Source organism: Streptomyces sp. CoH27 (assembly GCF_020181035.1).
Lineage (GTDB): Bacteria > Actinomycetota > Actinomycetes > Streptomycetales > Streptomycetaceae > Streptomyces > Streptomyces camelliae.
The window spans coordinates 1-113,736 of the sequence record NZ_JAIQYY010000018.1 but is presented as its reverse complement, the minus strand read 5'-3'; the positions used below and the strand labels follow the sequence as shown (position 1 = coordinate 113,736).

Below are 113,736 nucleotides of genomic sequence, written 5' to 3'. Positions count from 1 at the left end.
CGCCGACGCCGACCGCACCGCCGAGGGAGCGGAAGAAGCTCACCACGGAGGAGGCGGCGCCCAGGTCCTGCGGGGCGACCTGGTTCTGCGTGGACAGCACCAGGTTCTGCATCATCGTGCCGACGCCGATGCCGAGCAGGGCCATGTAGATCGACAGCTCCCAGTACGGGGTGTCGTAGCGCATCAGGCCGAGCAGGGCGAGGCCCGCCGTGAGGGAGACACCGCCGCCGACCAGCCAGCCCTTCCAGCGGCCGGTGCTGGTGATGAAGCGGCCGGAGACCATGGACGCGACGAACAGGCCGCCGATCATCGGGATGGTCATGACGCCGGACATCGTCGGCGACTTGTCGCGGGCCAGCTGGAAGTACTGCGAGAAGAACACGGTGCCCGAGTACATGCCGACACCGACGAACAGCGAGGCCAGCGAGGCCAGCGTGATGGTGCGGTTGCGGAACAGGCGCAGCGGGATGATCGGCTCGGCGGCCCTGGTCTCGGTGAACACGAACAGCAGCGCGAGCACGATCGTGCCGCCCACCATCGTGTACGTCTGCCAGGACAGCCAGTCGTACTTGTCGTTGGCGAAGGTGACCCAGATCAGCAGCAGCGAGGCGGCGGCGGTGATGAAGAAGGCGCCGGTCCAGTCGACCTTGACCTTCCGCTTGGCGACCGGCAGGTGCAGCGTCTTCTGGAGCACGAGCAGCGCGATCAGCGCGAAGGGGATACCGACGAAGAGGCAGTAGCGCCAGCCGAGCCAGGAGGTGTCGGTGATGACACCGCCGAGCAGCGGGCCGCCGACGGTGGCGACGGCGAAGGTGGCGCCGGTGTAGCCGGAGTACCGGCCGCGCTCGCGCGGGGAGATCATCGCGGCCATGATGACCTGCACCAGGGCGGACAGACCGCCGGCGCCGAGGCCCTGGATGACACGCGCGCTGATCAGCATCGCCGGGTTCTGCGCGAGACCGGCGACGACCGAGCCGATGACGTAGATGACCAGGGATATCTGGACGAGGGCCTTCTTGCTGACCAGGTCGGCGAGCTTGCCCCACAGCGGCACGGAGGCGGTCATGGAGAGCAGTGCCGCCGTGACGACCCAGGTGTACGCGGACTGGCCGCCGCCGAGGTCCTTGATGATCGTCGGCAGTGCGTTGGTGACGATCGTCGAGGAGAGGATGGCGGCGAACAGGCCCAGGAGCAGGCCGGACAGCGCCTCCATGATCTGCCGGTGTGTCATGGGGGCGTGCTCCGCGGCGGAGCCTCCCCCGTGCTTGGCGTGAGCCCGCACACCGGCTGGTGTGGTGGTTGCCATGGGCTTCCTTCTCTTACGTGCTTGCGGGTGTACGGGTGGTCTCTTCGAATGCGGGCGTGGTCTCCGCGGCCACGGGGGCGGGAAGCCGGACCGGGGCGGACCGGCAGTCGCCGAACGAGTCGCGCAGGCGGGTCATCAGCCGGATGAGCTGGCCGACCTCGTCGTCGGTCCAGTCGGCGAGCCGCTCGGCGAACAGATGCGTGATCCGCAGGGACAGCTCGTCGAGCTGCGCGAGCCCCGGCGGTGTCAGCCGCAGGATCCGCGAGCGCTTGTCCGCCGGGTCCGGCAGCCGCTCGATCCAGCCGCGCGCGGCGACGTGCGCGACATGCCGGCTGGTGACCGACATGTCCACGGCGAGCAGCTCCGCGAGCTTGCTCATGCGCATGTCGCCGTGGCGCCCCAGCAGGGTCAGCACGGCGGCCGAGCCGGCCGGGCAGTCGGGCGGCAGGATCCGCCCCATGTCCCGTTTCACGGCTCCGACGGCACTGAGCTGACGCGCCAGCTCTTCGAACTGCGTCCGCTCGGCCATCACACCTCCCGTATTCGTTGCTTGGGGCAACCATAGCGATGATTGGTTGCTGAAGGCAAATAGATCAGGGGGGTCTGTGGTGCAAAAACTTGGCAAAGGCAAGTGTTGCGACTGTAAATACGCAGGTGGCTGCGGGTGAGGTGCCCCTGTCTGTCCTGGTGGCCCCGCACTTGGGTCGGTCACCTGGATTCGCTAGTGTCTCGGGCCATGGCTAACACCCAGGGCCCCCAGGGCAACTACGACCCCGCCGGCAGCACCCAGATGTTCCGCGCGTTCGTCGACGAGGCCCCCCAGGGGCGCCAGGCGCAGGCGGCGGCCGCCTCTTCCTCCGGTCCCCGCATCGGCCTGATCATCGGCGTCATCGTGGCGATCGCCGTGGTGGCGGGCGTGGCCTGGCTGGCGCTGAAGTAGGACCTGCTTCCGGGACCTGCTTCCGGGACCTGTTTCGGGATCACTTCCACCGGACGGACACGTCCCGCGTCTCGATGTGCATGCCGAGCGGCACACGCCAGGCGTCGACGCACACCGTCCAGGTGGGTTTCACCTGCGCGCCCGGCCCGATCGGCACCGGCAGGTCCACGGTCGAGTCGACCGTGCCCCAGTCGATGCCGAGCAGGCCGATGACGTGCGTCCCGAACGTCACCGACCCCGAACGCACCTCCGTACCGCCCGAGTTGTGGAAGCCGACGGTGGCCTTCTGACACCAGCGCTGGTCCGCGGCGGCCGTCTCCGGCTTGCCCCAGGTGAGGTCGGCGGGCCCGACGGGTGTGCCGCTGCCGGAAGTCGGGGTCGACGTGCTGCTGCCGGGAGCCGGGGCGGGCGAACCGGGTCCGGATGGCGCGGGTGTCGCACGACCGTCCGCGCTGCCGGAGGGGCTGGGTGTGCCCGGGGGCGGTGGGGTCTGCTCCGGGCTGCCCGGCAGGGGTGAGCCGCTGTTGCCCGGCCGGGCCGAACTGGGCGCGGGCGCCGGGGAGTTGCCGCCCTTCGCGCCGTCGAGCGGTACGAAGGACACCGAGCCGGTCGGGCCGGCCGTGGCCGCACCGCTGCTCTGCGGACCGCCCGCCGCGCCGACCGCGACGTAACCGCCGCCCGGGCCGTGGTCCCCGCATGCGGCCACCACCCCGCCCAGGACGACGACGACCGCCGACGCTGCCGTAACGGCGCCTCGGCGGCCACGTGTCCATGTCGTCGTACGAAGCATCCGGTCATGGTGACTGACGCTTCGTCAGATAGTAACCCTCCGGCTGTCGTTCGTCACTCAGTCCGAGATCAGGCCTTCCCGCAACTGCGCCAGCGTCCGGGTCAGCAGCCGGGAGACGTGCATCTGGGAGATGCCGACCTCCTCGCCGATCTGGGACTGGGTCATGTTGGCGAAGAAGCGGAGCATGATGATCCGGCGTTCGCGGGGCGGGAGTTTGGCCAGGAGGGGCTTGAGGGACTCGCGGTACTCCACGCCCTCCAGGGCCGTGTCCTCGTAGCCGAGGCGGTCGGCCAGGGAGCCCTCGCCGCCGTCGTCCTCGGGGGCCGGGGAGTCGAGGGAGGAGGCGGTGTAGGCGTTGCCGACCGCGAGGCCGTCGACCACGTCCTCCTCGGAGACGCCGAGCACGGCGGCCAGCTCCGTCACCGTCGGGGAGCGGTCCAGCTTCTGGGAGAGCTCGTCGCTGGCCTTGGTGAGGGCCAGGCGCAGCTCCTGGAGGCGGCGCGGCACGCGGACCGACCACGAGGTGTCCCGGAAGAAGCGCTTGATCTCCCCGACCACCGTCGGCATCGCGAACGTCGGGAACTCCACGCCCCGTTCGCAGTCGAAGCGGTCGATCGCCTTGATCAGGCCGATGGTGCCGACCTGGACGATGTCCTCCATCGGCTCGTTGCGCGAGCGGAAGCGCGCGGCCGCGTAGCGGACCAGCGGCAGGTTCAGCTCGATCAGGGTGTCCCGGACGTAGGCCCGCTCGGGGCTGTCCTCGCCGAGGGCGGCGAGACGCAGGAACAGTGAGCGGGACAGAGTGCGGGTGTCGATGTCCCCCGAGGCCGGCAGGGCCGGCGCCTGGGCGGACGGGGACGGCACGGCGTCGAGGGCCGTGACGGCCTCGATTCCGTCGAGGACGTCGAGAGCGTCGAGCTCCTTGGGCGCTGCCGCGCTCGGCGCGGGCGTCAGCACCTTCGAGCTGCCCTGGTCTGCGGACATGCCACCCCCTTTGGGTCGCGGGACGGTCGCGGCGGCGCCGACGTGTCGTGCGACGCAGCCTTCACCTGAATACCGGAGCCGGAGGCCCGGCAAACGCGTCTCCCGCAGAATGTCACATGTCGGCAACACGCTGTAGTGACATGTCGACATGAAAGATCCGAATCGGCCCTGGAGGGAGGGGGTCTGACGCTGTGTCGGGGCCCAACTGTCGGCATCCGTGCAGGTGAGGGATTCGCTCGGGACGGTTACCGCTCGCTCGGGTATGCGATGCAGAACCGCTTGAGGCGTGCTTCCGTGCGCCCGCCGTGCTCCATGAGGGGGGTGACCGTGCTTCCCCGAAGGCGGGCTTATGCGTCGCTTCCCGAAGGGGGGCCTATGCGCCGCTTCCCGAAAGGGGGCCTATGCGTCGATGCGGTTCGCGGAGCGCAGCCGCTGGAAGCTGCGGGCGAGGAGGCGCGAGACGTGCATCTGCGAGACGCCGAGTTCCGCGCTGATCTGTGACTGGGTGAGATTGCTGTAGTAGCGCAGGAGGAGGATGCGCTGTTCGCGCTCGGGGAGTTGGACGAGCAGATGCCGGACCAGGTCGCGGTGTTCCACGCCGTCGAGGGCCGGATCCTCGTAGCCGATGCGGTCCAGCAGGCCGGGCAGTCCGTCGCCCTCCTGCGCGGCCTCCAGGGAGGTGGCGTGGTACGACCGTCCCGCCTCGATGCAGCTCAGCACCTCGTCCTCGCTGATCCGCAGCCGCTCGGCGATCTCGGCGGTGGACGGCTGGCGCCCGAAGGTCGTGGTCAGGTCCTCGGTCGCGCTGTTGACCTGCACCCACAGCTCGTGCAGCCGGCGAGGTACGTGGACCGTGCGGACGTTGTCCCGGAAGTAGCGCTTGATCTCGCCGACGACGGTCGGCATCGCGAAGGTCGGGAACTGCACGCCCCGGTCGGGGTCGAACCGGTCGATGGCGTTGATCAGGCCGATGGTGCCGACCTGGACGACGTCCTCCATCGGCTCGTTGCGGGAGCGGAACCGGGCGGCCGCGTAGCGCACGAGCGGGAGGTTCGCCTCGATCAGCGCCCCGCGCACCCGGTTGTGCTCCGGGGTGCCCGGGGTGAGCTCCTTCAGCTCGGCGAAGAGCACCTGGGTGAGGGCTCGGGTGTCGGCGCTGCGCCGCTTCTCGGGGGCCACGGGTGCGGGGTCGGCGGGTGCGGGGTCGGCGGGAGCGGGGGTGGCGGGAGCGGGGTCGGCGGGAGCGGGGGTGGCGGCCACCTCCTCCTGAGGCAGCTCCTGGGGCAGCGCGGTACTGGCCGACACGGTCAACGCCACCTCTTCGTCGCTCAATCATCCGCGGTCAGTCATCCGTCAAAAGCGGTCATAGCATCACAAGACATGTGCACTGTGTGCAAGCACCGCATAACGCCGTGTTGTGTTCAAACTTCCACAAGTTGGGGGCATGACGGCCGGGCAACGCACGAAAGCCCTCCGCCGTTTTGGCGGAGGGCTCGGACGAAGAGGGGCTCAGAACTCGTAGTCGGCGATCACCCACGTGGCGAACTCGCGCCACAGGGCGACGCCCGCCTGGTGCGCCGGGTGCTCCAGGTAGCGCTTGAGGGCGTCGGGGTCCTCGACCGCCGAGTTGATCGCGAAGTCGTAGGCGATCGGCCGGTCGCTGAGGTTCCAGCCGCACTCCCAGAAGCGCAGCTCCTCGATCTGCCCCCCGAGCGCCTCGAAGGCCGCCACGCCGGCCACGACGCGCGGATCCTCCCGCTCGACGCCCTCGTTGAGCTTGAAGAGGACCAGATGGCGGATCATGGGGCTTACCTCAGTTCTTTCCTCCGTTGGCGACCCAGGTCATGAAGTCGCCTATGGCCTTCGCGGCGCTCGATATGCCTTCGAAGCCTATCTGGACGTAGCTGGCCGCCTTGGCCGGGTCCGTGATGATCACGTAGAGCACGAAGACCACGAGCGCGTACACAGCGATCTTCTTGGCGTTCACCGCCACCGAATCCTCCCCTGTGCTGTGTGCCCAGTGGGCCCCTGCTGACGGCCGCGAGTGTAACCTTCACGCCTCTTCCAGGGACCAACGGCCCGCCTCCCGAGGCCCTTTGCCCGTACGACGAGAAGGGCCCCGTCGTGCGACGGGGCCCTTCTTCGAGCGGTAGCGGAGGGATTTGAACCCTCGGTGACTTGCGCCACACTCGCTTTCGAGGCGAGCTCCTTCGGCCGCTCGGACACGCTACCGAGGGAGACCTTACAGCACAGTGGGGCATGGTCTGAAATCGGATTCGGCAGCTCTGCGAGCGGCCCCGTCGGCGGTCGGTCAGCGGTCACGTCAGCGGTCGGTCAGCGGTCACGTCAGCGGTCGGTCAGCGGTCACGTCAGCGGTCGGTCAGCGGTCACGTCGGCGGTCGGTCAGCGGTCACGTCAGCGGTCGGTCAGCGGTCGCGGAAGAACTCCGTGAGGAGCAGGGCGCACTCCGCCGCCAGGACGCCCTCGACGACCTCGGGCCGGTGGTTGAGCCGGCGGTCGCGGATCACGTCCCACAGGGAGCCCGCCGCGCCCGCCTTGTCGTCCCGGGCGCCGTAGACGACCCGGTCGACGCGGGACTGGACGAGGGCGCCCGCGCACATCGTGCACGGCTCCAGGGTGACGACGAGCGTGCAGCCGGTCAGCCGCCACTTCCCGAGCCGTGCCGCGGCCCGCCGGATCGCGAGCACCTCGGCGTGGGCCGTGGGATCGCCGGTGGCCTCGCGCTCGTTGTGCCCGGCGCCGAGCACCGTCGTACCGTCCGGGGACAGCACGACGGCGCCGACGGGGACGTCCCCGCCCCGGACGGCCTGCTCGGCCTCGTCCAGGGCGAGCCGCATCGCGGCCCGCCAGCGGTCGCGTACCGGATCTGCCGGGTGCACGGTGGCCCGCATGTCCCGCGAGGCGGTCAGCGGACGCCCTCCAGGACGTCCGTACAGCCCAGGACGTCGGCGATCTCGCTCAGCGCGTCCCCGTCCAGGGCGCGCAGCTCCTTGCCGCTGATGCCCAGGTCGGCGAGGAGTTCGCTGTCGCCCACGGGGCCGTGCGAGACCGCGTCGTCGGCGGCGCCGCCGTCCTCCTCGTCGTCGGACTCGCCGTCCTCCGTGCCGTCGAGGTCCAGGGCGTCCAGGTCGGGGCCGTCGTCCGAGCCTGGCTCCCGGCCGAGCAGCTCGTCGGTCAGCAGCAGCTCGCCGTACGCGCTGCGCTGGGCCGCGGCCGCGTCCGAGACGTAGATGCGCGGGTCGTCCTCACCGTCGATACGGACGATGCCGAACCACGCTTCCTCCTGCTCGATGAGAACGAGCACCGTGTCATCGTCGACAGCGTTCTCCCGGGCCAGGTCGGCCAGATCCGACAGGCTCTCCACATTGTCGAGCTCTGTGTCGCTCGCTTCCCACCCGTCTTCGGTGCGCGCGAGCAGTGCGGCGAAGTACACCGTGACTCTCCCACTGGTCATAGGTGTGCCGGTTGGGGGTCCCCCCGGCGGAGGTATGTGGGCGGGAAGAACCTGGGCTCCGAGCCCCGCCCACTCGGAATCGTGGCAGAAACAAGGCGTTCAGGGGACGTCTTCGGCTCCCTGTGTCTTGCAGCCGCCCTGCGGATCGTACGCGGCTTTTCCAAGCTCGCACGCACTCCCACCGCGCAAACACCGCCGCGGACATGGATCTTCCGCACCGAGAATTTTCTTACCGTGCCTGGCTCCAGGGGGCTTCCTTCCCACAGGCCGGACCACCAGCGGAGTACTGGTGGACTACCAGCGGAGTACTGGCGGACCACGGACGGCCTACCAGCGGAACGTCCGCATACGCATCGCATGGCGCAGTCGCGCCGCCTTGGCGCGCCGCGGCTGGACCCGGGCGCGCAGCTCGCGCGCCTCCGCGAGATCACGCAGGAACTGGGCGCGCCGCCGCCGGCGCTCGGCGTCCGTCTCGGGCGCACGGGAGTCGCGGGACGCTGCCATGCCGGTGCCGGTGCCGGTGCCGCGTGTCGCTGCTGTGCCGGTTGCGCCGGATGCCGCTGTGTCGGTGCCGCGTGTCGCCGCTGTGCCGGTTGCGCGGGACGCCGCCGTGCCGGAACCGCGAGACGCCGCCCTGCCGGTGCCGCGTATCGCGGGCTCGTCCGGGTCCGCGGTGCCGGCGGGCGCGTCTTCGGGATGTTCAGGAAGGTCAGGCACGTCTCACCACCCCAGTTCCGTCCCTCCCGCTTTCCCCCGGACGGGCGGTTTGACGCCAGCACCGGGGGGTGCGGGGCGCAGGTACCGTTATGGGCATGCGTCTCCACGTCGTCGACCACCCCCTGGTCGCCCACAAGCTCACCACGCTGCGCGACCAGCGCACCGACTCCGCGACCTTCCGCCGCCTCGCCGACGAGCTGGTCACCCTGCTCGCCTACGAGGCCACGCGGGACGTGCGCACCGAGGCAGTCGACATCCGGACGCCGGTCGCGCAGACCACCGGCGTCAAGCTGGCCCGCCCGCGCCCGCTGGTCGTGCCGATCCTGCGCGCCGGTCTCGGCATGCTGGACGGCATGGTCCGGCTGCTGCCGACCGCCGAGGTGGGCTTCCTGGGCATGATCCGCAACGAGGAGACCCTCCAGGCCTCCACGTACGCCTCGCGCATGCCGGAGGACCTCTCGGGCCGCCAGGTGTACGTCCTGGACCCGATGCTGGCCACGGGCGGCACGCTGGTCGCGGCGATCCAGGAGCTGATCAAGCGCGGTGCGGACGATGTGACGGCCGTGGTCCTGCTGGCCGCGCCGGAGGGCGTCGAGGTCATGGAGCGTGAGCTCGCGGGTACGCCGGTGACGGTCGTCACGGCGGCCGTCGACGACCACCTCAACGAGCACGGGTACATCGTGCCGGGGCTGGGAGACGCCGGGGACCGGCTGTACGGGGCCGCTGAGTAGCCCTTGGGGGCGCCTGTCAGCATCCCCGGACCGGGCTGTACGGGGGCCGCTGGTCAGCCCTTACGAGGCGCCTGTCAGCACCCCTTCTTCGGAGAAGCCGTCGGCTGTGGGTCCGTCAGGGCCGTGAGTGCGTGCTGGGCGTCCGCCGGCTTCGTCAGGCCCTTGAAGGCGTCGCCCAGGATGAGGTCGAGGTCGGCGCCCTTGCGGCCCGGGTCGGTGCGGTGTTCGGCGTCCGCCAGCTGGGTGCCGAGCACCGCCACCGAGGTGTTCTGGGCGTCGGCGGGGCCGAGCAGTATCCCGGTCCCCTTGACCTTCTTGTCGAACTCCCCGGGCGCGTTGCCCACGTCGCCGATCCGGAAGCCGCGCTTCTTCAGTTCATCGGCGGTGGCCTTGGCGAGGCCGGTGCGCGCGGTGGCGTTGTAGACGTTCACCGTGATCTGGTCCGGCTTGGGCAGGGCCTTCACCTGGGCGGTCGTGGTCGCCGTGGCCGCAGTGCCCGCCTTGGCACGGCAGTCGGTCTTCGAACCGGCCGCCGAGGTCTTCTTGCCGCCGCCGGTGAAGACGTCGATGAGCTGCAGCGTCCCCCAGCCGATCAGGCCGAGCGCGCAGACGGACGCCACCACGGCGGCGACGAGCCTGCCACGGCGGCGCGGCGGGCGCATCCGAGGGTATTTGTCCCCCGTGATCCGGTACTGGCCGCCCATGCCCCGGGGTGTCAGCATGCTCATGGGCGCAGCGTAGTGCGCCTGAGCGGCGATGCCTATTAGATGATCAGTCGATGCCGCTCAGCGGAACCCGAAAGGGTCAACGGCCGTGCCGTGCCGGGTCAGTCGAGTTCGAGCACGCGCGCGTGCAGCACCTGGCGTTGCTGGAGGGCGGCGCGGACCGCGCGGTGCAGGCCGTCCTCCAGGTAGAGATCGCCCTGCCACTTCACGACGTGCGCGAAGAGGTCGCCGTAGAACGTCGAGTCCTCCGCCAGCAGGGTCTCCAGATCGAGCTGCTGCTTGGTGGTCACGAGCTGATCGAGGCGGACCGGGCGCGGCGCGACGTCCGCCCACTGCCGGGTGCTTTCCCGGCCGTGGTCGGGGTACGGCCGGCCGTTTCCGATGCGCTTGAAGATCACACGGAAAGCCTACCGGTCAAGACCTTCCGGGCGCAGCCATGGCGGCGTAGTGCGCGGCCGGAAAAGATCTCGCAAACCACGCAAATGGGGTAGTACGGGGCGTGCCGCATCACCCATTCCCTGTTCGGCGCGGCCCGGCGGAGGCGGCGGGCCCGGCGGCAGGCCTGGCGAGCGGTGGTCCGGGCTGACTGGTGGGTTCGCCTCCGCCGGGGGCGTTCAGCGGTCCTGTTCGTCGGGCCGCCGCTGCGGTTCCGGGTGGCGCTCGTCCGGCTTGGGGGCCGTGGCGCGCCTGGCCTCCGCGCGCAGCAGGGCGCGCAGGACGGCGTACGGATCCTGGGGCATGACGGTGCTCCTTGCGTCGAGCCGGCTGACCTTGCGTGGGGACGCGGGTCCGTCAGCAGCGCAGGACCACCGTGCGGAGCAGGGGAGCGGCGTACGGCGCCGCTGGGCACGCGCGGACGCCGGGCAGGGCGGGTGCCGGGCCGGGGAGGGGCGCGGGGCGCTCGGGTACGTCGGCCTCGTGGACCGCGCGGGCGGGGGGCCGTACGAGCGCGTCGGGGACGTCGGCGCCATCGGTGCCGTCGTGTTCGAAGGTCCCGGCCGCCACGCCGGACGCGGGGGCCGCCAGGGCCTGCGCCTGGGCGGCCGGCACCCACAGGGCGAGGAGCAGGACGAGCACCCGCAGCCAGGCGCGGCTCCGAAGCCAGGCGCGGCTCCGAGGCCGGTCATGGCTGCGGGGGCGGCGCGGGGTCCTGCTCATGACGGGTGTCTCCCCGGGGCGGACGGCAGGTGCAGCACAGGGGGCCGGAGTTCCGCCCGCTCGGCGTAGGTGGCGTGCATGGTGTTGACGCAGGCGGCGGTCGGGGTGGCGGACCCGGGTGGGGACGGCGGTTGGGGTGGCGGTCCAGGGCCGGGACCGGTCGGGGTGGCGGTCCAGGGCCGGGATGGCGGCCAAGGGTGGGGACGGCGGTCGGCGTGGGTCAGACGGTCTTCGGGATCTGCTTGGCCCGGCCGCGGATGCTGAATGCGGTGACGATCTCCACGATGCCCACCACGAGCAGCCAGATGCCGCCGACGAGGGTCAGCACGGCGACCGACTTGAACGGCGAGTCGATCAGCACGATGCCGGCGATGAAGGTGAGGATCCCGAGGCAGATATGCCAGCCGCGGGCGGGCATCCGGGGGTCGGAGGCGGCGGCCAGGGTCTGGGTGATGCCGCGGATCAGCCAGCCGATGCCGATCCACAGGGCGAGCAGCAGGATCGACTGGAAGGGCCCGCGGAAGCAGAACAGGCCCAGCAGGATCGACAGGGCGCCGCTGATGAAGGCCAGCACGCGCAGCGAGGTCGTCATGTGCGTGCCGAAGGCGGAGGCCAGCTGGAAGATGCCGCTGATGAGGAGGTAGAGGCCGAAGAGGACGCCCGCCGCGAGCAGGGAGGCGCCCGGCCAGACCAGGACCAGGATCCCCAGGATCAGCGAGGCGATCCCGGTGCCCAGGACCGTCTGCCAGGCGGCCCGGGACAGGGCGTGCAGGGGCCCCTCGAACGGCGGCTCTGGCTCGTGCTCGCGCCGGCCGCCCCGGGCCTGGGCCGCGTGGACGCTCCGGTCATCGTATTGAGGGCCCTGGTTGGGGCCGCTGCTCGGTACCTCGGTCATGCTTCATGCTGTGAGCGGGCGGCCGGGTCCTGCCATCGGGGGAGGGCCGGTCGGGTGACGGCACCCCGCACCCGGGTCCGAGGCGTTCCGCGTGCCCTGTTTCCCGAAGGTCTTCATTTCCTGGAGATCTTGGCCGACTTGGCCGCGGCCTTCATCTCCTGCTTGTGCGCCCGCACCTTGCCCAGCGACTCGGGCCCGGTGATGTCGGCGACCGAGCGGAAGGACCGCGCCTCGCCGTACGCGCCCGCCGCCTCCCGCCAGCCCTGGGGCGTGACGCCGAGCTGCTTGCCGAGCAGCGCGAGGAAGATCTGGGCCTTCTGCTTGCCGAACCCGGGCAGGTCCTCCAGCCGTTTCAGCAGCTCGGCACCGGTCGGGATGCCCCGCCAGACCGCCTCGGCGTCCCCGTCGTGGTGCTCGACGAGGTACTGGCACAGCTGCTGGATCCGCTTGGCCATCGAGCCCGGGTAGCGGTGTACGGCCGGCTTCTCGGCGAGCAGCGCGGCGAAGGCCTCCGGGTCCATCGCCGCGATCTCGTGCGGGTCGAGGTCTCCGCCGGCCCCGGCGCCGAGCCGGTCGGCGATGGTGCGGGGGCCCTTGAAGGCCCACTCCATCGGCACCTGCTGGTCGAGCAGCATGCCCACCAGCGCGGCGAGCGGGGAGCGCCCGAGCAGCGCGTCGGCCTCCGGGTCCTGGGCGAGATGCAGGGTGACGTCCATGCGTCGATGATCGCCCGCCCGCGCGCGTGACGCAGCCGGGGTGCGCATCGGGGCACCGTGTCGCGAGGTCTCCTCCACCTCTCGCGTACGATCCCTCCACAGAGCTGGAACTTAGGCAAGGCTAACCTAAAGTGAAGGGGATTCCGGGTGACCACCGAGACCTACCGTGACGCCTGGGGCATCCCCCACCTGCGCGCCTCCAGCGCCGCTGAACTCGCGTACGCCCAGGGCCGGGTGACCGCGTTGGACCGCGCCTGGCAACTGGAGGTGGAACGCCACCGGGCCCAGGGCAACTCGGCGTCCTTCCTCGGTGCCGCTGCCGTGTCCTGGGACGTCCTGGTCCGCCGGGCCCGCCTGGACGACACGGCCCGCCGCTGCTTCGCCGCGCTGGACCGCCGGGACCCCGAGACGGCCGACTGGGTCCGCCGTTACGTCGACGGCGTCAACGCGGGCCTGCCGGAGGGCGCCCGCCGCACCCCCGAGTTCGCCCGCGCCGGCCTCACCCCCGGCCGCTGGGAGCCCTGGACCCCGCTGGGCGTCTGGCTCGCGGCACACCTCCTCTTCGCCGGTTTCCCCGCCAAACTCTGGCGCGAGCAGGCGATACGGCACCTCGGGCCCGACGCGGTCGGCCTGTTCGCCACCGACGGGCCCGGCACGGCCGGCAGCAACGGCTGGCTGCTCTCCGGCGCCCGTACGGCGACCGGTCACGCCCTGATCGCGGGCGACCCGCACCGCTTCATCGAGGACCCCGGCGTCTACCAGCAGGTCCGCCTCTCCTGCCCCGAGTTCGACGTCATCGGCCTGGCCGTCCCCGGCGTCCCCGGCATCGCCCACTTCGGCCACACGGGCTCCGTCGCCTGGGCCATCACCAACGCCATGGCCGACTACCAGGACCTCTACCGAGAACGCCTGCGCCGCACCGGCGCCGGCATCGAGGCGCTGGGCCCGGACGGCCACTGGCACCGTGCCACCCGCCACACGGAGACCGTGCACATCGCGGGCGAACCCTCCCTGGAGATCGAGGTGATCGAAACGGCCCGGGGCCCCGTGATAGCCGGCGGCCCGGAGGGCCTGGAGGCGGGGCTCACCCCGGAAGGGCCGTACGGGGCGCAGGCCCCGGAATCGCCGTACGACGCGGAAAGCACCGAGCCGCTGGGCGGAGGGGAGACGGCCGAGCCGCTGGGCGGAGGCAAGACCGACGAGCCACTGCATGAGGCGGAGGTCGCTGAGCTGCTCTACGTCTCACAGGCCGCCGAGCCGCCGTACGCCCCGAAGTCCGCCGTATCGCCGCACGGTCCGCAAGCCGCCGGGCCGCTCTACGACACGAACTCCGCTGCGCCGCCGTACGCCCCGCAAGCCGCCGACGGCGAAGGCGCCCGACCGGGGCCGCCGCCCGCACCCGACGGCGAAACCGTCACCGGTGGTGCGGGTGGGAACGGAATCCTCGCCGAAGGCGGAGCCGAAGCGCTGGCCCTGCGCTATCCACCCAGGGTCACCGCGGACCTCGGCTTCAGTGCCCTCCTCCCCCTCCTCAGGGCCCGCACGGTCCAGGACATCGACCGCGCCCTGGACAACTGGGCCGAACCCGTCAACGTGGTCCAAGCGGCCGACACCGCCGGAGGCACCCTGCACCGCACAGCCGGCCGCGTCCCGCTGCGCGCCGAGGCCAACCTCCGCCACCCGGTCCCCGCCTGGGAACCCGGCCACGAGTGGCACGGCACGCACTGGACGCTGTACGCCGAACCCGAACCGTCCGACGGCATCGCGGTCATGGCCAACCAGCGCACCCTCGCCGCCCCCCTCGGCATCGAGTTCGCCCCACCCCACCGCGCCGACCGCATCCGCGCCCTCCTCCACACCCGCCGCACCTGGACCGCCGACGCCCTGACCGCGATCCACACCGACACCCACCTCGGCTCCGCCGGCCCCCTGCTGGACCACCTCGCCGCCCTCGACAACCTCACCCCCGAGGCCGCCCGCCTGCGCGACCGCCTCCTCGCCTGGGACCGCCGTATGGACGCCGGCAGCACCGACGCGGCGGCCTACTCCGCGGTGCGCGGCGCGGTCGTACGCCACCTCGCGGCGCACCCGGTGTTCGCCCCGCTCGCCGAGCCCCCCGCTTATCCGGAGGTGCTGCTCCCCTGGCTGGCCCTCGTCCCGCGCATCGGCTACGCCCTGGAACACCTGCTGCGGGCCGAGAAGTTGTACGGCATCGACCGCCCCGCCGCCGTCCGCGAGGCCCTGGAGGAGGTGGCCTCCGCGCCCCCGTCCGGCACCTGGTCCGACACCCACCGCCTGGCCCCCTGGCGCGCGCTGCCGGGAGAGCCGTACGACGAACCCGGCCTCGCCGGCGACCACGACTGCGTGCTGTGCACTTCCGCCGTCCCCGGCCTGACCGACCGCGCGGCCCGCGGCCCCGCCGCCCGCTACGTCTGGGACCTGGCCGACCGGGAGAACAGCCGCTGGGTGGTCCCCTTCGGCGCGGACGGCGCCCCCGGCTCACCCCACCACCGCGACCAACTCCCCTTGTGGCTCAAGGGAGATCTGGCCCCGGTCGTCACCGACTGGACCCTGCTGACCCCGCTGGAACGTACCGAGGAAACCCCATGACCGACCTCTTCGAACAGCACACCGACCCCTTCGGCACCGTCCGCATCCGCCCCCTCGACCCGGCGTCCGACGCGGACGTGATCCACACCTGGGTCAGCGAGGAACGCGCCGCCTTCTGGGGCATGACCGGCCTCACCCGGGACCAGGTCGCCGAGATCTACGCCCACATGGCCGGCCTCGACACCCACCACGCCCACCTCGTCACCCTGGACGGCACCCCGGCCGCCCTGTTCCAGACGTACGAGCCGGCCGCCGACCGGGTCGGCGAGTGCTACGACGTGCTCCCGGGCGACCTCGGCGTCCACGTCCTGCTCGCCCCCGCCGGCCCGGCCGGCCCGCGCCCCGGCTGGTCCTCGGCGCTGCTGACAGCGATGGCGACGTACGCGCTGCGCATCCTCGACCGGCGCCGGCTCGTGGTCGACCCGGACGTCCGCAACACCAGGGCGATCGCCCGCTTCGAGCGCGAGGGCTTCGTCCGCGGCCCGGAGGTCGTCCTGCCCGAGGTGGACCTCCCCGACGTGTACCTGCCGGAGAAGCACGCCCAACTCGTCTTCCTGGACCGGTCCGTGGCCTTCCCCGGCGACTAGCCTTCTCTCCGTGCCGCCGACACCGGAAGACCCGACACCGGAAGACCCGACACCGGAAGATCCGACACCGGAGGAGCTGATCGCCCACTACGCCCTCGTACCCATCCCCCGCGAAGGCGGCCTGTACCGGCGCACCTGGACGGGGCCCGCGCGCCCGGACGGACGTCCCGCGGGCACCGCCATCGTCGCCCTGCTCACCGCCGACGACTACTGCGCCCTGCACCGCCTGCCCACCGACGAGATCTGGCACTTCTACCTCGGAGACCCGCTCCACCTGCTGCTCCTCGCCCCCGACGGCACCACCCGCACCGCCGTCCTCGGCCCCGCACCGCTGTCCGGCCAGCACGTCCAGCTGACCGTGCCCGCCCGCACCTGGATGGGCGCGCGGGTCGCCCCGGGCGGCGCGTGGACGCTCTTCGGCACCACGATGGCCCCCGGATTCACCGAAGCGGACTACGAACACGGCGACCCGGCCACCCTGACGGCGCGTTACCCGGCCGAAGCCGTCCGCATCACGGAACTGTCCCGCCCATGAACGCGAACCTTCTCGACGGACAGACCGCCCTGGTGACCGGCGCGGGCGGCGGCATCGGCCGCGCCATCGCCCTGCGCTTCGCCGAGCAGGGTGCGGCGGTGGCCCTGCACTGCCGTACGGCGGTGGACGCGGCCGGTGAAGTGGCGGCCCGGATCCGGGAGTCGGGCGGCGCGGCCGTCGTCCTGCGGGCGGACCTGACGGACGAGGACGCCTGTCACCGCCTGGTCCACGAGACGGCCGACTGGTCCGGCGGCCGCCTCACCGCCCTCGTCAACAACGCGGCCGTACAGCCGGTCCAGCCCCTGCCCGGGATGACGGCGGCCGAGTGGCGCGAGGTCGTCGACACCGACCTCACCAGCGTCTTCGCCTGCACCCAGGCCGCGGCGGACCACATGCGGGCACACGGCGGCGGCACGATCACCCACATCGCCTCCATCGAGGCCGCCCGGCCGGCTCCCGGCCACGCCCACTACAGCGCGGCCAAGGCGGCGGTGGTGATGCACGCGCGCGCGGCGGCTCTGGAGTACGGCCCCGACGGCATCCGCGTCAACACGGTCTCGCCCGGTCTCATCGCCCGCGAGGGGCTGGCGGAGGCCTGGCCGGACGGCGTACGCCGCTGGCTCGCCGCCGCCCCCACCGGCCGCCTGGGCCGCCCCGAGGACGTGGCCGACGCCTGCGTGTTCCTGGCCTCGCCGCTCGCGAGCTGGATCACCGGGCACGACCTGGTCGTGGACGGCGGCATCTCGGCCCGCCCGACGTGGTGAGCAAGCCGGCGGATCTCTGCGTACCTGTACAGAGGCCTGACGAAGGAACAGGGAGGGGACGGGGTGCTGCCGTACGACCACCACCGATGGGCACGACGCCTGACCCTGCTCTGCGCGGGCCTCTTCCTTCTCCTGCTCGGCACCGCCTCCCCGGCGTCGGCCCACGCGGCCCTGCGCACGACCGACCCCACCGACGGAACCGTCCTGCGCACGGCCCCCCGGCAGGTCACCCTCACCTTCACCGAGTCGGTCAGCCTGCTCACCGACTCCTTCCGCGTCTACGACCCCACCAACCACCTCGTGCACACGGGCGCGGCCGGCCACGCCCCCGGCCGCTCGGACACCGCCCGCGTCTCCCTGCCCGCCCGGCTCGCCACGGGCACCTACACGGTCGCCTGGCGGGTGGTGTCGGCGGACAGCCACCCGGTGTCCGGCGCGCTGACGTTCTCCGTCGGTGAACGGACGGCGACCACGGCGACCGGCGTCGTCGGCGACACGGAGAACCCGGCGACGGCGGCCCTGTACAACATCGCGCGCTACCTCGCCTACCTCTCCCTGGCCCTGCTGCTGGGCACGGCCGCGTTCGTCGCGTACTGCCGCCCGCCGAAGGCGGCCCCCCTGCGCACCCCGGCCCTGACGGCGGCCTGGACCCTGATCGCCTCGACACTGGCCCTGTTCGCCCTGCGCGCCCCGTACGAGGAGGGCACGGCACCGGCCCGCGCCTTCTCCCTGACCTCCCTCACCCGTACGGCGACGACCCGCCCCGGCGAACTCCTGCTGGCCCGGCTGGCGTTGCTGCTGCTGGCCGCGGCCACGGTCGCCCTCCTGCGGGCCCGCCGCAGAAGACTCCCGCGCCGCGCGACGCTCGCCGTGGCCGCGACGGTGTCCGTCCCCCTCTCCCTGACCTGGTCGGCGGCCGAACACGCCTCGGCGGGCAGCCAGGTCCCGCTGGCGATCACCTCCGCCACCCTCCATCTGCTCGCCATGGGCGCCTGGCTGGGCGGGCTGGCCGCGCTCCTGCGGACCCTGTCCCGCACCCCGTCCCTGCCCCTGTCGGTCCCGGCCCGTTTCTCCCGCCTGGCCCTCACCTCGGTGACGGTGCTGGCGGTGACCGGCGTCTACCAGTCCTGGCGGGGCCTGGGCTCCTGGCAGGCCCTGACGGACACGACGTACGGCCGTACCCTGCTGGTCAAACTGGCCACGGTGGCCGTACTCCTGCTGGCGGCGGCCTGCTCCCGCAGCTGGATCGCCCGCGCGACCCGGTCCCGGGCACAGACGCACACGACGACCCCGGCCCCGGCCCGCATCCCGGAACCGGTGACGGGCCCCCCGCTCCCGGAGGAACCCCCGAAGCCGCCCGCACCCGCGCCGCTCCCCCTTCCCCTCCTGCGCCGCTCGGTGCTGGCGGAGGCGGCCGTGGCGATGGTGGTCCTGGCCGTGACGACGCTCCTGACGAGCACGGTGCCCGGCCGCACGGCCACCGAGGCGGCGGAACCGGGCGGACCGGTGGCCGGCATTCCGACGGCGTCGGTGACGACGATCCCCTTCGACACCGGCACCCCGGGCGGCCACGGCAGGCTCCAGGTCACCCTGGACCCGGGCCGGGTGGGCCGGTCCTCCGTCCAGGCCGTGGTCTACGGCCCCGACGGCGGCCTGTCCACGGTCCCCGAACTCCGCATCACCCTCACCCTCGCCGCTCAGCGCGTAGGCCCCCTGGACACCAGGGTCACCGACCGGGGCGGCTACTGGGCCACCGACTCCTTCACCCTCCCGATCCCGGGGACCTGGACGATGAAGGCGACGGTACGGATCTCGGACGTGGACCAGGTGACGGTGTCGGCGCCGGTGCGGGTGGCGCGGTAGGTCACGGGCCGGAACATGCCGGAACATGCCGGAACATGCCGGAACATGCCGGAACATGCCGTCGATCTCCTCGGCGCAGATCACGCCCCGCTCGCTCCATACGGCGAGGACGGGACGGCCGGTGCCCGACCCGCGTCCCAGGAGGAGCGGCGGGACTGGCCGGCCAGGACCGGCCGGTGCAGGCCGAGTTGTGCGGCCTCGGCCACGGCCGCGACATCGGCGACCGGCGCTGTGCGAACGGGCCCGCGTACGCCCTGGTCAGGACGCACGCGGGCCCGTTGTCCGGGAGGGGGGATCGGTCTCCCGCCGGAGTACCGGTCAGCTCAGCCGGTAGCCGTTGTAGCCGTATCCGATCTTGACGCGGGAGGCCAGCGGGTGGGAGACGTCGCCCGTGCCCCGGTACAGCCACAGGTTGCCGCTGCTGTCGCGGGCGATCAGGTCGGAGTGACCGTCGCCGGTCATGTCCCCGTTCATCACGTACGCGGTGTAGTGGAAGCCCCAGCCGATCTTCACGCGGGACGCCAGCGGGTGCGACGGGGCGCCGGTGCCCTTGTACAGCCACAGGTTCCCGGAGGAGTCCTGGGCGAGCAGGTCGAGCTTGCCGTCGCCGGTGAAGTCGCCCTTGCCGAAGATGTCGGCGCCGTACGTGTTCCAGCCGTAGCCGAGCTTGGCGCGCGAGCCGAAGGTGCCGTGGCCGGTGCCCGGGTAGAGCCAGAAGTTGCCGCTGGAGTCGACGGTCAGCAGGTCCTGGTGGCCGTCACCGGTGACGTCGCCGGGCGCGAGCATGACCTTCATGGCGTTCCAGCCGGAGCCGATCCTGGTGACGTCGGCATTGCCGGTGGACAGGTTGAGGTGCTGCCAGTACAGGGTGCCGTCGGTGGTGCGCACCAGCAGGTCGGCGTAGCCGTCGCGGTCGAGGTCGGCCTGGCGCACCAGGTTGACCCCGCTCCAGTCGCCGAGCGGGATCCGGGTCCCGAAGGAGGTGCCGCGCGAGTCGTACTCGTAGCCCTGGCCGTTGGAGGCGATCGCGAACATGTCCGCGCGGCCGTCACCGCTCAAGTCGGTGTCGTCGATGCGCGGTTCGGTCGCCCCGACGTACCTGCTCAGCTTCGTGAAGACGCTGTACGAGCCCTGGGCCACACAGTCCTGCACGCCCCACGACACGACACCGACGACACGTCCGCCCACGACCAGCGGGCCGCCGGAGTCGCCGTTGCAGCTGGCGACGGTTCCGCTGTCGGAGCCGCTGGCCGGCGCACCGACGCAGGTCATGGCGCCCGCGACGAAGTCGCTGCCGTAGTAGGCCGAGCAGGTCGAGTCGGCGTTCACCGGCACGGTGGCCTTCTGCAGGGTCTGCGAGATGTCCTGGTTGGTGGAGCTGGTGCGCCCCCAGCCGTAGATCTGCGCCTGGGTGCCCGCCTTGTACGACGTGGTGTCGTCGGAGGTGGTGATGGGCAAGGGCTTGGCGCTGATCGGGTTGGGCAGGGTCAGCACGGCGACGTCGTTGACGGCGGTTCCGGTCGAGGTGATCTTGAACGAAGAATCGTTCCACTGACGCCAGACGCCCGTCACCGTGCCGCCGTGGAAGTCGGTGGTGTTGGTCGACGGGTCGGTGGTCGGCAACTGGCTGGTGCCGTAGATGATCGCGCCGTTGTTGTGCCAGTCGTAGCCCGAGACGCAGTGTGCGGCGGTGAGGATCTTCGTGGGCGACACGACGGTGCCGCCGCAGAAGAAGCCGACATCGTCACTGGTGTCGGAGGTGCCCTTGTCGTCGTAGTACCACAGCTGCACCATCCACGGGGCCGTGGAGATGCTGGTGGTCGTACCGCCGATGACGTGCGGGGCGACGGTGCCGGAAGCCGACGGCTGCGGATCCTGACCGGTGGCGGTGGCGGTGGCGGTGGCGGTGGCGGTGGCGGTGGCGGACGGTGCGCCCGTGCGCGCGGCGGGCCGCAGGCTTGCAGGGGTGTTGGCGGCCGGCGCGGTGAGCGCGCCGTGCACGCGGGCGGTGAGCTGCGACGCGCTGATGCCGCCGTGGCCCTGGACGCCGATGCCTGTCGGCAGCGGCGTCGCTTGGGCGGGCGCCATGACCAACGCGCCGGCACCGCCGAGGAACAGCGTGGCGGCGGAGCGTACGGCTATCCGGCCCCGGCGACTGTGCTTCTTGCCTCTGTGGGCAGGGGACACTCAAGTCTCCTGTGATGAAGATGCTGGAGGGGGGGTGGCATCGAACAGAGGCGGCCGATGCTACTTCCGTCTCACTGATTTTCACCAGACTCATACGCAACAGAAACTTGACGTCTCCGCCGCCGCCGGATCGCGAACGGGCCTGAGATGAAGAACAGTTGCTGTGGGAGAGGGGGAGCCGGCGTACGTGTGACCGTGCGGCTTGGCGTCAGCGACGGTCCGTGGCGCGGATGGGGACGCTGTCGCTGACGGGTTCGCCGGAGTGTGTGCACAGGCTGTGGATCGTGCAACGCACACAACCCCGCCCGGCGTCTGCTGCGGTGGAGCGGGTGATGGCGGAGGTTTCGGACGACGCTGGACGGGGGTGAATGTCACCAGAACCGAGACCGGCGCGGGTCGGGTCAGACCTTCCTGACGACGATCGAGTTCGGGACCAGCTTCTCCAGGTCGTCCACGCCCGAGGTGAAGACGGTGACCTGCCCTTTCTGCTGTCGGGCGATGGCGGCGAGCACCGCGTCGATCGCGTACTCGTGGCCGTGGAGCTTGGCGGCGGACAGGAGCCGACGGGCCTGGCGGGCCTCGTCCTTCCCGATGTCGGCGACTTTGAGTCGCGAGAGCACCCAGTCCCAGCGCTGCTCGGTGGTTCTGCCGTCGTACGCCTCGACCAGCGTCATGGGGGACGTGACTACCTCGGCTTCGCCCCGGGCCGCGAGGTCGAGCCAGGCGATCATCTTCCGGTCGCCGCGCACAGCGAGAGACAGAGCCTCACAGTCGAGTACGAAGACGCGCAGTGGTCGCTGCCCGTAATCACCGGCCCGCTTCTTCAGGCGGCCTCTATCGACTTGCCCGCCCCGAAGTGGACGGCGACGAGGCCGCCGTGGACCTCGCCGAGATGGTCCTGCGCATGCTGGGACTGTCGGCGCAGGACGCCCACGAGGTCGCCCGGCGCCCCTCCCCGACCTCGACTGATCCCGGTCATCCCCGGCGCGACCCCGACGAGCACGTTGCCTTCGCCCTGGAGAAATGGCGCTGTGGTGACCGTGCTGCTGGTGGGCCCCACCGAGTCACCGATCAGGGAACTGCAACCAAAACTGCAACCACACACGTCGAAGGGCCCCACCGTGAACGGTGGGGCCCTTCGACAACGTGCCCGGTGAGGCACTGGCGGAGGATACGAGATTCGAACTCGTGAGGGGTTGCCCCCAACACGCTTTCCAAGCGTGCGCCCTAGGCCTCTAGGCGAATCCTCCGCCGGAAACATTACATGACCGAGGGGAGTGCTCGCGAACCCGTTCCCGCAGGCCCGGATCGGGAGGGGGCGTGGTGCGTGATCGGGTACTGGGCGGGGGCCGGGATCGGGTACTGTGGGCGCAGCCCCTCACGCGGCGCTATCTGACTGAACTCCCCCAGGGCCGGAAGGCAGCAAGGGTAGGTCGGCTCTGGCGGGTGCGTGGGGGGCCCTTCTTTTTCCCGGGTTGTCAGTGGGCGCCTATAACCTCGTATGCGTGTCGTCTCTCGCGCTGTACCGCCGCTATCGCCCGGAGACCTTTGCCGAGGTCATCGGGCAGGAGCATGTCACCGACCCGCTGCAGCAGGCGCTGCGGAACAACCGGGTCAATCACGCGTACCTGTTCAGCGGTCCGCGCGGCTGCGGCAAGACGACCAGCGCGCGCATCCTCGCCCGCTGCCTGAACTGTGAGCAAGGTCCCACGCCGACCCCCTGCGGCGAGTGCCAGTCCTGCCGGGACCTCGCCCGCAACGGTCCGGGATCCATCGACGTCATCGAGATCGACGCCGCTTCCCACGGTGGTGTGGACGACGCTCGTGAGCTGCGGGAGAAGGCCTTCTTCGGCCCCGCGAGCAGCCGCTACAAGATCTACATCATCGACGAGGCCCACATGGTCACGTCGGCCGGCTTCAACGCGCTGCTGAAGGTCGTCGAGGAGCCGCCGGAGCACCTCAAGTTCATCTTCGCCACCACCGAGCCCGAGAAGGTCATCGGGACGATCCGGTCGCGGACTCACCACTACCCCTTCCGGCTCGTCCCGCCGGGGACCCTGCGGGAGTACCTCGCCGAGGTGTGCGGGCGGGAGGACATCCCCGTCGAGGAGGGTGTGCTGCCGCTCGTCGTGCGAGCCGGTGCCGGTTCCGTGCGTGACTCCATGTCCGTCATGGACCAGCTCCTCGCCGGTGCGGGTGCGGACGGTGTGACGTATGCCATGGCCACCTCCCTCCTCGGGTACACCGACGGCTCGCTCCTCGACTCCGTCGTCGAGGCCTTCGCCACCGGTGACGGCGCCGCCGCCTTCGAGGTGGTGGACCGCGTCATCGAGGGCGGCAACGACCCGCGCCGCTTCGTCGCCGATCTGCTGGAGCGGTTGCGGGATCTCGTGATCCTCGCCGCTGTCCCCGACGCGGTGGACAAGGGGCTCTTCGACGCTCCCGCCGACGTCCTGGAGCGCATGCAGGCCCAGGCGTCCACGTTCGGCGCCGCCGAGCTGAGCCGTGCCGCCGACCTGGTCAACGAGGGCCTGACGGAGATGCGCGGCGCCACCTCGCCCCGCCTCCAGCTGGAACTCATCTGCGCGCGCGTGCTGCTCCCCGCCGCCTACGGCGACGAGCGCTCCGTGATGGCCCGCCTCGACCGCCTGGAGCGTGGCGTCAACTTCTCCGGCGGCGGTGGCGCGCCCGCCATGGGGTACGTCCCCGGGCCCGAGGCCCATGGCCAGGGCGGCGGTGCGCCGGTTCCGCCCGGTGGCGGTCCCGCCGCGGCTCGGGCTGCCGTCCGCGCGACGGGCGCTCCGGCCGGCGCCCCCGCTCCGGTCGCCGCCCCCGATCCGGCCGCCTCCGGTGCGTCGTACGGCGCTGCCCCGGTCGCGCCCGTCCACGGTGGCGCTGCCGCTCCGGCCGCCCCGCAGCCCGCCCCGGCTCCCGAGCCCGCTCCCGCGGCCACCCCCGCCCCTGCCCCCGTCCCGCAGCCCGCCGCCGCCCAGGCCCAGCCCCCTGCCGCCCCCGGCGCCTGGCCCATGGCCGCTCCGGCCGGCAGCGGCCGGCGCCCCGCCGGGGCATGGCCCACGGCCGCGCAGGCGGGCGGACAGCAGGGCCAGGCCCCGGGCCGCGGCCCCGCTCAGCCACAGCACCAGCCGGGCCGGGCCCCCACGGCCCCCGCATCCGCCCCCGCATCCGCCTCCGCCTCTGCCCCGACGGCCCCAGCCGCCCCCGCTCCGGTCGCCACCGCGCCCACCGCCCCGGCCGGCGGCCTCGACCCCCGCGCGCTCTGGCCGAACATCCTGGAGGCGGTCAAGAACCGCCGCCGCTTCACCTGGATCCTGCTCAGCCAGAACGCCCAGGTGACCGGCTTCGACGGCACGACGCTCCAGCTCGGCTTCGTCAACGCCGGCGCCCGTGACAACTTCGCGGGCAGCGGCAGCGAGGACGTGCTGCGGGCGGCGCTGGCCGAGCAGTTCAACGTGCAGTGGAAGATCGAGGCGGTCATCGATCCGTCCGGCGGCTCCGCGCCCCCGGCGACGGGCGGCGCCCAGGGCTACGGCGGTGGCTACGGCGGCGCTCCCGCCGCAGGCGCGGGCGGTGGCTACGGCGCCCCGGCCGCACCCCGTCCCGCGGCTCCCCAGGCGGCCCCGCAGGCACCGGTGTCCGCGCAGCCCGGCCCCGCGTCCGCCACGGCGGCACCCGCCCCGGCCCCCCGGCCCGTCTCCGCCCCCGAGCCGCCGCCCGTCGCCCCCGAGGACGACATCCCCGAGGACGACGACCCCGACCTGGACGAGTCGGCCCTCTCCGGGCACGAACTGATCGTGCGGGAGCTGGGCGCGACGGTGGTGGAGGAGTTCTCGAACGAGTGACGAGGGCCTCATCGGCCTCGGCCCCATCGGCCCCGGTCGGCGGCAAGCGCCCTCCTCTCCGGAGGAAGGCCTTCGGAGCAAGGCCTTCGGAACAAGGCGGAGCAAGGCCTTCGGAGGAAGGCCTTTGGAGGAAAGCCCAACAAACCCGGCCCCCGACCTTCGGCAACCTTGCCATTAGGCTGACCCCGTGAAGGTCCTCGTCATCGGCAGCGGCGCCCGCGAACATGCCCTGTGCCGCTCCCTGTCCCTCGACCCCGCCGTCACGGCGCTCCACTGCGCCCCCGGCAACGCCGGCATCGCCGAGGTCGCCGAGCTGCACCCGGTCGACGCGCTCGACGGCAAGGCGGTGGCCGAGCTGGCCACGGGCCTCGGCGCCGAGCTGGTCGTCGTCGGCCCGGAGGCCCCGCTGGTCGCCGGGGTCGCCGACGCCGTCCGCGAGGCGGGCATCCCCGTCTTCGGCCCGTCCAAGGAGGCCGCGCAGCTGGAGGGGTCCAAGGCCTTCGCCAAGGACGTCATGGCGGCGGCCGGGGTACCGACCGCCCGCTCCTACGTCTGCACGACCGCCGAGGAGATCGCCGAGGCCCTCGACGCCTTCGGCGCGCCCTACGTCGTCAAGGACGACGGCCTCGCCGCCGGCAAGGGCGTCGTCGTCACCGAGGACCTCGACACGGCCACGGCGCACGCCGCCGGCTGCGAGCGGGTGGTCATCGAGGAGTTCCTCGACGGCCCCGAGGTGTCCCTTTTCGCCATCACCGACGGCGAGACGGTCCTGCCGCTCCAGCCCGCTCAGGACTTCAAGCGCGCCCTGGACGGCGACGAGGGTCCGAACACCGGAGGCATGGGCGCGTACTCGCCGCTGCCGTGGGCCGACCCGAAGCTGGTCGACGAGGTGCTGGAGACGGTGCTGCAGCCGACCGTGGACGAGCTGCGCCGCCGTGGCACGCCCTTCTCCGGTCTGCTCTACGCCGGTCTGGCGATCACCGGCCGCGGGGTCCGGGTCATCGAGTTCAACGCCCGTTTCGGCGACCCCGAGACCCAGGTCGTGCTGGCCCGTCTGCGGACTCCGCTGGCCGGGATCCTGCACGCCGCCGCCACCGGCACCCTCGCCGATCTGGCGCCTCTGCGCTGGAGCGAGGACGCGGCCGTGACCGTCGTCGTCGCCTCGCACAACTACCCCGGCACCCCCCGCACCGGCGACCCGGTCACCGGTCTGGACGAGGTGGCCGCCGAGGACGCCCCGCACGCGTACGTGCTGCACGCCGGGACCAGGCAGGACGGCGACACCGTCGTCAGCGCGGGCGGGCGTGTGCTGTCCGTCACGGCCACCGGCACGGACCTGACCGAGGCGCGCGAGCGGGCGTACCGGGCGGTGGGCCGGATCCGGCTGGACGGCTCCCAGCACCGCACCGACATCGCCGCGAAGGCGGCGCGGGACGCGCAGGCGACCGCCTGACCTGCCCGCACCTGATGCAGGCCCCGGATCCACGATCCGGGGCCTGATCCTTGCTGTCTGTCACCCACCTCTGACCAAAGCCATTCCATCGAGTGAGCAATCGCCCATATGGATGACGCGGACCGGGGCCCCAACTAGGGTGCCGCGCAAGCCTTCCGGACGTTCCGGCACTTGGCCCACCGGCATTGCGATGTCAGTGGCGGGTGCCACAGTGGGGGAGTGAGCACCACCAGGCAAGCACGGCAACGGCAGCGAGGGGGTGAGGTCGGCACGTGAGCGGAATCGGTGTGGAGGCGGGCGCGCAGGCCGCGCGCTCCCGGGCGCTGGCCGTCCTGCGGGTCCGGGGCCGGGCGCTGGCCGCGGCCCTGCTGCCCGCGGGCGTCGCGGTGATCCTGCTGGTCGGCGGCTCCACGGGTCATCTGGTCGGCCCCGGCTGGGACGCCGCCCGGATCGCGGTGAGTGCGCTCGCCCTGCTGGTGCTGCCGGCCGCCGCCGCCGTCGCCCTGGTCGTGGCCCGCGCCCGTCCCGCCACGACGCCCACGGTGCCGGTCCCGGAGGAGTCCGCCCCGGACCTGTACCGGATGGTGCGCGACCTCGCCGACCGGCTGGACGTCCCGGCCCCCTCGGCCGTGGCGCTCACCCCGGACTGCGACAGCTGGCTGGAGGACCGTACGCACGCGGCCCACGGCCCGCCGGCCCGCTCGGCGCCCGACGAGATAGCGGGACCCCACGGCTCCCCGGCCCACCGCCGTACGCCGGTCGCGCCGGTCCTCGTGATCGGCTCCCCGTTCCTGTGGTGGATGCGCGTCGGCGAACTGCGCGCCGTCCTCGCCCCGGTCGTCGCCGGTACGGGACCTTCGGCGCACCCCGACATAGCGGCCGCGCGGCGATTCGTGCGCGGGCTGGACGCGGCGCTCGCGGTCGCCTCGGCGCCCGGCCGCGGCCCGCTGGCCCGGGTGGCGTGTGCGGCGCTCGGCTGGGTGGCCGGGCTTCTGCTGCGCGGCTGCCGGGAGCACGCGACGCAGATGGAGCGCGGGGTCGCGGCGGCCGCGGCCGAGCGGGCCCAGGCGGTGGACTACGGCCTGAGGATCGTCGCCCAGGAGCAGGTCGGCCTCGCCTACGCCGGCTGGGACCGGCTGCTGACCCGGGTCGCGCTGCCGGCCTGGCGCATGGGCCGCTGGCCGTCCCGGCTGGACGCGGGCGTGGTCGCGGCGCTCACCGAGCTGTCCCGGCGCGACCGGCTGGCCGAGGGCTTCGCCTCCCGGCTCGGCGAGCGTCCGGCCTGCGATCTGCTGGAGGAGCCCGGCGTGGTGGACGAGGCCACCTCGCTGCTCGCCGCCCGTCTCTTCCACGGCGGCCCCGCCGAGCCCGGCCCCGACTGGGCGCCGGTGGACTGGCAGGCGTATCCGGAAGAGGTCGTGGACCGCACCTGGCGCGCCGAGGCGGCCCGGCTGCACCGCGTCCTGGACTCCCTGGGCGTGCGCCCCGCCGTCGACCCCATGGCCCCCGACCCCGGCGGCCCCACCCTGGCCCGCGTCCTGGACCACCTCGCCGAGCCGTCCGCCGTCATGCCGCACCAGTCCCCCAGCGCGGCCGAGGAGGCGCCCCTTGAGGGCATGTACGAGGACGACGAGGACACGGACCCCGGCACCGAGCGCAGCGCCGCCCTCGCCGCCGGCCTGAGTGCCGAACTGGCCCGCGAGGAGGCCGGCGCCCCGAGAGGCGCGACCAGCGCGGGCCGGGGCCCCGAGAGCGCCCTGTGGGACGACGACTGTCTGCCCCTCTTCCCGCTGCAGCCCCCGCGCACCGGCCGCGATCTGCTCGCCGACCACGTCACGGCGATGGTGTGCTGTGCCGCCGTCGACACCGCCGGCGCGGTCCCCGCCCTGGACTGGCTGGACGGCCCCTCCCTGCTGCTGGACGGCGAGCGGGCCTGCGACCTGGCGCCCAGAGTGCTCAGCCTGATCGAGGAGGGGGACCCGGGCCCGCTGCGCGACTGGCTGGCCACCACCGGGATACGCCCCGAGAAGCCCGTACGACTCGTCTGACGAATGTCATATGAACGGAAGCCCTGACTTCCACTTCAGGTCAATTCGCAACGACTAGTGACCGAGCGCGTGCGTTATGTGATGTGCTGGGTGCGACCACGCATCTGGCAAAGGCGTGCGACATACGACAGCACGGCCGAGCACGGTGAGCACAGCAGATACCACCGAGCACAGCAGACGTCACCGAGCACAGCGAGTACCAAGCAAACACCACGAGTACAGCGAGTACCACCGAGTACAGCGAGTACCACCGAGCACAGCGAGTACCACCGAGCACAGCGAGCACCACCGAGACAGGGACGACACGGGGGACCTGAGGGAGGGGAGCGATCATGGCCTCGGAGCACATCCGCCGCTGGGAATCCGGAGCACTCGCGCACGCCGTCACGGACCCCTTCGGCCAGGGCCCGGTGCCCTGGCTGCGCGGCAGTGAGACCTACTTCGACGACACCGGTCACGTCGTGCCCTGGTACGTCGACCCGAGCCCGCAGCAGCCCACCGGCGTGCGCCCCGCCCCAGGCTCCGCTCCCGGCCCCGCCCCCCGGGTGCCCGGCCCCCGCTCGGCCGACGACGTGCACCGCCAGATCAAGGGCTTCACCTCCACCGGCGCGGTCGCCCCCGGCGAAGCGATCGACTTCCGCGTCACGGTCGACCCGCCGCAGGAGTTCAGCGTCGACATCTACCGGATCGGCCACTACGGCGGCGACGGCGCGAAGAAGATCACCACCAGCCCCCGGCTGTCCGGCATCGTCCAGCCCGCGCCGCTGACCGCCGACCGCACGGTCTCCTGCCACCACTGGTGGCTCTCCTGGCGGCTGCAGGTGCCCGCCCACTGGCACATCGGCGCCTACGTGGCCGTCCTCACCACTGTCGACGGCTATCGCTCCCACGTGCCGTTCACGGTCCGCGACGACCACCCCGCCGACCTGCTCCTGCTGCTGCCGGACATCACCTGGCAGGCGTACAACCTCTACCCGGAGGACGGCCGCACCGGCGCCAGTCTCTACCACGCCTGGGACGAGCGGGGCCGACTGCTCGGCGAGGCCGACGCGGCGACCACGGTGTCCTTCGACCGGCCGTACGCGGGCGCGGGCCTCCCGCTCCACGTCGGCCACGCCTACGACTTCATCCGCTGGGCCGAGCGCTACGGCTACGACCTCGCCTACGCCGACGCCCGCGATCTGCACGCGGGCCGCGTCGACCCCACCCGCTACCGGGGCCTGGTCTTCCCCGGCCACGACGAGTACTGGTCGGTGCCGATGCGCCGGGCCGTCGAGGACGCCCGCGACCGGGGCACCTCACTGGTCTTCCTGTCCGCCAACACCATGTACTGGCAGGTCGAGTTGGGCCCGTCCCCGGCCGGCGACCCGGACCGGCTGCTGACCTGCCGCAAGCGCAAGGGCCCCGGAAGGCCGGTGCTGTGGCGGGAGGTCGACCGGCCCGAGCAGCAGCTCGTCGGCATCCAGTACGCGGGCCGGGTGCCCGAGCCCGCCCCGCTGATCGTCCGCAACGCCGGCCACTGGCTGTGGGAGGCGACGGGCGCGCACGAGGGCGACGCGATCGACGGCCTGGTCGCCGGCGAGGCCGACCGCTACTTCCCGCGCACCCCGCTGCCCGAGCACGACGAGCGCATCCTGCTCGCCCACTCCCCCTACACCGACACCGCCGGTGCCCTGCGCCACCAGGAGACCTCCCTGTACCGCGCCCCGTCCGGCGCCTGGGTCTTCGCCTCCGGCACCTTCGCCTGGTCCCCGGCCCTGGACCGCCCCGAGCATGTGGACCCCCGCATCCAGCGCGCCACGGCGAATCTCCTGGACCGCATCTGCAAACGCGACTGACCCCCGGCGATCCACCCACCCGACACCCGCCACGACCCCCTGGCCGAAACCGATCGCCCCCATAAGGGAGAATCGAGGCACTTGGACAGAACCACGGGGAGGAACCGTGTCCGGATTCGTAGAAAAGCCCGAGCCGATTCAGGTTCCGGGCCTGGTGCACCTGCACACCGGAAAGGTGCGCGAGCTGTACCAGAACGAGGCGGGCGACCTCGTGATGGTCGCCAGCGACCGCATGTCCGCCTACGACTGGGTGCTGCCCACGGAGATCCCCGACAAGGGCCGCGTCCTCACCCAGCTCTCCCTGTGGTGGTTCGACCAGCTCCGTGATCTCGCCCCGAACCACGTCATCAGCACCGACGTGCCCGAGGGCGCCCCGGCCGACTGGCAGGGCCGCACCCTGATCTGCAAGTCCCTGCGGATGATCCCGGTCGAGTGCGTGGCCCGCGGCTACCTCACCGGCTCGGGCCTGCTGGAGTACAACGAGTCCCGTACGGTCTGCGGCCTCGCCCTTCCCGAGGGGCTCGTCGACGGCTCGGAGCTGCCCGCCCCGATCTTCACCCCGGCCACCAAGGCCGAGGTCGGCGAGCACGACGAGAACGTCTCCTACGAGGAGGTCGCCCGCCAGGTCGGCGCCGACACCGCAGCCCAGCTGCGCCAGGCCACCCTCGCGGTGTACTCCCGCGCCCGGGACATCGCCCGCGACCGGGGCATCATCCTGGCCGACACCAAGTTCGAGTTCGGTTTCGACGGCGACACCCTCGTCCTCGCCGACGAGGTCCTCACCCCGGACTCCTCCCGCTTCTGGCCGGCCGACCAGTGGGAGCCGGGCCGTGCGCAGCCGTCGTACGACAAGCAGTTCGTGCGGGACTGGCTGACCTCGGCGGCCTCCGGCTGGGACCGGAAGAGTGAGCAGCCCCCGCCGCCGCTGCAGGAGGAGGTCGTCCAGCAGACCCGGCAGAAGTACGTGGAGGCGTACGAGCGCCTGACCGGCCTGAGCTGGGCGTAACGCAAAAGGCCCCCGGGGAACCGGGGGCCTTGCTGGAGCGGACGACGAGGCTCGAACTCGCGACCTCAACCTTGGCAAGGTTGCGCTCTACCAACTGAGCTACGTCCGCACTGCGCCGTGGCGCGAGAGCAACTATACCCAACCTCGCTCGCGTGCGAGACGCACCGCCGCATGACGGTTCTCGGCGCCGAGCTTCGTGACGGCCGAGGAGAGGTAGTTCCGCACGGTCCCCGGCGACAGCGCGGCCCGCTCGGCGATCTCCGCGACCGGCGCTCCGTCGGCGGCCAGCTCCAGCACCTCGGCCTCCCGCGCGGTCAGCGGCGAGTCCCCGGCGGAGATCGCGTCGGCCGCCAACTCCGGGTCCACATAGCGGCTTCCGGCGTGCACGGTACGGATGATCTCGGCGAGCCGCTGGGCGCTGACGGTCTTCGGGACGAACCCGCGCACACCGGCCGCGAGCGCCCGTTTCAGGTGGCCGGGCCGCCCGTGCCCGGTGACGATCAGCACCTGGCAGCCGGGCAGCTCGGCGCGCAGGGATGTGGCGACCTTCACACCGTCGGCGCCCGGCATCTGAAGATCGAGCACGGCCACGTCGGGCGCGTGGGCCCGCGCCATCGCCAGCGCCTCGGGCCCGTCGGCCGCCTCCGCGACGACGAGGAGATCGTCCTCCAGTGACAGCAGCGCGGCCAGGGCGCCCCGGATCAGATGCTCGTCGTCGGCGAGCAACAGCCGTACCGGCGCGCTCATGATGTGACTCCTCTCACAGTTTCCAGGGGTACATCGGCCACCACCCGGAACCGGTCCCGGTCGCCGACGAGCCCCGCCTGAAGCGTCCCGCCCACGGCGGCGAGCCGTTCCTTCAGACCCGCGAGCCCCGAGCCGCCGCTGTCGCGCGGGCCGGCCGCACCGTCGTTCTCCACCGTCAGTACTACCCGCCCCTCCAGCACCCGCAGCCCCACCTCACACCGTCCGGCGTCACCGTGCCGCAGCACGTTGGTGGTCGCCTCACGCACCACCCAGCCGAGCGCGGACTGCACCTCGGTGGGCAGCCCGGCCGTCTCCGCACGGACCTCACAGTCGATCCCGGCGGCCGCCAACACGCCCTGCGCGCCCGCGAGTTCGACCCCGAGGTCGGCCTCCCGGTAGCCGCGTACGACGGCCCGCACCTCGCGCTGGGACTCCTGCGCGATGCGCTGCACCTCGATCATCTGCTCCACCGCCTCCGGCCGTCCGCGCCGGGCCAGTTGGACGGCCAGCTCGCTCTTCAGCGAGATCACGGACAGGTTCCGCCCCAGCACGTCGTGCAGATCCCGGCCGAACCGCAGCCGCTCCTCGGCGACGGCGAGCCGGGCCTCGACCTCGCGGGCGCGTTCCGCCTCCCACAGCACGGACAGGGTCCAGGCGCCGCAGCGGCCGGTGATCAGGGAGAAGCCCGCGGCGAAGGCGGTCACCAGCCCGGTGGCGAATACCCCGGGACCGGTGGGGCGCGGAACCACGACGGCGGCCGTGACCAGCACCGACAGCCCTCCGAACCGGACCAGGAAGCGCCGGATCGGCACGGTCAGCGCGTACAGCATCCCGAACGTGATGAGCACGGCTCCGAGAGCGAGCGGGGTGGTGCCCGGGTCGGCCCCGCCGACCGCGCGCAGCGCCGCCGTCACCGCGACCCCGGACCCCAGCAGGACGGCGGCGCCCCGCTGGGCGCGCGGCGCCAGGGCGGCGCGCCCGAGGTAGTGGTCGAGCGCGGGCCGCAGCAGCCGGGCGGCGGCCGCGCACTGCAACAGGTTCACGGCGACGAGCAGCCCGGCGAGGACCATCGGCACGGGCCGCCGGTGCAGCCCGCCGACGAGCGGGAACAGCAGCCAGGTGAGCGAGAACACCCAGATGCTGGCATGCCAGGTGATCAGGCTCTGCAGCTCGACGCGCTCGGCCTTGCTCCGGTCCCGCCAGTGCCGCTGCTGCCACCGCCGTATCCGACCCACCATGTACGTTCCCCCGTACGTCAGCGCCGTGGTTCCCAGCGGAACCACCGTCGTACAGCAAACACCGCCACGATGATCCAGGCCAGCGCGGTCGCCACCGTGCCGAGCGCCTCGTACGCGCTCAACTGGCCTGTCCAGCCCGCGCCGACCAGCCGGACGGCGGGGGACAGCGGGAGGAGTTCGCAGACGGAGGCGAGCTTCTCCGGCATGACCTGGGTGGGGAACATGATCCCCGAGCCGCTCATCGAGACGAACACCAGCGGCAGCGCGGTGACTTGGCCGCTCTCGACGCTCCGGGTGAAGGACGAGGTGAGCGCGGCCAGCGCGGCGCTCAGCACGAGCCCCGCCACCAGCCCCAGCAGGGTCAGGTACGGCGCCTTGGGCGCGCCGGTGTGCAGCAGCACCGCGCAGCCCGTGCACAGCAGTAGGGCCTGGGCGAGGCCGAGGGCGACGGCCGGCAGGGCCGTGCCGGTGAGGATCTCGGCGTCGGAGAGTTCGCCGGTGCGCAGCCGCTTGAGGACGAGTTCCTCGCGGCGGGCGACGTAGGCGTTGACCAGGGAGGTGTAGACGGCGAAGAGGAAGGCGAAGCCGATCGCGGCCGTCATCATCACCGCGCCGATGCTCAGCCCCTGCTTCTCCAGGTCCAGCTGCGCGACGGCCGGCCGCACGCTGAACGGCAGCAGCAGCGGTAGGCAGAGCGCCGTGAACACGACACTGCGGTTGCGCCCCAGGAGGGCGAGTTCGGCGCGGGCCAGCGCCCGGAGCCGCCGGCCCGCCGGCGCCCATGCGATCCCGCTCATGCCGCCACCCCCTCCCGCGCGATACCCAGAAACGCCTCTTCCAGCGAGGCCGACCGCACATCGAGCCCACGCAGTTCCACCCCGGCCCGCTCGGCCCAGATCAGCACGCCGGTCGCGGTCCGCTGGAGTTCCGTCGTCCGCAGCCGTACGACCCTCCCCTCGGTCTCGTGCCCGCAGACACCGAGGGCGGCGAGTGGTGGCAGATCGCCGAGGAAGTAGCCGTCGGGCAGTTCGAAGGACATCCGGGAGGGCCGGCCGGCGGTCACCTCGGCCGGGGTCCCGGAGACGGCGATACGGCCCTCGTGCAGGATGGCGAGCCGGTCGGCGAGGCCCTCGGCCTCCTCCAGGTAGTGCGTGGTGAGCAGCACGGTCGTCCCCGCGTCGCGCAGCGCCCGCACCAACTCCCAGGTGTCCCGGCGGCCTTCGGCGTCGAGCCCGGTCGTCGGCTCGTCGAGGAAGAGCACCTCGGGGTCGCCGAGCAGGGCGAGCGCGAGGTCCAGCCGCCTGCGCTCACCACCGGAGAGCTGCTTGACCCGCACCCCGGCCCTGCCGCTCAGCCCCACCAGCGTGAGCACTTCGGCCTCCGGCCGCGCCCCGCTCGTGCACCCGGCCCACATCCGGGCGGTCTCGGCGACGGTCAGCTCGGCCGGGAAGCCGCCCTCCTGGAGCATCACCCCGGTGCGCGGCCGTACGGCGGCCCGCTCGCGGTAGGGATCGTGACCGAGGACCCGGACCCGGCCCCCGGCGGGGGCGGCCAGCCCCTCCAGCAGTTCGACCGTCGAGGTCTTGCCCGCGCCATTGGTACCCAGCAGGGCGAAGATCTCTCCGCGCACGACGGAGAAGGAGATTCCGCGTACAGCCTCGAACCCGCCCCCGTAGACGCGTTTGAGATCAGTGACCTCAATCACGTGATCGTGTTCGTCGTAGTCCATGACGCCAGCGTCCCGGCGGCCGGAGCGGTTCGGCAGTGCGCGATGTCATCACCCGGCATGACAAATGTCAGAGGAACATCGGGCGGCAACGAAAAGACCCCGGTCCAGAAGGACCGGGGTCTCATTCCCGAGCGGACGACGAGGCTCGAACTCGCGACCTCAACCTTGGCAAGGTTGCGCTCTACCAACTGAGCTACGTCCGCACTGCTCCCGACCGGCTCCCACCGATCGGTGCGAGCACCAGCCTACCTGATCCACAAGGGTGGCTGTGACCGGTGCCAGAGCGGGTGACAGGAATCGCACACTGCGCCTTCCCCCTGGAAGGGGGATGTTCTGCTACTGAACTACACCCGCACGGTCCTCGGGGTTCCGGCTTTTCGGCCTTGCCCCTCGGCGTGCTCCAGACATTAGCTGATCAGCAGGGGGGTTGCGCAAGTCGGTGCCCCTGAAGTCCCCGCCGGCGGCCCGCCCGGGGCCAAGTGCACGGCCCTCAGGGCCCGCTGACGGACCCTGAGGACTGCCCCTTCGCGGGCTCACTGTGCGGCGCTGAAGGCTTCGTAGACCTTCTTGGGGATGCGTCCGCGGGCCGGTACGTCCATCTTGTTGGCCTGGGCCCAGGCGCGGACGGCCGCCGGGTCGGGGGCGACCTCCGTCTGCTTGTACGCCTTCCCGGACCGCGACCGCTTGCGGCCGGCCTCGACATAGGGTGCGAGCGCCTTACGCAGTTTCTTGGCGTTGGATGCGTTGAGGTCGATCTCGTACGACTTGCCGTCGAGTCCGAAGGCGATCGTTTCCGCCGCTTCCGAGCCGTCGATGTCGTCAAAGAGAGTGACCACGACCTTTTGCGCCACGAATATCGGTCCCTTCGTGCGGCACGTCGATACAGCTCAACGCCGCCGACATGCCGAGTATCGGCTATTGCCAATTCATTTGTACAGTGCCCGGCAATGCAAAGTGAAGCCCGACTAAATCCGTCTGCGTGTCCCAGTGCAATAGGCGGACCGGGCGGACTGTGGAACTTTCCCAGAACTTTTCGCGACGGCGCGGCTTCGACACCCGATCGTGATGCGCCTCACGTAGTTTCCTCCAACTCTACTCGCGTAGAAATTTTGTGCGGGTAGTCTGAAGGAACCTGCTCAGCACCACACACCGGGAGTGCCAGTGGCACGCGTCGTAGTCGACGTCATGCTCAAGCCGGAGATCCTCGACCCCCAGGGCCAGGCGGTCCAGCGTGCGCTGCCGCGCCTGGGTTTCGACGGGATCTCGGACGTCCGCCAGGGAAAGCGTTTCGAACTGGAAGTTGACGGGCCGGTCGACGAGGCCGCGCTCGCCCGCATCCACGATCTTGCGGAATCCTTCCTCGCCAACACCGTGATCGAGGACTTCACCGTCAAGGTGGAAGAGGCCGCGGAAGTCGCGGAGGCGGCGAAGTGACCGCTCGTATTGGCGTCGTCACTTTCCCCGGAAGCCTGGACGACCGGGACACGCAGCGCGCGATCCGCCTCGCGGGCGCCGAGCCGGTCGCCCTGTGGCACAAGGACAAGGACCTCAAGCAGGTCGACGCCGTGGTGCTGCCCGGCGGTTTCTCCTACGGCGACTATCTGCGGGCCGGTGCCATCTCCCGGTTCTCGCCGGTGATGGAGTCCGTGATCGAGCAGGCGAAGGCCGGCCTGCCGGTCCTCGGCATCTGCAACGGCTTCCAGGTCCTCACCGAGGCCCACCTCCTCCCGGGCGCGATGCTCGGCAACGACCACCTCCACTTCATCTGCCGCGACCAGAAGCTGCGGGTGGAGAACGCGGAGACCTCCTGGACCGGCGACTACCGCCAGGGCCAGGAGATCCACATCCCGCTGAAGAACATGGACGGCCGGTACGTCGCCGACGAGTACACCCTCGACAAGCTGGAGGCCGAGGGCCGGGTCGTCTTCCGTTACGTGGACTTCAACCCGAACGGCTCGCTCCGCGACATCGCCGGCATCACCAACGAGGCCGGGAACGTCGTAGGCCTCATGCCGCACCCGGAGCACGCCGTCGAGCCGCTGATCGGCACCGGCCGCACCGACGGCCTCCCCTTCTTCACCTCGATCCTCAAGAAGCTGGTCAACGCATGAGCCGGACGCCTCTGGACACGGTCGAGCACGCGGCCGCGACCCCCGACGTCGAGCTGCCCTGGGCCGAACTCGGCCTGAAGAAGGACGAGTACGAGCGGGTGGTGGAGATCCTCGGCCGCCGCCCGACCGGCGCCGAGCTCGCCATGTACTCGGTCATGTGGTCCGAGCACTGCTCGTACAAGTCCTCCAAGGTCCACCTGCGCCAGTTCGGCGAGAAGGCCCCGCAGAGCGACGCGCTGCTCGTCGGCATCGGCGAGAACGCGGGTGTCGTCGACGTCGGCCAGGGCTACGCCGTGACCTTCAAGGTCGAGTCGCACAACCACCCGTCGTATGTGGAGCCGTATCAGGGCGCCGCGACCGGCGTCGGCGGCATCGTCCGCGACATCATCGCGATGGGTGCCAGGCCGGTGGCTGTGGTCGACCCCCTGCGCTTCGGTGCGGCGGACCACCCGGACACCAAGCGGGTGCTCCCGGGCGTCGTCGCGGGCATCGGCGGCTACGGCAACTGCCTGGGCCTGCCCAACATCGGCGGCGAGGTCGTCTTCGACGCCTGCTACCAGGGCAACCCGCTGGTCAACGCCGGCGCCATCGGCGTCATGCGGCACGAGGACATCCACCTCGCCAAGGCCTCCGGCGCGGGCAACAAGGTCATCCTCTACGGCGCCCGGACCGGCGGCGACGGCATCGGCGGTGCCTCGATCCTGGCCTCCGAGACCTTCGACGACGCCAAGCCCTCCAAGCGCCCGGCCGTCCAGGTCGGCGACCCCTTCCAGGAGAAGCTCCTCATCGAGTGCACCCTGGAGGCCTTCCAGGAGAAGCTCGTCGTCGGTATCCAGGACCTGGGTGCGGCGGGCCTGTCCTGCGCCACGTCCGAGCTGGCGTCCAACGGCTCCGGCGGCATGACCGTGACCCTGGACGACGTACCCCTGCGCGACTCGACGCTCTCCCCCGAGGAGATCCTCATGAGCGAGTCGCAGGAGCGCATGTGCGCGGTGGTCGAGCCGGAGAAGGTCGACCGGTTCCTGGAGATCTGCGAGAAGTGGGACGTCATCGCCACCGTCATCGGTGAGGTGACCGACGGCGACCGCCTGGAGATCTTCTGGCACGGCGAGAAGATCGTGGACGTCGACCCGCGCACGGTCGCCCACGAGGGCCCGACCTACGAGCGTCCCTACGCCCGCCCGGACTGGCAGGACGCCCTCCAGGCCGACGACGCGAACAAGCTGCCGCGTCCGCAGACCTCGGAGGAGCTCCGGGCCCAGGTCCTGCAGCTGGTCGCGTCCCCCAACCAGGCCTCCAAGAAGTGGATCACGCAGCAGTACGACCACTTCGTGCAGGGCAACACGGTGCTGGCCCAGCCCGAGGACTCGGGCATGATCCGCATCGACGAGGCGAGCGGTCTCGGTGTCGCCATCGCGACGGACGGCAACGGGCGCTACGCCAAGCTCGACCCGTACGCGGGCGCGCAGCTGGCGCTGGCGGAGGCGTACCGGAACGTGGCGACGACGGGCGCGAAGCCGCTGGCCGTCTCCGACTGCCTGAACTTCGGCTCGCCCGAGGACCCGGCGGTGATGTGGCAGTTCGCGGAGGCCGTGCGCGGTCTGGCGGACGCCTGCCAGCAGCTCGGCACGCCCGTGACCGGCGGCAACGTCTCGCTCTACAACCAGACGGGCGAGGCGGCCATCCACCCGACCCCGGTGGTCGCGGTGCTGGGCGTGATCGACGACGTCGCGCGCCGCACGCCGGTCGCCTTCCAGGAGGAGGGCCAGCTGATCTACCTCCTCGGCGACACCCGTGAGGAGTTCGGCGGCTCGGCGTGGTCCCAGGTGATCCACGACCACCTCGGCGGTCTGCCCCCGAAGGTCGACCTGGAGCGCGAGCGCCTGCTGGGCGAGATCCTGATCTCCGCCTCCCGCGACGGCATGATCGACTCCGCGCACGACCTGTCCGACGGCGGTCTGATCCAGGCCGTGGTCGAGTCGGTCCTGCTCGGCGGCAAGGGCGCGCGTCTGGTCGTACCCGACGGCCTGGACGCCTTCACCTTCCTGTTCTCCGAGTCGGCCGGCCGCGCGATCGTCGCCGTGCCGCGCTCGGAGGAGGTCCGCTTCAACGACATGTGCGCCGCCCGGGGCCTCCCGGTCAGCCGCGTCGGTGTCGTGGACGGCGAAGGGGTGGAGATCCAGGGCGAGTTCACGCTCACGCAGGAAGAGCTGCGGAAGGCTCACGAGGAGACCATCCCGGCGCTGCTGGCGTAGGCACACCCGCTGAGGGCCCCGTCCGGTGCTTCCGGGCGGGGCCCTTCTCGTAGCTCTCTTACGCGGCCACGGGTTCCTCGACGGGCTCCGTCCGCGGCCGGAGCCGGGGCAGGCGGAGCGCGAGCAGCGCGGACAGTGCCATGAGCCCGGCCCCGCACAGGAACACGGTGTCCATCGCGGAGACGTACGCCGTCACGCCCGCCGCGCGGTCCGCTCCGCGCAGGGCGGCGAGGGAGCCGACGTCGCCGGGGCCGTCGTAGAGGCGGGCCAGGAGCGTGCCGAAGAAGGCGGCGCCCAGGGCCATGCCGAAGGTCTGGAAGAAGCGGATCGAGGTCGTGGCCACGCCGAGCTGGTGCGGTGGGGCCGCGCGCTGCACCAGCTGGATCAGCTGGCCCAGGAGCTGGCCGAAGCCCAGGCCGATCAGGAGCAGGGCCGCCCGCACCTGCCACAGGGAGGTGTGGGTGCCGGTGCCTGCCAGCAGCAGGAAGGCGGCCGTGCTCAGCACGGACCCGCTGAGCACGAACGTCCGCTCGGACCAGCCGCGTTCGGCGAGCCGTCCGGTGGCCGCGCCGACCGCCATGATGCCCGCCGCCATCGGGATCAGATACAGACCCGCGGAGGAGCTGGTGATGCCGCGGGCGAGCTGGAGGTACACCAGCACGTAGTAGATCGCGCCGGTCATGGCCGCGCCCAGCAGACCCTGGAGCGCGAAGCCCAGGCGCAGCTCAGGGATGCGGAACAGCGCGGGCGGCAGGATGGGCGCGGCGGCGGTGAACTGGCGGCGCAGGAACAGCCCGAGCGCGCCGGCCGCGATGAGGGCCGCGCCGACGACCTGCGGGGACGCCCAGGCGTACTGCTTGCCGCCCCACTCGGTGACCAGCAGCAGCGCGGTGGAGAACACGGCGGCGAGCGCGGCGCCGGCGAAGTCGATCGCGCGGCTGCCGGCAGCGGGGCGGGGGAGCCTCAGGACGACCACGGCGGTGGCGAGCGCGGCGATGCCGAGCGGCAGGTTGACGTAGAACGCCCAGCGCCAGCTCGTGTGGTCGGCGAGGAAGCCGCCGAGCCAGGGGCCCACGGCGATGCCGCCGCCCGCGACGATCCCGCCCGTGCCGGCGCCCTTGTTCCCCTGCTCGCCGGGCCCCATGAGCTGGGCGATGACGACCATCGTCACGCTCATCAACCCGCCCGCGCCGAGACCCTGTACGGCCCGGGAGGCGATCAGCCAGTCCATCGAGGGGGCCGCGCCGCACAGCGCCGAACCGGTGAGGAAGGCGCCGAGGGAGCCGAGGAAGACGGGTTTGGCACCGAGGACGTCGCACAGCCTGCCGTAGAGCGGGAGCATCGCGGCCGAGGCCAGCGAGAAGGCGCTCACCAGCCAGGGGATCGTGGCCACGCCGTGCTCGGGGTCGAGGTCCCTGACGATCGGGACGGTCACGGCGGACACGATCTGGGTGTCCAGGACGGCCAGGACGATCGTGATCAGACAGACGGTCAGGGCGATCTTGCGCCGGGTGTCGGTCAGCTGAGTGTCGGGCATGGGCCCACCATGCCTCCCAAGCGTGGACTAGGTCAATCTTTTATCTGGGATGAAGTTTGATCCCGGCCAAAACATCGCCTTGGTACGGTGCCCTCATGGCGGGTGAGGCGATGGGGCTGCGGGAGCGCAAGAAGCAGCAGACGGCGCTGCGGATCTACCGGACCGCGATCGGGCTGTTCGCGGAGAAGGGCTTCGACGCGGTGTCCGTGCAGGAGATCGCCGACGCGGCCGAGGTGTCGAAGATGACCGTCTTCAACTACTTCGGCACCAAGGAGGACCTGGTCTTCAAGCCCATGGAGAAGCACTTCTCCGACCCCGCCCGTGCCGTGCGCGACCGTGCCCCGGGCGAGTCGGCGGTGGCCGCCGTACGCCGGCAGTTCCTGGAGCTGGTCGAGGCGCGTGACCCCTCGGTCGGGCTGAACCCCGAGCCGTTCGCCCGCCGGATCCGCGAGGTGGTCATGGCCACCCCGGTCCTGAGGGACCGCGCGTACGTCGCCTCCGAGCGCGGCGCACGGGAGCTGGCCGACGTGCTCGCCGAGGAGACCGGCGACCCGACCCTGGCCCTGATCGCCGCCGCCACGCTCAACGTCACCCGCACCGCGCTCGTGGAGGAGCACCACCGCCGCCTCGACGCCGGTGAGTCCCCCGAGCAGGTCGCCGCCGACGCCGCCGAACGCGCGCGACGGGCCTTCGACTTGGTGGAAAACGGCCTGAAGGACTACGCCGTCAAGGCATAGGCTCACCGCCATGCCTCCCGCCAAGAAGCGCGCCCGGACCTACGACCCCGTCAAGACCCGAGCCGCGGTCCTCGCCCAGTTCGGCAACGTCCGGGAAGCCGTCCGCGGCCTCACCGCGGAGCAGCTCGCCCTGCCCACCCGGCTCGGCGAGTGGACCGTACGGGACCTGGTCGCGCACATCGGCATGGCCCTCACCGCGATCCACCGGGCGCTCGCCCTGCCCGAGCCGCCGAGAGCGGACTCCGCCCCGCTCGACTGGCCCTTCTCCACCTCGGCCAACGCCGCCGCCATCGACGAGTTCACCCGGAACATCGCCGCCGAACACGCCGGCCTCGACAGCTACCTCGCGGACATCGAGCAGTCCCTGGGCGCCCTGCTCGCGGAGCACCCCGGCACCCGGATCCTGCAGACGAGCGCCGGCGCGATGTCCCTGGACGACTACCTGGTCACCCGGACCGTCGAACTCGTCGTCCACACCGACGACCTCGCGGCCGCCGTCCCCGGCCTGGACATCCCGTACGACCGTCAGGCCCTGGCCGCCGCCACCCGGCTGCTCGCCGACGCCCTCGCCGTGAAGGCGCCCGGCGGCTCCACCGAGGTGCGGGTGCCGCCGTACGCCGTGGTGCAGTGCGTCGAGGGGCCCCGGCACACCCGCGGCACCCCGCCGAATGTCGTGGAGACCGGTCCGCTGACCTGGATCCGGCTCGCCACGGGGCGCGTGAGCTGGAAGGAGGCTGTCGAGGAGGCCGAGGTGAGCGCGAGCGGGGAGCGGGCGGACCTCGGCTCTCTGCTGCCGCTGATGTCGTGACCCGGGGCGGCGGAACCGGTCGTACCGGCGGGCCGTCGAATCACCATGAACCGGTACAAGCAACGCGTGATCCCGTCGGCTGCCGCCGCCCTCGCCGTCCTCACGGTGGTCTGCGGCACCGGGAAGGCGGACAGTGGTCCGGTGAGCTCCCCTCAGCCCGTGACGCAGCCCGTGACCGGCGTCGACTGGCGGGTCGACGGCCTGACCGTCGGCGGTACGATCCGGCACGCACCCGCCACCGCCCGGCTGCGCATCGACCTGTCCGGCGGGGCGGAGGGCAAGGCGGCGGGCAACCTCGGCTGCAACCAGTTCAGCGCCCGCGCGACCGTGCACGGCGACCGGATCACCCTCGGCGACCTGCGCACGACCCGGATGGCCTGCGCCCCCGACCGCATGGACTTCGAGCGCGCCCTGGCCAGTGCGCTGACCACCGGCACGCTCGTCGCGAAGACCGATGACGGGAAGCTGACGCTCACCGACGGCAACGGTGACATCGTCCACCTCAGCCGTAACGCCTCCGGATGATGTGCGACACCTCACTCGTGCATACGGCAAAGACGCCCGGGATCGGCTCCCGGCGGCCTCCCCTCGACCGCCCTGAAGCCCGTATCGTGCCGCTGACCTGCACAAACGAAGAAAGCGACAAGGTGATCCGCACACCCTGATCCGTTACGGGCGCGTATCCCCAATTCGGACCAGTGGTCGACCTCGCCTACACTCGGTGGCGTGCCACGTGGTGACGGTCGACTCAATCACGATCTGCTTCCCGGCGAGAAGGGCCCCCAGGACGCTTGCGGCGTCTTCGGCGTCTGGGCTCCGGGTGAAGAGGTCGCAAAGCTCACGTACTTCGGGCTCTACGCCCTCCAGCACCGGGGTCAGGAATCCGCGGGAATCGCGGTCAGCAACGGCTCCCAGATCCTCGTCTTCAAGGACATGGGCCTGGTCTCCCAGGTCTTCGACGAAACCTCGCTCGGTTCGCTCCAAGGTCATATCGCGGTCGGACACGCCCGCTACTCGACCACCGGCGCCTCCGTGTGGGAGAACGCCCAGCCGACGTTCCGCGCCACCGCGCACGGCTCGATCGCGCTCGGCCACAACGGCAACCTGGTCAACACGGCGCAGCTCGCCGAGATGGTCGCCGAGCTCCCGAACGACAACAACAGCCGCTCCACCCGGGTCGCGGCCACCAACGACACCGACCTGCTGACGGCGCTGCTCGCCGCCCAGGTCGACGAGGACGGCAAGCCGCTGACCATCGAGGAGGCCGCGCACGCGGTGCTCCCGAAGGTGCGGGGCGCGTTCTCCCTCGTCTTCATGGACGAGCACACCCTCTACGCCGCCCGCGACCCGCAGGGCATCCGCCCGCTGGTCCTCGGCCGGCTGGAGCGCGGCTGGGTGGTCGCCTCCGAGACCGCCGCCCTGGACATCACCGGCGCGAGCTTCGTGCGGGAGATCGAGCCGGGCGAGTTCGTCGCCATCGACGAGAACGGTCTGCGCGCCTCTCGATTCGCGGAAGCGAAGCCCAAGGGCTGTGTCTTCGAGTACGTGTACCTGGCCCGCCCGGACACCGACATCGCCGGCCGGAACGTCTACCTCTCCCGTGTGGAGATGGGCCGCCGGCTCGCCAAGGAAGCCCCCGTCGAGGCCGATCTGGTCATAGCGACCCCGGAATCCGGCACCCCGGCCGCCATCGGCTACGCGGAGGCCTCCGGCATCCCCTTCGGCGCGGGTCTCGTGAAGAACGCCTACGTCGGCCGCACCTTCATCCAGCCCTCGCAGACCATCCGGCAGCTGGGCATCCGCCTGAAGCTGAACCCGCTGAAGGAAGTCATCAAGGGCAAGCGCCTGGTCGTCGTCGACGACTCGATCGTGCGCGGCAACACCCAGCGCGCCCTGGTCCGCATGCTCCGCGAGGCCGGCGCGGCGGAAGTCCACATCCGGATTTCCTCTCCCCCCGTGAAGTGGCCCTGCTTCTTCGGCATCGACTTCGCCACGCGCGCGGAGCTGATCGCCAACGGCATGACCATCGAGGAGATCGGCACCAGCCTGGGCGCCGACTCGCTCGCGTACATCTCCATCGACGGCATGATCGAGGCGACCACCATCGCCAAGCCGAACCTGTGCCGCGCCTGCTTCGACGGCGAGTACCCGATGGAGCTGCCGGACCCCGAGCTGCTCGGCAAGCAGCTCCTGGAGACCGAGCTGGCGGCCGGTCCCGCCGCCACGGCCGCGGCCGACGCGATCCGTCGCCCGTAATCACCGCTGTTCACGCAGTACGACACGAAAGTTCTCAAGGTCATGTCTGAGACCACTGGTGCCAGCTACGCAGCGGCGGGCGTCGACATCGAGGCGGGCGACCGCGCGGTAGAACTCATGAAGGAGTGGGTGAAGAAGACCCAGCGCCCCGAGGTCCTCGGCGGCCTCGGCGGCTTCGCCGGCCTCTTCGACGCCTCCGCCCTCAAGCGCTACGAGCGCCCGCTGCTCGCCTCCGCCACGGACGGCGTCGGCACGAAGGTCGACATCGCCCGTCGGCTGGGCGTCTACGACACCATCGGCCACGACCTCGTCGCCATGGTCATGGACGACATCGTGGTGTGCGGTGCCGAGCCGCTGTTCATGACGGACTACATCTGCGTCGGCAAGGTCCACCCCGAGCGTGTCGCGGCCATCGTGAAGGGCATCGCGGAGGGCTGTGTGCTCGCCGGGTGCGCCCTGGTGGGCGGCGAGACGGCCGAGCACCCGGGTCTGCTGGGCGAGGACGACTTCGACGTCGCCGGCGCCGGTACGGGCGTCGTGGAGGCCGACCGGCTGCTCGGCGCGGATCGCATCCGTAAGGGTGACGCGGTGATCGCCATGGCGTCCTCCGGGCTCCACTCCAACGGGTACTCCCTGGTCCGCCACGTCCTGCTGGACCGCGCCGGCCTGGCCCTGGAGACGGAGGTGGCCGAGCTCGGCCGTACCCTCGGCGAGGAGCTGCTGGAGCCGACCAAGATCTACTCGCTGGACTGCCTGGCGCTGACCCGCACCACCGACGTGCACGCCTACTCGCACATCACGGGCGGCGGCCTCGCGGCCAACCTGGCCCGTGTCATCCCGGACGAGCTGCACGCCACGGTCGACCGCTCCACCTGGACCCCGGGCGCGATCTTCGACCTGGTCGGGAAGACCGGGAACGTCGAGCGCCTGGAGCTGGAGAAGACCCTCAACATGGGCGTCGGCATGATGGCGATCGTCCCCGCGGAGTCCACCGAGGTGGCCCTCGCGACGCTGGCCGACCGTGGGGTCGACGCCTGGGTGGCGGGCGAGATCACCGAGCGGGGCGAGAAGACGACCGGCGCCGAGCTGGTCGGGACGTACTCAAGCTGAAGGCGCCGCGCGCTGAACCTGCGGGTAGCACAGAACCCGGTCGGTGGCAGTGCCACCGACCGGGCAGGTGCTGAGTACTAGGTCAAGCGCCGCGACGGTGCTGTGAGGGACCCTCGTCCTCGTCCTCGTCGTCGTCCTCGTAGAGGTCGGCGTACCGAGAGTAAAGATCGTCCTCGTCGTTCTCATCGTCCTCAAACGGCTCGCCGTTCGGCGGCTGGCTCGAAGTCGATGCGCCCAGTTCACTGGCCAGACGTGACAGATCAGTCCCACCGCTGTTGTACTTCAGCTGGCGGGCGACCTTTGTCTGCTTGGCCTTGGCCCGGCCGCGCCCCATGGCTCGACCCCCTCGGTGACGGGGCTCGACGGCCCCAGAGTCTGACACGCGTTCATGATCCGGAACGGACCCTCCGCAGAGAGGCCGGTCCGTAGGGCTTCCACGGTACCTGAGCCCGCGCCCATACGGTACGTCGCCCGCACCACGCGCGTGTGCACAGGACCTTCGAGGCGCCCTGTCCTCGCTGGTCAGTGGCGATTTTAACCACTTATCGGGGAACGACCCGCCGGTGGAAGTGAGAGTTCTCTCCAAGTTCCCGCCGACGGGTACCGCTCATGTGTGCGATCGGCTCACTGTGCCGTACGGCTCGCGCGGGCCTCGGCCATCCGCTGCTCGGCGATCCGGTCGGCCGCGGCGGCCGGCGGAATCCCGTCTTCCTTCGCACGTGCGAAGATTGCGAGCGTGGTGTCGAAGATCTTCGCCGCCTTCGCCCTGCACCGGTCGAAGTCGAAGCCGTGCAGCTCGTCGGCGACCTGGATGACCCCGCCGGCGTTCACCACGTAGTCCGGCGCGTAGAGGATCCCGCGGTCGGCGAGGTCCTTCTCCACACCCGGGTGCGCGAGCTGGTTGTTGGCCGCGCCGCACACCACCTTCGCGGTCAGCACCGGGACGGACGCGTCGTTCAGGGCGCCACCGAGCGCGCAGGGCGCGTAGATGTCGAGCCCCTCGACGCGGATCAGCGCCTCGGTGTCGGCGACGGCCGTCACGCCCGCCGGGTACTGATCGAGGATCCGCCGCACGACGTCCGTGCGCACGTCCGTGATCACGATCTCGGCGCCCTCGTCCCGCAGGTGCTTGACCAGGTGGTGGCCGACCTTGCCGACGCCGGCGATGCCGACCTTGCGGCCGCGCAGCGAGGGGTCGCCCCACAGATGCTGGGCGGAGGCGCGCATGCCCTGGTAGACGCCGAACGCGGTGAGCACGGAGGAGTCGCCGGCGCCGCCGTTCTCGGGGGAGCGACCGGTGGTCCAGCGGCACTCGCGGGCCACGACGTCCATGTCGGCGACGTACGTGCCGACGTCGCAGGCGGTGACGTAGCGCCCGCCGAGCGAGGCGACCATACGGCCGTAGGCGAGGAGCAGCTCCTCGGTCTTGTCGCGCTCCGGGTCGCCGATGATGACGGCCTTGCCGCCGCCATGGTCCAGCCCGGCCATGGCGTTCTTGTACGACATCCCGCGCGCGAGGTTGAGGGCGTCGGCGACGGCCGCGGCCTCGGTGGCGTACGGGTAGAAGCGTGTGCCGCCGAGGGCGGGGCCCAGGGCGGTGGAGTGGATGGCGATCACGGCCTTGAGGCCGCTGGCGCGGTCCTGGCAGAGCACGACCTGCTCATGGCCGCCCTGGTCCGAGTGGAACAGGGTGTGCAGGACCTCGGCTGACGCGCCGGTTACGTCGGTCACTGTGGTGACTCCTGTGCAAGTAGCGGCGAGTGGGGCGGAACCCCGTACGGGTGGCGGGGTGCCGTGCCCTGAGCGTAGAGCCTCGGCACAACCACCGTCCGTGCAGTGTTCAGGATCACTCTCGCGGGCCGTTCGCGCACGTATGTCCGTGGGACGATTTGCAGTGGTTTTGCAGCGGTTTTCGAGCCGGGCCCGGTGGGGAGGGAGCAGGCGTGCCGAAGGTGTCCTCCGTGGTCGTCCCCTATGCCGCGTACCTGCGCGTGTACGAGCCGCTGAGCGCCTTCGCGGAGCCGGAGCGCAGCCACTGGGCCCGCTACGCCCGCCGCCCCGACCGCCCCTCCTATCAGGACGAACTGCGCCGCTCCCTCGCCGACTTGCTGCCCACCCCGCCGGTCGCCGTACCGGTGCACGAGAGCGGCGACGCCTTCGTGGCGGAGGTCGACGGCGTGGTCTGCGTGTGCCCCTGGCGGACCCGGCTGCGCGGCTGGCAGGCGCTGGAGGAACTGGCGGACGAGCTGCCCGCGCCGGTGCTGGACGCGGTGCTGCCGCCGGTGGTGCGCCGCCAGGCGGCCCAGGACTACGAGCGCTGGCTCGCCCGCAATCCCGACGCCCGCCCGTGGATCCGCACGGCGACCTGGCAGGTGCCGCTGAACTGGTTCGTGCTGGTCTCCGACGAGGAGCGGCGCTACGAGAAGGGGACCGCCGAGGTGCCCCCGCTGCTGCGCTACCGCACGCCGATGGTGCAGGCCCGGCGCCGGGTGGCGCGGGCGCTGCGCACGCTGAAGGACACCGTCGAGGAGGGCCCGCTGATCGACGGCCTGGTGGACGTCGGCCGCTGGCTGGAGGAGTTCCATCCGCGCTCGCTGGTGGAGCTGGACTACGGCGGCCTGGTGCACGTGCTGCCGGCCGGCGAGCTGGAGGACGATCACTCGGCGGCGGACGTGGCCGCCGGCGTCGAGGCGCTGCGCCGTGGCGACGGGACGGCGGCCGGGGAGGCGTACGGGCGTCTGGTGGAGCGCTGGCGGTCGGTACGGGACCGGCGCTCGGCCAACTGACTCTGCGGCCTGAGTGACGTACGTCACAGCTGATACGGCGTCGGACAGCGTACGGTCAACCGCACTTCACCTACTGATGGGACGTTGGCCCCGATCCGGGCGTATGTCTCAAGCGTGACGGAAGCGTGATGGACCGCACGTACAGGGCCCTTGCGCCTCTTGCCCCTCCTCATGCCAAAATAGGACAAGGAGTCCGGGGAGGGCTCCGTTCGCCCAACTGTGCTCCATTGTGGGCGAAATCTCAGCATTGCACGCTTTGGGGGGTCTGGTGACTCCTGATCGTCCTGTGACTGATCGTCACAGTGGCGTGACTGTCCGCTATGGCATGGTCCATCGGCTTCCGTCGCTGATGAACACCTGGGAGGGCAATTCCATCGGTTTGGCCGACGCGGCTGGACAGATGGTGTAGTTGTAGTGCCGAGGACAAGCCGTTCGTCCTATAACCGACTCGACTCGCGTCCGCCATTTCGGGCAACGCGGGTCAAGGTGCAGAATTTAGAGGAAAGAACCGAGAAGGTTCGGTTCTCCCGAGGAGGCCGCTCATGACCGCTCGCACCCCTGATGCCGAGCCGCTGCTGACCCCGGCTGAGGTCGCCACCATGTTCCGTGTCGACCCCAAGACGGTCACGCGGTGGGCGAAGGCCGGCAAGCTCACGTCCATCCGCACGCTCGGCGGGCACCGCCGCTACCGCGAGGCCGAGGTTCGCGCTCTGCTCGCGGGCATCCCGCAGCAGCGCAGCGAGGCCTGAACAATCGCATAACCGGGCAAACCGGCTGGTCCCCCAATCGGCCGAGGTGCCCGAAACGCTAGCTCCAAGCGACGCGGGATCTGCCCCAACAGGCCCCACGCCCAAGCCGAACAGACCGTTGTTCAGAAGTTGTCGGCAGCGACACAGGGTGCGTCGTAGATCGCGCTGGACTCCGCCGGGTCCAGCGCGATCTTTTTTGTGCGCCGGCCGGGTGCGGGGGCGGCCCCTGTGAGCGGCCTTGTCGGAGTCTGGGGAGGGCTGTCGGAACGACTGTGCGTGACCTCGGTGTGCGGTGCAATTGCACATATTAAATTGACCACTTGTATGACAGTGGTAAGTACCGCCCTTTCAAAAACTCATGCGGTGACTCCCGTCACACGCCTGGGCGGTTGTTGCCGACAGCCTGTGTGCGCTAGTGGAGCGTCAGGTTCCAGCGTCCCACGTGTGGTGCGGAGTTGGGGCCGCCGTCGGTCACGCCGGCCGAGGACTTTCGTCTCCGGCGCCGTCGTCATCCGTGTCCGGCGTCCGCGGGGCGGCGTCCATCGCCAGCCGCAGCAGGTGATGGCAGACGGCGCAGTGGCGAGTGAGGTGCCGGTAGGACGAGGCGGCCGCCAGATGCGCCCTCAACAGCGCCCGCGTCTCATGCCTGACCATTGCCCCCATATCCCACCTCCAGAGACCCGGCGAAAGCAGGCCCTGCCTTCTGCGTACCGACCGAATGTGACGCCGTCAAGGGAACCGGGGGGGTCTGGGACGGGGTGGTGGGGCCGAGGGGCTCCAGGGGGGCCTGGAGGGGGCCGAGAGGAGGTCTGGAAGGGGGAGGGCTCGTTTCGCCATCGACGGCAGCGGGGACGCTCCAGCGGCCACCTCGGGAGCGCTTTCACGGGGCCGGGCGAAACGGAATACCGAAGGGCCCCGCATCCGGCTGCGCCGCGGGCGCGGCCTGGGCTTGGGGATGGGGGAAGGGCCCCGCGTCCGGTGTCGGATACGGGGCCCTTCTTCGAGGCGGTCCTGACGGGATTTGCTGTGTCTGATTGCGGCTGCGCCGCGGGCGCGGCTTGGGCTTGGGGATGGCGAAGGGCCCCGCGTCCGGTGTCGGATACGGGGCCCTTCTTCGATGCGGTCCTGACGGGATTTGAACCCGCGGCCTCCACCTTGACAGGGTGGCGAGCACTCCAAACTGCTCCACAGGACCAGGTTTCGCGGCGCTTGGCTTGGTGCGTTGCGCTGCGAGATGAGACTGTACAGGAGGTGGGGCCGCCTGGTCGAACTCACCCCCTGTACACGCGTGATTACGGCACAGCGGCGTCGATCGCCTTCACGATCCGCTTGTCGGAGACGGGGTAGGCCGTGCCGAGGGCGTGGGCGAAGTAGCTGACCCTCAGCTCCTCGATCATCCAGCGGATGTCCAGGACCGCCTGGGGGACCGGACGGCCCTTCGGGAGCTGTTCCAGGAGCCAGGCGTACTCGTCCCGCATCTCGTGGACCTTCTCCATGCGCGTGGTGTCCCGCTGGACGTTCGTCGGCATCTGCTGGAGCCTGCGGTCCGCCGCCACCAGGTAGCGCATCAGGTCCGGCAGGCGGCGTATGCCGGCCCACGTCACGAAGCCGGGCTTCACGAGGGCGTCCAACTGCCCCCGGACGTCCGTCAGGTTCGCCAGCAGCGCGGGGCTGCGGGTGGCCTTCAGACGGCGTTCACAGGCCTGCCAGGCGGCCAGCACCTGCTGCACCTGGGCGACCGTACGGACCGTCGTGTCCACGATCTCCGCGCGGACCTTGTCGTACAGCTTCCGGTACGACTCCTCGTCCCACACAGGCCCGCCGAAGTCCGCGATCAGCTTGTCGGCCGCCGCCATCGCGCAGTCGTCGAACAACGCCTGGACGGAGCCGTGCGGATTCGCCGAGAGCGCCAGCTTCTGGGCATTGGTCAGCTTCTCGGACGCGAACTTCGCCGGGTTCACCGGGATGTTGCGCAGGATCAGCCGCCGGGTGCCCTGCCACATGGCCTCCGCCTGCTCGGCCTCCGTGTCGAAGAGCCGGACCGAGACCGTGTCGCCGTCGTCCACCAGCGCCGGGTACGCCTTCACCGGCTGGCCGGCCCGCCGCGTCTCGAAGACGCGCGTCAGCGAGCCGATCGTCCAGTCGGTCAGCCCCTTGCGCTCCAGCGACTCCCCGCCCTCGCGGGACGCGGTCGCCGCGGCCGCCTGGGACAGGGCCTGCCTGGCCTTCGGCTTCAGCCTGAGCTTCAGCGCCTCCAGATCCTTGTCCTCGGCCAGCTTCCGCCGCCGTTCGTCCACGATCCGGAAGGTGATCTTGAGGTGGTCGGGGACCTTCGACCAGTCGAAGTCCTCCGCCTCGAAGGGGACACCGACCATCCGCTTCAGCTCGCGCGCCATCGTCACCGGCAGCGGCTCCTGCAGGGGCACCGCCTTCTCCAGGAACGCCTTCGCGTAGTTCGGCGCGGGGACGTAGTGACGGCGGACGGGCTTGGGGAGGGAGCGGATCAGCTCCGTGACCACCTCCTCGCGCAGGCCCGGGATCTGCCAGTCGAAGCCCTCGTCCGTGACCTGGTTGAGCACCTGGAGCGGGATGTGGACCGTCACGCCGTCCGCGTCCGCGCCCGGCTCGAACTGGTACGTCACCCGGAACTTCAGCTGACCCTGCCGCCAGGAGTCCGGATAGTCGGCCTTGGTGACCGCCTCCGCCGACTCCCGGATGAGCATCTCCCGCTCGAAGTCCAGAAAGTCGGGCTGCTCGTGCCGCTTCCGCTTCCACCAGGAGTCGAAGTGGGCGCCCGACACCACATGGTCGGGGACGCGCTGGTCGTAGAAGTCGAAGAGCGTGTCGTCGTCGACCACGATGTCCCGGCGCCGCGCCCGGTGCTCCAGCTCCTCGACCTCGCTGAGGAGCCTGCGGTTGTCGGCGAAGAACTTGTGGTGCGTGCGCCAGTCGCCCTCGACCAGCGCGTTGCGGATGAACAGCTCGCGGCTCGTCCCGGGGTCGATCCGGCCGTAGTTCACCTTCCGCTGGGCGACGATCGGGACGCCGTACAGCGTGACCTTCTCGTACGCCATCACGGCCGCCTGGTCCTTCTCCCAGTGCGGTTCGCTGTACGTCCGCTTCAGGAGGTGCTCGGCGAGCGGCTCGACCCACTCCGGTTCGATCTTGGCGTTGACCCGGGCCCAGAGACGGGAGGTCTCGACGAGCTCGGCGGACATCACGAACTTCGGCTGCTTCTTGAACAGCGCCGAGCCCGGGAAGATCGCGAACTTGGCGTTGCGGGCGCCCAGGTACTCGTTCTTGTTGCCGTCCTTCACGTCCTTCATCCCGATGTGGGAGAGGAGGCCGGAGAGGAGGGAGGTGTGGATGCGGTCGCTGGGAGCGTCCTCCTCGGCGAGGTGGATACCCATCTGCTTGGCGACCGTGCGCAGCTGGAGGTAGATGTCCTGCCATTCGCGGATGCGCAGGAAGTTCAGGTACTCCTGCTTGCACATCCGACGGAAGGACGACGACCCCCGCTCCCGCTGCTGCTCGCGGACGTACCGCCACAGGTTCAGGTAGGCGAGGAAGTCGCTGGTCTCGTCCTTGAAGCGGGCGTGCTGCTGGTCGGCCTGGGTCTGCTTGTCGGCCGGGCGTTCGCGCGGGTCCTGGATGGACAGCGCGGCGGCGATGACCATGACTTCGCGGACACAGCCGTTCTTGTCGGCCTCCAGGACCATGCGGGCCAGCCGCGGGTCGACCGGCAGCTGGGCCAGCTTGCGGCCGGTGTCGGTGAGCCGCTTGCGCGGGTCCTTCTGCGCCGGATCCAGCGCGCCCAGCTCCTGCAGCAGCTGCACGCCGTCGCGGATGTTGCGGTGGTCCGGCGGGTCGATGAAGGGGAACTTCTCGATCTCGCCGAGGCCGGCCGCGGTCATCTGGAGGATGACGGAGGCCAGGTTCGTACGCAGGATCTCCGCGTCCGTGAACTCCGGGCGGGCGAGGAAGTCGTCCTCGCTGTAGAGGCGGATGCAGATGCCGTCGGACGTACGGCCGCAGCGGCCCTTGCGCTGGTTGGCGCTGGCCTGCGAGACCGGCTCGATGGGCAGCCGCTGGACCTTGGTGCGGTGGCTGTAGCGGCTGATCCGGGCGAAGCCGGGGTCGATGACGTACTTGATGCCGGGGACCGTGAGGGACGTCTCGGCGACGTTCGTCGCCAGAACGATCCTGCGTCCGGTGTGCGGCTGGAAGACCCGGTGCTGCTCGGCGTGCGACAGCCGGGCGTAGAGGGGCAGGATCTCGGTGAACCTGTACCTCTTCTTCTCCAGCGCGTCGGCGGTGTCCCGGATCTCCCGCTCACCGGAGAGGAAGACGAGGATGTCGCCCTGGCCCTCGGCCTGGAGTTCCTCGACCGCGTCGCAGATCGCGGTGATCTGGTCCCGGTCGGCGTCCTCGGCATCCTCTTCGAGGAGGGGCCGGTAGCGCACCTCCACCGGATACGTCCGGCCGCTGACCTCGATGATCGGCGCGTCCCCGAAGTGCCGGGAGAAGCGCTCGGGGTCGATGGTCGCGGAGGTGATGACGACCTTCAGGTCCGGCCGCTTCGGCAGCAGCTGAGCCAGATAGCCGAGCAGGAAGTCGATGTTGAGAGACCGCTCGTGGGCCTCGTCGATGATGATCGTGTCGTAGGCGCGCAGCTCGCGGTCGGTCTGGATCTCGGCGAGCAGGATGCCGTCCGTCATCAGCTTGATGAACGTGGCGTCCGGGTTCACCTGGTCGGTGAAGCGGACCTTCCAGCCGACGGCCTCGCCGAGCGTCGTCCGCAGCTCCTCCGCCACGCGCTCGGCGACGGTCCGGGCGGCGATACGGCGGGGCTGGGTGTGCCCGATCATGCCGCGCACGCCCCGGCCCAGCTCCATACAGATCTTCGGGATCTGCGTGGTCTTGCCGGACCCGGTCTCACCGGCGACGATGACGACCTGGTGATCGCGGATGGCCTCGGCGATCTCGGCCTTCTTCTGGCTGACGGGCAGCTGCTCGGGGTACGACACGGCGGGCACGCGGACGCGTCGTTCGGCCATACGGGCCTCGGCCTTGCCGACCTCGGCCTCGATCTCGGCGAGGACGGCGGCGCGGGCCTCCGGCTTACGGATCTTGCGCGCGCCCTCAAGCCGCCGACCGAGCCGGTGCGCGTCACGCAGCGACAGCTCGGTCAGACGGGGGGCGAGGGTGCCGAGGGCGGGGGCGGGATGCGTAGACATACGCGGTCCAGGATCTCACCTCGGGGAAATGAGTGGCGAACGCTTTTGCGCGCGGCTCGCACCCCGCCCCCGTCCGGCCGTGGGTGCCGGCCGCTACTCCGTGCGCCAGTCGGTGAGCAGCACCGGGCGGTCGGTGAGCCGCTGCAGGCCGCTGCCGTCGGTGGCGTTCATCACGTAGGTGGCGTTGTCGCCGGTGACGTCGTCGTGGCCCTCGAAGGCGATCTTCGTGCCGTCGGGGGAGTAGACGGCGTTCTGGTCGGAGGACAGCGGGGTCGTCCAGCCGCTGTTCAGGTCGGTGACCGCACCGGTGGCCACGTCGACGGAGTGCACGCCGTACTGGGTCGTGTAGGCGAGCCGGGTGCCGTCCGGGGACCAGTCGGCGGGCGATGCCCACACGTCGTGGCTCGTGGTGAGCCGGCGCGCCTCCAGGGTGGTGGTGTCCATGATGGAGACGTCGGCGCCGTACTGCCAGGAGCCGTCCGCGGCCTGGTACTCGGTGGTCTGCAGGAAGGCGAGGGAGCGGCCGTCGGGCGAGAAGGTGCCGCGCATGCCGACGGCGAGCGTCTGCTCGCCGGTGCCGTCGGTGTTCACCCACTCCAGGCCGCGTGGGCTGTCGAAGACGATCCGTTGTCCGTCGGGCGACCAGTGGGGGTGGGCGACGTACGGGGCGTCGTTCGTCTCGGGCTGGACGCCCGCGACCAGGACGTGCGGATTGCTGCCGTCGGCTCCGGCGACCATCAGGTCCTGGGCGTAGGCGCAGCCCCCCTCCGGCTGGGGGATGCAGGTGCTTTCGGGATGGATGTACGCCACCCGGGAGCCGTCGGGGGACACGACGCCGTCCGTGGCGCCCTGGGCGTAGACGGTGGTGACGGTTCCGGCGACGGGATTGAGGGCGACCATGTTCGCGGTGCCCGTGCTGTAGTCGGTGGCGGTGAGCAGGCCCGGGCCGTGGCTGCCGTCCGCCACGGCGGTGCCGGCCAGCGGCAGTGCGGTCGCGATCGCCAGCGTGACGGTCAACACCCCGTGTCTGAAACGCACGTGAGTTCCTCCCTGGAAACCAGGACCGGCTTTCCCGGCCCCCGGTGCAGGAGCGCGCGCGGGCCGGGAAACATCACGCGCCGGAGGCCGGCCCCGTCCCGCCCGAGGGGGCCGCGGAACCGGCGGCACGGCCTGCGGCGGCTCCCAGTGCGAGCGACTTGGCGGTGTTGGAGACGGCCTTGATGCCCAGGTAGGCGGTGGTCATGCTGCTCACGGCGGTGAACGCGGCGGTGAGGATGCCGACGATCACGGACTTGTCCCCGTCGAGTCGCCACACGCCGATGATCGCGACGATGACGATCGCGAGATTGCTGGCGATGACCGCGAGCAGCCCGTACCGCGCCCGGGTCTTCTCCAGCTGGGTGTCCGCTGTCACGGCGGCGGCCTGGTCCTGGTTCATCTCCCCGTCCCCCTGTTCAGCAGCTGTGCGACCCGTGCGTCCACCTGAGCCCGGTCATACCCGCGCCGGACGATGTCGAAGACCGGCGGTGCCTCGGGTGCCGTACCTGCGGTCAGCCGGGTCAGATAGGCGTCCACCTGGGCGCGGTCGTAACCGCGCCGAGCGATGTCGAAACCCTGGAAACCTTGGAAACCCTGGAAGTCGTCCGCCATGCCTGCCCTCCCCCGCTACGACGAAGGCCCCGTTCATCGAACGGGGCCTTCTGGTTGTGGCTGGGGCCGGGGTCGAACCGGCGACCTATCGCTTTTCAGGCGATCGCTCGTACCAACTGAGCTACCCAGCCACGGTGTTTCACGTGAAACACCAGCGGTCCTGACGGGATTTGAACCCGCGGCCTCCACCTTGACAGGGTGGCGAGCACTCCAAACTGCTCCACAGGACCAAGCTTGTGCGTGCAACAGTGTCGCACACGGTTTTGCGTGCCCCCAACGGGATTCGAACCCGTGCTACCGCCTTGAAAGGGCGGCGTCCTAGGCCGCTAGACGATGAGGGCTATCGGCCCGCCTGGGCGCTTCTCAGCGCGTCGGGGACGTGAGAAGCATATGGGATGGCGAGGGGTATCGCCAAAACGGTTTACGGCGAGGGGGCGGAAGCCGAGGGAGAGACGGGCGTGGTGGGGGCGGCGCCGGGCTTGACCGGGGTGGCCAGATGGCGGCTGACCTCGGCCGTCGTCTCGCCCAGCCCGCCCAGCCTGATCGCGTCCCAGGCCTGGAGGCGGCGGCTGTCCCGGTCGAAGTAGAGGATCGAGGCCTCGATCGGGGCGGGGTACTTGCCCTCCACCGCGCGCAGCCCGCTTCCGCCCGTGGAGCCCTCCATGCGGAGCCGGGTGCCGTAGGGCAGGATCTCGTCCCCCTCGTGGTGCAGATGGCCGCAGAGCACCAGCGGCACCTCGCCGTCCGTCTCGCGCGCCGCGGCCGGTTCGTGGGCGACGGCGATGTCCACCGGGGTGCGCCGGGCCTTCTGGTCGCGCAGGGCGCTGGCCAGCCGGTCACCGGCCAGTTGCTCGGCCGCGTCGCCGCCCGGCACCGCCGAACGGTCGGGGGTGAACTGCGGATCCCCGATGCCCGCGAACCGCAGGCCCGCGACCGTCTGCGCCCGGGCGTCGTCCAGGACGTGCACGTTCTTCATCCGCCCCAGGTAGTGCTGGGTGATCCGCGAATCGTGGTTGCCGCGCACCCACACATACGGCACGCCCAGGTCCCTGACCGGGTCCAGGAAGCCGTTCTCGGCCGCTATCCCGTGGTCCATGGTGTCGCCGGAGTCGACGATCACGTTCACCTTGTACTGCTCCACCAGCGAGGCGATGATCTTCCAGCTCGCCGGGTTGAGATGGATGTCCGACACGTGCAGGACCCGGATGGTGGAGGGGTCCGGCTGGTAGGCCGGGAGCGTGGAGGTGACGTCGTAGAGCTTCGTCACGTTCGTCACCAGACGGGCCAGCTCCTTCTGGTAGACGTCGAACTCGGTGACGATGCTGCGCGCGTTGCCGACCACGGACGGCGCCGACGACAGCAGCCCCGAGTACTTCGGCTCCAGCACCGACTTCGGGTTCCAGGTGGCGTACGCCGACGCGCCCGAGGCGGCGAGCAGCGCCAGGGCCAGTCCGCCGGCCGCGAGAGCCCGGCGCGGGCGGCGGTAGACGGCGAGGCCGAGGGTGGTGGCGCCCACGACGACCGCGGCGCAGGAGCGCACCGCCAGGTCCAGCGTGCCGTGCTCGACGTCCCGGGCCACCTCGTCCTGGAGGCCGGAGAGCCGCTCGGGGTGGTCGACCAGGGCCTGGGAGCGGAGCGGGTCGAGCTGGTCGACGTTGACGTCCAGGCGGACCGGGGCCACATGGCTGTCGAGGGAGAGCGCGCCCAACGGCGAGATGTTGATCTTCGTGCCGCCGGTGAGGGAGGGGCGCAGCGCCATCGTCGTGTTCATCGGGCCGACCGGGGTCCGTACGTTCCCGACGATCAGCAGGCCCAGCCAGGCGCCGACGAGGACGACGGCCGTGAGCCCGAGAGCGCTCAGCCAGGGGCGGGCGCCGGCTTCCGGGGCGGGGAGCGTGCGGGGCCGTCGGCGGATGGGGTGTGCCGGGGTGCGGAGGGTGCGGGGCCTTCGGCCGGTGGGGTGTGCCGGGGTGCGGAGGGTGCGGATGGGGCGCAGGCGTACGCGGTTCGTCAGCGTGCGCAGGGCTGCGACCGGGCGGCGGGCGGCGACGGGGACGCGGACCATTGGTCCCGTATGCCCACGTACGGACGCGGATATGCGGCGCCGCACCGCAGTCGTACGCGCCGCTCGTACGAAGCTGTCGTACCGGACAATGACCCTGTGCTGGAGATGACGCGTGAGGAGTTCGAGGAGCTGGTCGCCGAGGCGCTCGACCGGATCCCGCCGGAGCTGACGCGGCTCATGGACAACGTGGCGGTGTTCGTGGAGGACGAGCCCCCCACCGACGACCCCGAGCTGCTCGGCCTGTACGAGGGCACGCCGCTGACCGACCGGGGCGAGTGGTACGCGGGCGTGCTGCCGGACCGGATCACCGTCTACCGGGGGCCGACGCTCAGGATGTGCGAGACCCGTGAGGACGTGGTCGTGGAAACCGAGGTGACGGTGGTGCACGAGATCGCACATCACTTCGGCATCGACGACGCCCGGCTGCACACGCTGGGCTACGGCTGAGCGGCGAGCGCGTGCGGCGCCGGGCGCGGATGTGCGTACGGCTGGGCGCCGATGCGGGCGGGGCGCGTGTCCTCTTGCGGGCGGGGGGAGTTGGGGAGGTTGACTCTCTTCCTTGCCCTCGGAGGTGGCCGCCGTGCGCCCCTTGTACGTACCCGTCCGGCTCGCCGTCACCATGCTGGCCGTCGCCACGGCGGCCGGCTGTGTGAACGTGGGTGACGACGCCGGCCGGGCCCGGCCCTCCCACTCGGCGGGCCGGCACGGCGGCGAGGCGCCGGACGGCGGCCCGGTGGACGGCGTCGGCGGCCGGCAGCACGGCGGCTCCGCGGGCGACGGCAAGCACGGCAACGGCGGCACGGTGAAGCCCGGCGAGTCGCCCAGTGCGTCGGCGGCCCCGTCCGCCGCGGGCAGCGCGTCCGCGCCCCCTGTCCAGCCCGGCAAGCCCGGTAAGCCGCGGAAGACCCCCGACCCCGGGGACCCGCCGCCGACCGCGGCCCCGTCCACCCCGCCGGCCACCTCCCAGCCGCCCGCACCCCCGGCCTCCACCCCGCCGCCCCCGCCCCCCTCTCAGTCCCCGACGCCCGAGCCGTCCTCCTCGGCGCACGAGGGCCCGGGACCCCAGCTGGTCCAGCGCGAGCCGGCACCCGAGGCGGGCGCACCGGCGTGAGGGGGCCGAGCCGAACGGCGCCGACCTGCGGCGATGAGCTCGGTTTGCCTTCAGGGGTGGTAGGTGCGTATGGTGGTAGATCGTTTGATCCCATTTGCCCGGCGCCACCACAGAGCGCGCCGTGTGGCGCGTACTCTCCTTTGCCGTGGCGGACCGCATTGAGGCGGTCGTGAGCGAATCACGGAGTTGACGGGCGCGTGCCGAAGAGACTCCGGAAGGTTTCGCATTCGCATGTCCGTGTCCAGCACTGATCAGTTCGTCGTGTCCGAGAACGAGCTCACCGAGCTCGACCAGGAACTCGTCGACGTGACGACCGAGGTCACCGAGGCCGCAGAGGCCGCTGACACCACCCCCCAGTCCCCCCAGATCACCTTCGCCGACCTCGGCCTGCCCGAGGGCATCGTGCGCAAGCTCGCACAGAACGGCGTGACGACCCCCTTCCCGATCCAGGCCGCGACCATCCCGGACGCCCTGACCGGCAAGGACATCCTCGGCCGTGGCCGCACCGGCTCCGGCAAGACCCTCTCCTTCGGTCTGCCGACCCTGGCCACGCTGGCCGGCGGTCGCACCCAGAAGCACAAGCCCCGCGCGGTCATCCTCACCCCGACCCGCGAGCTGGCCATGCAGGTCGCCGACGCCCTCCAGCCGTACGGCGACGTCCTCGGCCTGAAGATGAAGGTCGTCTGCGGCGGCACCTCCATGGGCAACCAGATCTACGCCCTGGAGCGCGGCGTCGACATCCTCGTCGCCACGCCCGGCCGGCTGCGCGACATCATCAACCGCGGCGCCTGCTCCCTGGAGGACGTGCAGATCGCCGTCCTGGACGAGGCCGACCAGATGTCCGACCTGGGCTTCCTGCCCGAGGTCACCGAGCTGCTCGACCAGGTCCCGGCGGGCGGCCAGCGCATGCTCTTCTCCGCCACGATGGAGAACGAGATCCAGACCCTCGTCGACCGCTACCTGAACAGCCCCGTCTCGCACGAGGTGGACGCGGCCCAGGGCGCGGTGACGACCATGTCGCACCACATCCTCATCGTGAAGCCCAAGGACAAGGCGCCGGTCACCGCCGCGATCGCCTCCCGCAAGGGCCGCACGATCATCTTCGTCCGCACCCAGCTGGGCGCCGACCGCGTCGCCGAGCAGCTGCGCGAGGCCGGCGTGAAGGCCGACGCGCTGCACGGCGGCATGACCCAGGGCGCCCGCACCCGCACCCTGGCCGACTTCAAGGACGGCTACGTCAACGTCCTGGTCGCCACCGACGTCGCCGCCCGAGGCATCCACGTCGACGGCATCGACCTGGTCCTGAACGTGGACCCGGCCGGCGACCACAAGGACTACCTGCACCGCGCCGGCCGTACGGCCCGCGCCGGGCGCACCGGCACGGTCGTCTCGCTGTCCCTGCCGCACCAGCGGCGCCAGATCTTCCGCCTGATGGAGGACGCCGGCGTCGACGCCGCGCGCCACATCATCCAGGGGGCCGGCGCCTTCGACCCGGAGGTCGCCGAGATCACCGGCGCCCGCTCCATGACCGAGGTCCAGGCCGAGTCCGCGAACAACGCCGCCCAGCAGGCCGAGCGCGAGGTCGCCCAGCTCACCAAGCAGCTGGAGCGTGCCCAGCGCCGCGCGGCCGAGCTGCGCGAGGAGTCCGACCGGCTGGTCGCCCGGGTCGCCCGCGAGCGCGGCGAGGACCCCGAGGCCGCGGTGGCCGAGGCCCAGGCGACGGCCGCGGAGGAGCTGGCGGCGGCCGAGGCCAAGGCCGCAGCCGCCGCCGCGCAGCAGGCCGAGCGGGCCGAGCGCGAGGAGCGTCCGGCGGCTTCGGCGCCGTACGAGCGCCGGGAGCGGCGGAGCTTCGACCGCGACCGTGGTGAGCGCGGCGAGCGGGGCGGCTTCGAGCGCCGTGAGGACCGTCGCCCGTTCGACCGTGACCGTGACCGGGGCGGCGACCGTGGTGGCCGTACCTTCGAGCGCCGCGAGGACCGGGGTGGCTTCGAGCGCCGCGACGACCGTCGTGACGACCGGGGTGGCCGTGGCTTCGAGCGCCGTGACGACCGCCGTGACGACCGTCGTCCGTTCGACCGCGACCGGGGCGGCGACCGTCCGTTCAACCGCGACCGTCGTGACGACCGGGGTGGCCGTGGCTTCGAGCGCCGTGACGACCGTCGCCCCTTCGACCGCGACCGTGACCGTGACCGGAGCTTCGACCGTGACCGTGGCGGCGACCGCGGCGGCCGTTCCTTCGAGCGCCGCGAGGACCGCGGTGGCTTCGAGCGCCGTGACGACCGTGGCGGCTTCCGCCGGGACGAGCGCGGTGGCCACGGGCACCGGGGCAGCGACCGCCCGTTCAACCGCGACCGCCGCGACGACCGCCCGGGCTTCCGCGCCGGCGGCCACGACCGCCCCTTCGGCCGTCGTGACGACCACCGCGGCACCGGCTCGTTCGGCCGCCGCGAGGACAAGCCGCGCTGGAAGCGCAACGGCTGACGCCGAGTGACCTGAGAAGGGCCCGTACGACCACGACGTCGTACGGGCCCTTTTTGGCCATCCGTTGCCACCGAGTGACGCATGTCATGCCCTCGGCGAGGGAATCGCTGGGGGCATGACAGATGACGCGAGAGTGAGTGGCCTGTCGGACGAGGAACGGCTGGCCCAGCTCGGCTACACCCAGGTCCTCGCCCGCCGGATGTCGGCGTTCTCGAACTACGCCGTCTCCTTCACGATCATCTCGGTGCTGTCGGGCTGTCTGACGCTGTACCTCTTCGGCATGACCACCGGCGGCCCCGCGGTGATCACCTGGGGCTGGGTCGCGGTCGGCCTGATGACGCTGTTCGTGGGCCTGTCGATGGCCGAGATCTGCTCGGCGTACCCGACCTCGGCAGGCCTGTACTTCTGGGCCCACCGCCTCGCACCGCCGCGCTCGGCGGCGGCCTGGGCGTGGTTCACGGGCTGGTTCAACGTGCTGGGCCAGGTCGCGGTGACCGCGGGCGTCGACTTCGGCGCGGCCTCCTTCCTCGGCGCGTACCTGGACCTCCAGTTCGGCTTCCGGGTGACCCCGGACCGCACGGTCCTGCTGTTCGCCGCGATCCTCGTCCTGCACGGCCTGCTGAACACCTTCGGCGTGCGGATCGTCGCCTTCCTGAACGACGTGAGCGTGTGGTGGCACGTGCTCGGCGTCGCCGTGATCGTCGGCGCGCTCGCCCTCGTCCCGGACCACCACCAGTCGGCGTCGTTCGTGTTCACGAAGTTCGTCAACGAGACGGGCTGGGGCAGCGGCCCGTACGTCGTCCTGCTGGGCCTGCTGATGGCCCAGTACACCTTCACCGGCTACGACGCCTCCGCGCACATGACGGAGGAGACCCACGACGCGGCGACGGCCGGCCCGAAGGGCATCGTCCGCTCGATCTGGACGTCCTGGATCGCCGGCTTCGTCCTCCTGCTGGGCTTCACGTTCGCGATCCAGTCGTACGACAAGGAGCTGGCGTCCCCCACGGGCGCGCCTCCCGCCCAGATCCTCCTGGACGCGCTGGGCGCGACGACGGGCAAGCTGCTGCTGCTGGTCGTCATCGGGGCCCAGCTCTTCTGCGGGATGGCCTCGGTGACCGCCAACAGCCGCATGATCTACGCCTTCTCGCGTGACGGCGCGCTGCCTTTCTCACGCGTCTGGCACACGGTCAGCCCGCGCACCCGCACCCCTGTCGCGGCGGTCTGGCTGGCCGCGCTCGCCGCCCTCGTTCTCGGCCTGCCCTACCTGATCAACTCGACGGCGTACGCGGCGGTGACGTCGATCGCGGTGATCGGCCTGTACATCGCCTACGTCGTCCCGACCTTCCTCCGCGTCCGCAAGGGCGCCGCCTTCGCCCGCGGGCCGTGGCACCTGGGCCGTTGGTCGGGGCCGATCGGAGTCGTCTCGGTGGGGTGGGTGCTGACGATCACGATCCTCTTCATGCTCCCGCAGGTCTCCCCGGTCACCTGGAAGACCTTCAACTACGCCCCCGTCGCCGTCCTCGCCGTCCTGGGCTTCGCGGCGGCCTGGTGGCTCGCCTCGGCCCGCCACTGGTTCCTCACCGAGGACCGGACCGCCGCTCCCAACCTGGTCGAAAAGTGACACACTTCCCCGTGACGCGGCCGGTCCGTCAATACCCGATCGGAGACACGGCCGCGTCCGGCTATGCTCGGACAGGCAACATCGCCTGGGCCCTTAGCTCAATTGGCAGAGCAGTGGACTTTTAATCCATTGGTTGTGGGTTCGAGTCCCACAGGGCCTACGGCTGGTAGGCGGGGGATATGGCCCCTGACCTGCTACGCAGCGTCCGAGCCGGCGTCAGCTGGCTCGGACGCTGCTTCGTTTCCGGGCTCCTGCGTGAGCGATGCGTGAGCGGGAAGAGCGGCCACCTGCGGCGGTTTTGTGTGAGACCGCCCTCAGCGGATACCCGGCGGGCGTGAGGTACGGCAGTGTGCCCCACGAGTGGGCCGTCTGCCCCGGATGTCTCCATGAGCCTCGGCAGGCGGTGCGCTCCTTACGGGCCTTACGGGTGAGCCCGTCCGGTGCTGCGGGTCGAGTCGGCCGGCGGCGTACGGTGGAGATACCGAGGGCATCACGCACTCCGGCCGTCCTGCCGGGTCGTCCTCGGCGAGAGACGAACCCCGGGCCGTCCGAGCGGCGGTGCGGAGACGGGTCGGCAATCATGCCCGCCGCGATCACAACAACTCCGCACCCTTCCCTGGTCGTTGCGTTTCCCTGCCGAAGGGCGGGGTGATGGCCGTGCAGCGCCTGGACATCCACCGGCGTGACCGGGGGGAGCGGGCCCTCGTCACGCTCGTCGGCGACATCTGGCCGGCCTCGGCGCCCCTGCTGCGGGCCGCGCTGGAGCAGTGCCTGCGCGACGGCATGACCGCCATCGACGTCGATCTCACCACGGTCGGCTCCTGTGACGCCAAGGGCCTGGACGTCTTCCTGGCGGCGTCACGGCATGCCGGCCGCGTGCACGCCTGCCTGCACCTGCACCATCCGTGCGCGCAGATCACCCGGCTCCTCGCCTTCACCGGCTCCGCGCCCCTGCTCCGCGATCTGCTGGACACGTCCGCGGCGGGTCCGTCGGCCGGCGGGACGCAGACGTCCGGCGACCGCGCCGGTGCGCCGGTCGTCAAGGACGGGATCCGCCTGCGCAGGCTGACTCGCCGGCAGGTGGAGGGGATGAGCGAGGACATCGCCGACCTGGCCGTGGCCGGCCCCTTCATGCGGGACGACTTCCTGCGGCGGCTTGCCGTCAGCGCCCGACGGCCTGGCTTCGCGCTGCTGGTGGCCGAGACGACGGTGTTGGTGGGGTGCGTCTTCGGGTTTCCGGTGAGTCCCGTCAGCCGGTCCGAACAGGGGTTGCAGGAGAGCGTCCAACGGCTCACCGGCTGTGCCCGGTTCCTGCTCCTCACTCAGGTCGTGGCGCACCAGCACCCACAGCGCCGCGACATCGGCCGCCGTCTGCAACAGCGTCTGCTGGCCGATGAGCGCACCGAGCTCGGAGTGGCCCTGCTGAATCCGGCCGACCGGGCCGGACAAGCCGCCTACGACTCGTGGGGCTGGCGGAACCACGGGGAGATGGTCGGGCTGCCCGGTCGGGGCGCTCCTTGCGTGTTGACCCTGTTCCGGGGAAGCGGACCGTCGCTTCCAGCGCCTCGGGCCGCCCGTCCAGGCCGGGCGTAGCCTTGAAGACACCGAGAGCATGTCGGGCGCATGATCAGGACAGCGCCGTTCCCGGCGAGTGGCGAACGAGGGCAGCTCCAGGCCGCCCGGACGGGATCGCACGATGGACTCCCCCACACCGCCCGTAGGAGACCGGCCGCCGAGTGACGCGCACACGTACAGGATGCCGCTGGCCCGGCTGAGGCTCACGCCGGAGGCCAGCCATGGCCCGCTGGACGGAGCGTGGTGGCCGCGTTGCGACGCCCTGGAACTGGAGCTGCCCGCGCTCGTGGGCTCGCTCGACCCCGGCCGTGGCACGGTCACCCGCGTCACGGTCGGCGCTGCGGCCTGGCCTGACGCGCCATTGACCGTGTCGGCGCCGGACCACGTGATCGAGGTCGTCCTGAGCGACGCCGCCGCCGAGGAGCATGCCATCACCCTGGACTGCGGCACCCTGGGGCGCTGGGAGCTGCTGGTCGTCCCGCCCGACGAGCCGGCCGGAACCGCCGAACGCCTGCTGACCGCCGCCGCCGATCCGTGGAATCCGCTGTCGGCTCAGCGCACCTTGGCACATGTCGAGGACGGCTTCGGCCGGGAGGGCGCAGGGGAACAGCACGGCCCATGATGGAGTGATGGGACGGGTAGTCCATTCGCCGGTCGACCCCGCCGCCGGTGTCCGTGTGGATCACGGTGGGTGAGCTGATGACGGCCGAACCGGGCACGGACCGCTCCGAGAGCTTCGGGGAAGCGCTTCTGGGGGCGGTTCTCGACCGGGCGCACGAGCTCCCGCCCCACCTCATCGGACCGCTGGTCGCCGACGTGGTGGAGCGGCTCGGCGGCCGCCGTCCGCAGGTGCTGCTCCAGGACTACGGTCAGTTGCTGCTCGTACCTCTGCGCGGTGAGGGCCTCACGGGCGGGGATCCGCAGGACATCGACGCTTCCGTCGCGGGCCGGTGCTTTCTCGACGCCCAGCCCGTCGAGGTGCCCGAGGCCGACGGCGTACGGGTCCACCTGCCGCTGCTGGACGGCGGCGACCAGGTGGGCGTCATGGCCGTGACGCTGGACCGGGTCGATGACGACGACCGGCGGCTGCTGGCCAGGCTCTCCGGCCTGGTTGCCGACCTGCTGGTGACCAAGCACGGCTACTCCGACCTGTTCTTCTCCACCCGCCGCGGTGAGCCGATGAGCGTCGCCGCCGAGATCCAGTGGTCCCTGCTGCCGCCTCTGGCCATGGTCATGCCGCGGGTCGCCGTGGCCGGGATCCTGGAGCCCGCCTACGACGTGGCGGGGGACAGCTTCGACTACGCGCTCAACGGTGACATCCTCCACGTGGCCATGATCGACGCGATGGGGCACGGCCTGGGAGCGGCCACCATGGCCACCGTGGCCATCGGCGCCTACCGTCACGCCCGCCGCCTCGGTACCGGCCTGTCGGAGATCTACGCCGCCATGGACGCAGCCGTGGCACGCCAGTTCGGCCCGGACCACTTCGTCACCGCCCAGATGATGCGGCTGGACACGGCCACGGGGCGGATGCACTGGGTCAATGCGGGACACCCGCCACCGGTACTCGTGCGCGATCACCGCGTCGCGCGTCGGCTGGTCGCCCCCACGACCCTCCCGGTCGGCCTGGGCGGGCCGGCGCCGGAGGTCAGTGAGCTGGACCTGGAGCGTGGAGACCGCGTCCTCTGCTTCACGGACGGACTGATCGAGGAACACGCCGTGGGTGAGGAGCAGTTCGGTGAGGACCAGCTGATCGACTGCGTGAACCGGCTGGAGAGGACCGGTCGCGGGGTCCGGGCGGTGGCGCGCTCCCTGTCGCACACCCTCAAGCGAGCACGGGGCGGACACACGACGGACGACGCGACGCTGCTCCTCGTGGAGTGGCGCGGCTGACCGCACCACCGGCCACGACAGGGGTCAGCCGGACGGCCTCTGCCCGCTTCCCGTGTCGATGAGGATCTGCTCCGCCTCACTGACGTTGCCGGCCAGGACGGCCTGTGCCATCGCCGCGCGGGCGGCCTCGGGCGGCGTGTCCGGTGGGACCACCAGCAGCGAGAAGAGGTCCCGGTCGCCCCGGGTGATCAGGACCGTGTCGTCACCCACCGGGAAGGAGTCCACGTGTACCACGTGGTCGCCGACGACGATCCGGGTCGGGAGCCCGTCCCAGGCCGTGGCATCCAGCCCGACGCGGGTCAGGGGGCCCAGGTGCTCGGTGAGGGCGCTCAGCAGCGCGGGCAGCTCGGCACCGATGTCGCGCGACCGTGGCCACCACGCCCCGTCGAGGACGCCTTCGCGCGATGCCGTCGTCTCCAGCCGGAGCAGTGCGCTCCCCGGCCGCACGGCATGGTGCACACCGCTCGGCAGGTGCCTGGAACCAGGGGATGTGTCGGAGCCGGTCATGGAGGACCACCTGTCCGGGATCCGGTGCGAACACGGGATCCGCCTCGCTTCTGACCACGCTACTCCCCATCACCGCGAGCATCGGCGTCGCCGGGAATCGCCGGGACGCCCGCATACAGCGAGGGGAAGCCGCATGAGGGGCTGCGCGGCGGGGCACCCGGGCGGCGGAGGCTATGAGCGAGGCCGCAAGGCCGACTGCCTGTCGGCATCAGCAGCCTCGGATACCAGCCTGAGAGCGCCAGCCATGACGACACTCCGTGAACGCAAGACCTACCGCAAGGCCGTCCTCCGGCAACTCTACGGAGCCATGGAACGCAACCGACCTGAGGTCAGCGGGGCGGCACTGCGCGAGGTGCTCCGGCTGCCCGACGACGACCTGTCCGCAGCCTGCGCCTACCTGGCCGACGAGGGCCTGATCACCGTCGAGTGGACGTCGCACAAGACGCCCGCCACCGTCTCACTGTCCCATGAGGGCATCCGTTACATGGAGGAGGAAGAGGAGTGGGGTGATCCCAGGCCGAGTGAGTGACACGGCTCCACGCCCGGTCGCTGCTTTTCGGGCCGGGACTTCAATCCCCGTGTGATGCCTGGGCGGATGTGCCGGTGGCCTGCGGATCGAACGCTGCCGGGGCGGACGGTTCGGCGGCTGCCGGACGAGACCGCGGGATCAGCCTCGCTGCCTGCTCAGCGATTTCGCGGTCGAGCTCCGGGAGCAGGCTCGTGTACGTGTCCGAGGTCAGCGTGATGGTGGAGTGCCGGAGGGTCTCCTTCACCGTGTGGATGTCGCCGCCGCCTCCGTGCGTGAGCGTCGCGGCCACGTGGCGCAGGTCCCGCAGGGTGATGGGGGGGGGCAGGTCGGTCGTGGCGAGGATACGGCGGAAGGTCTCCGACACCGTCTCGGGGTGGAGCCAGGAGCCGTCCTCCTTCGTGAAGACCTTGCCCGTGTCCTGCCAGGCGCCGCCCCAGTCCGCACGCTCCTTGTCCTGGCGGGCCTTGTGGTCGCGCAGCACGGCGATGTTCACGCTGTCGAGCGCGATCGTGTTCGCGCTGCCGTCTGTCTTCGGCTCGGACTCGTAGAGGTCCCAGCCGTCCACCACGATCTCCTTGGCCGGAGTGATGAGGCCGGCGCCGAGGTCGATCTCGTGCCAGTCCTGGCCGACCGCCTCGCCGCGACGGAGGCCGCGGGTGCCCATCAGGTGGAAGATCGCGTACAGCCGGTCACCCTCGGCGGCGTCCAGGAAGGCGCCGAACTGCTGCGGGGTCCAGACCATGACCGCGCCGGGGATCTCGCCCGTCTCGCGCCAGCGTCGGACCCGCTCCTCGGTCCAGAGGAGGGGCTTGGGGCGCCTGCCGGACTCCAGCTCGACGTGGGAGGCCGCGTTGAAGGTGATGAGCTGCTGGGCGATCGCGGAATTCAGCGCCGCGCGCAAGGTGCGGCGGATCGCCTGCCGGGTGGCCGGGCCGGTGATCTTTCGGAACGGCTTCATCTCCGCCAGCTTGGCCCGCTCGGCCGCGAGCAGCTTTCGCTCGGCCCCTACGGGTCGCCCGGGTTTGCTCGGCTTGCAGCGGGCGATCTGCTCGCGGCGGGCCTCGTTCTCGGCCGCGATCACCTCGTTCTCGTCGGCGATCGCGTCGAACATCTCCACCAGGTGGCCGACGTTGAGCCGGTCGAGGCGCACGTGGCCGATGCGCGGCTTCAGGTGGACGCGGATGTGGGAGGCGTAACCGTTCAGCGTGGTCTTGCGGCGCTTCTTCGCGGCGAACCACTGGTCGAGCCACTCGCCGACGGTGAGGCTGCCACGGAGGGCCAGGCCCGCACGCAGACGGCGTTGGGTCTCCTCGATGGCCGGCAGTGGGGCCTTCTCGGCCGCGACCTCCGCCAGCATGGCGGCGAGGCGCTGGAGGCTGTCGGGGTCGTCCTTGTCCGCGAGGGCCAGCAGGGAGCGGACGTGGTCGAGTTCCGACTGGGCGTCCTTGAGGGACTCGTAGCCGGCGCGGCTGAAGGAGCGACGGGTGCCGTCCTCGCGGGGCGGCAGTTCCTGGCGTATGGAGTAGTAACCGTGCTTGCGGCCCTTGCGCTTGGGGCACGAGGCGCCGAGTTCCTTGCCGGTCTTCGGGTCGCGGCAGGAGCAACGGCGGTAGGTGGAGCCCTTCAAAGGCGTTCCTCCGGGGTGGTTTCGGTATCGGGTTCGGGCGGGTCGACATCGCCCAGTGCGGGTGGCAGATCAGGTGGGGTGGCCCCCTCCTCGCGGAGGTCGCGGCGGAGGTAGCGGAGCCTGTACTTGGCCGAGACGGCCTGATCGGCGTACTTGGCCTGCTGGCGCTCGGCTTCTTCCTTCTCGGCGCGGCTGGTGGCCGTCTTGGCCGCGAACCGGGCCTGTTCTTCCTCTTCGAGCGCGGCGAGAGCGGTGCGGACGAGACTGGCGTGAAGCTCGAAGTCGGGGACCAGGCCCGCGTCGTAGCCGGGTACGTCCTCTTCCCCGGTGAAGCGCCGTAGGGCGTCCCAGGTGGGCACGAGGTGCTGGAAGGGGAGTTCCTGGGTCTTTTCGACGTAGCCGACCGGGAAGATCAGGCAGACCGGGTACGTCTCCAGGGCGGCGGCCAGGACCATGACGTCCGCGAGGGGGAGGTTGGCCCGGCGGCCGGACTCCATGTTGGCGATCACGTTGCGCGGGATGGGATGTCCGAGCTGTTCGCACCGGTCCGCCAGGTCCTGTGCGCTCCACCCCATCTCCTTCCTTCTGCGCCGGACTTCGCCGGCGACGTTGGCCTTGATCCGGTCCGCCCACTCGGGGACGTCGTCCTCGTCACTTCCATCATCGAAGCCGCGTTGTGTCATAAAGACACATTAGCTTGGCCATCCTGGTTGGTAGACGCCTGGAGCCGGACGTGATGACTGCGTTCGCCGAGGGCTGCATGGAAAGGGGTGCACTGCATGCGCGACGACGCGATGGCCGGAGACTCGAAGGGCTCGAAGGGGATGAGTCGGGAGGAGGTACTCGCCCTCCCGGTGGCGGTTGACCTGGACACGAGCAATCGAGCGCTGGGGCTCGGCCGGAGCAAGGGCTATGAGCTGGCGAAGCGAGGCGCCTACCCGTGCAAGGTGCTGCGCCTGGGCAACGCCTACCGGGTGGTGACCGCGGACTTGTGGGAGTTGCTGGGTCTGGCGGCGTGAAGGGGCGGCAGCATAGCAGACGGTTCTGCGCTGAGCTGACACAGAATCGCTGGACTGTTGCCGGGGGTGGACGTGCTGTCCGTGTTCCCTCGGGGCACCGAGCGAGTGTCCCGACTCGGGACACAGAGCGTGTTCAGTCTCTGAACGCAGCGAGCCTCCGGCGCGGCAACGCCGGAGGCTCGGGAATCCCCGTCGCCCGTCTCCAACGAACGATCCGCGCCGCTGGGCCTGCATGCCCGGCGGCGCAGAAGAGGAGCCACCTGGTGCAACCTGAGAACCCTGCGCCCTATTCCACCCCCGTATCCCCTGCCACCGCATGGCCGTCGGTCGCGGTGCCGGGCAAGCCCGACCAGGGCGAACCCGAGCACGCTGCGTCGGTCGCGGCGGCCGAGACCCGGGCGCCGGATCCGGAGCCGACCGTCGGCTCGGCGCTGCTGGACGAACTGCGTGAGCAGATAGCGAAGTTCGTGATCCTGCCCTTGCCGGAGGCGCTGGATGCGGTGACGCTGTGGGTGGCGGCGACGCATCTGCAGCCGGCCTGGCAGCACGCGCCGCGTCTGGCGGTGGTGGGGCCGGCGAAGCGGTGCGGCAAGTCGCGGCTGCTGGACGTACTGACCGAGACGGTCCACGAGCCGATGCTCACCATCAACACCACACCGGCTGCGGTGTTCCGGTCGATCACCGAGGAGCCGCCCACGCTCCTGGTGGACGAGGCGGACACCATCTTCGGCACGCCGAAGATGGCGGAGAAGAACGAGGAGATGCGCGGCCTGCTCAACGCCGGCCACCAACGCAACCGCTACGTCACGCGGGTGGTCGGCAACGACCACACCCCGCACCGGTTCGCCACCTTTGCCATGGCGGCCCTCGCGGGGATCGGTGACCTGCCCGACACGATCATGGACCGGGCTGTGGTGATCCGTATGCGCCGCCGGGCGGAGGGCGAGCGCGTCAAGCCCTTCCGCTCCCGACGCGACATCCCCGCTCTGCACGACCTGCGCGACCGGATCGCTGCATGGGCAAGGCCGCTGCTGGATGAGGCGGCGGACCTGGAGCCGGACATGCCGGTGGAGGACCGGGCCGCCGACACCTGGGAGCCGTTGGTCATCATCGCGGACCTGGCCGCCGGATCCTGGCCCCGTCGCGCCCGAGAAGCGTGCGCACGGATGGTCGCCGCAGAGGTCGAGGCAGAGGAGGACCGGCCCGGGGGAGCCCGAATCCTCGCCGACATCCGCAGGGTGTTCGTAGCCCAGCGCGAGCCCGACAGCCTTACCACGGACGAACTACTCCACCAGCTCCGGCAGGATGCCGAGAGCCCCTGGGCGGAGTGGGGACGCAATGGGCTGAACGCCAAGGACCTGGCAGCGATGCTCCGGGAGTTCGATATCAGGCCCGGCAACGTTCGCCTCCCCGACGGAACCCAGCGCAAGGGCTACATGCGCAACAAGTTCCTCGACCCCTGGCGGCGCTACTGCCCCACTGCCCACCCAGTGGACACCGAGCCTGCCACCCCCAGCGCAGACTGACCCCCGCATCCCCCGGTGGGCGTCCCTGCCGTACCTGCCGTGATCCCGCAGGTCAAAAGGCTGCAGGCAAGACGGCAACCGGCGACAAGACGGCAACACGATCATGGTGAACCGCTGCCGCCGGGAGGACGCAGCCCGGATCCGTCTTGCGCCGTCCCACGCGTCCTCGCCGTATCACCGCAGGTCACAGCCTCGCCGAGCGGGACGGCACAACGTGGCAGTGCCGCCCCCCCCGGCCGGGGACACGACGAGACGCCGCCGGCAGGCCGCCCGCCGTCAGGTCGCGCCGCACACGCGGAAGAGCCCAACGGCCGCCGGTACGGCACATCCACGCCCCTGCCGTACCGGCCCTGACCTGCGCTTGCAACGGCCAAGACGGCAAGACGGATCACACCGCCAAACCCCAGGAGCCCCCGCTTGGCCCTTCCCACCCTCACAACGACACCCACTCGTCGGGGGCACCGCCCCGACGGAGGACGGCTGTCGATGACCAAGAAGGACATCGAGCGGTACACGCTCGGTGCGGCCGGAGTCGTCATCGTCGCCCTCACCATCAGCGGATTCTGGCTGTCGTACGCACACCTCGCCGAGGTCGCTGGTCAGCACGGGCTGCGCAGCTCCACCACCCGACGCTGGGCCTGGCCGGCGACCCTGGACGCCTTGATCGTCGCGGGCGAACTGCTCATGCTCCGCGCGGGCCTGCGCAGGGTGACCGACAGGTGGGCGATCGCCCTGACGGCCACCGGATCGGTCGGCTCCATCGCGCTCTACGTTGCCGGAGTCAACGGAACCGGCAGCGCAGGCACCGTTCCGCTGCTCGACTACGTGGTCGCCGCGGTCCCCCCGACCGCAGCCCTGCTGGCCTTCGGTGTCCTGATGCGGCAGATCCACCAGCTCGTCGACCAGCCTGCGGGCCATCCGGAACCCGCACCGGCTCCGGTGCCAGAACCACCGGCCACCGCCCCCGCCACGCTCGCCGAGCCACCGGCCGAGCCCGCCCAGCCGACCGTGCCACCGACCGCCGTTGCCGAGAACAGGCCGCGCGGTGGCCGTCCGCCCAGCGCCACGCTCGAGGAACTCGTGGAGATCGGCCGGATGGCCCTCGCCGAGCACGGCACGCTCACCCGGTCACTGCTCCGGAATGCCGTCAAGGCCAAGGGCCTGACGATCAGCAGCGAGCGGCAGACCGACGTGATGACCACCCTCCGGTCCGAAATCGAAGCCGCCGCCGAGACCGGTCCGGACAGCGGCTGACCGGAATCTCACGGGGTGACCGGAACCCCTTCCGGTCACCCCGGCCAGTCGGCCACCGGTCTCACTCGCCACCCGCTTATCCACATCTGTGGACGAGGCGGCGACTGCCTCCCTCTGCCGCCCCCTCCTGCGGAATTGCCCGCCTTCCCCGCCCATCCCGGAGCACCGCCCGTGACGCACGATCCGCACCACCCCAAAGACACCCCCGACGAGCCGATACCGCTGACGAAGTCCCCTACGCTGATGAACCGTCTGCGGCGTGCGTTCGGACGGGGTGCCCCCGGCGGAGCCAGTAGTACCCCGAGTCCGACTCCAGGCCGGACTTCGGGGATCTCCGCCCCGGGGGTGGCGGAGACGGCCCAGCGCCAGGGGGCGCAGGACCAGGAGGCCGTGGCCGAGGGCGGCCCCGACCCGGACACACTCCATGCCGTCCAGCGCGAGATCCTCCGCCCCGTACGTCAAGACGCTGCCACCGCCGGCGAGCCCTCCGTGAAGAGTGTCCAGCCGACGATCCGCCGCTTCACCGGCGAAAAGCGTGATGCACGCGTCGGTCCCTTGCGTTTCCTCGATGCGGAGCGTGCCCGCCTCCAGGACGTAGCCGCCGAGCACGGCTACGCGCCCTCAACAGCGACCACACCCCACCCAACCTCCGCCAGCACCTGACCGAACTCCAGCAACTGCTGGAGCTGATCGCCGAAGCCCTGCGCCAGCCCGCCGAGCCGGCCGAGCCGGAAAAAGAGGAACTGCCCGCGTGATTGCCGCCATCAAACCGGCCGGGTCCAGCACCCGCGGCCTGCTCGCCTACCTCTACGGGCCCGGCCGCCACGACGAACACCTCGACCCGCACATCGTGGCGGGGTTCGCCATGCTCGGCATGCCCGACCCCGGCCGCGATGAGAGTGCCACCCTCACCGAACTGGCCCGCTACCTCGACGAACCCGTGCGGCTGCGCAACAACGAGTTCGGAAAGAAGGTCACCGACCACGTCTGGCACTGCCCCGTCCGCGCCGCCCCCGAGGACCGCTACCTCTCCGACGCCGAGTGGGGTGACATCGCCCAGCGCATCATCGAGGCCGCCGGCATCGCCCAAGTCGGCGACGACCTGGCCTGCCGTTGGATCGCTGTACGCCACGCCGACGACCACATCCACATCCTCGCCACCACCGTCCGCGAGGACGGCCGCCGCCCCAAACTCCACGACAGCGGCCTGCGCGTCGGCGACACCTGCCGCGAGATCGAGAAGGACTACGGGCTCCGCCAGCTGAAGAAGGGTGACCGCACCGGCGCCCGCCGGCCCGCCCAGGGCGAGATGCACAAGGCCGAACGCCTCGGCTGGGAACAGACCAGCCCCGAGTGGCTCCAGGACCGCATCCGCGCCGCCATCCCCCACGTGACCAACGCCGAGGAACTCATCGCCTACCTTGAAGCCGGCGGCATCGAGGTCAAGGCCCGGCGCGGCCCGTCAGGAGACCTCCTCGGCTACGCCGCCGGCCGCCCCGGCGACGTCAACGAGGCCGGCGAGCAGATCTACCACCCCGGAAGCAAAATCTCCCCCGACCTCTCCCTGCCCAAGATCAAGGCCCGCCTCGAATCCGGCCGGCCCGAAGAACACCCCACCGCCCGCCGCAACCACCCCAGCACCCCCTGGCAGCAGGCCACCGACGCCCTCGACACCCTCCACACCGGCCTCGCCGACGACACTCACGCCCAGGCCCACATCGCAGCCCTCGGCGAGCTGCTCGAAGCCACCGCCCAGAAGGCCCCCGACAACCTGCGCGGCGAACTCCAGGCCGCCTCCAAGGCGTTCGCCCGAGCCCAGCGCTCCCAGATCCGCGCCGAAGACCGCGCCGCCCACGCCCTGCGCAGCGCGGCACGCGACATCGTCCACACCGCCACCGGCCCCGACGGCAGCGCGCTGGCCGCCCTGCTCGCGGCTCTCGTCTGGGCCACCATCGTCGCCCGGCGCTGGCACGAAGCGAAGAACCACGCCCACCAGGCCGACGCTGCCCGCCAGGCCGTCCAGCACCTCCAGATAGCCGCAGATCGCGCCGTCGCCCCGATGCTCACCGATCTCGCAGCCCGACCGCCCAGGGAGGAAGCCCGCCATGTTCTTGTGAACGACGTACGGGCAGCCATCCCCCACCACGCCGAACGAATCCTCGCCGACCCGGCCTGGCCCGCGCTCGCCACCGTCCTCGCCGACGCCGAAGCCCGTGGTCACCAACCCCACCAGCTCCTCAAGCAGGCCGCCGCCCAACGCGAGCTGACCTCCGCCCGTCAGCCCGCCCGCGTCCTGATCACCCGCATCCAGCACACCGGCCGAAACCCGGCTCCCAACCGCTGTGCCGAAGCCGCCCGTCGGCGCTCGACCATCGCAGCTTCGACGCCCACTCAGCAGAATGGGAGCCCCCAGCTCTCGGTGGTGGTGGTGACCCTCGCCGAACAGCAGCATCGAAAGCGCCGGTAGGCGACGTGCGGTTTCGCCGTGCGACCCGCGCTTCTGCGACTGAGAGTTGGTGCGTTCAAGCCAACGTCACACCGAACCGACCCCGGGCCCTTGACGACCCTCGCCCCCTTCGGAAGCGTCGCACGCAAGAACGCGCAACCGACTTGATCTGGGAGGGCATCGTGGACCTACAGTTCATCGGGATCGACCCCAACACCGGGGGCGAGGGGTCGCCGACGGTGTGGGTGGAAGAGGAGACGGCTGACCTGGTCCTCCAGGGCGTCAAGGCCGAGGAAGCGCTGGAGGCACTGGTCAGCGGTACGGAGTGGGTCGCCGGTCACGCGGTGGGGATCCCCGCCCACGAGACGGTGATCCGCATTCCGGCCCGCATGGTGCCGATTCTGAGGGAGGCGTGCGATGTCGCAGAGCGGCGTGCCGAGCTTCGCTGAGCTGCTGGCCGGTACCCGCCGCAGCGCGGTGCACCTGGAGATGCGCGACGCGTACGGCGTCGGTGACGAGGCGCAGGAGTTCGAGGAGTTCAAGCGCACCGGCCACGTCGATCTCGATCCGACGGCGCGGTGGTGGCCTGGCTGGCTGGGCATGGTGCGGGAGGCTGTCGGCCGTGGCGTGGTGATGCGTCGAGCCAGGATCGTCTCCGAGCCCGTGACGGACTACATCCGCTGGGAACACGCCGCCACCCCGCTGAACGTCGAGGCGGGTGAACTGGTGCGCTGGCTGCCCCGCCGTCGGGCCGTGGACATCGCCCTGCCGGGAGCCGACTTCTGGCTGTTCGACGACCGCCTGGTGCAGTTCAACATCTTCACCGGGGACGGCGATTGGGCCGATCCACCCAAGGAATTCAGCGAGGACCCCGCCGTGGTCAAGCTGTGCTCCGACGCTTTCGAGGCCGTGTGGGAGCGTGCCGTCGACCACGAGAAGTACGCCGTCTGACCCCCGCTCCGGCCCATGCCCGCCTCTCCCTCGTCCAGCGCTCAGGCCGCCCGTGAAGCGCTCGCCGTGCGCCTGACGCACCTTCGCAAGGACGCCGGCCTCACCGGGAAGGAACTCTCCGCCCGGTGCGGCTGGCACCCCGCGAAAACCACCCGCATCCAAAAAGCCGAGGTACAGCCCACCGACGTGGACATCCGCGCCTGGTGCGCTGCCTGTGGCGCCGCTGACCAGGCCGACGACCTGATCGCCACGGCCCGCGCCGTCGACTCGATGTACGTGGAGTGGCGCAGGAGCCACCGGATGGGCATGCGCAAGACCCAGGAGCACTTCTACGGCCTCTACGCGCAGACCGGCGTCACACGCGCGTACGTCTCCAACGTCGTACCCGGCTTCTTCCAGACCCCCGCGTACGCCACAGCCCTGATGGAAGCCATCACCGACTTCCAGGGAACCCCCAACGACGTCTCGGAGGCCGTCGCGGCCCGCGTCGCCCGGAGCCGGTTCCTGTACGAGGGCGGACACCGGTTCATCGTGCTCATGGAGGAGTGCGTCCTGCGCTACCGCGTGGGCGACGCCGAGACGATGGCCGGACAGCTGAGGCATCTGCTGGCCGTGATGCCGCTCCCTTCCGTCTCCCTGGGCGTCATCCCCTTCACCGTGCAGAGGACCATGTGGCCGCTGGAGGCGTTCTACCTCCATGACGGCACACGCAGCGTCGTGGAAACCCTCACGGCCGAGGTCAACGTGGTGCAACCGCGCGAACTTGCCGACTATCGCAAGGCGTTCGGTGAGCTGACGAAGATGGCTGTCCACGGCAACGCCGCCCGCGCTCTGATCAACGCGGCGATCGACTCCCTCGGATGACATTGCGCAATTCCCCGCAATTTCGTTGAGGCAAAACTCCGGCTCTCCGTACGGTCGTTGACGTCGCCGGGCAGGCCAGGCTCCCCTCGGCGGCAGTGGAGGAGAGTCCCGCTCGCACCCCCTGTTGCGGGTGGGACGTCCAGCCCCGAGGAGACGACCCCGTGAGCGTCATGACCAGACCCACCACAGTCGGACCGGCCGGTTACACCGAAACCCTCCCCTGCGAGCCCGAGATGGCCCGCCGTGCCCGGCGGCTCGTCTCGGCCGCGCTGAACACCTGGGGCATAGGCGAGATGGCCGATGCGGGCACACTGATCGTCTCCGAGCTGGTGGGCAACGCAGTCCGCCACACCCCGTGCCGTCTGATTCGGGTGTCCGTCCGACGCGTCACGAACGATCTCGTACGGATCGGCGTCACCGACAAATCCCACGCCCTGCCGAAAATGGGTCCGGCCGCCGGCGGCGATGAAACCGGGCGTGGCCTCGTACTGATCGACGCGCTGTCACACCGCTGGGGCTATGACCGAAAGCGCTGGGGCAAAACCGTCTGGGCGGAGCTGGCAGTCCCGCCATGCTGACCTTGCGACTGCTGCCAGAAGACGAGCTGGCGGGCGTCGCCGATCCGGAGCGATGCGTGGAGCTGGCTGTACCCCGGCGCACGCAGGGCAGGATCACCGTCCGCACCCTGCGCCTGACACCCGCCGACCTCGTGCGGCTGCGCACGGAAACCGATCTGGCGCTGGCAGATATCCGTACCGAAGTCATGCGCGCCGAGGCCGCGTGGCACGAACGACTCGCGCAGTGGCACGCCGACGGGCGAGCCGCCGTCGAGGCCACCCGGCCGGACACGGCGCTGCTCTCGCTCGTCCTGGAGGGCCTGCGGGCCTCCCTGTAGTACCCACAGACCCCGCCCGGTGTACCGAAGGACAGCCCCGGGCGGTACGGCGTCCTCTCGTCTCCCCCCAGGTGGGCGGGCGCCGCTCCAGACCGCTGACTGCAACCGGCACAGCGGATCTGCCCAAAACCTCTCGCTCTGACTGAGCGGGAGGAAGCCGAGAGAAACAGGAGTGCACGATGCCCGAGAACGTCGTCATGGAGCCCGCCGAGGACGGGCTGATCGTCTCCCGGAAGTCCATCGCCGCCGCCCGCTCCCGTGCGGAGCAGCCGTCCGACGGCGGCTCGACCGGCGTCTCCGACACCAACGACTGAGCGGAGCCGACAGAAGTGACCGCCTTCTCGAAGGTGGTCGAACGCCTCGGTGGGGACTTCCCCACCGGGGCCTTCGGCCGCACCTACCGCATCTGGCGCAGCGTCGCCGACTTCTCCTCCGTCCTGACATGGGGCGACCTCAACACCGTCATCGGCCGGGGCCGCCTTGAACCGCCTCGCCTCCGCCTTCACCGCGACGGGGAACTCATCCCGTGGCAGCGCTACGCCACCGCCGTCACCACCCGCAGGAACGTGGTGTGGCAGCGCATCCAGCCCTCGCGGCTGCACGGCCAGCTCCTCGACGGTGCCTCACTGGTCCTGGACGCCGTGGATGAACTCCACCAGCCCGCCGAATGCCTGGCACAGGCCCTCGAAGCGGTCTTCCGGGGCCGCGTTCAGATCAACGTGTACGCCTCCTGGACCGCGACGGAGGGCTTCGGAACCCACTGGGACGATCACGACGTCATCGTGGTCCAACTCGAAGGAGCCAAGCGGTGGCGCCTGTACGGGCTGACCCGGACCAACCCCCTCCACCGTGACATCGAAGCCCCACAGCCTCCGGCAGACGAGCCCATCGAGGAGATCATCCTGCGCGCCGGCGACATGCTCTACCTGCCCCGGGGCTGGTGGCACGCGGTGGCGGCCACCGAGGGCCGATCCCTGCACCTGACGTGCGGACTCCAGACCACGACCGGCGCAGATCTGCTGGGCTGGCTCTCGGACCGGCTGCGGACCTCGGAAACCGTACGCGCGCACCTGCCCGTCTTCGCCCCGCCGCAGGAACAGGCCGCCTACCTCGAACTCCTCCGCAAGGAAGTCACGGACGCCCTCCACGACGGTGCGATCGCAGACTTCCTCACCGCCAGGGACGGCATCGAACCGGGCCGCCCCATGCCGTCACTGCCCTTCCTCGACGCCGTACCGGCGCGCGACGACCTGCATGTCCGGCTCACCACAGCCCGAGCCCAGCTCACCGACAACCATCAGGACCAGGTCGTGCTCCTCGCCGGCGGCGAAGAGTGGACGTTCGCCCCGCCCGTACGCGCTGTGCTGTCCCCGCTCCTCGACGGCGCCTCGGCGCCGCTGGGGCACCTCGCGGAAACGAGCGGCCTCACGGTCGGACAAGTCGCCGGGCTCGTGACGGAACTGGTCCACGCAAACGTCGCGGTGGTGAGCGAGCCGTGAGCCCCGACCTCGCACTGGGAACGTACCGGTGCCGGGACATCCCGCAGGCGGCCGTCGCCGCGGTCGCCTGCGGGGCATCCTGGATCGACACCGCCCCCAACTACCACCACGGCCGTGCCCAGGCCGAGCTTCAGCCGGTGCTCGCCGGGAACCGGGACCTGCGTGTGTCGACGAAGGTCGGATTCTTCACCCCCGACATTGCGGCAGCCGCCAGCGACGCGGGCGTCGTCACACCGGCCGAAGCCGCTTCCGGCCACTGCCTCACACACCGCTACGTCGCCTGGCAGAGCCACCACAACCGCGCCGAGCTGGGCCGCGTGCCGGACATCGTCTTCGTCCACAACCCCGAACAAGCCGGCCGCCCTCACGACGCCATCACCAGCGCCTTCACCGCCCTCGAAGCCGAGGCCCGCGCCGGACGGATCGGAGGCTACGGCGTCGCCACCTGGACCGGCTTCGACGGCGCGTTCAGCGTCGCCGACCTCCTCAAAATCGCCACCCACTGCGGAGGCCGCGGCCATCATCTGTCCGCCATCCAGCTCCCCGTCTCACTGGTCATGCTCAAACCGGTCGCCCAGGCCCTGGAGGGCACCGGCCCCCTGGCTGAGGCAACCGCAGCCGGCCTGGACACGTTCATTTCCGCCCCCCTGCATGGCGGAGAACTCCCCACCATGGTCACGGACGAACTCGCCCAACTCATCGACCCAGGCACCACCCCGGCCGAGGCCGCCCTGCGTGTCACCGCGTACACCCCAGGGGTGAATCACGTCCTCCTGGGGTCCGGGAACGCGCAACACTGGGAGGCCGCCCAGCGCGTCCTTGCTTTACCTCCGCTCCCGGACAAGACCCTGCACGAGGTGATCGATGTTCTCGGCGCCTGACGACGCCACCGCCCAGCGCATGCGTAACGCCAGGATCTCTGCGTGCACCGCTCTCGCCTTGACCGACCTCGCCGAGGAACCCATCTGGGGCTACGCCGGCCGGACCCTCTCCGGCGCCGTGACCAGCGCGCAAGGCACCGGCTGGCTCCGCGTCGTCGCGGAGCACCCCGACAAGGCGCACGGGAAACTCTGGGACGGCCCGAAGACCGCCCAGGAACTGCTTCCTCCCGCGATCCCCCGCCCTGTCCTCCACGACGTCCACGACTGGCAGGCCGCCGGCTGGGCGTACCGAGCCGAGCTGTATCAGCACACGGACGCCACCGTCATCTCCCGCTCACCGGTCCTCGAACACGACCCGGCCCTCCCCAAGACATGGTGGACGAAGCTGCGGACCGCACTCGACTGCCTTGCCGAAGTCCCCACCGAACGCATCGCCGTACGCGAGGAGTACATCCGCCGGGCCATCCCCGAATACACAGGCTGCGATATCGGTCAGATCGAGTGGTCCACAGCCCATGGCGATTTCCACTGGTCAAACCTCGCCGGTCCCGACCTCACCATCCTGGACTGGGAAGGCTGGGGACAAGCCCCGGTCGGCTTCGACGCCGCCCAGTTCTACCTCTACTCCCTCCACACCCCCGCCACGGCCGCCCGTGTCCGCCAGACCCTCGGCCACATCCTCGACACCCCAGCCGCACGCGTGGCAGAACTGACCATCTGCGCCCGGGTTCTCCAGGCTGCCGACCGCACGCCGTTCTACAAGGAACTTGCGGGCCCGGTGAAGGAGTACGTGGACGCGACATACGAGAGGACGAGGTGAGAGCGGTCGAATCCATGACCCTCCTCGTTGCCGCAGTCATCGTCCACGACAAGGCCACCAACCGCGTCGTCCTCCTCCAACGCAGCCAGAACGCCAAGTTCGCACAGGGCATGTGGGACCTCCCCGTCGGCAAAAGCGAACCCGGCGAGCCCATCACAGAGACCGCCGTACGCGAGCTGTACGAGGAAACCGGCCTAACCGTGAAGCCGCACTCCCTGAAGGTCGCCCACATCATCCACGGTGCCTGGGGTGTCGAAGCCCCCAATGGCTTCCTCACCGTCGTCTTCGCCGCCCACGAATGGACGGGCGAGCCCGAGAACCGAGCAAGCACACCCAGGTCTGCTGGGTCAGCGCTGAGGCTATCCCGGAGGCGTTCGTAGAAACCACGGCGAGCGCCCTCCGCCGATATCTCACGGGTGGTCCGGAGATCTCCCTTGACGGCTGGCGGTAGCTGCCCTGATCGGTCGTAAATCAGGGCAGATGCTGGCGCAGGTCGGCTCTCGACTGTGGCCACGTGCAGGCCGAAGGCTCCGTCCATCGATGCGACGGACGGGGCTTTGGCTTCGAGGCACGGTTCCGGTAGCCGATCGAGAGGGGCTTCACCTGGTGGCCGTGGTCGCCGCTGCAACAGCGCTCACATCGGTACTGAACGTACTGGTCAGCGGGCCCTTTTGCGTGAGCGATGCGTGAGCGGACGGTGCGGCACGAGCCGACATGGGACAGACTGGCGATCATTCCGGATGTGCCCTGACCAGGCGTTACCGGACGCCGAGGCAGCACCCGGAACCACCCGGCAAGCCTTGGCCAGGACTTTTAATCCATTGGTTGTGGGTTCGAGTCCCACAGGGCCTACGGCACGTAGGCGGGGGGTTAACCCCTCTGACCTGCTACGCAGCGCCCGGGTCGGCTTCGGTCGGCTCGGGCGTTGCTTCGTTTTCGAGCCAGTGCGTGAGCGATGCCGGGCGCCCGCCGAGCACCTGAAGCACGGCCGCGACGGCGCACGCGGTGCAGCCGAGGCCCCAGAGCAGGAGATAGGCGGTGCCGGAGGGAGCGTCCGACGCACCGGCGACCAGCGAGCCGAGGACCATGGAGGAGCACGCGCCCGCGACGGTGCCGCCCAGTGTCTTGAGGTTGTTGTAGACGGCGGTGGCACTCGCGGCGCGGCCCTGGGCGCTGCCTTCGGCGATCACCGTGGGCAGGCCGCTCTGGGACAGGCCGATGCCGAGGCCCGCCACGGAGTAGGCCGCGATGAACAGGGGCAGGTGCGCGCGGGCGAGGATCAGACCCGCGTGGCCGACGGCTGCCAGGGCCGAGGCGAGCACCAGCATCCGGCGGTATCCGAGGCGTGCGCCGATGGCCGGGACCAGAACCGAGGCCGCCATGCCGAGGACGCTGGGGATCACACTCCACAGACCGATCTGCCAGGTGGCCAGGCCGAAGCCGTAGCCGCCCGCGGCGGGGTCGGCGGCCAGGTAGGTGACGGCGACGGACTGCCCGGCGAGCAGGACCGCGCCGAGCACGAACCCCGCGGCGTAGTGCGGGGCGAGCACGCGCCGGGCCATCGCCCGGACGTCGACGAGGGCGTCGGGGCGGGCGAGTTGGGTGCGCAGCCAGGCCCAGCCGAGTGCGACCGTCAGCAGAAGTGCCCCGGCCAGGGGGAGTGAGGTCCAGCCCCAGGCACTGGCGCGGGAGAGGGCACCGAGCAGGACGACGAGGGTGAGTCCGAGCAGGACGGCGCCCGCCCAGTCCATGCGCCCCGCGGAGCGGCGACGGGACTCCGGTACGGCGCTCCAGGCCAGGACCGTGCAGAGGAGGGCGAGCACCGCCAGCGCCGCGTAGGCCACCCGTACCCCGCCGAAGATCCCCAGCAGCGCGCCCGAAAGAGCATGGCCGAGCAGGGAGCCCAGCGAAAGGGCCGCGACCAGCAGGCCGATCGCACGCCGGGCACCCGGTGCGTCGAGCCGGCCGCGCACGAGGCCGATCTCCAGGGGCAGCAGGGAGGCGACGGCTCCCATCAGAGCGCGGCCGGCGAGCACCAGCGGGTAGCTGCCGGCGAGGGCGACCAGGACGGTACCGGCCATGACGCACAGCAGCGCGACGCGCAGCAGACGCCGGTGGCCGTGGAGGTCGCCGAGGCGCCCCAGGACGGGCACGGTGACCGCCGCTGCGAGGTAGTGCACGGTCATGAACCACTGGGCATCAGCGGCGCCGACGTGCCACGTGTCCTGGACCGCGGGCAGCAGCGGCGCGTCCGCCCCCTGTACGAAACCGCTGAACAGCTCGAAGACGACCAGGACGCCGACGACGGCGCGGACGCGAACAGGCGATTGCGGGGATTCCCCCGCACCTGCGGATCTCGTGACTCGGCCGCCCCCGCGGACCTTCCCGTGCCCGCCAGGCGGCGCTCGGCGAGCTCGGTCAGGAGCGCCGCCTGCCGGTACAGCACGCGGTCGTCGAAGACGGCACGCGGTGAGTGGTTCATCGGCGCGTACTGCCAGTCGGCGCGTTCGGGGGCGGCGCCCAGCAGGAGCATCGCGCCGGGGACCTGCTGGAGGACGTGGGCGAAGTCCTCGGAGCCGTTGGTGGGCTGCGGGGACTCCCAGACCTCGCGCGGGTCGAACAGGTCGCGGGCGGTGGCGAGGGCGAAGGCGGTCTCGTCGGCGTCGTTGACGGTGACCGGATAGTTGGTCTGGTAGTCGGCCTCCGCGTCCAGGCCATGGGCAGCGGCGATGGAGGTCACCAGCCGGGGCAGCCCTTCGGCGAGCCGCTCCTGGGCGCTCTCGGAGTAACTGCGCACGGTGGCATGGAACTCGGCGCTGTCCGGGATGACGTTGGCCTGGGTGCCGGCGTGGAAGGAGCCGACGGTGACGACGACCGGGTCGAAGATGTCGAACGTCCGCGTCACCCACGTCTGCAGCGCCGTCACCATCTCGCAGGCGACCGGGATCGGATCCTTGGCGGCGGCCGGAGTCGAGCCGTGGCCGCCCTTGCCCCGCACGGTCACGGTGAGCCGGTCGGAGGCGGAGGTGATGGTGCCGGAACGGGTGATCACGACACCGCCGGGCACCCGGTTGGCTGCCACGTGCAGCGCGTACGCGGCGTCGAGCGGCTTGCCCGCCGCCTCCAGGACGCCCTCCTCGATCATCGTGCCGGCGCCGTTGTGACCCTCCTCGCCAGGCTGGAACATGAACACCACGTCGCCGTGCAGGTGTTCGCGGCGCTCGGCGAGCAGCCGAGCCGCGCCGACGAGCCCGGCGGTGTGCAGGTCGTGCCCACATGCGTGCATCCGGCCGGACACCTCGGAGGCGTACGGCACCCCGCTCTCCTCGGTGACGGGCAGGGCGTCCATGTCCCCCCGCAACAGGACCGCGCCGCCCGGCTTCCCGCCGCGCAGCACGGCCGTGACGGACGTCAGGCTCTTGCCGAGGGTGAGCTCCAGCGGAAGCCCGTCGAGGGCCGACAGCACCTTCTCCTGGGTGCGCGGGAGCTGAAGGCCCAGTTCCGGTTCCCGGTGCAGCGAGCGACGCAGCCGTACCAGCTCGGGCTGCAGTTCCTTGGCGCGTTCCACGACCGACATGCCGGATCGACCTCCTGGTGCTGTGCGAATGACTGGTACGTCCGGGCGGATCGGGTCCAGACTGAAGCTCTGACCGTTTGGCGGGCCGAAAGTGCAGGAAACATGCAGGGAGGCATGAGATGGCGCAGCATCTACGCCAATCTCTGGGTGACGTGGACCAGGCACTCGTACACGCTCTCCAGATCGCCCCGCGCGCGAGCTGGGCGAGGATCGGTACCGCGCTCGGCCTGGACGCCGTGACGGTCGCCCGGCGCTGGCAGCGGCTGGCCGAGGCCGGCGCCGCCTGGATCAGCTGCCACCCCGCCCCCGCGCTGGCCGACTCAGGGCAGGGGTGCCTGGCCTTCGTCGAGGTCGACTGCGCTCCCGGACACTTGCCGGACGTAGCGCGCGCACTGGCCGCCGTACCGCATGTCGCAGCGCTCTCCCAGGCCAGCGGGGACCGCGACCTGCTGCTGAACGTCATGGCCCGTGACCTGGCCTCCCTCACCCGGTGGACGACCGGCGACCTCGCCGCGCTGGAGGGGGTACGGGCCGTCCGCACCCACCTGGCCGCGCGGGTCCACACCGAGGCCAGCCGGTGGCGCCTGCGGGCCCTGAGCCGGGAACAGGTCGCGCTGCTCACCGCCGACGAGCCGCAGCGCCGTACGGCAACCCCCGCCTTCCCCCTCACCGCACTGGACCAGCGGCTGATCGCAGCCCTCTCCGTGGACGGCCGAGCCGGCTACCGCACGCTGGCCGAGCAGTGCGGCGTGAGCCCGGACACCGTCCGCCGCCACGTCCGGCGGCTCTTCGCCGCGGATCTGCTGCACGCCCGCTGCGAAGTGGCCCGCTCCCTGTCGGACTGGCCGGTCGGCGTGACCCTGTGGGGCCGGGTCCCGGCCGCGCGGCTGGGCGAGGTCGCCCAGCGGGTCACCGGCATGCGCGAGGTACGCCTGTGCGCCACCGTCCTCAGTCGGCACAACCTGCATCTCGTCGCCTGGGTACGGTCTCTCGACGACGCCCAGCGCTTCGAGATCCGCCTCGCCGAACGGGCCCCTGACCTGACCGTCACCGACCGCGCGGTCGCTCTGTGGCCCATGAAGCTGAGCGGTCATCTGCTGGACGAGGACGGCTACCGGATCGGTGCGACACCGCTCGCGCTGTGGGACGAGGAGGGGGTTTCGGGCCCCACCTGACGTCGTCGCCGACAAGGACCGATCGCGTTTTCGGGCTCGTGCGTGAGTGGGAGCTCTCGTGGCCTGCGGAACGTGCTTGGGCGCCGGTTCGGCGGATACCCGTAGGTATGGGGTCAGGCAGAGTGCCCCACGAGTGGGCCGTCCGCCGTGGATGTCTCCATGGACTCGTTCGGCAGGCGGACCGCCCGGCTCGGACGAAAGGGCGGTGGCAGCCGGATCGTCGGTGAGCGTGGATCCTGGCTCGGCGCGCGGCGCGGGCCGGTACGTGGTGCCCTGGGGAGGGAGTGACACCAGTCTTCAGGTGACCCGCCGACGCGACCAGGAGGCACGCATGGCTCACCGAGAGCTGTCCCGGCGCCCCGCCACGATCGTCGCCGCAGGCGCCGTGGCCCTGGCCACCACCCTCGCCCTCGCCCTGAGTACGGCCTCCGGCCAGGCCCGCGGCACCGACTGGAACGCCGTGGGCCGCGCGATCGGCCGACCCCTGACCACCGAGGCCCAGGATGTGCACACCGCCGAGTGGCTGCGCACCGACCTGCACGTGGTCAATGCCGGTGTGACCGAGAATCCGGCCATGGAGCTGAACGCCGAGGCGTCCTTCCATCCCGCCGGCGGCGGCCGGACGCTGATGATCGGGGAAGTCACCCTCACCGGCAGCGAGGTGGGTGCGGTCGCCGACCGCCTCCAGCGGGGCGGCGTGGAGATCACCGCGCTGCACAAGCACCTCCAGGACGAGACCCCGCCGCTGTGGTGGATGCACTACTGGGCCCTGGGCGACCCCGTGGCCATCGCCCGCACCGTGCACTCCGCTCTCGCCACCACCCACATCCCGCTCGGCCAGAAATCGGTCGGCGAGCGTCCCGGCGCGCTCGACACCGGCGCGCTCGACCGGATCATCGGCACGAAGGGCGACAACGAGAACGGCGTGCTCCAGTACCACGTCCCGGTCTCCCGGCCGGTCACCGACACCCGCGCCGGCATCACGCTGCCGTACCTGATGGAGACCTCGACGCTGCTGATGTTCCAGCCGCTCGGCGGTGGCCGGGCGGCGGTCAACGGCGACTTCACCATGACCGCCGACCAGGTCAACCCCGTGATCAAGGCCCTGCGCAGCCGCGGTATGACCGTCATCGAGCTGCACAGCCACCTGCTCTACGAGCAGCCGCGCCTGTTCTACCTGCACTTCTGGAAGACCGGCGACGCCACCACGCTCGCCCGCGACCTGCGCGCGGGCCTGGACCAGCTCCACGCACCCCGCAGCGCCTAGGCCCGTCCATAGGCCCGCAGGAATGCCGCCACCCCGCCGCTGACCAGACGGTCCGTCTCCGCCGGGGGCAGCGGCAGGACGCCGTAGTGGGTGAACTGGACGATCGTGTGCGAGGTCAGAGCCATGAAGTGGGCGGCGGCCATGGCCGGGTCGCCGTGCGGGTCGAGCAGGCCGGCGTCCGCCAGGTGGGCCATCGCCTCGGCGACCGCCCGGCCGACCGGCTCCGGGCCGGCCTCGTGCCAGGCCTTGAGGACGTCCGGCGGTACGTGGTCGGCCTCGGCGTGGATGTGCCGGACCAGGGCGAAGTGGTTCGGGTAGTCGGTCATCAGGCCCACGAACGCACGGGCCAGCGCGACCAGGTCGCGTTCCAGGTCGTCGGCGTGCGGCGGCCGCTCCGGGTCCAGCACCGCGTGCAGCCGGGCCAGTTGGGCGTCGCGGACCTCGCTGGACGTCCAGGTCACCACGGTCTGGAAGAGCTGCGCCTTGCCGCCGGGGAAGTGGTTGTAGAGCGTGCGCGTGGAGACGCCGGCCTCGGCGGCGAGCGCGTCGACCGAGGCGCGTGCGTAGCCCTCGCGGCCGAAGACCGTGCAGGCCGCGCCCGCGATGGCGATCTGCTTCTCCAGCTTGCGTGGTGAGATCTCGCGCTGTGCCCGTTCCATCCGGGACGCGTTCGTTTCGCTCACACCCGCCTCCTTGCCTCCCGTGTGGCCAGCCACTCTAGCTGAATTACAACGGTCGTTGTCATTTCTACAACGCCCGTTGTACCTTGCTGGGCAGAAGGCCGCGCCGAGCGGCCGGCCGCCAGGAGAATTGGGGGACACCTGTGTCTGTCACCAGCAACGAACACCACGACAAGCCGCTCCGCGTCGCCGTCGTCGTCGGCAGCGTCCGGGAGGGCCGGCAGGGCCGGGCCGTGGCGGACTGGTTCCTCGGGGCCGCCGCCGACGACCCCGGCCTCGACCTCGACGTCATCGACCTCGCCGAGGTGGACCTGCCGCTCGTACTGCCCGGCTGGGGCGGCGCGCCGGACCCCGAGACCGCTGCCGTGCTGGCGGGCGTCTCGCCGCGGCTCGCCGCAGCCGACGCGTTCGTCGTCGTCACGCCGGAGTACAACCACAGCTTCCCGGCGTCCCTGAAGAACTTCATCGACTGGCACCACGCCCAGTGGCAGGCCAAGCCGGTCGGCTTCGTGTCGTACGGCGGCCTCGGCGGCGGGCTGCGCGCGGTCGAGCAACTGCGGCTGGTCTTCGCCGAGTTGCACGCGACGACCGTGCGCGACTCGGTCAGCCTGCACGGGCCCTGGTCCGGCCTCGGCGCGGACGGCACCCCGCGCGACGCCGACGTCTGCACCGGCGCCACCAAGGGCATGCTCGGCCAGCTCGCCTGGTGGGGACGGGCGTTGCGGGCCGCCCGCGCCGAACGTCCGTACGCGGGCTGAGGGGGGCGGAGATGAGCGGCACCACCCGGGTCGCGGCACCGGCGGGCCTCGTACCACCGGGCCCGGCCACCGTCCTGCGGCGCACGCTCGCCGTGACCGTCATCGGCTCGATGATGGCCGTGCTCGACATGACGATCGTGAACGTCGCGATGCGCTCGCTGTCGGAGTCCTTCGGTGCCCCGCTGGAGACCATCCAGTGGACCGCCACCGCGTACACGCTCGCGCTCGCCGCCGTCATCCCGGTCGCCGCCTGGGCGATGGCCCGGATCGGCGCCCGGCGCACGTACATGACCGCGCTGGTCCTGTTCACGCTCGGCTCCCTGCTCGCCGCGTGCGCCTGGGATGCGGGCAGCCTCATCGCCTTCCGCGCGGTGCAGGGGCTGGGCGGCGGGCTGCTCCAGCCGGTCGGGATGACGATGGTGATGCGGGTCGCCGACCGGCGCCGGCTCGGCCGCGCGATGGCCGTGGGCGGGCTGCCCATCCTGGTCGGGCCGGTGGTCGGCCCGGTGCTGGGCGGCTGGCTGGTCGACGCTGCGTCCTGGCACTGGATCTTCCTGGTGAACCTGCCGGTGGGCCTGCTCGCCCTGGCACTCGCGGTACGACTGCTGCCGCGCGACACACCGGACGCGCCGACGCGCACCGCCGCCCGCCTGGACGTCCCCGGCCTGCTGATGCTCTCGCCGGGCCTCGCCCTGCTCCTCTACGGCCTCGCGCGCGGCGGCGAACGCGGCGACTTCACCGCCCCCGGCGCCCTGCTGCCCACCCTGGCGGGCGCCGCCCTGACGGCCGCCTTCGTCCGCCGGGCGCTGACCGTGCGCGAACCGCTGCTGGACCTACGGCTGCTGCGCGACCGTACCTTCGCCGCCGGCATCACCACACTCGCCCTGTTCACCTGCGGTTACTTCGGCTCGATGCTGCTCGGCCCGCTGTACTGGCAGCAGCAGCGGGGGCTGAGCGCGACGGCCGCCGGGCTGCTGGGCGCTCCGACGGGACTCGTCGTCGGCACGGCGATGCAGTTCGCGGCGCGCCGGGTCGACCAGGCGTCCCCGCGCCGGCTGATCCCGGCCGGTATCGGGCTGGCCGCCCTCGGGATGGCGCTGCTGGCCTGGCAGGCGGGCGTGCCCGGGGTGGCGGCCTGGCGGTTCGTCGCCTCGGCCATGGTGATGGGCGCCGGTGTCGGCACGGTGCTGATGCCGACAATGACGACCGCGACCCGGGAGCTGCCCGTGCACCGGATGCCGGCGGCGAGCACCGCGCTCAGCATCAACTCCCAGCTGGCGGCGTCGGTGGGCACGGCGGTGCTCTCGGTGGTCCTGGGCGCCGCGGGCCAGGACCCGGCGGGCTTCCGTCTCACCTACGCGGTGGCCGCGGCCCTGCTGTCCCTGTCGGTCCTCCCGGCCCTGCGCCTTCCGGGCCGTCGCCGGCCGTGACGTCAGCCCGCGTTGCGCTCCACGAGGTCCGTCAGTTCCGCCAGCGGCAGCGTGTGCTGGGTCTGGAGGACCTTCGCGCGCAGGTAGCGGACGTTGTGGGCCGTGGTGAAGACGCCGGTCGGCACCCGGTCCCGGACGGCGAGGCCCAGGGTGCGCAACTGCTCGGCCTTGTCGGGGTTGTTGGACAGCAGGTCCAGCTCCCCGATGCCGAGGGCGGCGAGCATCTGCGCGGCGGCGGTGTAGTCGCGGGCGTCCTCCGGCAGGCCGAGCGCGGCGTTCGCCTCGTAGGTGTCGAGGCCCTGGTCCTGCAGCGCGTACGCGTCGAGCTTGTTGTAGAGGCCGATGCCGCGGCCCTCCTGGCGGAGGTAGAGCAGCACCCCGCCGCGCTCGGCGATGCGCTCGACGGCCTCGCGCAGCTGCGGGCCGCAGTCGCAGCGGGCCGAGCCGAAGACGTCACCGGTGAGGCACTCGGAGTGCAGCCGCACCAGCGGGACGGAGCCCGGGGCCGGATCGCCGAGGACTACGGCGACGTGTTCCTGGCCGTCGGCCAGGCCGTGAAAGGTGACGAGTTCGGTGTCGACGCTGTAGCCGTCGTGGAAGCGCAGCGGTACCCGGACACGGGAGCGCGGTGTGGCGGCGGGGGTGTCGGACATGCGGGTCCCTCCGGGGCGGGCTTGTGCTTCAGTTTTGAAGCAGTGAGACGAGGAGACCCTACCCCTGCTTAAAAGTTAAAGCAATTGGTTTCCGTGGGATCCGGCTCAGGGTGCGGGCGGCCGGGACGACGAGCACGACGACCGGCGCCGCCACGGCACATCCCCCGCCCCGGACCCGGCCTCGGGGTTCTCGTCCTGCAGCCCCCGCGCGACCCCGGTGAAGATCTCCTCCAGCTGCCCCACCTGCTCGGGCGTGAGCCGGTCGAAGAGGATGCCGCGCACGGTCTCCACATGTCCGGGCGCCGCCTGCTCCAGCACCGCCATCCCCTCGTCCGTCAGCACGGCGATGCTGCTGCGCTTGTCCCAGCGGCAGTCCTCCCGCCGCACCAGCCCGTCCCGCTCAAGGCGGGTCACCGCATAGGTGAGCCGACTGCGGGTGATCTTCAGCGACTCGGCGAGATCGGTCATGCGCAGCCGCCGCTCCGGCGCCTCGGAGAGATTGGCCAGCACCGAGTAGAACAGGTGGGGCATGCCGGCCTCCTGCTGGAGCTGCCGGTCGATCGCGTCCTCCAGGAGGTGGGTCGCGGCGATGTAGGCGCGCCAGGCGCGCTGCTCCTCGGGGCTGAGCCAGCGGGTCGTCATGCAGCCAGTGTAGGTTTGTTTCAAACTTGAACCAAGAGGCCCAGTTCACAGGGAGACCCCGCCGATGTCGTACCCGTATGTGCTGCTGTCCGCCGCTGTCTCCCTCGACGGCTACCTGGACGACACCGGCCCCGAGCGCCTGCTGCTGTCCAGCCCGGCCGACTTCGACCGGGTCGACGGGGTACGGGCCGCCTCCGACGCCATCCTCGTGGGCGCCGGCACGATCCGCGCCGACAACCCGCGGCTGCTGGTCAACTCCGCCGAGCGCCGGGCGGCCCGCGTCGCGGCGGGCAGGCCGGAGTATCCGCTGAAGGTGACGGTCACCGCCTCCGGCGACCTCGACCCGGCCGCACAGTTCTGGCACACCGGCGGCGAGAAGATCGTCTACACGACCGACACGGGCGCCGAGCGCGCCGCCCGCCTCCTCGGCGACACCGCCGAGGTCGTCCCGCTCGGCCCCGGCCTCGACTGGCGGGCCCTGCTGGAGCACCTGCGCGTGGTGCGCGGAGTGCGGCGCCTGATGGTCGAGGGCGGCGGCACCGTCCACACCCAGCTGCTCCAGCAGGGACTCGCCGACGAACTCCAGCTGGTCCTCGCGCCCCTCCTCGTCGGCGACCCGGCGGCACCGCGGCTGTTCGGCCCCGGGGCCTACCAGGCCGGCCGCCTGCGCCTGGTCGAGACCCGCCGTATCGAGGACGTCGTCCTCATGCGCTACGAGCCCACCGCCCCCGGCACCGGGCCCGCCCCCTCCGCCGCCGACCGCCACTGGCTGCGCACCGCCTGCGAACTCGCCGCCCTGTGCCCGCCCTCCGAGACGGCGTTCAGCGTCGGCGCGGTGGTGGTCGCGGCCGACGGCACGGAGCTGGCGCGCGGCTACTCGCGCGAGGGTGACGACCCCGTGGTCCACGCGGAGGAGGCCGCGCTGGCCAAGATCGACCCGGCCGACCCCCGGCTGGCCGGCGCCACGGTGTACAGCAGTCTGGAGCCGTGCGCCCGGCGCGCGTCCCGGCCCGCGCCGTGCGCCGAGCTGATCCTGCGGGCGGGGGTGCGGCGGGTGGTGACGGCCTGGCGTGAGCCGGACACCTTCGTGGAAGCCGCGGACGGGAGCGGGGTGCTGGTGACGGCGGGTGCCGAGGTGGTCGTACTGCCGGAGTACGAGGAGCAGGCGAAGGCGCCGAACCGACACTTGGCCGGGTAACACTCAGGGCCCGGAATCCACTGGATTCCGGGCCCTGAGCCTTCAGTAGCGGGGACAGGATTTGAACCTGCGACCTCTGGGTTATGAGCCCAGCGAGCTACCGAGCTGCTCCACCCCGCGTCGTTGTGACTCCAGAGTACCCCATGTGCAGGACTGTTCGCACACCGGTTGATCGCGGAGGCGTCGCGCGGTGTCATCCGCTCGGGTCAGCCGAGGTCGCCCGGACGGCCCGGGGCGGCCAGGCTGGACCGTACGTCGGACACGTGGGAGACGAGCGGTGGGCCCTGGAGAGGTGGAGGAGGAGCGGACGTATGCCAGGGCGGGGGGACGGCTGCCCGGTGACCCCGTGCCCGACCCGGGCCTCGGCGACGAGACCGTGCCGCCGCGCCCGCGCCGCCTCACCCCCCGCTCACTGGCCCGCGCCCTGCCCGCGCTGCTGATCGCCGGCGGGGTGCTGTACGGCCTGCTCACCCCGAGGGAGTTCACCGCCGTACCGTTCTTCACGGCCGCCCCGCTGATCGCCGCGTCCCTGTCCTCGCTGCGCACCACCGTGCTGACCGGTGCCGCGGCCGTCGTCGCGATGTACGCGGTGCGCTCCCGGGGCGAGCACTCGGCCGCGGGTGTCGTCACGGACGTCGTCACCGTGGCCTCGGTCGCCCTGCTGGCCGTCGCCATCAACCGGGTCGTCCGGCTCGGTGACCGGCGGCTCGCCTCCGCCCGGGAGATCGCCGAGGCCGCCCAGCGGGCCGTACTGCCGGAGCCCGCCGCGCGGATCGGCGGCTTCGAGATCGCCGCCTGCTACGAGGCGGCCCGGCAGGACGCGTTCATCGGCGGCGACCTGTACGCGGTGCAGGACAGTCCGTACGGCGTCCGGCTGATCGTCGGGGACGTGCGCGGCAAGGGCATGGGTGCGGTCGCCGCCGTCGCCGTGGTGATCGGCGCGTTCCGGGAGGCCGCCGAGCGGGAGGACACGCTGGAGGCGGTGGCCCAGCGGCTGGAACGGGCGCTGGCCCGCGAGGGCACCCGGCGTGAGGGCATCGACGCCTTCGAGGGCTTCACCACCGCCGTCCTCGCCGAACTCCCGCACGGCGACGGGCTGGTACGGGTCCTCAGCCGCGGCCATCCGCCCCCGCTGCTGCTGTACGCCGACGGCACCCTGCGCACCCTGGCCGCCCCCGAGCCCGCGCTGCCGCTCGGCATGGGCGACCTCGGAATATGGCCCGACGAGGTCATGGAGGAGCGCTTCCCGGACGGGGCGACCCTGCTGCTGTACACCGACGGGCTGTCCGAGGCCCGGGACGCCCTCGGCCGGTTCTACGAGCCCGAACGGCGGCTCGCCGGGCGGGCCTTCCCCGGTCCCGCGGCGCTGCTCGGGACGCTCGCCGACGAGGTGCGCCGGCACTCCGGCGGCGGGATGACGGACGACATGGCACTGCTCGCCGTACGGCATCCCGGGCCTTCACCCACGGTGACCGGATGACCGCCGTCCGCATAACATCTGAGACACCATCAAAAATGCCGAGACTCCTGAACGGCGATCAACTCGCCCGGTTTGCCGTGGAATCGTGCGGTAAGTCCGGTCCGGAAAGCGTTAATGATCAAGTCGAACGGCTTGGAAAGTGACTCGCAGGTCTATTAACGTTCGATAACGCAGCGCGGTCGTCCCAGCCGCCACAAGAGGCGGCTCCGTGCGCACGCGCCGAATCCCGCAAGGGAGCCGGGGAACCACCACCCTGGGGTGAATCACGCGTACACCGGTCGGTATACGCGCGTAGGAGACCTTCCCGCTCCGAACCCGTCAGCTAACCCGGTAGGCGACGGAAGGAAAGGAGTACGCCCGCGTGGCGTCCAACCGGCCTGCCCCCGAAGCCCCGTTCATACCGGCGTCCGACGAGTCCGAGAGCTTCGGCTACGGCTCCTACCGCGCCGACGAGGGCCCCTGGGAGGAGTGGAACCCCACCGAGGACTCCGTCGACCGGGTCCGTGGCCGGCACCGCGTCGCCAAGCAGCGCGGCGGCTTCGCCCGCAGCTCCACCGTCCTCGGCGTCGGCGTCATGGCCGCGGTCGGCGCGGGCGGCATGGCCAGCGCCCACACCGGCAAGTCCCCGGTCTCCATCTCCCTGCCCGACTCCGTCACCCACCTCTTCGAAGGCGGCGGCTCCTCCTCGGCGCCGAAGGCCACCGGCACCGGGCTCTCGGGCGTCGGCGTGAGCGCCGACAGCACCAAGAGCGGCGGCGCCGGCGAGGCCCTGCGCACCCGCATCATGGCCCAGGCCGAGCAGCAGCAGAGCAAGGCCGACAGCAAGGCCACCGCCGCCGCGCTCGCCGCCACCGAGAAGCAGACCGCCGACGCGGCCGCCAAGGCGGAGAAGGACGCCGCCGCCCAGGCCGCCGCCGCCAAGGACAAGGCGGTGGCCGACGCGAAGCAGGCGGCCGAGGCCGCGCGGCTGGCCGAGCTGGCCAAGCAGTACACGCTGCCCGTCGTGTCGTACACGATCACCGGCACCTTCGGTCAGCCCGGCGCGATGTGGTCCTCCGGCTACCACACCGGCCTCGACTTCGCCGCCCCCACCGGCACCCTGATCAAGGCCGTCCACGGCGGCACGATCACCGAGGCCGGCTGGGCCGGCGCCTACGGCTACCGCACCATCCTGACCCTGGACGACGGCACCGAGCTGTGGTTCTGCCACCAGTCCTCGATCAACGTCTCGGTCGGCCAGAAGGTCTCCACCGGCGACGTCATCGGCCGGGTCGGCGCCACCGGCAACGTCACCGGCCCGCACCTGCACCTGGAGGTCCACCCGAACGGCCAGGCCACCGCCATCGACCCGGCGCCGTGGCTGCGCGACAAGGGCCTCAACCCCTGAGCCGGACCATGGCATTCGTGTGAACTCGGCGCCGGCGGTGGAATGCGATCATCCTCCGCCGGTGTTGATGTGGAGCATGACTTCCTTGCGCACACTCGGTTCCTCCGACCTTCAGGTCTTCCCCCTCGCCCTCGGCGGGAACGTCTTCGGCTGGACCGCCGACGAGGAGACCTCCTTCGCCGTCCTCGACGCCTACACGGCGGCGGGCGGCAACTTCATCGACACCGCCGACTTCTACTCCGCATGGGCCGAGGGCAACCAGGGCGGCGAGTCCGAGACGATCATCGGCAAGTGGGTCAAGGCCCGCGGCAACCGCTCCGACGTCGTCATCGCCACCAAGGTCAGCCAGCACCCGCAGTTCCAGGGCCTGTCCGCCGCCAACATCAAGGCCGCCGCCGACGCCTCCCTGAGCCGCCTGGGCACCGACTACATCGACCTCTACTACACCCACTTCGACAAGCCCGAGATCCCGGTCGAGGAGATCATCGGCGCCCTCGACGAGCTCGTGAAGGCGGGCAAGGTCCGGCACATCGCCGCCTCCAACATCAGCGCCGAGCGCCTTCAGGCCTCCCTCGACTTCTCCGACCGCGAGGGCCTGGCCCGCTACGTCGCCCTCCAGCCGCACTACAACCTCGTCTCCCGCGACACCTACGAGGGCGAGCTGCAGGACCTGGCCGCCAAGGAGAACCTCTCTGCGGTGCCGTACTTCGCCCTCGCCTCGGGCTTCCTGACCGGCAAGTACCGCCCCGGTACGAAGGTCGACAGCGCCCGCGCCGAAGGGGCCCAGAAGCACGCCGAGTCCGAGCGCGGCCAGAAGGTACTCGCCGCCCTCGACGAGATCGCCGCCGCCCACGAGGCCCCCGTCGCCACGGTCGCCCTGGCCTGGCTCGCGGCACAGCCGACGGTCACGGCCCCGATCGCCTCGGCCCGCACGGTCGACCAGCTCCCCGCGCTGCTGGGCGTGGCGGACCTGAGGCTGACGGAGGAGGAGGTCGCGCAGCTGACCGCGGCGTCGGCCTGATGCCCGTCCGGCGGTGCCGGACCCACCGCGGCCCGAAGGTCTACGACCGGTACGGGTTGTACGGGTTGTACGCGTCGTGCGTGCTGTGCGCGCTGGGCGTGTTCTGCGCGTTCTGCGTGGGGAAGGGCACCGCCGGATACCCGTACCCGTACCCGTATCCGTACTGCGGCTGAGCCCAGTACACCGGAGCCGGAGCAGCCGCACGCGCCGCGTACTCCAGAGCCGGCCGCGCCACGTCCCTGCGCCGCCACAGCTCGTCCAGCAACTCCCGCTCCCGTACGACGAAGTCGCCCCCGGCCCTCCCCTGGCGCCCCCGGCGCCGCAGCAGGGCGAGCTGCGTGGCGGTGGCCTCGTACCGCGCCACCTCGCGCGCCGCCGGCTTCCCGCCGTGGTGCCGGGCGAAGTCCCGCGCCGCCCGCCGCGCCCGCATCGACCCCAGCGCGAACGGCTCGGCCGGCCCCAGCCACCCGGCCAGCACATACGCCGGCAGCTCCTCGCGCACGGTCCGCAGCTCCCGCTGCCGCGTCCAGACGGCCAGCCAGGTCAGCAGCCCGAACACGGGCACCATGAAGCAGCCGTAGACGGCGAAGAACCCGAACTCGCCGAACGTGGAGGAGCCGTTCCACAAGGCGTGCATGCTCATCGCGAGCAGCAGCCCGCAGACCGGCAGCAGCACGCGGCGTGCGCGCCGCCGCTGCGCCGCGAACGCGGAGAACCCGAAGCCGAGGCCGGTCATGGTGGTGAAGAGGGGGTGCGCGAACGGCGACATCACGATGCGCACGAAGAAGGTGGCGGCGGTGACGGAGGCGATGCCGCTGTCGCCGGAGAGCTGGTCGGCCCCGAAGGCCGTACCGAGGTAGAGGATGTTCTCGGTGAACGCGAAGCCGGTGGCGGTGATGCCCGCGATCACCACCCCGTCGACGATCCCGGTGAAGTCACGTCTGCGGAAGAGGAACACGAGCAGTACGGCGGCGGCCTTGGCGGACTCCTCGACGATCGGCGCTATCACGGTGGCGCCGAGGGTGTCGGCACCGGCCGGGTCGGCGGTGGCGGTGGCTATCCACCTGGTCGCGAAGCTGTTGGCGACGATGGCTATCAGCGCCGCCGCGCAGGCACCCCAGGCGAACGCGAAGACCAGGTTCCGCCAGGGGCCCGGCGCCACCCGGTCCAGCCAGCGGAACGCGGCGATGAGCCACGGCACGGGCAGCACGGCCAGCCCGAGCCCGACCAGGAACCCCTCGGTACCGGTCTGCCGGCGCACCAGCGCGAGGATCACCAGCCCGGACAGCGCCAGCAGCGTGATCAGCGCCCCGTACCGCACCCAGCCGCGCTGCCACCAGTGCGGATGGCGGAGCACCGCACCGTCGGGACGCGGGGGATACGCCGGATACGGAGTACTGATCGGACTGGTGGCCACGGCATCGACCCTAACGGTGGCGGGACGAGGGGCTGGAGCGGATTATCGGACCGGCTGCCCGGCTTGATCAAGAAATGCCGGACGGCCGGCCGATCACGGTTGAACCATTCGTGATCAGTGCTGAACTACGTGTGATCGTGGCTGGATGACGCGTGATCACGGATGCGATACGCGTCGGAACAGCAGGTCGTTCACCACATGACCCTTGTCCAGTCCCTGCCCCTCGAAACGGGTCAGCGGCCGGAACTCGGGGCGCGGTGCGTAGCCGCCGTCCGCCTGGGTGTTCTCGAAGTCGGGATGCGCGCTGAGCACGTCGAGCATCTGCTCGGCGTACGGCTCCCAGTCGGTCGCGCAGTGCAGCAGCGCGCCGGGCTTCAGCCGGGTCGCGGCGAGCGTCAGGAACTCGGGCTGGATGAGCCGCCGCTTGTGGTGCCGCTTCTTGGGCCAGGGGTCCGGGAAGTACACCCGCAGTCCGTCCAGCGAGTCGGGTGCGAGCATCTCCCTGAGCAGGATGATCGCGTCCCCGTTGCCGACCCGGACGTTCGTCAGTCCGTCGCGGTCGGCGAGGCCCAGCAGATTGCCCTGCCCCGGGGTGTGCACGTCGACGGCGAGGACATTGGTGTCCGGGTCCCCGGCGGCCATCTGCGCGGTGGCCTCCCCCATGCCGAAGCCGATCTCCAGCACGACGGGGCGGTCGTTCCCGAACAGCTCACGCAGGTCGATGACCCGCTGCCCGTCGATGTCGAGCCCCCACACGGGCCACAGCCGCTGCAGCGCATCGGCCTGCCCCGCCGTCACCCGGCTGCGCCGAGGCTGAAAACTCCGGATCCGCCGCTCGAAGTGCGACCCGGCGGGATCGGCCTTGGGCCCGTCCGGAAACCGCGGCTCCCCCTTGGCCCGGGTGTGCCGGATGGACACACCGGGTGCGTGGGGCGCCGCCGGGGCGGGGACATCGGGGGTGTTGAGGGAGTCAGCCACAGTGCGACCAATTTTACGGCCCACCACCACCGGACCGACCGAGAGCTACAGCCGGCCGAGCAGATCAAGAACCCGGCGCCCGACTTCCCGCCCGATGGGCAGCGAAGCTGTCGCCGCGGGCGAGGGTGCGTTCAGTACGTGCACGGCCCGCTCTCCCTCCCGGATGAGGAAGTCGTCCACCAGCGTCCCGTCCCGCAGAACCGCCTGCGCCCGCACCCCGGCAGGGGCCCGTACCAGGTCGTCCGACTCCACCCCGGGCAGCAGCCTGCGCACCGCCTCCAGGAACGCTCCCTTCGACAGCGAGCGGCGCAGCTCACCCGCGCCGTATCTCCAGTGCTGCCGGGCGATCGCCCACGACCCCGGCCACGCCAGGGTCCCGGCCAGCTCCCGGGGCCGTACGACCCCCCACCCGTACCCCTCCCGGGCCGGCGCCGGCACCGCGTTCGGCCCGATGTGCACGCCTCCATCGATCCCGCGCGTGAGATGCACACCGAGGAACGGGAAGGCGGGATCCGGCACCGGATACACCAGCCCCCGCACCAGCTCCGGCCGCGCCAGCTCGTAGTACTCCCCGCGGAAGGGCACGATCCGCATCCCGGGCTCGTCCCCGGTCAGCCGGGCCACCTCGTCGCAGTACAGCCCGGCGCAGTTCACCAGCACGCGCGCCCGCACGATCTCCCCGCCCGAGGTCAGCACGGCGACCCCGAGCTCGGGGCGCCGGTCGACCCGGACGACCCGCGCCCCGTACCGGATCTCGGCCCCCGAGGCCCGCGCCAGCTGCCGGGCGACCCCCACGTAGTCGCACACACCCGTCGTACCGACGTGTATGGCGGCGAGCCCGCGCACCTCCGGCTCGTACTCACCGATCTGCGCGGCGCCCAGCTCCCGCACGGGAATCCCGTTCTCCCGGCCGCGCTGCACGAGCGCGTGCAGCCGGGGCAGCTCCTCGCGCTCGGTGGCGACGATCAGCTTGCCGGTGACGGCGTGCGCGATGCCGTACTCGGCGCAGAACTTCACCATCTCGGCCGCGCCCCGCACCGCGTACCGCGCCTTGAGCGAGCCCGGACGGTAGTAGATCCCGCTGTGGATCACTCCGCTGTTGCGGCCCGTCTGGTGCCGGGCCGGGCCCGGCTCCTTCTCCAGCACGGTCACGCGCGTCCCCGGCGCGGCGCGCGTGATCGCATACGCCGTCGACAGCCCGACGATCCCCCCGCCGACCACGAGCACATCACAGTCGTACGCACCGACCGGCACCTGCACCACCTCCCACCTCGATAGTGCACTGCGCCACTGACAACGCCTTCAAACGCGCCGGACGTCCGGTGTTCGCGGCTCAGGCGGGGGCCATCAGCAGCGGACGGGCCCGCTCCCGCAACTCCACCACCCGGGGCTCGTCCCCGTACGGCTCCAGCCGGTGCAGCAGATCCTTCACGTACTCGGTGGTCCGGGCCGAGGAGATCCGTCCGGCCACCTCCACGGCCCGCACCCCCTGCTCGCAGGCCGCGTCGAGATTCCCGGACTCCAGCTCGGCGACGGCGGAGACGACCAGCCGCAGCCCGTGCGATCGCACGAACTCCTCCGTCGGCTTCGACAGGGCCTGTTCCGTGAACCTCCGTACCTGCCGGGGCGCCTTCAGATCCCGATAGCACTCGGCCGCATCTGCCGCGAACCGGTCATACCCATAAAAACCAAGCCACGTCGGATCGTTGTCCCCCTCCCGGGACCGCTCCAGCCACCCCTCGGCCGCCTTCAGCGCCGCGCCCGCCGCCTGTGCGTCTCCCGCGCGCGCGTGGGCCCGTGCCTCGACCAGCCGGAAGAAACTCATCGTCCGCGCGGTGGCCAGCCCCCGGTTGCGCTCCAGGGCGGCCTGCGCCAGGTCGACGCCCTCGTCCCCGAATCCCCGGTACGTCGCCTGCAACGACATGGACGCGAGCACGTAGCCCCCCAGCGGGACGTCCGCCGCCGCGCGCGCGAGCCGCAGCGCCTGGATGTAGTACCGCTGCGCCGCCTCCTGCTGGCCCGTGTCGAAGGCCATCCACCCGGCGAGCCGGGTCAGTTCGGCGGACGCCCCGAACAGGGCGCGGCCCACTTCGTCGGAGTAGCAGCCGAGCAGCAGCGGTGCCGCCTCCACCCGCAGGCACTCCGGGACCATCGACGAACGCCAGTCCCCGCCCCCGTACTTGGAGTCCCAGCGCCGGGCGTCCTCGGCGGCCTCCCGCAGCTTCTGCACATCGCTGTGGCCGACTTTGATCGGTGCCGCGGAGCCTTCGGCGGAGCCGGCCTCGCGCGCGACCGAGCTGTCGGCGGGGGTTATCAGCCACCGTGAGGCAGGCGTTGCGTATGCGCTCACCGCGAACGATCCGGCGAGCGACTGCCAGATGCCGCCGGAGCCGGCCCGGCGCCCGGCGAGGTCGAGACGGTAGAGCTCCGTCGCCGACTTCACCGCCTGTCCGACGTCTCTGGGGAAGGCGAGGCCCACTTCGGGCGCGGGATCCGCGTCCGCCAGGCCGATCTCGTGGAGCGGCACCGGGCGGCCGAGCTTCTGGCCGATCGCGGCGGCGATGAGGTGCGGCGCGGCACCCTGCGGCACCATGCCTTTCGACACCCAGCGCGCCACCGACGTCTTGTCGTAGCGAAGAGTCAACCCGCGTTGAGCGCCAAGGTCGTTGACGCGCCGCGCGAGTCCTGCGTTGCTGATTCCCGCGAGGGCGAGAACGGCGCCGAGCTTTTCGTTCGGCCCGCGTTGCTCCCTGGACATGCGCCACCCCTCGACACAGACGGCTGCCGCGCTGGCATAACCACGCGGCATTCGTAAACCCAGCGTAGTTCGCCGCATCCCAAGCGTTAAGGGGCATTGTTCCGGATGGCGGGATTGTGGTCCGTACGGAAGTACGGTCCTGTACGCACCGTGCACGGCCCGTCGCCGCGTGCCCCCGTGCGTGTGGCCGTGCGCCCGTCCGTGCGCTCTTCTCCGGCCATCGGGGGAGCGGTTCCATGGCTCTGCGTGGGTCGGCCCGCTGTACTGGATCCAGTGGGCTGGGGGACACCGCCACCTTCATCCCCGCGGGTGGCGGACCGGTCCGGGAGGCGATGCCCGCCTCCCGGACTGTGCGCGTGTCCGCGCCACCGCGCGCTCCGCAGGCCTGTACGGAGCGTGCTCAATTCCGCCTTCGCTCTGTGTATTTGGCTGAAAATCGCCCCGGCCCGTGGCGGCGTACATCCGTTCCGACCATGCAACTTGAGGGCGCGAAGGGCGTTTTGGGGGAGCGTACAGGGGGCGCATTCGACCAGAACTCATCACCCCTGGTCCTCGCCCCTTCCGCGGACCCCGCTCGAACTCCGCGCGCGTTTCCCTCGATCGAAGCCGGTGCCGCCGCCCCTCCTCAGCGCGTCCTTCATGGCAGCATGGGGACCGGTTCCTGCGGTGCACTGGTTGTCCACAGCCTGTGGAGGCGTCGATGCGGTGGTTGGTGGGTTGGAGCAGCACCGCCCCGCGCGTCGCCGGGATCGGCTCCGCGGGCGCCACCGGTGACGACGGCGAGACCCTGCACCCCGTCGGCTCCCAGCTCCTGTGGGGCGACCCCGACCCGCTGTGGGCCGTCGGCGACTGGCGCCCGGACGAGGTGCGCGTGGTCAAGGCCGACGCGGACAACCGCATCGCCGTCCTCGGCATCTGCGGCGCCTCCGACGAGGAACTGCGGCGTGCGCTGTTCACCGCGCGCGGGGGCGCACTGCGCCATCTGACCGCCTGGCCCGGCAGCTACACGGCCGTCGTCCAGGTCGGCCGGCGCATCACCGTCTGCGGCGACCTCGCGGGCGCCCGCCCGGTCTTCCACACCCCCTGGGCCGGCGGCACCGCCTACGCCACTGCCGCGCTGCCCCTCGCCGACCTCATCGAGGCCAACCTCGACTTCGGTCACCTCGCCGCCCTGCTCGCCGCCCCCGACGTACCCGCCGCGCTGCGCGACACCACCCCGTACGAGGGCGTACGCCGGGTTCCGCCGGGGCACGCGCTCGTGCTGCGCGCCGGAGCGCGCGAGATCGCCGGGTACGAGCCCGTCGCCTCCCTCGCCGTGGCCGCGCCCGCCGCCGACCCCGACCACGCCGTGGACGCCGTACGGGACGCCCTCGTGGAAGCGGTACGCGCGCGCTTGTCGGCACCCCGGCACGTACCCGACCTCGACCCCGGGCCGGTGCCCGGCATGGGCCCGGCCGAGCGGCGGGCCCGGCGCGGGATGCCCGCGCCCGGCATCGGCGCCGACCTCTCCGGCGGGCCCGCCTCCGGCACCCTCGCCCTGCTGGCCGCCGGACTGCCCGGTCGCCCCGGCACGCTGCTCGGCCACCGCACGGGCGCGGGCGAACGGCTCCTCGCCGTCACCTTCAACGACCTGGCCGTGGGCGGCCGCGAGGCCGAACTCGAACGCGCGGGAGCCCTGGCCGCCAACCCCCGCCTGCACCACGTGGTCGTCACCGGCGCCGAGGAGACCCTGCCGTACGCCGACCTCGACGGCCCCCTCACCGACGAACCGGGCCCCTCCCTGGTCACGGCCGCCCGGCACCGCGCCCGCCTCGCCTCCGGCAGCGCCGACCACTTCACCGGGCACGGCGCCCGCCAGGTCCTCGACGCCCACCCCGCCCGCCTCGCCGACCTCCTCATGGACCGCAAACGCCGCCATCTGGTCCGGCCGGTCGCCGCCCTCGCCAAGGCCGACGGCTCGGTGATGGTCCCCGCGCGCGTGTACGGCGCGGCCCGGCGCCTCGCCCGCACGCCCTACCGGGCCGGCCTGGAGGAGCTGGCCGAGCGGCTGATGCGGCGCCGCTTCGACGAGCCCAAGGGGGCGGTCGGCGCGTCCCTGGCCGCGCTGACCTGGGCCAGACCCGGGCCGGCCGCCCGCTGGCTGACAGGGGAGGCACTGGCCGAAGTATCGGTTCTGCTCCAGGCGGAGGCGGACCGCTCCGGCACCGGCGCCCAGCGCCCCGGCGAACACCGCGCGCGTGCCGCGCTCGCCCGCAGCGCCGCCGACCTGCGCGTCCTGGAACAGGCCGCCGAGATCCGCTCCCAGCGCCTGCACGCGCCCTTCCTCGACAACCAGGTCGTCCGAGCCTGCCGCGCCCTCCCCGAGGCCCTGCGCGTCCAGCCCGGCGCCCGTGCGGCCATCCTCCGTACGGTCCTGGAGGGCGCCGGCGTCACCGGCCTGCCCGCCGGCTGGGGCGCCCCGTCCCACGCCTCCTCGGCCGCGGCCACCCGCGCGGGCCTGCGCGGAGCGGCCGACCCCCTGCTGGACCTCTTCACCACCCCGCTGCTCGCCGACGCGGGCCTGGTGGAGGCCCGCGTGGTCCGCAAGGCCCTCCGCTCGGCAGCCGCGGGCGAACCCCTCCCCCTGGACGGCCTGGCCGACCTGATCTCCCTGGAACTCTGGCTCCACCGCCTGCTCGCCCGCCGCGGAACGTGCTGGACGGGAACACCGGCACGCGCGCGTGCGGTGCCTTCCGGTATCCAGCCGAGAAGGGGAGCTCTGGCGTCGGGCGCGTGAGAGGCCTGCGTCGCTGCGGGCGTCGGCAAGGTGCCTCCCCCAAGCTCTTCGAGCTGGGGGTACCCCCAGCGCCCACCCTCCCTCTATCGGCAGGTGAACCGGGACTCCGCCCAGTCCGCGAGGGCGGCCTCGTCGAAGGCGTTGCTGTGCGGCTCCACCACGAGCCGTACGGTCTTGCGCCCGGTCAGGTCGACATGGACGGGGACGGCCCGGTCGTGCCCCTTGACCATCCCCGACCGCCACAGCCGTACCCCGTCGGCGTAGACGGAGAACGACACCTTGCCGAGGCCGAGCGTCATGTCGTCCACCCCGGCCAGCGCGTCGAAGGCGACGCACTGACGGTTCAGGGCGATCGTGACGGAGGACTCGCCGTGCACGGTCACCCCGCGCGCGTACTCCTTGCCGCCGATCGACATGCCGTAGCGCTGCCACACCCAGCTGCTCTCGCCGAGCTGGATCTCGGGCTTGGTGCCGTCGCCGTCGACGTCGTAGTTCAGCTCGCTCACCTGGTAGACGGTGAGCGCCGGAGGCGGAGTGGGCGTCGGGGTCGGCGTCGGCGTCGGCGAAGAGGGCGGCGAAGGGGTCGGCGTCGGCGTGGGCTTGGGGGCCGGCGTGAGGGTGGGCTTCGCAGTGGGGGTGGGCGTCGGGGTCGGGACCGGGGTCGGGACCGGGGCCGGGGCCGGCTCGGCGGCGGGCACCACCGGCGGCGGGGCCGGCCGGCGCTTCGACGGGGTCGGCCGCGGTGCCGGGGGCTGGACGGCCGGTGCGGACGGGGCCGGCTTGGCGATCTCCCTGGCCGGCGGATGGCTGTCGTCGATCAGGGCGAACGCCACCGCGGCGGCGGCCACCGCGACGACACCGGCCGCGATCCCCGCCTTCACCGGCGCAGCGAGGCCCTCCGCCGCCGCGGCACCCCCCGCGCCGCTCGTCCCGGACGACCCCGTGGCCGTGGCCGCGGCCGCCGCACCGGCGGCCCCGGCCCCCGCGCTGCCGGCGATGATGCCGAGCGCCTTGGCGTACCCGGCGGCCCCGAACCAGCCGATGACCGCGACCGGCACGACACCGGGGATACCGCTCGCGACCTCCTCGATCTGCGCGGCGGCCAGCCGGCACTTGGCGCACTCCTCCAGATGCTTGCGCAGGCCCCGCTCGGCACGGATGCGCAGCTTGCGGCGGGCGTAGTTGCCGAGCTGGTCGGCGTACCGGGCGCACTCCTCGTCACCGGCGAGGGAGGCGCTGACATGGGCCTGGAGGTAGGCCTGCTTGAGCCCCTCGCGCGCGCGGCTGGCGAGCACCCGGGTGCCGTTGGCGTCCAGCCCGAACAGCACGGCCACCTCGCTCGGGGACTCGTCCTCCACCTCGGTGTGCCACAGCACGGCCTGCCAGCGCTCGGGCAGCGAACGGAAGGCCTGCATCGCCATGGACTGCTCGGCCTCGTGCATGGCGCGCACGTCGGCGCCCAGGTCCAGGCCCGCTCCGAAGGAGCCCATGGATGCGGCGTCGTCGGACACCTCGGACGACCGTGAGGCCTGCTGGGTGAAGACGGCGAAGTCGTCGACGAGCTGCTCGCGCCGCGCGGACTTGATCCAGTTCGCGGCGACGCGTCGTACAGAAGTGAGCAGATAGGCCCGTACGGCGTGCTCGGGCCCGGCCCCGCCCCGCACGGCCTGCAGCATCCGGGCGAAGACCTCGGCGGTGAGGTCGTCGGCGGTGTGCCCGTCCCGGCAACAAGTGCGCGCGTACCGCCGTACGGCATCGGCGTGCCGCCGGTACAGCTCCTCGTAGGCGGAGTCGTCGCCCCCGCGCATCCGCTCGATCAGCTCGGCGTCGCCGGGCGGCATCTTCCGGGGCGGCGGCAGCACACTGCCCTCGCGCTGCGCCGGCACGCTCTCCTCGGCCCGCCTGCCGGAGGAGGCCGCGCGCCCGCCCTGGCTCGGCACCTGGGGCGGGGTCACCCCGGTGGCCTCCGCACCCGCGTCGTCGCCGCGTGACCCGTCCGACCCAGCCCAATCCGTCACCGGCTCAGAGTGCCACATTGCCTTTTGTCCAAGGCTCCCCGCTCACCGCATCCACTCATCCGAGGGCCGCGGTCAACGCAGGCGGCCGGGATGCACTCGAAGGAGTGCATCCCGAGCCGTCCGCAGGGCGCCTGCCCGCACTGCCCATGAGGCGTCACGGGCGGTGCGGGAGGCAGAACGGCGCATTACGCGGGACGCGACCGCAACCCCTCCAGCAGGATGTCCAGCAACCGCGCCGACGCCGCCGCCTGCTGCGCAGCATCCGGCAGGGACGGCGCCGCCGTGGCGATCACGAGCAGCACGTCCCCCACGGACACATCCGCCCGCAGCTCACCCGCGGCGCGGGCCCGCTCGACCAGCTGCCCGACCACATCGAGCAGTTCCCCGACCCCGCTGTCGTCGCCGGCCCCGGCGGACTCCCCGGGCACCAGCCGCAGTTCACCGGTGCCCGGCTGCACCCGCTGCTGCGGCACCCGAGGCTCTTCGGCGGCAGCCCCGGACGCACCCCCCTCGGCCAGACCGGCGGTGCCGACGAGCACCTGCGGCGGCAGCAGCCGCCCCGCCCCCGACGCCACCGACGTCCGCAGGAACCGGGACAGCGCCGACCACGGCTCGTCCTCCTGACCGAGCGCGGTGCGCGCCTGCTCGGTCAGCCGCGCGGTCTCCTCCTCGGCTATCCGCCGGACCAGTACGTCCTTGCTGGGAAAGCGCCGGTACACCGTGCCGACACCGACCCGCGCGCGCCGCGCCACGTCCTCCATCGGCGCGCCGTACCCCAGCTCGCCGAAGACCTCACGCGCCGCACGCAGCACGTGCTCCAGATTGCGCTGTGCGTCCACGCGCAGCGGTGTCGTACGCGCCCCGTCCGCGCGTCCGTTGCCGACCGCCGCGCTCACCGCCCCGCCGCCGGCTCCGACGGCGGCTGCGGACGACCAATGATGCGTGTCCTGAACATGCATGTGTTTCCCCCGGTAAATGACGTCTCCCCCCGGAGACTCCCCGCCACTGAATCCGGAGTGCGCGGAACTGACTTCGATCTCGACCGGGTCCGCCCGTCGCGAGCCCCGATCGACCACATTCCCTACACCCCGTCGACACACGAACATAGTTGAGCGAGAGTCAATTCAGAAGGGGCAGGTTCCGCACGGAGCGCCCCTCGATCGGAGTACGGGGCACATACACCCTGATTCCCCACCTTCGCACACGGTGACCCGCACCCGCTGACCTGCCCCCTTTCGTCCGCTCCGATGACCGCGCCCGGCCCTGCGCACACCCGCTCGCCGGTCACACAAATTGCCGGGGCTGTGGACAAACAACAGCGCCGGGTGCGTCATGGGATGGTGAAGGAACGTGCGCGCATTCTGGTTGTCGGCGGCGGCTACGTCGGGATGTACACGGCCCTGCGTCTTCAGCGGAAGCTGAAGGCCGAGCTCAGGCGGGGTGAGGCCGAGATCACCGTCGTCACGCCCGACCCCTACATGACGTACCAGCCGTTCCTGCCCGAGGCGGCCGCCGGTTCGATCTCCCCTCGCCATGTCGTCGTACCGCTGCGCCGCGTCCTGGACCGCTGCCATGTCGTCATCGGCGAGGTGACCTCGATCGACCACGCGGTGCGCACCGCCGCCGTCACCACCCTCGCCACCGCCGAGGAGGCAAAACCGGCCGAACTCCTCGGTTACGACGAGCTCGTGCTGGCCCCCGGCTCGATCTCCCGCACGCTGCCCGTCCCCGGCCTCGCCGAGCACGGCATCGGATTCAAGACAGTCGAAGAGGCCATCGCGCTGCGCAACCACGTCATCGAGCAGATGGACATCGCCTCCTCCACCCGCGACCCCGCGATCCGCGACGCCGCCCTGACCTTCGTCTTCGTCGGCGGCGGCTACGCGGGCGTCGAGGCGCTCGCCGAACTGGAGGACATGGCCCGCTACGCCGCGCGCTACTACCACAACGTCCGCCCCGAGGACATGAAATGGATCCTCGTGGAGGCCTCCGACCGCATCCTGCCCGAGGTCGGCGCGGAGATGGGCCGCTACACCGTCACCCAGCTGCGCCGCCGCAACATCCAGGTGCTGCTGGAGACCCGCCTGGACTCCTGCGCCGACCGCGTCGCCGTCCTCAGCGACGGCCAGCGCTTCCCGACCCGTACGGTCGTGTGGACCGCCGGCGTCAAACCGCACCCCCTGCTCGCCGCCACCGACCTGCCGCTGACCGACCGCGGCCGGCTGAAATGCACCGCCCAGCTCACCGTCGACGGCACGGAACACGCCTGGGGGGCCGGCGACGCGGCCGCCGTACCCGACGTCACCGCCGCCGAACCGGGCACCCTGACCGCCCCCAACGCCCAGCACGCCCTCCGCCAGGCCCGCACCCTCGGCGACAACATCGCCCACGCGCTGCGCGGCGAACCCCTGGAGACGTACGCCCACCAGTACGCCGGCTCGGTCGCCTCCCTCGGCTTCCACAAGGGCGTCGCCCAGGTCTACGGGCGCAGGCTGAAGGGCTACCCTGCCTGGTTCATGCACCGCGTCTACCACCTCAGCAGGGTGCCCACCGTCAACCGAAAGGCCCGCGTGCTGGCGGAATGGACCCTCGCCGGGCTCTTCAAACGGGAGATCGTCTCCCTCGGTTCACTCGAACATCCCCGAGCGGAGTTCGAACTCGCGGCCGGTGGAAAGCCTCCTCACAGCCCCTCGGACGACCCGAAGGGGTCGTCCTGACCGGACCCAGGAACTCCACGGCCCGCTCCGGCGTCTGACGGATGTCGCCGCGGCCCGCCCCAGCAAGACCCTGTGTCCCCGCCAAGACCCTGCCAGACTGCCCCACGTCCGCGGACGGGCCACCCGCCCGCCACAGCACCCACGAGGCCTTCCCCACAGTGAACTTCACGCGCTGGAGCGCCCGGCTCCCCGGAACGCAGCGCCGCGCCGCCGCGCGGACCGAGACCCCGGTCTCCCCGGACCGGCGGGGAGAAGGCTCCGTGCCCGCGGCCCGCGCCGAGCCGCCGGCCGACGGCACACCCCCGGTGCCCGCCGTCGACGAACTGCCCGCGCGCGACGTCCTCGACCGCGTCCCGGCCCTGGTCGCCCTGGTCCACGGCCCCGACCACCGCATCGCCTACGTCAACGACGCCTACACGGCGGCCTTCGGCGTACGGCCGATGGGCGCACCCGCCCGCGAGGCCCTGCCCGAACTCGCCGAACTGGGCCTGCTCCCGCTCCTCGACCAGGTGCTGCGCAGCGGCAAGCCCCGCACCCTGAAGTCCCGCAAGGCCGTCGACGGCCGGTCGTACACCTTCACCTGCACCCCCGTCGCCGAGGACGACGACCGCGACGGCGGCGTGCTGGTCTTCGCCACGGACGTCACCGACCACGCGGAAGCCGCCGAGCGCCTGCGCGCGAGCGAGCGCCGCCAGCGCGAAACGGCCGTCACCCTCCAGCGCTCCCTCCTCCCCCAGGAGCTGGAACAGCCCGACGACCTGCGCATCGCCGCCACCTACCAGCCCGGCGGCACGGAAGCGGCGGTCGGCGGCGACTGGTACGACGTCATCACCCTCGGCGGCGGCCGCACCGCCCTGGTCATCGGCGACGTGATGGGCCGGGGCGTGCGCGCGGCGGCGGTCATGGGCCAGCTGAGGACGGCCGTGCGCGCGTACGCCCGCCTGGACCTCCCCCCGCACGAGGTCCTGCAACTGCTCGACGGCCTGGCCATAGAGATCGACGCCAACCAGATCGCCACCTGCGTCTACGCCGTCCACGACCCCAACGAGGGCCGGCTGGTCTACGCCTCCGCCGGCCACCTCCCGATCCTGGTCCGCGACGAGAACGGCACGGTCTCCCGCGCCGACGAACCCACCGGCCCGCCACTCGGCACCGGCGGCTGGATGCACGCCTCGGGCTCGATCGCCCTGGGCCCCGGCTCCACGGCGGTCCTCTACACGGACGGCCTGGTCGAGCGCCGCGACGAGGACCTGGACGAGGGCATCGCGTCCCTCGAACGCGCCCTCGCCGGTGCCACGGGCACCCCCCAGGTGATCTGCGACCGCCTGGTCCGCTCGGCAGGCGTCACCGCCGACCATGACGACGACGTCGCCGTCCTGGTCCTCCAGCATCCCGCCCGTACGGGCCCCGACGGCGACCTCTTCCGCAACGCGGCCCTGGAACTCCTCGGCGGCGTGGAGGCGGCCCCCCGCGCGCGTGCGTTCGCCTCCGGCGTCCTGACGAGCTGGCGCTTTCCCGCCGAACTCCAGGACCTCGGCGTCCTCGCCGCCAGCGAACTGGTCGCCAACAGCCTCCAGCACGGCACCCCACCGATGCGCCTGCGCCTGCGCCGCACCGACCGCCGCCTGATCATCGAGGTCACCGACGGCGACGACCACCTCCCCCGCCGCCGCCGCGCGGAGCCGGCCGACGAGTCCGGCCGGGGCATCGCCATCGTGGCGACCATCGCGTCCAACTGGGGTTCACGGCGGACACCGGGCGGGGGGAAGGCGGTGTGGTGCGAGTTCGTCCTGCAGAAGGGCTAGCGTCCTGGCCGCGGGCGGTCGTGCCGGGTGCCTGACGACTACGCGGCCAGGGACTCCGCGGGTGCCTCACCCCGGGCAACCACGCGGCTGGTGCGCAGCCACGGCCGGTCCTGCACCTCCGTGAGCCGCCGGCCGAGCCGCAGCGCCAGCACCGTGATGCCCAGCGAGAACAGCAGGAACGTCACGATGTAGGGCGCGTGCAGCGAGGCGCCCATGGGGCCGCCCACCGCCGGACCGAGGGCCAGCGCCAGCTGCTTGACCAGGGCGAACGCCGAGTTGTACTGCCCGGCCATGCCCTCCGGCGCCAGATCGGCGACCAGCGGCGCGACGGTCGGGGACAGCATCGCCTCACCGAGCCCGAACAGCGCGTACGTCGAGACGAACGCGGCCGTCGCCATCTCCTGGCTGCCGTGCCCGAGCCCCGCGTACCCGGCGGCCACCCACGCCACCGCCCAGATGAGACCCACCCCGGCGATCACCCGCGACCGCCGGCGCCGCTCGACGAACTTCAGCACGGCGAACTGGGCGACCACGATCATCAGCGTGTTCGCGGCCAGCGCCGTACCGAGCGCGGAGGTCGATATCCCGGCCGCCTCGACGCCGTACGCGCTCAGCCCGGACTCGAACTGGCCGTAACAGGCGAAGAACAGCACGAAGCCCAGCACGCACAGCTGCACCATGGCCCGGTTGCCGAGCAACTGCTTCCAGCTGCCCTTCGCCGACCCGGCGGGCAGGTCCCCCAGCCGCGGCGCGTGCGGCATCCGCACCGTCGCCATCACCACGACCAGCAGCAGGAACATCGCCGCCTCGATCGCGAACAGCAGCGTGAACGAGGACACCTGCGTGGTGTCGACGAGATGACCGCCGATGAGTCCGCCGACACCGAGCCCCAGGTTCTGCAGGAAGAACTGCGTCGCGAACGCACGCGAGCGCGTGTCCGCCGCCGAGCAGTCCACGATCATCGTGGCCAGCGCCGGCTGCATCACGGCCTGCCCGGCCCCGAGCGCCGCGGCCGACAGCAGTACGGCGGTGGCGTTGCCCGCGAGCCCCAGGCTCAGGGCGCCGAGCGCGGCGGTGACCAGGGCGGCGAGCAGGACCGGCAGCGGGCCGCGCCGCACGATCGCCCGGCCGGCGAACGGCAGCACGATCAGCGCGGCCACGGCGAAGACGGCGAGGACGAGCCCCGCCGTCACGGCACCCAGCCCCCGCACCTGCGCCACATAGACGTACAGGTAGGGGACGGTGAAACCGAGCCCGAACGCGCTGAGTGCGTTGCCCACGTGGATCCGGCGCATCGCTGCGCCCATCGCCCTGGTCACGTTCACCTCTCTCACTACTGAGACCTGAAGGAGTTAGGCCTGAAGACTTCAAAGCTAAAGTTCGAAGCTAAAGAGTACACAGTCAAGGACTTCAAGGCAAAGGGAGTGCGTGCGATACTGCGGCCATGGCCGACACCCCCGGCGTCACGGAGCCGACCCTCGAAGAACAGATCGCCGCCTACCAGCGCGAGTTCCAGGACCTCGACCCCCAGGTCGAGAAGATCGTCTCGGCCCTGTCCCGGCTCAACCGCCGCATGAACGTCGCCTACGGCCGCCAGACCTCCGCCCTCGGCATCAGCAACGCCGAGTGGGAGGTCCTCAAGGCCCTGGTCCTCTCCGGCGCCCCGTACCGCATGGGCCCCAGCGACCTCGCCAAGCGCCTCGGCCTCACGCCGGCCGCGATGACCCACCGGATCGACCGCATGGTCGCCGAGGGGCTCGTCACCCGGGAGCGGGACGAGTCCAACCGCGTCCGGGTGATCGTCGAGCTGACCCCCGAGGGCCGCGAGAAGTGGCTGGAGGCGATGCGCCTCGCCACGGTCTTCGAGGAGGACCTGCTCCAGGACCTCACCCCCGCGGAGCGCGCGGTACTGGGAGAGGTCCTCACTCGCCTCCTGCGCAGAGTGGAGCACGCCCAGCCGGACGCCGGCGGCCGCCTCACCGACCTGGATTAAAGATCTTGACAGCGGCTGTTGACACAGCCCTGTCCGATCCGTAAAGTTCTCCGAGTTGCCACGGAGGCGTAACGCTTCTGCGGCAACACTCTCGCCACGCGAGTGGCACCCCAAACCACCAGCACGATCTCCCGAACGGGTTGATTTCGGCGTGCCCGAATTCAATTCGAATAGGGACTCGGCGGCCCGATTGGGAATCGCCGGAGAGATCCGCTAAGGTTTGAGACGTCGGAACGGCCCAACGGACCGGGAAGACAAACCCCCTGACTGGGAGTCAGACGCCGAAAGGATCTGATAGAGTCAG

103 protein-coding genes, 11 tRNA genes, 1 other RNA gene, 3 pseudogenes and 1 riboswitch (1 of these 119 only partly in view) are annotated in these 113,736 nt (G+C 71.5%); of the genes and pseudogenes, 60 read left to right on the top strand and 58 right to left on the bottom strand.

Going from position 1 to position 113,736, the window contains the following annotated elements; all coding sequences use genetic code 11:
• A protein-coding gene (locus tag LE548_RS28790; protein WP_225099873.1) for an MFS transporter crosses the window boundary here: on the bottom strand, positions 1–1,306 show its 5' portion. Its footprint begins 1,250 nt before the window's first position; the window shows 1,306 of its 2,556 coding nt (coding positions 1–1,306); the start codon lies at positions 1,304–1,306; its stop codon lies off the left edge, out of view.
• Positions 1,307–1,319: 13 nt separating this feature from the next.
• Complete coding sequence (locus LE548_RS28785; protein ID WP_225099872.1) at positions 1,320–1,835, bottom strand: MarR family winged helix-turn-helix transcriptional regulator; 516 nt, start codon at positions 1,833–1,835, stop codon at positions 1,320–1,322.
• A 207-nt stretch (positions 1,836–2,042) separates the two neighbouring features.
• On the opposite strand from LE548_RS28785, the gene LE548_RS28780 reads away from it, so the two are divergent.
• Entirely contained in the window at positions 2,043–2,246 is a 204-nt protein-coding gene (locus LE548_RS28780) for a hypothetical protein (RefSeq protein ID WP_225099871.1), read from the top strand.
• A gap of 40 nt (positions 2,247–2,286) precedes the next feature.
• Here LE548_RS28780 and LE548_RS28775 read toward each other — a convergent pair whose 3' ends face one another.
• From LE548_RS28775 to LE548_RS28735, 9 genes are all read right to left on the bottom strand, one after another.
• Positions 2,287–3,036 (bottom strand): hypothetical protein, encoded by a 750-nt coding sequence (locus LE548_RS28775; RefSeq protein WP_225099870.1) that lies wholly within the window; start codon positions 3,034–3,036, stop codon positions 2,287–2,289.
• Between the two features lie 57 nt (positions 3,037–3,093).
• Positions 3,094–4,020: an RNA polymerase sigma factor SigF gene (locus tag LE548_RS28770; RefSeq protein WP_225099869.1), complete on the bottom strand. Its 927-nt coding sequence runs from the start codon at positions 4,018–4,020 to the stop codon at positions 3,094–3,096.
• 399 nt (positions 4,021–4,419) lie between these two features.
• Positions 4,420–5,331 (bottom strand): RNA polymerase sigma factor SigF, encoded by a 912-nt coding sequence (locus LE548_RS28765; RefSeq protein ID WP_225099973.1) that lies wholly within the window; start codon positions 5,329–5,331, stop codon positions 4,420–4,422.
• Between the two features lie 198 nt (positions 5,332–5,529).
• The gene (locus tag LE548_RS28760; RefSeq protein WP_225099868.1) at positions 5,530–5,823 is read right to left on the bottom strand and encodes a Dabb family protein; all 294 of its coding nucleotides are present in this window, start codon (positions 5,821–5,823) and stop codon (positions 5,530–5,532) included.
• A 10-nt stretch (positions 5,824–5,833) separates the two neighbouring features.
• Complete coding sequence (locus tag LE548_RS28755; RefSeq protein ID WP_225099867.1) at positions 5,834–6,013, bottom strand: hypothetical protein; 180 nt, start codon at positions 6,011–6,013, stop codon at positions 5,834–5,836.
• Positions 6,014–6,167: 154 nt separating this feature from the next.
• Positions 6,168–6,252 (bottom strand) — tRNA-Ser (locus tag LE548_RS28750).
• Positions 6,253–6,446: 194 nt separating this feature from the next.
• Positions 6,447–6,932: a tRNA adenosine(34) deaminase TadA gene (gene tadA, locus LE548_RS28745; RefSeq protein ID WP_225099866.1), complete on the bottom strand. Its 486-nt coding sequence runs from the start codon at positions 6,930–6,932 to the stop codon at positions 6,447–6,449.
• Between the two features lie 14 nt (positions 6,933–6,946).
• Positions 6,947–7,474 (bottom strand): hypothetical protein, encoded by a 528-nt coding sequence (locus LE548_RS28740; protein ID WP_225099972.1) that lies wholly within the window; start codon positions 7,472–7,474, stop codon positions 6,947–6,949.
• A 348-nt stretch (positions 7,475–7,822) separates the two neighbouring features.
• Positions 7,823–7,999 (bottom strand): hypothetical protein, encoded by a 177-nt coding sequence (locus LE548_RS28735; RefSeq protein WP_225099865.1) that lies wholly within the window; start codon positions 7,997–7,999, stop codon positions 7,823–7,825.
• 308 nt (positions 8,000–8,307) lie between these two features.
• On the opposite strand from LE548_RS28735, the gene upp reads away from it, so the two are divergent.
• Positions 8,308–8,943 carry a uracil phosphoribosyltransferase gene (gene upp / locus LE548_RS28730; RefSeq protein WP_031164597.1) on the top strand — a complete coding sequence of 212 codons (636 nt, stop codon included), beginning with the start codon at positions 8,308–8,310 and terminating at the stop codon, positions 8,941–8,943.
• Positions 8,944–9,017: 74 nt separating this feature from the next.
• Here upp and LE548_RS28725 read toward each other — a convergent pair whose 3' ends face one another.
• From LE548_RS28725 to LE548_RS28705, 6 genes are all read right to left on the bottom strand, one after another.
• On the bottom strand, positions 9,018–9,671 hold the full coding sequence (locus LE548_RS28725; RefSeq protein WP_225099864.1) for a LytR C-terminal domain-containing protein: 654 nt from the start codon (positions 9,669–9,671) through the stop codon (positions 9,018–9,020).
• Between the two features lie 98 nt (positions 9,672–9,769).
• Complete coding sequence (locus LE548_RS28720) at positions 9,770–10,066, bottom strand: type II toxin-antitoxin system VapB family antitoxin (RefSeq protein WP_004943146.1); 297 nt, start codon at positions 10,064–10,066, stop codon at positions 9,770–9,772.
• A gap of 216 nt (positions 10,067–10,282) precedes the next feature.
• The gene (locus tag LE548_RS45595; protein ID WP_263636691.1) at positions 10,283–10,408 is read right to left on the bottom strand and encodes a hypothetical protein; all 126 of its coding nucleotides are present in this window, start codon (positions 10,406–10,408) and stop codon (positions 10,283–10,285) included.
• 52 nt (positions 10,409–10,460) lie between these two features.
• On the bottom strand, positions 10,461–10,826 hold the full coding sequence (locus LE548_RS28715; RefSeq protein WP_225099863.1) for a hypothetical protein: 366 nt from the start codon (positions 10,824–10,826) through the stop codon (positions 10,461–10,463).
• A gap of 220 nt (positions 10,827–11,046) precedes the next feature.
• Positions 11,047–11,721: an HdeD family acid-resistance protein gene (locus LE548_RS28710; protein WP_225099862.1), complete on the bottom strand. Its 675-nt coding sequence runs from the start codon at positions 11,719–11,721 to the stop codon at positions 11,047–11,049.
• A 113-nt stretch (positions 11,722–11,834) separates the two neighbouring features.
• Complete coding sequence (locus LE548_RS28705) at positions 11,835–12,437, bottom strand: HhH-GPD-type base excision DNA repair protein (RefSeq protein WP_225099861.1); 603 nt, start codon at positions 12,435–12,437, stop codon at positions 11,835–11,837.
• 147 nt (positions 12,438–12,584) lie between these two features.
• Here LE548_RS28705 and LE548_RS28700 point away from each other — a divergent pair, with 147 nt between their 5' ends.
• From LE548_RS28700 to LE548_RS28680, 5 genes are all read left to right on the top strand, one after another.
• Positions 12,585–15,047, top strand: a complete 2,463-nt coding sequence (locus LE548_RS28700; protein ID WP_225099860.1) for a penicillin acylase family protein — start codon at positions 12,585–12,587, stop codon at positions 15,045–15,047.
• Positions 15,044–15,634 carry a GNAT family N-acetyltransferase gene (locus tag LE548_RS28695; protein WP_225099859.1) on the top strand — a complete coding sequence of 197 codons (591 nt, stop codon included), beginning with the start codon at positions 15,044–15,046 and terminating at the stop codon, positions 15,632–15,634. Before LE548_RS28700 ends, LE548_RS28695 begins: the two co-directional genes overlap by 4 nt.
• 10 nt (positions 15,635–15,644) lie before the next feature.
• Positions 15,645–16,169 carry a cupin domain-containing protein gene (locus LE548_RS28690; protein ID WP_225099858.1) on the top strand — a complete coding sequence of 175 codons (525 nt, stop codon included), beginning with the start codon at positions 15,645–15,647 and terminating at the stop codon, positions 16,167–16,169.
• Positions 16,166–16,933 carry an SDR family NAD(P)-dependent oxidoreductase gene (locus LE548_RS28685; protein ID WP_225099857.1) on the top strand — a complete coding sequence of 256 codons (768 nt, stop codon included), beginning with the start codon at positions 16,166–16,168 and terminating at the stop codon, positions 16,931–16,933. Before LE548_RS28690 ends, LE548_RS28685 begins: the two co-directional genes overlap by 4 nt.
• Before the next feature lie 63 nt (positions 16,934–16,996).
• Complete coding sequence (locus LE548_RS28680; protein ID WP_225099856.1) at positions 16,997–18,796, top strand: copper resistance protein CopC; 1,800 nt, start codon at positions 16,997–16,999, stop codon at positions 18,794–18,796.
• Between the two features lie 80 nt (positions 18,797–18,876).
• Here the strand turns inward: LE548_RS28680 and LE548_RS28675 are convergent, their stop codons facing one another.
• The 3 genes from LE548_RS28675 to LE548_RS28665 all read right to left on the bottom strand — a co-directional run bounded on the left by LE548_RS28675 (position 18,877) and on the right by LE548_RS28665 (position 21,810).
• On the bottom strand, positions 18,877–19,065 hold the full coding sequence (locus LE548_RS28675; RefSeq protein ID WP_225099855.1) for a hypothetical protein: 189 nt from the start codon (positions 19,063–19,065) through the stop codon (positions 18,877–18,879).
• A gap of 49 nt (positions 19,066–19,114) precedes the next feature.
• The gene (locus LE548_RS28670; RefSeq protein ID WP_225099854.1) at positions 19,115–20,983 is read right to left on the bottom strand and encodes a trypsin-like serine protease; all 1,869 of its coding nucleotides are present in this window, start codon (positions 20,981–20,983) and stop codon (positions 19,115–19,117) included.
• 401 nt (positions 20,984–21,384) lie between these two features.
• Positions 21,385–21,810 (bottom strand): PIN domain-containing protein, encoded by a 426-nt coding sequence (locus tag LE548_RS28665; protein WP_225099971.1) that lies wholly within the window; start codon positions 21,808–21,810, stop codon positions 21,385–21,387.
• A gap of 11 nt (positions 21,811–21,821) precedes the next feature.
• Between LE548_RS28665 and LE548_RS28660 the strand changes: the two are divergent.
• Positions 21,822–21,941 (top strand): annotated as a pseudogene (locus tag LE548_RS28660) (TetR/AcrR family transcriptional regulator); the annotation flags it as partial.
• A 204-nt stretch (positions 21,942–22,145) separates the two neighbouring features.
• On the opposite strand, the gene LE548_RS28655 reads toward LE548_RS28660, so the two are convergent.
• A tRNA-Ser gene (locus LE548_RS28655) sits at positions 22,146–22,233 on the bottom strand.
• Positions 22,234–22,352: 119 nt separating this feature from the next.
• Between LE548_RS28655 and ffs the strand changes: the two genes are divergently transcribed.
• The 6 genes from ffs to LE548_RS28625 all read left to right on the top strand — a co-directional run bounded on the left by ffs (position 22,353) and on the right by LE548_RS28625 (position 31,188).
• Positions 22,353–22,449, top strand: an RNA gene (gene ffs, locus LE548_RS28650) — signal recognition particle sRNA small type.
• Positions 22,450–22,488: 39 nt separating this feature from the next.
• The gene (locus LE548_RS28645) at positions 22,489–24,843 is read left to right on the top strand and encodes a DNA polymerase III subunit gamma and tau (RefSeq protein WP_225099853.1); all 2,355 of its coding nucleotides are present in this window, start codon (positions 22,489–22,491) and stop codon (positions 24,841–24,843) included.
• A 187-nt stretch (positions 24,844–25,030) separates the two neighbouring features.
• Entirely contained in the window at positions 25,031–26,296 is a 1,266-nt protein-coding gene (gene purD / locus LE548_RS28640; protein ID WP_225099852.1) for a phosphoribosylamine--glycine ligase, read from the top strand.
• A gap of 272 nt (positions 26,297–26,568) precedes the next feature.
• A complete protein-coding gene (locus tag LE548_RS28635; RefSeq protein ID WP_225099851.1) occupies positions 26,569–28,344 on the top strand; it encodes a hypothetical protein in 1,776 nt (591 codons plus the stop codon).
• 332 nt (positions 28,345–28,676) lie between these two features.
• Entirely contained in the window at positions 28,677–30,182 is a 1,506-nt protein-coding gene (locus tag LE548_RS28630) for a N,N-dimethylformamidase beta subunit family domain-containing protein (protein ID WP_225099850.1), read from the top strand.
• 106 nt (positions 30,183–30,288) lie between these two features.
• The gene (locus tag LE548_RS28625) at positions 30,289–31,188 is read left to right on the top strand and encodes a phosphoribosylaminoimidazolesuccinocarboxamide synthase (RefSeq protein WP_225099849.1); all 900 of its coding nucleotides are present in this window, start codon (positions 30,289–30,291) and stop codon (positions 31,186–31,188) included.
• 33 nt (positions 31,189–31,221) lie between these two features.
• Here the strand turns inward: LE548_RS28625 and LE548_RS28620 are convergent.
• From LE548_RS28620 to LE548_RS28585, 8 genes are all read right to left on the bottom strand, one after another.
• Positions 31,222–31,297 (bottom strand) — tRNA-Gly (locus tag LE548_RS28620).
• A gap of 23 nt (positions 31,298–31,320) precedes the next feature.
• Positions 31,321–31,935 carry a response regulator transcription factor gene (locus tag LE548_RS28615; protein WP_225099848.1) on the bottom strand — a complete coding sequence of 205 codons (615 nt, stop codon included), beginning with the start codon at positions 31,933–31,935 and terminating at the stop codon, positions 31,321–31,323.
• Positions 31,932–33,173, bottom strand: coding sequence for a sensor histidine kinase (locus tag LE548_RS28610; protein WP_225099847.1), 1,242 nt, complete (start codon positions 33,171–33,173; stop codon positions 31,932–31,934). Before LE548_RS28610 ends, LE548_RS28615 begins: the two co-directional genes overlap by 4 nt.
• Before the next feature lie 17 nt (positions 33,174–33,190).
• Positions 33,191–33,970: an ABC transporter permease gene (locus tag LE548_RS28605; protein WP_225099846.1), complete on the bottom strand. Its 780-nt coding sequence runs from the start codon at positions 33,968–33,970 to the stop codon at positions 33,191–33,193.
• Positions 33,967–34,902 carry an ABC transporter ATP-binding protein gene (locus tag LE548_RS28600; protein WP_225099845.1) on the bottom strand — a complete coding sequence of 312 codons (936 nt, stop codon included), beginning with the start codon at positions 34,900–34,902 and terminating at the stop codon, positions 33,967–33,969. The genes LE548_RS28605 and LE548_RS28600 overlap by 4 nt, the downstream gene beginning before the upstream one ends.
• 130 nt (positions 34,903–35,032) lie before the next feature.
• A tRNA-Gly gene (locus LE548_RS28595) sits at positions 35,033–35,105 on the bottom strand.
• A 79-nt stretch (positions 35,106–35,184) separates the two neighbouring features.
• Positions 35,185–35,256, bottom strand: a tRNA-Gly gene (locus LE548_RS28590).
• A gap of 179 nt (positions 35,257–35,435) precedes the next feature.
• On the bottom strand, positions 35,436–35,753 hold the full coding sequence (locus LE548_RS28585; RefSeq protein WP_067056255.1) for an Lsr2 family protein: 318 nt from the start codon (positions 35,751–35,753) through the stop codon (positions 35,436–35,438).
• A gap of 310 nt (positions 35,754–36,063) precedes the next feature.
• Here LE548_RS28585 and purS point away from each other — a divergent pair, with 310 nt between their 5' ends.
• From purS to purL, 3 genes are read left to right on the top strand one after another with little or no spacing between them, the layout of a single operon-like run.
• Positions 36,064–36,336, top strand: a complete 273-nt coding sequence (gene purS, locus LE548_RS28580) for a phosphoribosylformylglycinamidine synthase subunit PurS (protein ID WP_020940955.1) — start codon at positions 36,064–36,066, stop codon at positions 36,334–36,336.
• Complete coding sequence (gene purQ / locus LE548_RS28575; RefSeq protein WP_225099844.1) at positions 36,333–37,013, top strand: phosphoribosylformylglycinamidine synthase subunit PurQ; 681 nt, start codon at positions 36,333–36,335, stop codon at positions 37,011–37,013. The genes purS and purQ overlap by 4 nt, the downstream gene beginning before the upstream one ends.
• On the top strand, positions 37,010–39,268 hold the full coding sequence (gene purL / locus LE548_RS28570; RefSeq protein WP_225099843.1) for a phosphoribosylformylglycinamidine synthase subunit PurL: 2,259 nt from the start codon (positions 37,010–37,012) through the stop codon (positions 39,266–39,268). The genes purQ and purL overlap by 4 nt, the downstream gene beginning before the upstream one ends.
• Positions 39,269–39,326: 58 nt before the next feature.
• Here the strand turns inward: purL and LE548_RS28565 are convergent, their stop codons facing one another.
• Positions 39,327–40,805, bottom strand: coding sequence for an MFS transporter (locus LE548_RS28565; RefSeq protein ID WP_225099842.1), 1,479 nt, complete (start codon positions 40,803–40,805; stop codon positions 39,327–39,329).
• Between the two features lie 95 nt (positions 40,806–40,900).
• Between LE548_RS28565 and LE548_RS28560 the strand changes: the two genes are divergently transcribed.
• The 5 genes from LE548_RS28560 to purM all read left to right on the top strand — a co-directional run bounded on the left by LE548_RS28560 (position 40,901) and on the right by purM (position 45,716).
• Positions 40,901–41,542: a TetR/AcrR family transcriptional regulator gene (locus LE548_RS28560; RefSeq protein WP_225099841.1), complete on the top strand. Its 642-nt coding sequence runs from the start codon at positions 40,901–40,903 to the stop codon at positions 41,540–41,542.
• A gap of 10 nt (positions 41,543–41,552) precedes the next feature.
• A complete protein-coding gene (locus tag LE548_RS28555; RefSeq protein ID WP_225099840.1) occupies positions 41,553–42,350 on the top strand; it encodes a maleylpyruvate isomerase family mycothiol-dependent enzyme in 798 nt (265 codons plus the stop codon).
• 66 nt (positions 42,351–42,416) lie between these two features.
• Positions 42,417–42,875 (top strand): META domain-containing protein, encoded by a 459-nt coding sequence (locus tag LE548_RS28550; protein ID WP_225099839.1) that lies wholly within the window; start codon positions 42,417–42,419, stop codon positions 42,873–42,875.
• A gap of 201 nt (positions 42,876–43,076) precedes the next feature.
• Positions 43,077–44,606, top strand: a complete 1,530-nt coding sequence (purF, locus tag LE548_RS28545; protein ID WP_225099838.1) for an amidophosphoribosyltransferase — start codon at positions 43,077–43,079, stop codon at positions 44,604–44,606.
• A gap of 42 nt (positions 44,607–44,648) precedes the next feature.
• Positions 44,649–45,716: a phosphoribosylformylglycinamidine cyclo-ligase gene (purM, locus tag LE548_RS28540; RefSeq protein WP_225099837.1), complete on the top strand. Its 1,068-nt coding sequence runs from the start codon at positions 44,649–44,651 to the stop codon at positions 45,714–45,716.
• A gap of 82 nt (positions 45,717–45,798) precedes the next feature.
• On the opposite strand, the gene LE548_RS28535 is transcribed toward purM, so the two are convergent.
• A complete protein-coding gene (locus tag LE548_RS28535; protein WP_153540080.1) occupies positions 45,799–46,050 on the bottom strand; it encodes a DUF3073 domain-containing protein in 252 nt (83 codons plus the stop codon).
• Between the two features lie 290 nt (positions 46,051–46,340).
• The gene (locus LE548_RS28530) at positions 46,341–47,447 is read right to left on the bottom strand and encodes a Glu/Leu/Phe/Val dehydrogenase dimerization domain-containing protein (RefSeq protein WP_308030704.1); all 1,107 of its coding nucleotides are present in this window, start codon (positions 47,445–47,447) and stop codon (positions 46,341–46,343) included.
• A 212-nt stretch (positions 47,448–47,659) separates the two neighbouring features.
• Here LE548_RS28530 and LE548_RS28525 point away from each other — a divergent pair, with 212 nt between their 5' ends.
• On the top strand, positions 47,660–48,502 hold the full coding sequence (locus LE548_RS28525; protein ID WP_225099836.1) for a hypothetical protein: 843 nt from the start codon (positions 47,660–47,662) through the stop codon (positions 48,500–48,502).
• Between the two features lie 542 nt (positions 48,503–49,044).
• Positions 49,045–49,251, top strand: coding sequence for a developmental transcriptional regulator BldC (gene bldC / locus LE548_RS28520; RefSeq protein WP_003949541.1), 207 nt, complete (start codon positions 49,045–49,047; stop codon positions 49,249–49,251).
• A gap of 471 nt (positions 49,252–49,722) precedes the next feature.
• Here bldC and LE548_RS28515 read toward each other — a convergent pair whose 3' ends face one another.
• From LE548_RS28515 to LE548_RS28470, 10 genes are all read right to left on the bottom strand, one after another.
• A complete protein-coding gene (locus tag LE548_RS28515) occupies positions 49,723–49,914 on the bottom strand; it encodes a DUF6274 family protein (RefSeq protein ID WP_225099835.1) in 192 nt (63 codons plus the stop codon).
• Between the two features lie 457 nt (positions 49,915–50,371).
• A tRNA-Asp gene (locus LE548_RS28510) sits at positions 50,372–50,446 on the bottom strand.
• Between the two features lie 97 nt (positions 50,447–50,543).
• Positions 50,544–54,488: an ATP-dependent RNA helicase HrpA gene (hrpA, locus tag LE548_RS28505; protein ID WP_225099834.1), complete on the bottom strand. Its 3,945-nt coding sequence runs from the start codon at positions 54,486–54,488 to the stop codon at positions 50,544–50,546.
• Between the two features lie 93 nt (positions 54,489–54,581).
• A complete protein-coding gene (locus LE548_RS28500) occupies positions 54,582–55,526 on the bottom strand; it encodes a hypothetical protein (RefSeq protein WP_225099833.1) in 945 nt (314 codons plus the stop codon).
• 73 nt (positions 55,527–55,599) lie between these two features.
• A complete protein-coding gene (locus tag LE548_RS28495) occupies positions 55,600–55,926 on the bottom strand; it encodes a hypothetical protein (RefSeq protein WP_225099832.1) in 327 nt (108 codons plus the stop codon).
• Positions 55,923–56,138, bottom strand: a complete 216-nt coding sequence (locus LE548_RS28490; RefSeq protein ID WP_225099831.1) for a DivIVA domain-containing protein — start codon at positions 56,136–56,138, stop codon at positions 55,923–55,925. Before LE548_RS28490 ends, LE548_RS28495 begins: the two co-directional genes overlap by 4 nt.
• A 57-nt stretch (positions 56,139–56,195) precedes the next feature.
• Positions 56,196–56,269 (bottom strand) — tRNA-Phe (locus tag LE548_RS28485).
• Positions 56,270–56,293: 24 nt separating this feature from the next.
• Positions 56,294–56,368, bottom strand: a tRNA-Asp gene (locus tag LE548_RS28480).
• Positions 56,369–56,406: 38 nt separating this feature from the next.
• Positions 56,407–56,479, bottom strand: a tRNA-Glu gene (locus LE548_RS28475).
• An 80-nt stretch (positions 56,480–56,559) separates the two neighbouring features.
• Positions 56,560–58,203, bottom strand: a complete 1,644-nt coding sequence (locus LE548_RS28470) for a metallophosphoesterase (protein WP_225099830.1) — start codon at positions 58,201–58,203, stop codon at positions 56,560–56,562.
• A gap of 96 nt (positions 58,204–58,299) precedes the next feature.
• Here LE548_RS28470 and LE548_RS28465 point away from each other — a divergent pair, with 96 nt between their 5' ends.
• The 8 genes from LE548_RS28465 (at position 58,300) to LE548_RS28430 (ending at position 66,884) form a co-directional block, all read left to right on the top strand.
• Positions 58,300–58,650, top strand: coding sequence for a metallopeptidase family protein (locus LE548_RS28465; RefSeq protein WP_225099829.1), 351 nt, complete (start codon positions 58,300–58,302; stop codon positions 58,648–58,650).
• Between the two features lie 133 nt (positions 58,651–58,783).
• A complete protein-coding gene (locus LE548_RS28460) occupies positions 58,784–59,314 on the top strand; it encodes a hypothetical protein (protein WP_225099828.1) in 531 nt (176 codons plus the stop codon).
• Between the two features lie 231 nt (positions 59,315–59,545).
• Positions 59,546–61,795: a DEAD/DEAH box helicase gene (locus LE548_RS28455; RefSeq protein WP_225099827.1), complete on the top strand. Its 2,250-nt coding sequence runs from the start codon at positions 59,546–59,548 to the stop codon at positions 61,793–61,795.
• Between the two features lie 115 nt (positions 61,796–61,910).
• Positions 61,911–63,416, top strand: a complete 1,506-nt coding sequence (locus LE548_RS28450) for an amino acid permease (RefSeq protein WP_225099826.1) — start codon at positions 61,911–61,913, stop codon at positions 63,414–63,416.
• Positions 63,417–63,503: 87 nt separating this feature from the next.
• Positions 63,504–63,576, top strand: a tRNA-Lys gene (locus tag LE548_RS28445).
• 491 nt (positions 63,577–64,067) lie between these two features.
• Positions 64,068–65,009: an STAS domain-containing protein gene (locus LE548_RS28440; RefSeq protein WP_225099825.1), complete on the top strand. Its 942-nt coding sequence runs from the start codon at positions 64,068–64,070 to the stop codon at positions 65,007–65,009.
• A gap of 103 nt (positions 65,010–65,112) precedes the next feature.
• Entirely contained in the window at positions 65,113–65,613 is a 501-nt protein-coding gene (locus tag LE548_RS28435; RefSeq protein WP_225099824.1) for a DUF5994 family protein, read from the top strand.
• A 77-nt stretch (positions 65,614–65,690) separates the two neighbouring features.
• Positions 65,691–66,884, top strand: a complete 1,194-nt coding sequence (locus tag LE548_RS28430; RefSeq protein WP_225099969.1) for a PP2C family protein-serine/threonine phosphatase — start codon at positions 65,691–65,693, stop codon at positions 66,882–66,884.
• 24 nt (positions 66,885–66,908) lie between these two features.
• Here the strand turns inward: LE548_RS28430 and LE548_RS28425 are convergent, their stop codons facing one another.
• Entirely contained in the window at positions 66,909–67,391 is a 483-nt protein-coding gene (locus tag LE548_RS28425; protein WP_225099823.1) for a DUF5994 family protein, read from the bottom strand.
• A 244-nt stretch (positions 67,392–67,635) separates the two neighbouring features.
• Here LE548_RS28425 and LE548_RS28420 point away from each other — a divergent pair, with 244 nt between their 5' ends.
• On the top strand, positions 67,636–67,920 hold the full coding sequence (locus LE548_RS28420; RefSeq protein WP_225099822.1) for a hypothetical protein: 285 nt from the start codon (positions 67,636–67,638) through the stop codon (positions 67,918–67,920).
• Between the two features lie 40 nt (positions 67,921–67,960).
• Here the strand turns inward: LE548_RS28420 and xerC are convergent, their stop codons facing one another.
• Positions 67,961–69,547, bottom strand: coding sequence for a tyrosine recombinase XerC (gene xerC, locus LE548_RS28415; RefSeq protein WP_225099821.1), 1,587 nt, complete (start codon positions 69,545–69,547; stop codon positions 67,961–67,963).
• Complete coding sequence (locus LE548_RS28410) at positions 69,544–70,230, bottom strand: helix-turn-helix domain-containing protein (protein WP_225099820.1); 687 nt, start codon at positions 70,228–70,230, stop codon at positions 69,544–69,546. Before LE548_RS28410 ends, xerC begins: the two co-directional genes overlap by 4 nt.
• A gap of 96 nt (positions 70,231–70,326) precedes the next feature.
• Between LE548_RS28410 and LE548_RS28405 the strand changes: the two genes are divergently transcribed.
• From LE548_RS28405 to LE548_RS28340, 15 genes and pseudogenes are all read left to right on the top strand, one after another.
• Positions 70,327–70,566: a hypothetical protein gene (locus LE548_RS28405; RefSeq protein WP_225099819.1), complete on the top strand. Its 240-nt coding sequence runs from the start codon at positions 70,327–70,329 to the stop codon at positions 70,564–70,566.
• A gap of 263 nt (positions 70,567–70,829) precedes the next feature.
• Positions 70,830–72,092 carry a DUF3631 domain-containing protein gene (locus LE548_RS28400; RefSeq protein WP_225099818.1) on the top strand — a complete coding sequence of 421 codons (1,263 nt, stop codon included), beginning with the start codon at positions 70,830–70,832 and terminating at the stop codon, positions 72,090–72,092.
• A 486-nt stretch (positions 72,093–72,578) separates the two neighbouring features.
• Positions 72,579–73,346, top strand: coding sequence for a DUF2637 domain-containing protein (locus LE548_RS28395; protein ID WP_225099817.1), 768 nt, complete (start codon positions 72,579–72,581; stop codon positions 73,344–73,346).
• Between the two features lie 345 nt (positions 73,347–73,691).
• A pseudogene (locus tag LE548_RS28390) lies at positions 73,692–74,101 on the top strand (hypothetical protein).
• On the top strand, positions 74,098–75,813 hold the full coding sequence (locus LE548_RS28385; RefSeq protein ID WP_225099816.1) for a relaxase/mobilization nuclease domain-containing protein: 1,716 nt from the start codon (positions 74,098–74,100) through the stop codon (positions 75,811–75,813). The pseudogene LE548_RS28390 and the gene LE548_RS28385 overlap by 4 nt, the downstream one beginning before the upstream one ends.
• 161 nt (positions 75,814–75,974) lie before the next feature.
• On the top strand, positions 75,975–76,241 hold the full coding sequence (locus tag LE548_RS28380; RefSeq protein WP_225099815.1) for a hypothetical protein: 267 nt from the start codon (positions 75,975–75,977) through the stop codon (positions 76,239–76,241).
• A complete protein-coding gene (locus tag LE548_RS28375; protein ID WP_225099814.1) occupies positions 76,210–76,743 on the top strand; it encodes a DUF6879 family protein in 534 nt (177 codons plus the stop codon). Before LE548_RS28380 ends, LE548_RS28375 begins: the two co-directional genes overlap by 32 nt.
• A 15-nt stretch (positions 76,744–76,758) precedes the next feature.
• Positions 76,759–77,607: a helix-turn-helix transcriptional regulator gene (locus tag LE548_RS28370; protein WP_225099813.1), complete on the top strand. Its 849-nt coding sequence runs from the start codon at positions 76,759–76,761 to the stop codon at positions 77,605–77,607.
• Positions 77,608–77,777: 170 nt separating this feature from the next.
• Positions 77,778–78,185 (top strand): ATP-binding protein, encoded by a 408-nt coding sequence (locus tag LE548_RS28365; RefSeq protein ID WP_225099968.1) that lies wholly within the window; start codon positions 77,778–77,780, stop codon positions 78,183–78,185.
• A complete protein-coding gene (locus LE548_RS28360) occupies positions 78,179–78,502 on the top strand; it encodes a hypothetical protein (RefSeq protein WP_225099812.1) in 324 nt (107 codons plus the stop codon). Before LE548_RS28365 ends, LE548_RS28360 begins: the two co-directional genes overlap by 7 nt.
• Positions 78,503–78,681: 179 nt before the next feature.
• Positions 78,682–78,816, top strand: a complete 135-nt coding sequence (locus tag LE548_RS45590) for a hypothetical protein (protein WP_263636687.1) — start codon at positions 78,682–78,684, stop codon at positions 78,814–78,816.
• Positions 78,817–78,831: 15 nt separating this feature from the next.
• Complete coding sequence (locus LE548_RS28355) at positions 78,832–80,001, top strand: JmjC domain-containing protein (protein WP_225099811.1); 1,170 nt, start codon at positions 78,832–78,834, stop codon at positions 79,999–80,001.
• The gene (locus tag LE548_RS28350) at positions 79,998–80,882 is read left to right on the top strand and encodes an aldo/keto reductase (protein ID WP_225099810.1); all 885 of its coding nucleotides are present in this window, start codon (positions 79,998–80,000) and stop codon (positions 80,880–80,882) included. Before LE548_RS28355 ends, LE548_RS28350 begins: the two co-directional genes overlap by 4 nt.
• A complete protein-coding gene (locus LE548_RS28345; protein WP_225099809.1) occupies positions 80,866–81,702 on the top strand; it encodes a hypothetical protein in 837 nt (278 codons plus the stop codon). Before LE548_RS28350 ends, LE548_RS28345 begins: the two co-directional genes overlap by 17 nt.
• 14 nt (positions 81,703–81,716) lie before the next feature.
• Positions 81,717–82,153 (top strand): annotated as a pseudogene (locus tag LE548_RS28340) (NUDIX domain-containing protein).
• A 436-nt stretch (positions 82,154–82,589) separates the two neighbouring features.
• On the opposite strand, the gene LE548_RS28335 reads toward LE548_RS28340, so the two are convergent.
• Together LE548_RS28335 and LE548_RS28330 are read right to left on the bottom strand one after the other, a co-directional pair.
• Positions 82,590–83,981, bottom strand: a complete 1,392-nt coding sequence (locus LE548_RS28335) for an MFS transporter (protein ID WP_225099967.1) — start codon at positions 83,979–83,981, stop codon at positions 82,590–82,592.
• Positions 83,885–85,279: a M20 family metallopeptidase gene (locus LE548_RS28330; RefSeq protein ID WP_225099808.1), complete on the bottom strand. Its 1,395-nt coding sequence runs from the start codon at positions 85,277–85,279 to the stop codon at positions 83,885–83,887. The genes LE548_RS28335 and LE548_RS28330 overlap by 97 nt, the downstream gene beginning before the upstream one ends.
• A gap of 119 nt (positions 85,280–85,398) precedes the next feature.
• On the opposite strand from LE548_RS28330, the gene LE548_RS28325 reads away from it, so the two are divergent.
• Together LE548_RS28325 and LE548_RS28320 are read left to right on the top strand one after the other, a co-directional pair.
• Positions 85,399–86,454: an Lrp/AsnC family transcriptional regulator gene (locus LE548_RS28325; protein WP_225099807.1), complete on the top strand. Its 1,056-nt coding sequence runs from the start codon at positions 85,399–85,401 to the stop codon at positions 86,452–86,454.
• Between the two features lie 331 nt (positions 86,455–86,785).
• The gene (locus LE548_RS28320; protein ID WP_225099806.1) at positions 86,786–87,721 is read left to right on the top strand and encodes a DUF1259 domain-containing protein; all 936 of its coding nucleotides are present in this window, start codon (positions 86,786–86,788) and stop codon (positions 87,719–87,721) included.
• On the opposite strand, the gene LE548_RS28315 is transcribed toward LE548_RS28320, so the two are convergent.
• Positions 87,718–88,404 carry a TetR/AcrR family transcriptional regulator gene (locus LE548_RS28315; RefSeq protein WP_225099805.1) on the bottom strand — a complete coding sequence of 229 codons (687 nt, stop codon included), beginning with the start codon at positions 88,402–88,404 and terminating at the stop codon, positions 87,718–87,720. The genes LE548_RS28320 and LE548_RS28315 overlap by 4 nt on opposite strands.
• 140 nt (positions 88,405–88,544) lie before the next feature.
• Between LE548_RS28315 and LE548_RS28310 the strand changes: the two genes are divergently transcribed.
• Complete coding sequence (locus LE548_RS28310; protein ID WP_225099804.1) at positions 88,545–89,159, top strand: NADPH-dependent FMN reductase; 615 nt, start codon at positions 88,545–88,547, stop codon at positions 89,157–89,159.
• Positions 89,160–89,170: 11 nt separating this feature from the next.
• Complete coding sequence (locus LE548_RS28305; RefSeq protein ID WP_225099803.1) at positions 89,171–90,589, top strand: DHA2 family efflux MFS transporter permease subunit; 1,419 nt, start codon at positions 89,171–89,173, stop codon at positions 90,587–90,589.
• Positions 90,590–90,591: 2 nt separating this feature from the next.
• Here the strand turns inward: LE548_RS28305 and ribA are convergent, their stop codons facing one another.
• On the bottom strand, positions 90,592–91,242 hold the full coding sequence (gene ribA / locus LE548_RS28300; RefSeq protein WP_225099802.1) for a GTP cyclohydrolase II: 651 nt from the start codon (positions 91,240–91,242) through the stop codon (positions 90,592–90,594).
• Positions 91,243–91,347: 105 nt separating this feature from the next.
• Complete coding sequence (locus LE548_RS28295) at positions 91,348–91,884, bottom strand: MarR family winged helix-turn-helix transcriptional regulator (protein ID WP_225099801.1); 537 nt, start codon at positions 91,882–91,884, stop codon at positions 91,348–91,350.
• A gap of 64 nt (positions 91,885–91,948) precedes the next feature.
• On the opposite strand from LE548_RS28295, the gene LE548_RS28290 reads away from it, so the two are divergent.
• Positions 91,949–93,082, top strand: a complete 1,134-nt coding sequence (locus LE548_RS28290) for a dihydrofolate reductase family protein (protein WP_225099800.1) — start codon at positions 91,949–91,951, stop codon at positions 93,080–93,082.
• 46 nt (positions 93,083–93,128) lie between these two features.
• Here LE548_RS28290 and LE548_RS28285 read toward each other — a convergent pair.
• A tRNA-Met gene (locus tag LE548_RS28285) sits at positions 93,129–93,202 on the bottom strand.
• Between the two features lie 157 nt (positions 93,203–93,359).
• Between LE548_RS28285 and LE548_RS28280 the strand changes: the two genes are divergently transcribed.
• From LE548_RS28280 to LE548_RS28270, 3 genes are all read left to right on the top strand, one after another.
• A complete protein-coding gene (locus tag LE548_RS28280; RefSeq protein ID WP_225099799.1) occupies positions 93,360–94,562 on the top strand; it encodes a PP2C family protein-serine/threonine phosphatase in 1,203 nt (400 codons plus the stop codon).
• A 207-nt stretch (positions 94,563–94,769) separates the two neighbouring features.
• Positions 94,770–94,916, top strand: a riboswitch (cyclic di-AMP (ydaO/yuaA leader).
• A 7-nt stretch (positions 94,917–94,923) separates the two neighbouring features.
• On the top strand, positions 94,924–95,949 hold the full coding sequence (locus tag LE548_RS28275; RefSeq protein ID WP_225099798.1) for a M23 family metallopeptidase: 1,026 nt from the start codon (positions 94,924–94,926) through the stop codon (positions 95,947–95,949).
• Positions 95,950–96,025: 76 nt separating this feature from the next.
• The gene (locus LE548_RS28270) at positions 96,026–96,970 is read left to right on the top strand and encodes an aldo/keto reductase (RefSeq protein ID WP_225099797.1); all 945 of its coding nucleotides are present in this window, start codon (positions 96,026–96,028) and stop codon (positions 96,968–96,970) included.
• 40 nt (positions 96,971–97,010) lie between these two features.
• Here the strand turns inward: LE548_RS28270 and LE548_RS28265 are convergent, their stop codons facing one another.
• The 4 genes from LE548_RS28265 to LE548_RS28250 form a co-directional block, all read right to left on the bottom strand.
• Positions 97,011–98,387: a PrsW family intramembrane metalloprotease gene (locus LE548_RS28265; protein WP_225099796.1), complete on the bottom strand. Its 1,377-nt coding sequence runs from the start codon at positions 98,385–98,387 to the stop codon at positions 97,011–97,013.
• A 156-nt stretch (positions 98,388–98,543) separates the two neighbouring features.
• Positions 98,544–99,365 carry a tRNA (guanosine(46)-N7)-methyltransferase TrmB gene (gene trmB, locus LE548_RS28260; protein ID WP_225099795.1) on the bottom strand — a complete coding sequence of 274 codons (822 nt, stop codon included), beginning with the start codon at positions 99,363–99,365 and terminating at the stop codon, positions 98,544–98,546.
• Positions 99,366–99,410: 45 nt separating this feature from the next.
• Positions 99,411–100,628 carry an L-2-hydroxyglutarate oxidase gene (gene lhgO / locus LE548_RS28255; protein WP_225099794.1) on the bottom strand — a complete coding sequence of 406 codons (1,218 nt, stop codon included), beginning with the start codon at positions 100,626–100,628 and terminating at the stop codon, positions 99,411–99,413.
• Positions 100,629–100,698: 70 nt separating this feature from the next.
• Positions 100,699–102,123 (bottom strand): MFS transporter, encoded by a 1,425-nt coding sequence (locus LE548_RS28250; protein ID WP_225099793.1) that lies wholly within the window; start codon positions 102,121–102,123, stop codon positions 100,699–100,701.
• Positions 102,124–102,823: 700 nt separating this feature from the next.
• Here LE548_RS28250 and LE548_RS28245 point away from each other — a divergent pair.
• Entirely contained in the window at positions 102,824–104,899 is a 2,076-nt protein-coding gene (locus LE548_RS28245; protein WP_225099792.1) for an asparagine synthase-related protein, read from the top strand.
• 83 nt (positions 104,900–104,982) lie between these two features.
• On the opposite strand, the gene LE548_RS28240 is transcribed toward LE548_RS28245, so the two are convergent.
• The gene (locus LE548_RS28240; RefSeq protein WP_374116189.1) at positions 104,983–106,935 is read right to left on the bottom strand and encodes a sigma-70 family RNA polymerase sigma factor; all 1,953 of its coding nucleotides are present in this window, start codon (positions 106,933–106,935) and stop codon (positions 104,983–104,985) included.
• A gap of 167 nt (positions 106,936–107,102) precedes the next feature.
• On the bottom strand, positions 107,103–107,876 hold the full coding sequence (locus LE548_RS28235) for a TetR/AcrR family transcriptional regulator (protein ID WP_225099791.1): 774 nt from the start codon (positions 107,874–107,876) through the stop codon (positions 107,103–107,105).
• 378 nt (positions 107,877–108,254) lie between these two features.
• On the opposite strand from LE548_RS28235, the gene LE548_RS28230 reads away from it, so the two are divergent.
• Positions 108,255–109,634, top strand: coding sequence for an NAD(P)/FAD-dependent oxidoreductase (locus LE548_RS28230; RefSeq protein WP_225099790.1), 1,380 nt, complete (start codon positions 108,255–108,257; stop codon positions 109,632–109,634).
• Positions 109,635–109,792: 158 nt separating this feature from the next.
• Positions 109,793–111,439, top strand: coding sequence for a SpoIIE family protein phosphatase (locus tag LE548_RS28225; RefSeq protein ID WP_225099789.1), 1,647 nt, complete (start codon positions 109,793–109,795; stop codon positions 111,437–111,439).
• Between the two features lie 38 nt (positions 111,440–111,477).
• On the opposite strand, the gene LE548_RS28220 is transcribed toward LE548_RS28225, so the two are convergent.
• Positions 111,478–112,734 (bottom strand): MFS transporter, encoded by a 1,257-nt coding sequence (locus LE548_RS28220; protein ID WP_225099965.1) that lies wholly within the window; start codon positions 112,732–112,734, stop codon positions 111,478–111,480.
• Between the two features lie 149 nt (positions 112,735–112,883).
• On the opposite strand from LE548_RS28220, the gene LE548_RS28215 reads away from it, so the two are divergent.
• Complete coding sequence (locus LE548_RS28215; RefSeq protein ID WP_225099788.1) at positions 112,884–113,432, top strand: MarR family winged helix-turn-helix transcriptional regulator; 549 nt, start codon at positions 112,884–112,886, stop codon at positions 113,430–113,432.
• Positions 113,433–113,736 lie beyond the last annotated feature (304 nt).

Bases quoted from the DNA above. Each gene is read 5' to 3' on its own strand.
- tadA (WP_225099866.1), bottom strand. From the start codon at position 6,932: ATGCGGGCCACCGTGCACCCGGCAGATCCGGTACGCGACCGCTGGCGG.
- LE548_RS28725 (WP_225099864.1), bottom strand. From the start codon at position 9,671: ATGAGCATGCTGACACCCCGGGGCATGGGCGGCCAGTACCGGATCACG.
- LE548_RS28230 (WP_225099790.1), top strand. From the start codon at position 108,255: ATGGTGAAGGAACGTGCGCGCATTCTGGTTGTCGGCGGCGGCTACGTC.
- LE548_RS28780 (WP_225099871.1), top strand. From the start codon at position 2,043: ATGGCTAACACCCAGGGCCCCCAGGGCAACTACGACCCCGCCGGCAGC.
- hrpA (WP_225099834.1), bottom strand. From the start codon at position 54,488: ATGTCTACGCATCCCGCCCCCGCCCTCGGCACCCTCGCCCCCCGTCTG.
- LE548_RS28770 (WP_225099869.1), bottom strand. From the start codon at position 4,020: ATGTCCGCAGACCAGGGCAGCTCGAAGGTGCTGACGCCCGCGCCGAGC.
- LE548_RS28760 (WP_225099868.1), bottom strand. From the start codon at position 5,823: ATGATCCGCCATCTGGTCCTCTTCAAGCTCAACGAGGGCGTCGAGCGG.
- LE548_RS28715 (WP_225099863.1), bottom strand. From the start codon at position 10,826: ATGAGCAGGACCCCGCGCCGCCCCCGCAGCCATGACCGGCCTCGGAGC.
- LE548_RS28395 (WP_225099817.1), top strand. From the start codon at position 72,579: ATGACCAAGAAGGACATCGAGCGGTACACGCTCGGTGCGGCCGGAGTC.
- LE548_RS28320 (WP_225099806.1), top strand. From the start codon at position 86,786: ATGGCTCACCGAGAGCTGTCCCGGCGCCCCGCCACGATCGTCGCCGCA.
- LE548_RS28410 (WP_225099820.1), bottom strand. From the start codon at position 70,230: ATGACACAACGCGGCTTCGATGATGGAAGTGACGAGGACGACGTCCCC.
- LE548_RS28695 (WP_225099859.1), top strand. From the start codon at position 15,044: ATGACCGACCTCTTCGAACAGCACACCGACCCCTTCGGCACCGTCCGC.
- purM (WP_225099837.1), top strand. From the start codon at position 44,649: ATGTCTGAGACCACTGGTGCCAGCTACGCAGCGGCGGGCGTCGACATC.
- LE548_RS28785 (WP_225099872.1), bottom strand. From the start codon at position 1,835: ATGGCCGAGCGGACGCAGTTCGAAGAGCTGGCGCGTCAGCTCAGTGCC.
- LE548_RS28215 (WP_225099788.1), top strand. From the start codon at position 112,884: ATGGCCGACACCCCCGGCGTCACGGAGCCGACCCTCGAAGAACAGATC.
- LE548_RS28245 (WP_225099792.1), top strand. From the start codon at position 102,824: ATGCGGTGGTTGGTGGGTTGGAGCAGCACCGCCCCGCGCGTCGCCGGG.
- bldC (WP_003949541.1), top strand. From the start codon at position 49,045: ATGACCGCTCGCACCCCTGATGCCGAGCCGCTGCTGACCCCGGCTGAG.
- LE548_RS28430 (WP_225099969.1), top strand. From the start codon at position 65,691: ATGACGGCCGAACCGGGCACGGACCGCTCCGAGAGCTTCGGGGAAGCG.
- LE548_RS28450 (WP_225099826.1), top strand. From the start codon at position 61,911: ATGACAGATGACGCGAGAGTGAGTGGCCTGTCGGACGAGGAACGGCTG.
- LE548_RS28610 (WP_225099847.1), bottom strand. From the start codon at position 33,173: ATGGTGGGTCGGATACGGCGGTGGCAGCAGCGGCACTGGCGGGACCGG.
- LE548_RS28360 (WP_225099812.1), top strand. From the start codon at position 78,179: ATGCTGACCTTGCGACTGCTGCCAGAAGACGAGCTGGCGGGCGTCGCC.
- LE548_RS28405 (WP_225099819.1), top strand. From the start codon at position 70,327: ATGCGCGACGACGCGATGGCCGGAGACTCGAAGGGCTCGAAGGGGATG.
- LE548_RS28490 (WP_225099831.1), bottom strand. From the start codon at position 56,138: ATGGCGGACGACTTCCAGGGTTTCCAAGGTTTCCAGGGTTTCGACATC.
- LE548_RS28605 (WP_225099846.1), bottom strand. From the start codon at position 33,970: ATGAGCGGGATCGCATGGGCGCCGGCGGGCCGGCGGCTCCGGGCGCTG.
- ribA (WP_225099802.1), bottom strand. From the start codon at position 91,242: ATGTCCGACACCCCCGCCGCCACACCGCGCTCCCGTGTCCGGGTACCG.
- LE548_RS28440 (WP_225099825.1), top strand. From the start codon at position 64,068: ATGGCCGTGCAGCGCCTGGACATCCACCGGCGTGACCGGGGGGAGCGG.
- LE548_RS28630 (WP_225099850.1), top strand. From the start codon at position 28,677: ATGGCCTCGGAGCACATCCGCCGCTGGGAATCCGGAGCACTCGCGCAC.
- LE548_RS28425 (WP_225099823.1), bottom strand. From the start codon at position 67,391: ATGACCGGCTCCGACACATCCCCTGGTTCCAGGCACCTGCCGAGCGGT.
- LE548_RS45595 (WP_263636691.1), bottom strand. From the start codon at position 10,408: ATGCCCCAGGATCCGTACGCCGTCCTGCGCGCCCTGCTGCGCGCGGAG.
- LE548_RS28345 (WP_225099809.1), top strand. From the start codon at position 80,866: ATGTTCTCGGCGCCTGACGACGCCACCGCCCAGCGCATGCGTAACGCC.
- LE548_RS28495 (WP_225099832.1), bottom strand. From the start codon at position 55,926: ATGAACCAGGACCAGGCCGCCGCCGTGACAGCGGACACCCAGCTGGAG.
- LE548_RS28435 (WP_225099824.1), top strand. From the start codon at position 65,113: ATGGACTCCCCCACACCGCCCGTAGGAGACCGGCCGCCGAGTGACGCG.
- LE548_RS28735 (WP_225099865.1), bottom strand. From the start codon at position 7,999: ATGGCAGCGTCCCGCGACTCCCGTGCGCCCGAGACGGACGCCGAGCGC.
- LE548_RS28515 (WP_225099835.1), bottom strand. From the start codon at position 49,914: ATGGGGGCAATGGTCAGGCATGAGACGCGGGCGCTGTTGAGGGCGCAT.
- LE548_RS28705 (WP_225099861.1), bottom strand. From the start codon at position 12,437: ATGGACGTCACCCTGCATCTCGCCCAGGACCCGGAGGCCGACGCGCTG.
- LE548_RS45590 (WP_263636687.1), top strand. From the start codon at position 78,682: ATGCCCGAGAACGTCGTCATGGAGCCCGCCGAGGACGGGCTGATCGTC.
- LE548_RS28235 (WP_225099791.1), bottom strand. From the start codon at position 107,876: ATGCATGTTCAGGACACGCATCATTGGTCGTCCGCAGCCGCCGTCGGA.
- upp (WP_031164597.1), top strand. From the start codon at position 8,308: ATGCGTCTCCACGTCGTCGACCACCCCCTGGTCGCCCACAAGCTCACC.
- LE548_RS28290 (WP_225099800.1), top strand. From the start codon at position 91,949: ATGTCGTACCCGTATGTGCTGCTGTCCGCCGCTGTCTCCCTCGACGGC.
- LE548_RS28220 (WP_225099965.1), bottom strand. From the start codon at position 112,734: ATGCGCCGGATCCACGTGGGCAACGCACTCAGCGCGTTCGGGCTCGGT.
- LE548_RS28565 (WP_225099842.1), bottom strand. From the start codon at position 40,805: ATGCCCGACACTCAGCTGACCGACACCCGGCGCAAGATCGCCCTGACC.
- LE548_RS28685 (WP_225099857.1), top strand. From the start codon at position 16,166: ATGAACGCGAACCTTCTCGACGGACAGACCGCCCTGGTGACCGGCGCG.
- LE548_RS28305 (WP_225099803.1), top strand. From the start codon at position 89,171: ATGAGCGGCACCACCCGGGTCGCGGCACCGGCGGGCCTCGTACCACCG.
- purL (WP_225099843.1), top strand. From the start codon at position 37,010: ATGAGCCGGACGCCTCTGGACACGGTCGAGCACGCGGCCGCGACCCCC.
- LE548_RS28535 (WP_153540080.1), bottom strand. From the start codon at position 46,050: ATGGGGCGCGGCCGGGCCAAGGCCAAGCAGACAAAGGTCGCCCGCCAG.
- LE548_RS28455 (WP_225099827.1), top strand. From the start codon at position 59,546: ATGTCCGTGTCCAGCACTGATCAGTTCGTCGTGTCCGAGAACGAGCTC.
- LE548_RS28375 (WP_225099814.1), top strand. From the start codon at position 76,210: ATGTCGCAGAGCGGCGTGCCGAGCTTCGCTGAGCTGCTGGCCGGTACC.
- LE548_RS28555 (WP_225099840.1), top strand. From the start codon at position 41,553: ATGCCTCCCGCCAAGAAGCGCGCCCGGACCTACGACCCCGTCAAGACC.
- LE548_RS28470 (WP_225099830.1), bottom strand. From the start codon at position 58,203: ATGGTCCGCGTCCCCGTCGCCGCCCGCCGCCCGGTCGCAGCCCTGCGC.
- LE548_RS28250 (WP_225099793.1), bottom strand. From the start codon at position 102,123: ATGTCCAGGGAGCAACGCGGGCCGAACGAAAAGCTCGGCGCCGTTCTC.
- LE548_RS28600 (WP_225099845.1), bottom strand. From the start codon at position 34,902: ATGGACTACGACGAACACGATCACGTGATTGAGGTCACTGATCTCAAA.
- LE548_RS28615 (WP_225099848.1), bottom strand. From the start codon at position 31,935: ATGAGCGCGCCGGTACGGCTGTTGCTCGCCGACGACGAGCATCTGATC.
- LE548_RS28325 (WP_225099807.1), top strand. From the start codon at position 85,399: ATGGCGCAGCATCTACGCCAATCTCTGGGTGACGTGGACCAGGCACTC.
- LE548_RS28370 (WP_225099813.1), top strand. From the start codon at position 76,759: ATGCCCGCCTCTCCCTCGTCCAGCGCTCAGGCCGCCCGTGAAGCGCTC.
- LE548_RS28710 (WP_225099862.1), bottom strand. From the start codon at position 11,721: ATGACCGAGGTACCGAGCAGCGGCCCCAACCAGGGCCCTCAATACGAT.
- LE548_RS28330 (WP_225099808.1), bottom strand. From the start codon at position 85,279: ATGTCGGTCGTGGAACGCGCCAAGGAACTGCAGCCCGAGCTGGTACGG.
- LE548_RS28365 (WP_225099968.1), top strand. From the start codon at position 77,778: ATGACCAGACCCACCACAGTCGGACCGGCCGGTTACACCGAAACCCTC.
- LE548_RS28295 (WP_225099801.1), bottom strand. From the start codon at position 91,884: ATGACGACCCGCTGGCTCAGCCCCGAGGAGCAGCGCGCCTGGCGCGCC.
- LE548_RS28270 (WP_225099797.1), top strand. From the start codon at position 96,026: ATGACTTCCTTGCGCACACTCGGTTCCTCCGACCTTCAGGTCTTCCCC.
- LE548_RS28775 (WP_225099870.1), bottom strand. From the start codon at position 3,036: ATGCTTCGTACGACGACATGGACACGTGGCCGCCGAGGCGCCGTTACG.
- LE548_RS28420 (WP_225099822.1), top strand. From the start codon at position 67,636: ATGACGACACTCCGTGAACGCAAGACCTACCGCAAGGCCGTCCTCCGG.
- LE548_RS28240 (WP_374116189.1), bottom strand. From the start codon at position 106,935: ATGTGGCACTCTGAGCCGGTGACGGATTGGGCTGGGTCGGACGGGTCA.
- LE548_RS28560 (WP_225099841.1), top strand. From the start codon at position 40,901: ATGGCGGGTGAGGCGATGGGGCTGCGGGAGCGCAAGAAGCAGCAGACG.